This is a genomic window from Chitinophaga sp. HK235, assembly GCF_018255755.1.
In the GTDB taxonomy this organism is placed as follows: Bacteria; Bacteroidota; Bacteroidia; order Chitinophagales; family Chitinophagaceae; genus Chitinophaga.
Map to the genome: position 1 here is coordinate 6,250,316 of NZ_CP073766.1, position 115,343 is coordinate 6,365,658.

Annotated in this window: 89 protein-coding genes (1 of these 89 cut by a window edge); 50 read left to right on the forward strand and 39 right to left on the reverse strand. The window is 47.5% G+C overall.

The genetic code is table 11. From position 1 onward, the window contains the following. Positions 1 to 30: 30 nt before the first annotated feature. The 3 genes from KD145_RS23765 to KD145_RS23775 all read left to right on the forward strand — a co-directional run bounded on the left by KD145_RS23765 (position 31) and on the right by KD145_RS23775 (position 5,574). On the forward strand, positions 31 to 1,587 hold the full coding sequence (locus KD145_RS23765) for an OmpA family protein (RefSeq protein ID WP_212002280.1): 1,557 nt from the start codon (positions 31 to 33) through the stop codon (positions 1,585 to 1,587). Between the two features lie 162 nt (positions 1,588 to 1,749). Beyond that, positions 1,750 to 3,702 (forward strand): KUP/HAK/KT family potassium transporter, encoded by a 1,953-nt coding sequence (locus tag KD145_RS23770; RefSeq protein WP_212002282.1) that lies wholly within the window; start codon positions 1,750 to 1,752, stop codon positions 3,700 to 3,702. Between the two features lie 114 nt (positions 3,703 to 3,816). Beyond that, positions 3,817 to 5,574, forward strand: a complete 1,758-nt coding sequence (locus tag KD145_RS23775; protein WP_212002284.1) for a glycoside hydrolase domain-containing protein — start codon at positions 3,817 to 3,819, stop codon at positions 5,572 to 5,574. Positions 5,575 to 5,663: 89 nt separating this feature from the next. Here the strand turns inward: KD145_RS23775 and ftsZ are convergent, their stop codons facing one another. The 13 genes from ftsZ to mraZ form a co-directional block, all read right to left on the reverse strand. Continuing rightward, complete coding sequence (gene ftsZ / locus KD145_RS23780) at positions 5,664 to 7,433, reverse strand: cell division protein FtsZ (protein ID WP_212002286.1); 1,770 nt, start codon at positions 7,431 to 7,433, stop codon at positions 5,664 to 5,666. Positions 7,434 to 7,606: 173 nt separating this feature from the next. Continuing rightward, positions 7,607 to 9,013, reverse strand: coding sequence for a cell division protein FtsA (gene ftsA / locus KD145_RS23785; protein WP_212002288.1), 1,407 nt, complete (start codon positions 9,011 to 9,013; stop codon positions 7,607 to 7,609). After that, the gene (locus KD145_RS23790; protein ID WP_212002289.1) at positions 9,010 to 10,095 is read right to left on the reverse strand and encodes a cell division protein FtsQ/DivIB; all 1,086 of its coding nucleotides are present in this window, start codon (positions 10,093 to 10,095) and stop codon (positions 9,010 to 9,012) included. Before KD145_RS23790 ends, ftsA begins: the two co-directional genes overlap by 4 nt. 21 nt (positions 10,096 to 10,116) lie before the next feature. Beyond that, positions 10,117 to 11,478 carry a UDP-N-acetylmuramate--L-alanine ligase gene (gene murC / locus KD145_RS23795; RefSeq protein WP_212002291.1) on the reverse strand — a complete coding sequence of 454 codons (1,362 nt, stop codon included), beginning with the start codon at positions 11,476 to 11,478 and terminating at the stop codon, positions 10,117 to 10,119. A gap of 22 nt (positions 11,479 to 11,500) precedes the next feature. Beyond that, positions 11,501 to 12,595 (reverse strand): undecaprenyldiphospho-muramoylpentapeptide beta-N-acetylglucosaminyltransferase, encoded by a 1,095-nt coding sequence (gene murG / locus KD145_RS23800; protein ID WP_212002293.1) that lies wholly within the window; start codon positions 12,593 to 12,595, stop codon positions 11,501 to 11,503. 42 nt (positions 12,596 to 12,637) lie between these two features. Beyond that, the gene (locus tag KD145_RS23805) at positions 12,638 to 13,837 is read right to left on the reverse strand and encodes an FtsW/RodA/SpoVE family cell cycle protein (protein WP_212002295.1); all 1,200 of its coding nucleotides are present in this window, start codon (positions 13,835 to 13,837) and stop codon (positions 12,638 to 12,640) included. 58 nt (positions 13,838 to 13,895) lie between these two features. Next, positions 13,896 to 15,236 (reverse strand): UDP-N-acetylmuramoyl-L-alanine--D-glutamate ligase, encoded by a 1,341-nt coding sequence (gene murD / locus KD145_RS23810; protein WP_212002296.1) that lies wholly within the window; start codon positions 15,234 to 15,236, stop codon positions 13,896 to 13,898. A 38-nt stretch (positions 15,237 to 15,274) separates the two neighbouring features. After that, positions 15,275 to 16,534: a phospho-N-acetylmuramoyl-pentapeptide-transferase gene (gene mraY, locus KD145_RS23815; protein WP_212002298.1), complete on the reverse strand. Its 1,260-nt coding sequence runs from the start codon at positions 16,532 to 16,534 to the stop codon at positions 15,275 to 15,277. Between the two features lie 86 nt (positions 16,535 to 16,620). Further along, positions 16,621 to 18,087, reverse strand: coding sequence for a UDP-N-acetylmuramoyl-L-alanyl-D-glutamate--2,6-diaminopimelate ligase (locus tag KD145_RS23820; protein WP_212002300.1), 1,467 nt, complete (start codon positions 18,085 to 18,087; stop codon positions 16,621 to 16,623). After that, positions 18,088 to 20,193, reverse strand: coding sequence for a penicillin-binding protein (locus tag KD145_RS23825; RefSeq protein WP_212002301.1), 2,106 nt, complete (start codon positions 20,191 to 20,193; stop codon positions 18,088 to 18,090). Positions 20,194 to 20,407: 214 nt separating this feature from the next. Continuing rightward, positions 20,408 to 20,788, reverse strand: coding sequence for an FtsL-like putative cell division protein (locus KD145_RS23830; protein ID WP_212002303.1), 381 nt, complete (start codon positions 20,786 to 20,788; stop codon positions 20,408 to 20,410). A 103-nt stretch (positions 20,789 to 20,891) separates the two neighbouring features. Next, positions 20,892 to 21,803, reverse strand: a complete 912-nt coding sequence (rsmH, locus tag KD145_RS23835) for a 16S rRNA (cytosine(1402)-N(4))-methyltransferase RsmH (protein WP_212002304.1) — start codon at positions 21,801 to 21,803, stop codon at positions 20,892 to 20,894. 10 nt (positions 21,804 to 21,813) lie between these two features. Next, positions 21,814 to 22,281 (reverse strand): division/cell wall cluster transcriptional repressor MraZ, encoded by a 468-nt coding sequence (gene mraZ, locus KD145_RS23840; RefSeq protein ID WP_212002305.1) that lies wholly within the window; start codon positions 22,279 to 22,281, stop codon positions 21,814 to 21,816. A gap of 511 nt (positions 22,282 to 22,792) precedes the next feature. Between mraZ and KD145_RS23845 the strand changes: the two genes are divergently transcribed. From KD145_RS23845 to KD145_RS23895, 11 genes are all read left to right on the forward strand, one after another. Then, positions 22,793 to 23,626 carry an outer membrane protein assembly factor BamD gene (locus KD145_RS23845; protein WP_212002306.1) on the forward strand — a complete coding sequence of 278 codons (834 nt, stop codon included), beginning with the start codon at positions 22,793 to 22,795 and terminating at the stop codon, positions 23,624 to 23,626. Next, a complete protein-coding gene (locus KD145_RS23850) occupies positions 23,595 to 23,936 on the forward strand; it encodes a DNA-directed RNA polymerase subunit omega (protein ID WP_113615248.1) in 342 nt (113 codons plus the stop codon). Before KD145_RS23845 ends, KD145_RS23850 begins: the two co-directional genes overlap by 32 nt. A 104-nt stretch (positions 23,937 to 24,040) precedes the next feature. Then, positions 24,041 to 25,249, forward strand: a complete 1,209-nt coding sequence (gene coaBC / locus KD145_RS23855) for a bifunctional phosphopantothenoylcysteine decarboxylase/phosphopantothenate--cysteine ligase CoaBC (RefSeq protein ID WP_212002307.1) — start codon at positions 24,041 to 24,043, stop codon at positions 25,247 to 25,249. Then, a complete protein-coding gene (locus KD145_RS23860; protein WP_212002308.1) occupies positions 25,242 to 26,168 on the forward strand; it encodes a DUF4835 family protein in 927 nt (308 codons plus the stop codon). Before coaBC ends, KD145_RS23860 begins: the two co-directional genes overlap by 8 nt. Before the next feature lie 40 nt (positions 26,169 to 26,208). Continuing rightward, positions 26,209 to 26,688 carry a DUF4296 domain-containing protein gene (locus KD145_RS23865; RefSeq protein WP_212002310.1) on the forward strand — a complete coding sequence of 160 codons (480 nt, stop codon included), beginning with the start codon at positions 26,209 to 26,211 and terminating at the stop codon, positions 26,686 to 26,688. 21 nt (positions 26,689 to 26,709) lie between these two features. Continuing rightward, positions 26,710 to 27,402: a CoA transferase subunit A gene (locus KD145_RS23870; RefSeq protein ID WP_212002312.1), complete on the forward strand. Its 693-nt coding sequence runs from the start codon at positions 26,710 to 26,712 to the stop codon at positions 27,400 to 27,402. 43 nt (positions 27,403 to 27,445) lie between these two features. Then, on the forward strand, positions 27,446 to 28,102 hold the full coding sequence (locus KD145_RS23875) for a 3-oxoacid CoA-transferase subunit B (RefSeq protein WP_212002314.1): 657 nt from the start codon (positions 27,446 to 27,448) through the stop codon (positions 28,100 to 28,102). 164 nt (positions 28,103 to 28,266) lie between these two features. Next, positions 28,267 to 28,716: a hypothetical protein gene (locus KD145_RS23880; RefSeq protein WP_212002316.1), complete on the forward strand. Its 450-nt coding sequence runs from the start codon at positions 28,267 to 28,269 to the stop codon at positions 28,714 to 28,716. Then, positions 28,697 to 29,320 carry a hypothetical protein gene (locus KD145_RS23885; protein ID WP_212002318.1) on the forward strand — a complete coding sequence of 208 codons (624 nt, stop codon included), beginning with the start codon at positions 28,697 to 28,699 and terminating at the stop codon, positions 29,318 to 29,320. Before KD145_RS23880 ends, KD145_RS23885 begins: the two co-directional genes overlap by 20 nt. 243 nt (positions 29,321 to 29,563) lie before the next feature. Continuing rightward, complete coding sequence (locus tag KD145_RS23890; RefSeq protein WP_212002320.1) at positions 29,564 to 30,403, forward strand: aminotransferase class IV; 840 nt, start codon at positions 29,564 to 29,566, stop codon at positions 30,401 to 30,403. A gap of 88 nt (positions 30,404 to 30,491) precedes the next feature. Continuing rightward, the gene (locus KD145_RS23895; RefSeq protein WP_212002322.1) at positions 30,492 to 31,796 is read left to right on the forward strand and encodes a deoxyribodipyrimidine photo-lyase; all 1,305 of its coding nucleotides are present in this window, start codon (positions 30,492 to 30,494) and stop codon (positions 31,794 to 31,796) included. Positions 31,797 to 31,869: 73 nt separating this feature from the next. On the opposite strand, the gene KD145_RS23900 is transcribed toward KD145_RS23895, so the two are convergent. Further along, positions 31,870 to 32,673 carry a 1,4-dihydroxy-6-naphthoate synthase gene (locus tag KD145_RS23900; RefSeq protein ID WP_212002325.1) on the reverse strand — a complete coding sequence of 268 codons (804 nt, stop codon included), beginning with the start codon at positions 32,671 to 32,673 and terminating at the stop codon, positions 31,870 to 31,872. A gap of 21 nt (positions 32,674 to 32,694) precedes the next feature. Continuing rightward, positions 32,695 to 33,381, reverse strand: coding sequence for a futalosine hydrolase (gene mqnB, locus KD145_RS23905; RefSeq protein WP_212002327.1), 687 nt, complete (start codon positions 33,379 to 33,381; stop codon positions 32,695 to 32,697). Between the two features lie 115 nt (positions 33,382 to 33,496). Here mqnB and KD145_RS23910 point away from each other — a divergent pair, with 115 nt between their 5' ends. The 3 genes from KD145_RS23910 (at position 33,497) to fabD (ending at position 35,643) form a co-directional block, all read left to right on the forward strand. Next, positions 33,497 to 33,910: a 6-carboxytetrahydropterin synthase gene (locus tag KD145_RS23910; protein ID WP_212002329.1), complete on the forward strand. Its 414-nt coding sequence runs from the start codon at positions 33,497 to 33,499 to the stop codon at positions 33,908 to 33,910. Between the two features lie 80 nt (positions 33,911 to 33,990). After that, complete coding sequence (folE, locus tag KD145_RS23915; protein ID WP_113615237.1) at positions 33,991 to 34,578, forward strand: GTP cyclohydrolase I FolE; 588 nt, start codon at positions 33,991 to 33,993, stop codon at positions 34,576 to 34,578. Positions 34,579 to 34,752: 174 nt separating this feature from the next. After that, positions 34,753 to 35,643 (forward strand): ACP S-malonyltransferase, encoded by an 891-nt coding sequence (gene fabD, locus KD145_RS23920; RefSeq protein ID WP_212002331.1) that lies wholly within the window; start codon positions 34,753 to 34,755, stop codon positions 35,641 to 35,643. Between the two features lie 101 nt (positions 35,644 to 35,744). On the opposite strand, the gene KD145_RS23925 is transcribed toward fabD, so the two are convergent. From KD145_RS23925 to KD145_RS23935, 3 genes are all read right to left on the reverse strand, one after another. After that, positions 35,745 to 36,596, reverse strand: coding sequence for a GNAT family N-acetyltransferase (locus KD145_RS23925; protein WP_212002333.1), 852 nt, complete (start codon positions 36,594 to 36,596; stop codon positions 35,745 to 35,747). 73 nt (positions 36,597 to 36,669) lie between these two features. Further along, complete coding sequence (locus KD145_RS23930; protein WP_212002335.1) at positions 36,670 to 37,137, reverse strand: GNAT family N-acetyltransferase; 468 nt, start codon at positions 37,135 to 37,137, stop codon at positions 36,670 to 36,672. Between the two features lie 12 nt (positions 37,138 to 37,149). Further along, the gene (locus tag KD145_RS23935) at positions 37,150 to 38,286 is read right to left on the reverse strand and encodes a serine hydrolase (RefSeq protein ID WP_212002336.1); all 1,137 of its coding nucleotides are present in this window, start codon (positions 38,284 to 38,286) and stop codon (positions 37,150 to 37,152) included. A gap of 103 nt (positions 38,287 to 38,389) precedes the next feature. Here KD145_RS23935 and KD145_RS23940 point away from each other — a divergent pair, with 103 nt between their 5' ends. The 5 genes from KD145_RS23940 (at position 38,390) to KD145_RS23960 (ending at position 45,456) form a co-directional block, all read left to right on the forward strand. Beyond that, complete coding sequence (locus KD145_RS23940; RefSeq protein WP_212002337.1) at positions 38,390 to 38,881, forward strand: DinB family protein; 492 nt, start codon at positions 38,390 to 38,392, stop codon at positions 38,879 to 38,881. Between the two features lie 49 nt (positions 38,882 to 38,930). Further along, positions 38,931 to 39,626, forward strand: a complete 696-nt coding sequence (locus KD145_RS23945; RefSeq protein WP_212002338.1) for an NUDIX domain-containing protein — start codon at positions 38,931 to 38,933, stop codon at positions 39,624 to 39,626. An 81-nt stretch (positions 39,627 to 39,707) separates the two neighbouring features. Continuing rightward, positions 39,708 to 41,678: a sensor histidine kinase KdpD gene (locus KD145_RS23950; RefSeq protein ID WP_212002339.1), complete on the forward strand. Its 1,971-nt coding sequence runs from the start codon at positions 39,708 to 39,710 to the stop codon at positions 41,676 to 41,678. Then, positions 41,656 to 43,572 carry a sensor histidine kinase KdpD gene (locus KD145_RS23955; protein WP_212002341.1) on the forward strand — a complete coding sequence of 639 codons (1,917 nt, stop codon included), beginning with the start codon at positions 41,656 to 41,658 and terminating at the stop codon, positions 43,570 to 43,572. Before KD145_RS23950 ends, KD145_RS23955 begins: the two co-directional genes overlap by 23 nt. Before the next feature lie 6 nt (positions 43,573 to 43,578). Next, positions 43,579 to 45,456 carry a sensor histidine kinase KdpD gene (locus KD145_RS23960; protein ID WP_212002342.1) on the forward strand — a complete coding sequence of 626 codons (1,878 nt, stop codon included), beginning with the start codon at positions 43,579 to 43,581 and terminating at the stop codon, positions 45,454 to 45,456. A 3-nt stretch (positions 45,457 to 45,459) separates the two neighbouring features. Here the strand turns inward: KD145_RS23960 and KD145_RS23965 are convergent, their stop codons facing one another. After that, positions 45,460 to 46,470, reverse strand: a complete 1,011-nt coding sequence (locus KD145_RS23965) for a beta-ketoacyl-ACP synthase III (RefSeq protein ID WP_212002343.1) — start codon at positions 46,468 to 46,470, stop codon at positions 45,460 to 45,462. A gap of 194 nt (positions 46,471 to 46,664) precedes the next feature. On the opposite strand from KD145_RS23965, the gene ruvA reads away from it, so the two are divergent. The 7 genes from ruvA (at position 46,665) to KD145_RS24000 (ending at position 61,602) form a co-directional block, all read left to right on the forward strand. Continuing rightward, the gene (gene ruvA, locus KD145_RS23970) at positions 46,665 to 47,255 is read left to right on the forward strand and encodes a Holliday junction branch migration protein RuvA (RefSeq protein ID WP_212002345.1); all 591 of its coding nucleotides are present in this window, start codon (positions 46,665 to 46,667) and stop codon (positions 47,253 to 47,255) included. Between the two features lie 134 nt (positions 47,256 to 47,389). Next, positions 47,390 to 54,568 carry a cell surface protein SprA gene (gene sprA / locus KD145_RS23975; RefSeq protein WP_249219538.1) on the forward strand — a complete coding sequence of 2,393 codons (7,179 nt, stop codon included), beginning with the start codon at positions 47,390 to 47,392 and terminating at the stop codon, positions 54,566 to 54,568. Positions 54,569 to 54,922: 354 nt separating this feature from the next. Beyond that, positions 54,923 to 55,768 carry a M57 family metalloprotease gene (locus KD145_RS23980; RefSeq protein ID WP_212002347.1) on the forward strand — a complete coding sequence of 282 codons (846 nt, stop codon included), beginning with the start codon at positions 54,923 to 54,925 and terminating at the stop codon, positions 55,766 to 55,768. A 170-nt stretch (positions 55,769 to 55,938) separates the two neighbouring features. Then, entirely contained in the window at positions 55,939 to 56,310 is a 372-nt protein-coding gene (locus KD145_RS23985) for a hypothetical protein (RefSeq protein ID WP_212002348.1), read from the forward strand. 131 nt (positions 56,311 to 56,441) lie between these two features. Continuing rightward, on the forward strand, positions 56,442 to 58,727 hold the full coding sequence (locus tag KD145_RS23990; protein WP_212002349.1) for a TonB-dependent receptor: 2,286 nt from the start codon (positions 56,442 to 56,444) through the stop codon (positions 58,725 to 58,727). Between the two features lie 2 nt (positions 58,728 to 58,729). Beyond that, positions 58,730 to 59,935 carry a sialidase family protein gene (locus KD145_RS23995; protein WP_212002350.1) on the forward strand — a complete coding sequence of 402 codons (1,206 nt, stop codon included), beginning with the start codon at positions 58,730 to 58,732 and terminating at the stop codon, positions 59,933 to 59,935. Positions 59,936 to 60,054: 119 nt separating this feature from the next. Then, positions 60,055 to 61,602: an IS1182 family transposase gene (locus tag KD145_RS24000; protein WP_212000741.1), complete on the forward strand. Its 1,548-nt coding sequence runs from the start codon at positions 60,055 to 60,057 to the stop codon at positions 61,600 to 61,602. Positions 61,603 to 61,724: 122 nt separating this feature from the next. On the opposite strand, the gene KD145_RS24005 is transcribed toward KD145_RS24000, so the two are convergent. The 6 genes from KD145_RS24005 to lnt form a co-directional block, all read right to left on the reverse strand. Continuing rightward, a complete protein-coding gene (locus KD145_RS24005; RefSeq protein ID WP_212002351.1) occupies positions 61,725 to 61,880 on the reverse strand; it encodes a hypothetical protein in 156 nt (51 codons plus the stop codon). A 156-nt stretch (positions 61,881 to 62,036) separates the two neighbouring features. Then, on the reverse strand, positions 62,037 to 62,792 hold the full coding sequence (locus KD145_RS24010) for an SDR family NAD(P)-dependent oxidoreductase (protein WP_212002353.1): 756 nt from the start codon (positions 62,790 to 62,792) through the stop codon (positions 62,037 to 62,039). Positions 62,793 to 62,893: 101 nt separating this feature from the next. Next, positions 62,894 to 64,822, reverse strand: a complete 1,929-nt coding sequence (locus KD145_RS24015; protein WP_212002354.1) for a gliding motility-associated C-terminal domain-containing protein — start codon at positions 64,820 to 64,822, stop codon at positions 62,894 to 62,896. Positions 64,823 to 64,974: 152 nt separating this feature from the next. Then, the gene (locus KD145_RS24020) at positions 64,975 to 67,623 is read right to left on the reverse strand and encodes a PKD domain-containing protein (protein ID WP_212002356.1); all 2,649 of its coding nucleotides are present in this window, start codon (positions 67,621 to 67,623) and stop codon (positions 64,975 to 64,977) included. Between the two features lie 33 nt (positions 67,624 to 67,656). Next, complete coding sequence (locus KD145_RS24025; RefSeq protein WP_212002358.1) at positions 67,657 to 68,448, reverse strand: alpha/beta fold hydrolase; 792 nt, start codon at positions 68,446 to 68,448, stop codon at positions 67,657 to 67,659. Next, positions 68,429 to 70,039, reverse strand: coding sequence for an apolipoprotein N-acyltransferase (gene lnt, locus KD145_RS24030; RefSeq protein ID WP_212002360.1), 1,611 nt, complete (start codon positions 70,037 to 70,039; stop codon positions 68,429 to 68,431). Before lnt ends, KD145_RS24025 begins: the two co-directional genes overlap by 20 nt. Positions 70,040 to 70,751: 712 nt before the next feature. Here lnt and KD145_RS24035 point away from each other — a divergent pair. Both KD145_RS24035 and KD145_RS24040 read left to right on the forward strand, forming a co-directional pair. Continuing rightward, complete coding sequence (locus KD145_RS24035) at positions 70,752 to 73,802, forward strand: SusC/RagA family TonB-linked outer membrane protein (protein WP_212002362.1); 3,051 nt, start codon at positions 70,752 to 70,754, stop codon at positions 73,800 to 73,802. A 22-nt stretch (positions 73,803 to 73,824) separates the two neighbouring features. After that, positions 73,825 to 75,225 carry a SusD/RagB family nutrient-binding outer membrane lipoprotein gene (locus KD145_RS24040; protein ID WP_212002364.1) on the forward strand — a complete coding sequence of 467 codons (1,401 nt, stop codon included), beginning with the start codon at positions 73,825 to 73,827 and terminating at the stop codon, positions 75,223 to 75,225. 70 nt (positions 75,226 to 75,295) lie between these two features. Here KD145_RS24040 and guaB read toward each other — a convergent pair whose 3' ends face one another. Then, complete coding sequence (gene guaB, locus KD145_RS24045) at positions 75,296 to 76,768, reverse strand: IMP dehydrogenase (protein WP_212002366.1); 1,473 nt, start codon at positions 76,766 to 76,768, stop codon at positions 75,296 to 75,298. 132 nt (positions 76,769 to 76,900) lie between these two features. Continuing rightward, positions 76,901 to 78,004, reverse strand: coding sequence for a DNA-processing protein DprA (dprA, locus tag KD145_RS24050; protein WP_212002368.1), 1,104 nt, complete (start codon positions 78,002 to 78,004; stop codon positions 76,901 to 76,903). Between the two features lie 92 nt (positions 78,005 to 78,096). On the opposite strand from dprA, the gene KD145_RS24055 reads away from it, so the two are divergent. Further along, complete coding sequence (locus tag KD145_RS24055; protein ID WP_212002370.1) at positions 78,097 to 78,918, forward strand: 5'-nucleotidase, lipoprotein e(P4) family; 822 nt, start codon at positions 78,097 to 78,099, stop codon at positions 78,916 to 78,918. A 79-nt stretch (positions 78,919 to 78,997) separates the two neighbouring features. On the opposite strand, the gene KD145_RS24060 is transcribed toward KD145_RS24055, so the two are convergent. The 4 genes from KD145_RS24060 to pckA all read right to left on the reverse strand — a co-directional run bounded on the left by KD145_RS24060 (position 78,998) and on the right by pckA (position 84,544). Then, the gene (locus KD145_RS24060; RefSeq protein WP_212002372.1) at positions 78,998 to 80,887 is read right to left on the reverse strand and encodes an OmpA family protein; all 1,890 of its coding nucleotides are present in this window, start codon (positions 80,885 to 80,887) and stop codon (positions 78,998 to 79,000) included. Positions 80,888 to 81,130: 243 nt separating this feature from the next. Next, positions 81,131 to 81,763, reverse strand: coding sequence for a 7-carboxy-7-deazaguanine synthase QueE (locus KD145_RS24065; protein WP_249219540.1), 633 nt, complete (start codon positions 81,761 to 81,763; stop codon positions 81,131 to 81,133). A gap of 35 nt (positions 81,764 to 81,798) precedes the next feature. Further along, positions 81,799 to 82,686 carry a bifunctional methylenetetrahydrofolate dehydrogenase/methenyltetrahydrofolate cyclohydrolase FolD gene (folD, locus tag KD145_RS24070; RefSeq protein WP_212002375.1) on the reverse strand — a complete coding sequence of 296 codons (888 nt, stop codon included), beginning with the start codon at positions 82,684 to 82,686 and terminating at the stop codon, positions 81,799 to 81,801. A 256-nt stretch (positions 82,687 to 82,942) separates the two neighbouring features. Next, a complete protein-coding gene (pckA, locus tag KD145_RS24075; protein WP_212002376.1) occupies positions 82,943 to 84,544 on the reverse strand; it encodes a phosphoenolpyruvate carboxykinase (ATP) in 1,602 nt (533 codons plus the stop codon). Positions 84,545 to 84,874: 330 nt separating this feature from the next. Between pckA and KD145_RS24080 the strand changes: the two genes are divergently transcribed. The 5 genes from KD145_RS24080 (at position 84,875) to rsmI (ending at position 90,126) form a co-directional block, all read left to right on the forward strand. After that, positions 84,875 to 86,164 carry an aminopeptidase P N-terminal domain-containing protein gene (locus KD145_RS24080; RefSeq protein ID WP_212002378.1) on the forward strand — a complete coding sequence of 430 codons (1,290 nt, stop codon included), beginning with the start codon at positions 84,875 to 84,877 and terminating at the stop codon, positions 86,162 to 86,164. A gap of 87 nt (positions 86,165 to 86,251) precedes the next feature. After that, positions 86,252 to 87,019: a phosphatidylcholine/phosphatidylserine synthase gene (locus KD145_RS24085; RefSeq protein WP_212002379.1), complete on the forward strand. Its 768-nt coding sequence runs from the start codon at positions 86,252 to 86,254 to the stop codon at positions 87,017 to 87,019. A gap of 654 nt (positions 87,020 to 87,673) precedes the next feature. Next, positions 87,674 to 88,942, forward strand: coding sequence for a group II intron reverse transcriptase/maturase (gene ltrA, locus KD145_RS24090; RefSeq protein ID WP_212002380.1), 1,269 nt, complete (start codon positions 87,674 to 87,676; stop codon positions 88,940 to 88,942). Between the two features lie 183 nt (positions 88,943 to 89,125). Further along, on the forward strand, positions 89,126 to 89,371 hold the full coding sequence (gene purS / locus KD145_RS24095) for a phosphoribosylformylglycinamidine synthase subunit PurS (protein WP_212002381.1): 246 nt from the start codon (positions 89,126 to 89,128) through the stop codon (positions 89,369 to 89,371). 86 nt (positions 89,372 to 89,457) lie between these two features. Continuing rightward, the gene (gene rsmI, locus KD145_RS24100; protein ID WP_212002382.1) at positions 89,458 to 90,126 is read left to right on the forward strand and encodes a 16S rRNA (cytidine(1402)-2'-O)-methyltransferase; all 669 of its coding nucleotides are present in this window, start codon (positions 89,458 to 89,460) and stop codon (positions 90,124 to 90,126) included. On the opposite strand, the gene KD145_RS24105 is transcribed toward rsmI, so the two are convergent. Next, a complete protein-coding gene (locus KD145_RS24105) occupies positions 90,127 to 90,819 on the reverse strand; it encodes a nitroreductase family protein (protein ID WP_212002383.1) in 693 nt (230 codons plus the stop codon). 79 nt (positions 90,820 to 90,898) lie between these two features. On the opposite strand from KD145_RS24105, the gene KD145_RS24110 reads away from it, so the two are divergent. After that, on the forward strand, positions 90,899 to 92,782 hold the full coding sequence (locus KD145_RS24110; protein ID WP_212002385.1) for a M1 family metallopeptidase: 1,884 nt from the start codon (positions 90,899 to 90,901) through the stop codon (positions 92,780 to 92,782). Between the two features lie 67 nt (positions 92,783 to 92,849). On the opposite strand, the gene KD145_RS24115 is transcribed toward KD145_RS24110, so the two are convergent. From KD145_RS24115 to KD145_RS24145, 7 genes are all read right to left on the reverse strand, one after another. Next, positions 92,850 to 93,854: a patatin-like phospholipase family protein gene (locus tag KD145_RS24115; protein WP_212002387.1), complete on the reverse strand. Its 1,005-nt coding sequence runs from the start codon at positions 93,852 to 93,854 to the stop codon at positions 92,850 to 92,852. 161 nt (positions 93,855 to 94,015) lie between these two features. Next, a complete protein-coding gene (locus KD145_RS24120) occupies positions 94,016 to 94,582 on the reverse strand; it encodes a DinB family protein (RefSeq protein WP_212002389.1) in 567 nt (188 codons plus the stop codon). 195 nt (positions 94,583 to 94,777) lie between these two features. Beyond that, complete coding sequence (locus tag KD145_RS24125; RefSeq protein ID WP_212002391.1) at positions 94,778 to 94,987, reverse strand: hypothetical protein; 210 nt, start codon at positions 94,985 to 94,987, stop codon at positions 94,778 to 94,780. An 18-nt stretch (positions 94,988 to 95,005) separates the two neighbouring features. Continuing rightward, positions 95,006 to 95,401 (reverse strand): hypothetical protein, encoded by a 396-nt coding sequence (locus KD145_RS24130; protein ID WP_212002393.1) that lies wholly within the window; start codon positions 95,399 to 95,401, stop codon positions 95,006 to 95,008. A gap of 14 nt (positions 95,402 to 95,415) precedes the next feature. Next, positions 95,416 to 95,973, reverse strand: a complete 558-nt coding sequence (locus KD145_RS24135) for an RNA polymerase sigma factor (protein ID WP_212002394.1) — start codon at positions 95,971 to 95,973, stop codon at positions 95,416 to 95,418. A gap of 124 nt (positions 95,974 to 96,097) precedes the next feature. Next, positions 96,098 to 96,727: a 16S rRNA (guanine(527)-N(7))-methyltransferase RsmG gene (gene rsmG, locus KD145_RS24140; protein ID WP_212002396.1), complete on the reverse strand. Its 630-nt coding sequence runs from the start codon at positions 96,725 to 96,727 to the stop codon at positions 96,098 to 96,100. Positions 96,728 to 96,904: 177 nt separating this feature from the next. Further along, the gene (locus KD145_RS24145; protein WP_212002398.1) at positions 96,905 to 98,041 is read right to left on the reverse strand and encodes a glycosyltransferase; all 1,137 of its coding nucleotides are present in this window, start codon (positions 98,039 to 98,041) and stop codon (positions 96,905 to 96,907) included. Between the two features lie 165 nt (positions 98,042 to 98,206). On the opposite strand from KD145_RS24145, the gene tgt reads away from it, so the two are divergent. The 12 genes from tgt to KD145_RS24205 all read left to right on the forward strand — a co-directional run. Next, positions 98,207 to 99,346 carry a tRNA guanosine(34) transglycosylase Tgt gene (gene tgt / locus KD145_RS24150; protein ID WP_212006855.1) on the forward strand — a complete coding sequence of 380 codons (1,140 nt, stop codon included), beginning with the start codon at positions 98,207 to 98,209 and terminating at the stop codon, positions 99,344 to 99,346. Positions 99,347 to 99,384: 38 nt separating this feature from the next. Beyond that, complete coding sequence (locus KD145_RS24155; RefSeq protein WP_212002400.1) at positions 99,385 to 100,464, forward strand: LptF/LptG family permease; 1,080 nt, start codon at positions 99,385 to 99,387, stop codon at positions 100,462 to 100,464. A gap of 470 nt (positions 100,465 to 100,934) precedes the next feature. Continuing rightward, positions 100,935 to 102,260, forward strand: coding sequence for a citrate (Si)-synthase, eukaryotic (locus tag KD145_RS24160; RefSeq protein ID WP_212002402.1), 1,326 nt, complete (start codon positions 100,935 to 100,937; stop codon positions 102,258 to 102,260). A 164-nt stretch (positions 102,261 to 102,424) separates the two neighbouring features. After that, the gene (gene recG, locus KD145_RS24165; protein ID WP_212006856.1) at positions 102,425 to 104,518 is read left to right on the forward strand and encodes an ATP-dependent DNA helicase RecG; all 2,094 of its coding nucleotides are present in this window, start codon (positions 102,425 to 102,427) and stop codon (positions 104,516 to 104,518) included. 164 nt (positions 104,519 to 104,682) lie between these two features. After that, complete coding sequence (locus KD145_RS24170; RefSeq protein WP_212002404.1) at positions 104,683 to 108,360, forward strand: PKD domain-containing protein; 3,678 nt, start codon at positions 104,683 to 104,685, stop codon at positions 108,358 to 108,360. A gap of 6 nt (positions 108,361 to 108,366) precedes the next feature. Next, positions 108,367 to 109,392, forward strand: coding sequence for a PorP/SprF family type IX secretion system membrane protein (locus tag KD145_RS24175; protein WP_212002405.1), 1,026 nt, complete (start codon positions 108,367 to 108,369; stop codon positions 109,390 to 109,392). Positions 109,393 to 109,515: 123 nt separating this feature from the next. Further along, entirely contained in the window at positions 109,516 to 110,100 is a 585-nt protein-coding gene (locus KD145_RS24180; protein ID WP_212002406.1) for a hypothetical protein, read from the forward strand. A gap of 151 nt (positions 110,101 to 110,251) precedes the next feature. Next, entirely contained in the window at positions 110,252 to 110,929 is a 678-nt protein-coding gene (locus KD145_RS24185; RefSeq protein WP_212002407.1) for a phosphonatase-like hydrolase, read from the forward strand. 23 nt (positions 110,930 to 110,952) lie between these two features. Then, on the forward strand, positions 110,953 to 112,092 hold the full coding sequence (locus KD145_RS24190; RefSeq protein WP_212002408.1) for a TIGR03364 family FAD-dependent oxidoreductase: 1,140 nt from the start codon (positions 110,953 to 110,955) through the stop codon (positions 112,090 to 112,092). 509 nt (positions 112,093 to 112,601) lie between these two features. Further along, entirely contained in the window at positions 112,602 to 113,300 is a 699-nt protein-coding gene (locus tag KD145_RS24195; RefSeq protein ID WP_113615191.1) for a TIGR00730 family Rossman fold protein, read from the forward strand. Positions 113,301 to 113,470: 170 nt separating this feature from the next. Beyond that, entirely contained in the window at positions 113,471 to 114,112 is a 642-nt protein-coding gene (locus KD145_RS24200) for an O-methyltransferase (protein ID WP_212002409.1), read from the forward strand. A gap of 38 nt (positions 114,113 to 114,150) precedes the next feature. Further along, positions 114,151 to 115,343, forward strand: partial view of a glucosaminidase domain-containing protein gene (locus KD145_RS24205; protein ID WP_212002411.1) — the 5' portion only. The gene runs 280 nt beyond the window's last position; 1,193 of the gene's 1,473 nt are visible here — the first part of the coding sequence; the start codon lies at positions 114,151 to 114,153; its stop codon lies beyond the right edge, outside the window.

Below are 115,343 nucleotides of genomic sequence, written 5' to 3' on the forward strand. Positions count from 1 at the left end.
TTTTTAACAGTTTTTAAATAAAACACAATTATGGCAAGCAAAAAGTACTTATTACTGGCAGGCGCTGTGGGGTTACTAACAGCATCTACCGGTTTTGCACAGGTTCAACCAACCGGCTATGATGCACTGGATTCTTCCAAAGTGTCAGGCAAGCGGTTGGTACAACAAAATAACTTCATGAACCACCAATCCAACTTTCCTGCTAAACCCAGGGATATGTGGGAGCTCGGTCTCAGTGGTGGTTTGCACCTGATCAGCGGAACCGTTCCTCCTCATCCAGGTTTCGGTGGTGGTATCTCACTGAGAAAAGCACTGGGTCATACCTTCTCCGTAAGAGCTGAGTACATCGGTTCTATCGACAAAGGTCAGGACTATCAGCTGCGTCCAATTTCTTCTGTTGGCGGTTTCCCTAATCCATGGGGTCCTACTGCAGCAAAGAATGGTGGTTATTTCGTTCCTAACTACAGGTCCCAGAACCATCAGCTGTCTCTGGACATGATTGCCTCTCTGAGCAACATCCTGTTCTACAGAGCAGAACCTAAAATCAACTGGTACGTACTGGCTGGTTACTCTATCGTAGCTGCTGACGTAGACGTTGACGCTCTGGACGGTAACGGTAATGGTTATGACTACAGCGGCATCAACTTCGGTGCAAAACGTAGCGATATCAGAAAACAACTGAACAGCCTGAGAGATAAAAAATACGAGTCCAACGCTCCTTCTCAGGGTAACAGAATCTCTCTCGGTCGTCACGACAACAACCAGCTGATCCGTCACGCTCTGGATGTTGGTACCGGTATCGCTTTCAAAGTAACTAAACGTTTCAACATCGGTCTGGAAGAGAAACTGACTATGCCTTTTGACGCTTACCTGGACGGTTATTCCGGCCCTGGTGGAGCTTCTAAAGACTTCTACTCTTACACCAGCCTGCGTCTGAACTTCAACCTGGGTAACGCTTCTAAACGCGTTCAGCCTCTGTGGTGGATCAACCCGCTGGAATACGCTTACAGCGAGCTGAGCAACCCTCGTCACATGAAACTGCCTACTCCAGTACTGCCTGATGCAGACGGTGATGGCGTTACTGACCAGTTCGACCGCGAACCTAACACTCCTGCTGGCGCACCTGTTGATTCTCACGGTGTTGCTAAGGATACTGACGGTGACGGCGTTCCTGACTACAAAGACAAACAACTGATCACTCCGACTTACTGCCAGCCAGTTGACGCTGACGGTGTTGGTAAATGCCCAGATCCTGAGTGCTGCAAAAACATCGCTCCTGTAGCTACTTGCTCCAGCCTGGTTCTGCCTAGCGTTTCTTTCAAAGGTAGCGCTACTAAAGTTGGTCGCGATCAGGAAGCTATCCTGGGTTCTGTTGCCTCTACTCTGAAAGCTAATCCTTCTTGCAACGTGCTGGTTACTGGCCACGCTGGTGCTAAAGGTAAAAAAGGTGGTGTTGATCTGAGCAGCCGTCGTGTTGACGCTGTGATCGACTACCTGGCTGACAAACAAGGTATCGACCGCGGTCGCTTCATCAAACAAAACACTCCTGGTGAGTCCGGTACTGTTGACTTAGCTCCTGCTAACTAATCAGTTTCACTCATTGAGATGAATAATTAAAAAGTCCTCTCCCACTCATCTGGGAGAGGACTTTCTCATTATGCCAACCCCTACCGGCCTCTTCACTGTCACCTTTTATTGCTGATCTCAATATTTCCTCCTAATTTTGGAGGCTTTTTAAAAAAAAATTTTGTGGGCATAAACATTAACAGGGTATCCCTGGCAGGTTTAGTAGTAGCGCTGGGTATCATCTACGGCGACATCGGAACTTCTCCGCTCTATGTTTTTAAAGCCATCGTAGGCGGTAATCCCATCAGCGACCTCCTCGTCATCGGAGGTATTTCCTGTATTATCTGGACGCTGACTTTACAAACCACCGTTAAGTACGTTATTCTGACCCTAAGGGCTGACAACAAAGGGGAAGGTGGTATCTTCTCCCTGTATGCGCTCGTCAGACGACACGCCAAATGGGCCGTTATTTTCGGTATGATCGGAGGCGCAGCCCTCCTCGCAGACGGGATCATCACTCCGCCAATCACCGTCACTTCCGCTATCGAAGGGCTACGTACCCTCGAAGTATTTAAAGACCTCAGCCAGCTGACCATCGTCAAAATCGTATTAACCATCATTACCGGACTCTTTATCATGCAGCAGTTCGGCACAGTGTCTATAGGCCGCATGTTCGGTCCTATCATGGTACTATGGTTTTCTATGCTGGGTATCCTCGGTATCTCCCACATCGCAGACGATATGAGCATTATGAAGGCGTTTAGCCCTCATTATGCCATAGAACTGCTGACCACCTATCCCAAAGGATTCCTCATCCTCGGTGCCGTTTTCCTCTGTACCACAGGGGCCGAAGCACTCTATTCCGACCTCGGTCACTGCGGAAGAGGCAACATCCGGGTATCCTGGATCTTCGTCAAAACATGTCTGATCCTCAACTACCTCGGACAAGGTGCCTGGTTGCTCACCCAGAAAGGACAGATCCTTCCTAAAGATCAGAACCCCTTCTTTACCATCATGCCGGAATGGTTCATCATTTTTGGGGTACTCATCGCTACGCTGGCTTCCATTATCGCCAGCCAGGCCCTGATATCAGGCTCATTTACGCTCATCGCAGAAGCGATGCGCCTCAACCTCTGGCCTAAAATGAAGGTGAACTATCCCACTGAAATGCGCGGACAGCTCTATATTCCCGGTATCAATACCATGCTGTTTGTAGGCTGTGCGGCTATCGTTATACTCTTCCAGGAATCTTCTCATATGGAAGCGGCCTACGGGCTTTCCATCACGATCTGTATGCTGATGACCTCCTGCCTGTTCGCCTTTTATCTATACACGCGGAGGGTATGGACAGGATGGATACTATTATACCTGGTGGTATATCTCTCCATAGAATTCTCCTTCCTGTTTGCCAACCTGGTCAAATTCATGCACGGTGGTTATGTCACCGTTATCGTGGCTGGTGCCCTCTTCCTGGTCATGATCGTATGGTTCAAATCCCGCAAGATCAAAAACCGCTATGTGGAATTTGTGAGACTGGAAGATTATCTGCCTATCATACAGGAATTGAGTAATGACACTACTATCCCCAAATATGCCACCCACCTGGTATATATGAGTAGTGCCGATAATCCGAAGGAAATAGAACATAAAATCATCTACTCCATCCTCAATAAAAAGCCTAAAAGGGCTGATATTTACTGGTTTGTACACGTAGACGTGGTCGATGAACCTTACCTGAGCGAATATTCGGTTCAAACTATTATCCCCAACGAAGTAATACGGGTGGAATTCCGCCTGGGCTTCAAAGTGGAACAAAGGATCAACCTGATGTTCAGAATGGTGGTGGAAGATATGGTACGTAACAAGGAAGTGAATATCACCAGCCGTTACGAATCACTCAGCAAAAACAATGTAGTAGGAGACTTCCAGTTTATCGTGATGGAAAAATTCCTTTCTCACGACAACGACCTGCCACTGTACGAGCGGATGATCATGAAGATGTACTTCTTCCTGAAAAAAATCAGTTTGTCAGAAGAAAGAGGTTTCGGGCTGGATTCCAGTTATGTAACTATCGAAAAATACCCGCTGGTAGTGGCTCCTGTCACCAACCTGCAGTTAAAACGCATTATACATTAACCGGCTGATAGAGATTTGATTATTTAGGATTTCCCGCAAAAAATCCGGATATTTTTAAGATCTTGGGTGATAGGATTTTGTGGGAAAACCCAAATAATCAAATCTCTATTTAGTATGGTGAACAAATTTTTTGGCGTGCTGGTATTACTGGCATTGCAACAAAACGTATGGGCCCAGAGCGGTCCTGCTGCCGGATATCAGGAGTTGCCTGATCCCCGGCCTGTCAATAAAGCTTCCTGGGAAGCTGTAAAGGGCAACCAGCTCCACGTTGCCTTTGGTTCTGCCGATATCCGATACGAAAAAAGAAATGCTCCCGATCCCAACAGCCTGACCTCTTCCTGGGGTACTAAAGCCTGGAAAGGCGAAAGAGTACATACACAGTTCCTCCTCTGGACCACCAACCCGCTCACTGATGTGAGTATTGAAGCCGGTGCCCTGCAGGGCGGTAAAGGGGCTGTTATTCCCGCCAGTGCGGTCACTACAGGCTTTGTACGATACGTAATGACTGACGAGCTGAATAAGGACGGCAGTGGCTGCGGTTATCGCAAGCCTGAAAACTTCGACTCTTCACTGGTGGCTGACGGTATTGATATACAGCGTAAAATGAACATAGCGGCTAATAATACGCAGCCTGTGTGGCTGAGTATACAAGTGCCGGCTGGTACCACTCCGGGCCTCTATAAAGGTCTTGTGAAGGTGAAAAACGGCAACACAATCAGTAGCCTGCCTTATGAGATACAGGTAGTTAACCATACGCTCCCTGCGCCTAAAGACTGGAAGTTTCACCTCGACCTCTGGCAAAGCCCTGATGCTGTGGCCCGGATGTATGGCGTAAAACCCTGGAGCGAAGCTCATTTTAAGGCGATGAAGCCTTATATGCAGATGCTGGCAGCAGCCGGACAAAAATGCATTACTGCCACTATTATCTATGATCCGTGGAATAGTCAGACGGAAGACGTGTATGGTTCTATGGTAAAGTGGACTAAAAAGAAAGACGGTTCATGGGCTTTTGACTATACCGTTTTTGATAAATGGGTACAATTCATGATGGACCTCGGCATCAAAAAGGAAATCAACTGTTACAGTATGATTCCCTGGAACCTGAAATTCTATTATTATGATGAGGCGAAAGGTAAAGACACATTGCTGATTGCCAAACCTGGTTCTCCGGAATATGCGGCCCACTGGCAGCCGATGCTGAACGATTTTGTGAAGCATCTGAAAGCCAAAGGCTGGTTTGATATTACCACCATTGCCATGGATGAGCGTCCAATGGCAGATATGCAGGAAGCCCTGGCCCTGATCAGAAAAGCAGACAAAAACTTCAGATTATCGCTGGCGGGTAGTTATCATGCGCCACTGGACAAGGATATCTATGATTTTTGTGTTGCCTCCAAGGAGCCTTTTCCGGATGAAGTGCTGAAAGAGCGGGTAAAAAAGGGATGGCCTACTACATTCTACACCTGCTGTACAGAAGGATTTCCTAATACCTTTACTTTCTCTCCTCCGGCAGAAGCTACCTTTATGGGCTGGCATGCTGCTTACAAGGGGTATACCGGTTACTTACGCTGGGCTTATAACTGCTGGGTAAAAAAGCCGTTGCAGGATAGCCGTTTCCGTGCCTGGGCTGCAGGGGATACTTATTTCGTATATCCGGGACCGCGGTCTTCCATTCGTTTTGAGCGCCTGGTGGAAGGGGTGCAGGACTATGAAAAAATCCGGATTTTAAGGGAAGAATACACCAGAACTCGCAACGCTGAAGGGCTGGCAAAGCTGGAAAAGATGCTGGCACCATTTGATATCAATGCGCTGAAAACCATTCCGGCAGCAGATATGCTGCGAGGGGCGAAGCAGCAGCTGAGTGAATTATAAAAGAAAAATCCTCCGGGGAACCGGAGGATTTTCTTTTTAACACAACTAAAAAAACAATCAAATGTCCGAATGGAATATCTCTAAGTTCATCAATCGGGCTTCTTCCCATCTAAAAATGTATTGATAGTATTTATTTCGGGATGGTTGTTTTGTCCTGGTTCACCGCTTACAGTGTAGTTGGAATAGAAGTGTTCGGCGGAGCCGGCACCATTTTCCAGGGCTACATTGCGGCGCAGATAGGCCGGGATGTTTTCAATTTCCGCGTTGTTGTCCATGTTTTTTACGTTGAAGCTGATGCTGCGCAGTTTGGCAACTCTTTCTGCCTGTTTGCGTTTTTGTTCTTCCAGCTCTTCGTAGGAATGTTGCATGGGCACTTCAGGGGGCAGTGGGTGGTGGTTCATTTCCTCTTCCCGGTACACCATTTTCATTTCAGGAGGCGGGGTATTGCCTGGTTCCACATAGATGTGTGACGGCCTGCTGAGGTAACCGCCTGCGCTGCTACCGCCTTGAGGCTGAATTACGTTCACATTGGGCTGTGTGGAAGGCTGTACCTGTTGCGGCTGATGTTGCTGGTGCAGCTGCTGCATCTGTTGTTCAGGTGTCACCTGCGGCTGTTGAGCAGGCACTTGTTGAACGTTCAGTACATAGTTCTGCCGGGCAGGAGCGATGGGCGCCTGCTGTTGTGGCGGAGTATAGCCGGTAGTGGGTTCAGGATGAGGCACTGCGGGTTCCATCAGACGAGGGGCCATCAGGTCTTGCGGTTCGTGGAAAAGCACGCCCTGTGCCTGTTGCGTGTTCATCTTTTTCTCATCCCCATCTTTACCCAGCTGCATTACGATTTTAGGCTCGGTACGTTCCGGTGTGGAAGGTGCCATTTTCATCTGCTGGATCGGTTTCTGTTCAAAACCGGTAGCGATGATGGTAACACCCAGTTTGCGGTCCAACGTCTGGTCGTAGCCCACACCCAGGATCACGTCGCAATCCTCACCTGCCTGGCTCTGTACATAGGCCTGGATGATGTCCATTTCATCCAGTGTATGTTCAAATTCACCTTCAGAAGAGGAGATATTGATAAGGATCCATTTGGCACCACGGATATCGTTGTCGTTCAGCAGCGGAGAAGTCAGTGCATCTTCGATCGCTCTTTGTGCACGGTTTTCGCCTTCTGCGATGGAAGAGCCGAGGATAGCCACGCCACCGTTACGCATAACGGTGCAAACGTCGGCAAAGTCCACGTTGATCTGGCCGGTGGAGTTGATAACGTCGGTAATACATTTGGCAGCAGTTGCCAGTACGTTATCTGCTTTTTCGAAGGCAGCCTTAAATTTAAGGTCACCGAATTTCTGCCTTAATTTATCATTGGAGATGATCAGCAGGGTGTCTACATACTCTTTTAGTCGTTGAACACCTTCATCTGCCTGCAGCATTCTTTTTTTACCTTCATAAGAAAACGGGGTAGTAACAATACCAACGGTCAGAATACCCAGTTCCTTACATATCCGCGCGATGATAGGGGCGCCACCGGTACCGGTGCCACCGCCCATACCGGCAGTGATGAAGGCCATTTTAGTATTTACCTCCAGTATTTTTTTGATTTCTTCAAAGGATTCTTCTGTCGCCTGTTTCCCGATTTCGGGATTGGCGCCGGCTCCAAGCCCCTGTGTGAGGTGAGGACCCAACTGTATTTTGTTGGGAACAGGGCTGTTTGCGATAGCCTGGGCATCGGTATTACAGATAATAAAATTCACCCCTTCAATGCGTTGGCTATACATATGATTCACCGCATTACTTCCACCGCCACCAATGCCGATGACCTTGATGATAGAAGATTTTTCCTTAGGAAGATCAAAATGTATCATGACTCTATACTTTTATGGGTTAGTACGGATAATTAATAATGAACATGTTAGATGCTAATTGCGTGTATTCTTTGCCGTTAATATGGTTCATTTGTCCTCTCATTATTAATTATCGTTCTTGATTGCATATATATTAAACGTTTGCTGCTCGCAACAATTGCGCCATTTCACATTTACAGTTTTGCGTCTTCTTCTTCTGTAAACATGTCAATGATTTTTGTTTTCATTTTGTCCAGAAAATTCTTGAGCGAAGCATTTCTTTCTTTTGCTTTCCTGTCCTGGATTTCCTGGGAGGAAGGTGCTTCTTCCGTTCCCCAATCGTCTTGCTGGGTAGCTGATTGTGCAGCTTGTTCCTTGGCGAAATAGCTGGTATTAATTTTTACATAATTTTCTTCGAGTGACTTACGGTCATTTTCATAATCGTTGTAACCTTTGAGTATCAATCCTACGCAGGTAGCGTACATAGGCTTGGTCAGTTCTTCGTCGAACAGGCCACTGGACAGGTGTTCGTTGGGGAAGCCGATGCGTGCACTGGCGCCGGTAGTGTATTCGGTGAGCTGGATCAGGTGTTTCAGTTGAGAACCGCCACCAGTAAGGATAATGCCGCCATTCAGCATTTTATTGTCCATACCGATCTGTTTGAGGTGATACACTACGAAATCGAGTATCTCACTCATACGGGCCTGGATGATATGTGCCAGGTTTTTAACGGATATTTCCTTGGGGCTTTGTCCGCGTAAACCGGGAATAGTGATATAAGCGTTGCTTTTAGCTTCATCGGCCAGGGCATAACCGAATTGCACTTTCATCTGTTCAGCCTGTGTTTTTAATACACCGAGGCCGTTTTTAATATCATTCGTGATGTTTTCCCCGCCATAAGGAATAACAGCAGTATGTTTCAGGATACCTTCATAGAACACAGCCAGGTCGGTGGTACCGCCTCCGATGTCTACGATGGCAACGCCGGCTTCAAAGTCCATGTCGCACATGACAGCGGCGGCAGAGGCCAGCGGCTGCAGTACCAGGTCACGGATTTTCAGCCCTGATTTTTCCACACTACGGTTAATATTACGGATGGCGTTTTTATCACCGGTGATGATATGGAAGTTGGCACCCACCTTCACCCCAGACATACCAATAGGGTAGGTGATATTCTGCAAACTATCCACAATATATTGCTGCGGGATCACATCAATGATCTGATCACTGGCAGGGATAACGGTTTTGTACTGATCGTTGATCAGCTGGTCAATATCTTTCTGGGATATTTCCGCCTCCACATCATTGCGGACAATATCTCCACGGGTTTGCAAACTTTTGATATGATGACCGGCGATGCCGACATATACTTCATTGATCTCCAGATGGGGGCTGGAGGCATAACAGTTTTCCAGGGCTTGCCTGATGGCTTTTATAGTCTGGTCAATGTTCAGCACCATGCCGTGCTGCACACCAAACGATGTAGCTTTACCGAATCCCAGGATTTCCAGTTTCCCGTATTCATTCTTCCGTCCTGCTATGGCAGCAATCTTCGTAGTTCCTATGTCGAGACCTACAATGATGGGAGCTTCCTGATTCATGGCGTTTTTTGTTTTTTTGATGTGTTAACAGATTTATTCCCTGGCTTATACACTGCTTTAGGTTGTTGCTTGGGCGGCGCTTTTGCTTTCTCCTGTTTCACTTTTTTCTCGGGCGCCTTTGCCTTTGCTTTAGTTGTGGTGGCTGGTTTGACAGCCTGTTTGACGGGTACCGGTGGATGTTCCGGTGGCCTCGCTACCGTTTTCTCCGCTGTATCTTCACTATTGTCTCCGATGGGCGGTTCGTCCGGCATAAACTGTTTTACCGTGTCTTTGGGTATCACCGGTTGCAGCGGTGCTACACCATCCTTACGCGTACATACTACCTCATTCTCAAATGCTACATTGATCCGCGTGTAATTATTCCAACCTACCTTGTTCAGTCCTTCCTTGTAAAAAGCCAGCAGTTTGGTGAATTTTTTTTCTATGTCCGTACCTTCTCCGAAAACGATCACCTGGTCGCCCAGTTTGGGTATGAACTCGAATTTCCGGTCGGGGGTGATCATCAGTTGTTCTACCTGCGCCATCCAGAAAGGATCTTTGCTGATAAAACTTCCCATGTCCACAATCTGGGCGGCAAGCAGACTATCTGTCCGCTGCAGCTTTTCCACATCGGTGGGGAAGCCGGTGAAAACCGGTACCCTGGCGGCGTAGCGCGATGAAACCGGAATACGTTCCGCTGCTTCATCGAAGTAAAAGCTGTTGCCCGAAAAGGTAAACACCCTGGCTACAGGCTCCCGTTGAGTGACTTTGATATGCAGTTCCTGTTTACTGGTGAAATAGATTTCTGCATTCTTTACCCAGGGATCCTGGTCCACCACTGCTTCCAGTGACCTGATATTGATATCCCTGATGGGTTTTCCAACCGGGTTCAATGTTTTGTTTTTTGTAAGCAAAGAGCGGATATCCTTGGCTTCAATGAAGAAATTATCATCCTTCCCTTCAAATTTCACCTGAATACCTTTACAGATACCACCGTCTTTGTCTTTATTGGCTGCTACCAGCAGGATAATAAAGCCTGTGAACGCAAGCACCCAAAGGAGCAACGCGCCCAGTCGTTTTAATATCGTCGTGGTTTTGGCCATTCTTGTGATTCCGTGATTTTATTATTTAGCTTTCAGTAACTGGCTGATCGGTTCTTTTAACTGATCAATATCGCCGGCTCCTGCTGTTATCAATAACGGGGCTGGTGTTTTCTGCAGCCAGTCCAATACTGCTTCTTTTGACATAATCTGTACCGGTGCAGTAATTTTTGCCGCCAGTATTTCGCTGGTCACTCCTTCTATGGGCAGTTCCCTCGCCGGATAGATGGGGAGCAGGATTACTTCATCCGCCAGTGAAAGGCTTTCTGCAAAACCATCGGCCAGATCACGGGTACGGGTAAACAGATGCGGCTGGAATATTACCGTACAACGTTTGCCCGGGAATAGTGTTTTAGCACTGGTGATTAGCGCGCGCAGCTCTTCCGGATGATGGGCGTAATCATCGATATACACCTGGCGATCATTTTTGATCACATATTCAAACCGGCGTTTGATGCCTTTAAAGCTCTCCATGGCCGCTTTGATCTTTTCACTGTCTATACCCAGCAGGTGTGCTACAGTAATGGCAGCTATAGCGTTTTCCACATTGTGCATACCACCGATGTGCAGGCGTACCTTGTCGATCATCCAGTTCTGCTGCACTACATCAAACTCATAACCGCCGTGTTCCATCCTGATGTTGGCAGCATAAACATTGGCTGCGTCATTCTGCAGGCTGTACATCAGTTTGTTGTCTGCTTTCAGCTCTCTTTCGCGATGCAGGCCAAACTTAGCAATCAGCGTGCCATTGGGCTTGATGTTGTGTGTATATTGAATAAAAGCTTCTTCCATTGCTTCTGCAGTGCCGTAAATATCCAGGTGATCTGCATCCATGGCAGTTAACACTGCGATATCCGGACTTAATTTCAGGAAGGAGCGGTCATATTCGTCTGCTTCGATGACTGCTACTGCTTTGTCTTTGTCGCTGCTCCAGAAATTCCGGTTGTAGTTGACACTGATACCACCCAGGAAAGCATTGCAGCCATAACCGCTGTGCGTGAGCAGGTGAGCGATCATGGTAGAAACGGTGGTTTTACCATGTGTACCTGCCACGGTGATGGCAAACGATGATTTGGTGATCTCCTGTAATACATCGCTGCGTTTTACGACTTCAAAGCCATTATCACGGTACCATTGCAGCTCTGTATGGGAAGCAGGGATGGCCGGCGTGTATACGACCAGGTTAGCCTGCCTGTCCAGCAGATTGATATCATCGGTGTAATGGATCTGCATACCTTCTGCTTCCAACTGCTGCGTAAGCGGTGTTGAGGTACGGTCATAACCGCTTACGGCCACTCCTTTTTCATTGAAGAAGCGGGCGATGGCGCTCATACCGATACCGCCGATGCCAATAAAATAAACCTGTTGTATGTTGTTCAAATCCATATATCCGAATCCCTGAATCTCTTTATCTGAAAATGTTAATAACTTCTTTTGCGATGATCATATCTGCGTTGGGGTTACCCAGTTCGCCGATATTTTTTTCCAGCTGTTCCATCAGCGCCCTGTTTTGCAGAAGGCTGAACAATACACCGGAGAGTTGTGCGCCTACCTCATCATTCTTAATGATCAGCCCGGCTTTTTTGTTCACCAGGTTCATAGCGTTGGAAGTCTGATGGTCTTCCGCAGCGAATGGATAAGGCACGAATATCACTGGTTTTTTCACTACACAGAGCTCGGCGATGGCCAGGGCTCCGGCGCGTGATAATACTACGTCTGCAGCTTTGTAGGCCATGTCCATCACATTGATGAACTCATGCACCTTGATATGGGATGCATAAGGTGCTGCAGCAGCTTTGGCTATTTCGTAGTAAGGCTTTCCTGTTTGCCAGATCAGCTGCAGGTCTTTCTGCACGATGGTTTCGAGCAGGGGCTGCAGCGCTTCGTTGATGGATTTGGCACCCAGACTACCGCCTACGGCGAAGATGGTCTGTTTATGATTGTTCAGTCCAAAGTGTTGCAGTGCATCTTCCCGGGATACGGCCGACTGGGTGATATTGTTTCTGACAGGATTGCCGGTGAAGACGATCTTGTCTGCCGGAAAAAATTTATCCATGCCATCATAAGCCACACAGATCTTTGCTGCTTTTTTGCCCAGGATTTTGTTTGTTTTTCCTGCGAAGGAATTCTGTTCCTGAATCAGCGTTGGAATACCATTTTTCTGTGCCCTTCTCAGCATCGGGAAGCTGGCATAACCACCTACACCTACTACTGCATCGGGTTGGAAAGTGTCCAGTATATTTTTGGCCTGACGCAGGCTTTTCCAGATTTTGAATGGCAGCAGGATATTTTTGAAAATATTGCTGCGATTGAAACCGGCGATTTCCAGTCCTTTGATCGGATAACCAGCCTGTGGTACTTTCTCCATTTCCATTTTGCCGGCGGCGCCAACAAAAAGGATGTCGATATCCGGTTGAATTTTCTTCAACGCATTGGCAATCGCTATCGCCGGGAAGATATGTCCTCCCGTGCCTCCACCTGCTATAATCACTTTGCGTTGCATTGTTTCTTCAGTTACGATTGATATTTATGTTATAGATACGTATCAGGCTACTGCTGCGTTTTCCGCTTGCGCCGCCATTACACGTTCGAGTCGTTCTTTTTCTGCCTGTTTACCTTCCATTTCTTCCACGTTGCGCGACACACTAAGGATAATTCCGATGGCCATGCTGGTGAAGAGTACGGAAGATCCGCCCATGCTGACCAGTGGCAGGGGCAACCCTGTTACCGGAAACAGCTGTACGTTTACCGCCATATTGGTCAGTGCCTGTATGACCAGTGTTACACTCAGGCCTACTGCCAGGAATGCGCCGAAGGCATAAGGACATCTTTTGTATATCCGGATACTGCGTAGTAATAATACCATGTAGGCCGCCAGTATCAGGAATGCACCAAACAGTCCGTATTCTTCTATGATGGTGGCGTAGATATAGTCGGAGTAGGCGTGGGGCAGAAAGTTACGTTGTGTACTGTTGCCCGGGCCTTTCCCCAGCAGTCCGCCGCCGGCGATGGCTATATTGGCCTGTTGTACCTGATAGGGTACTTCTGTATGGTCGTCGTTCAGGAAGCTGTCGAGCCTTTTTTCCCAGGTTTTGGTACGCATATCGTTACCAGACAGTTTCGCGATGGCAAACATCAGCACTACCAGCAATGCACCGGCAGCTACCATGCCGGCAAGAAATTTTACCGGTACCCTGCCGATGAAGCAGAGCAGCATGCAACTGGCCATTAACAGCAAAGCCGTGCTCATATTGGCCGGCATGATGAGTATACAGATAACCGCTACGGGAGTGATGATGGGCAGAAATCCTTTTTTGAAATCGTTGATCACATCCTGGCGTCTCGACAACTGACGGCTGACATACATGAAGATGGCAAGTTTGGCCACATCCGATGTCTGGAAGGTCAGGTTGATGATCGGTAGCCTGATCCACCGGCTGGCATCGTTGATATGTGATCCGAATGCCAGTGTGTATATCAGCAGTGGTATCGATATCAGGAAACCTACCTGCGCCACCCTGGAGTAAATAGTATAGTTTACCCGGTGTGCAAAATAGATGATCACGAGGCCCATACCCAGTACGATAAGCTGCTTCAGGAGATAATACTCCGTATGGCCGCCGCGTTCACGATAAGCCAGTGATCCGGTTGCGCTATATACGGCCAGCAGGCTCACCAACGATAGAAAAATTACTATCGTCCAGATGACCTTATCGCCTTTTGTTCTATAGAGCAAACCGTTCATATTAGTTAATTACGTTTATTCCTTACTGTTATTCAATCCCCTTTACCAACCAGATCCACTATAAAGCCTTTACAGCTTCCTTGAATTTCCAGCCCCTGTCTTCATAGTTTTTAAACAGGTCGAAGCTGGCGCAGGCGGGAGAGAGCATTACCACATCTCCTTTGGTGGCCTGCTGAAAGGCTTCCCGAACAGCATCCATCATGCTGGAGGTGTTGATCATCACCGGCGTATCTTTTGACAACGCTTCGATGATGGGGGTATTGTCAATACCCATGCAGATGATGGCCTTTACTTTTTCTTTCACCAGATCGCGGATAGCGGAGTAGTCGTTGCCTTTGTCTACACCACCCATGATCAGTACGATGGGCTTTTCAATGCTTTCGAGGGCAAACCATACGGAGTTGACGTTGGTAGCCTTGCTATCATTGATAAAATCCACTCCTTTTACGGTTGCCACATATTCCATCCGGTGTTCGAGGCTTTTGAAGGAAGCCAGGCTTTCGCGGATTTTTTCTTTTCTGATGTCCATGGTCCTGCCTGCAATTGCTGCTGCCATCGAATTATACAGATTGTGTTTCCCTTTTAGTGCCAGATCATACATCGACATGATGACCGGTTCTCCGTCAACCAGTATTTGCAACTGCTCGTTGGCGATAAAGCCGCCTTCTTTCAGTGGTTTCATGATGGTAAAAGGTATTGATGTTGAATAAATGGGTTGCTGCGCCAAATGCTGCATGATCTCGGGATCGTCCATACAATAGATGAAATAATCTTCTTTTGTCTGGTTCATCGCGATCCTGAACTTGGAAGCCACATAATTTTCCATTTTGTAGTCGTACCGGTCCAGATGATCAGGCGTAATGTTGAGCAGGATGGCTACGTTGGGTTTGAATTCCACGATGTCATCCAGCTGAAAGCTGCTGATTTCAATCACATAATACTCCGCTGGTGCGGTTGCCACCTGTCTGGCATAACTAACGCCAATATTACCTACCATGGCCACGTCCAGTCCTGCCGTTTTGAAGATGTGGTAGGTGAGGGCGGTGGTGGTGCTTTTGCCGTTGCTGCCGGTGATGGCAATGATCTTTTTACCTTTTGAAAAACGGTAGGCCAGTTCTATCTCAGAAATAACCGGTATGCCTTTTTCGCGTACCTTTTTCATCAGCTCTGTTTTTTCAGGGATACCCGGACTTTTGACGATTTCGTCAGCGTTCAGGATAATATCCCAGGAGTGATGTCCTTCTTCGAAAGTGATGTGGTTTACCGCCAGTTCCTGTTTATAGTTGTCTTTGATGATGCCGCCTTCGGATACAAAAACATCATACCCTTGCTGTTTTCCCAGCAAAGCTGCTCCTATTCCACTTTCTCCTGCTCCTAATATGATGAGTTTGTGCGCCATTTTCGTTTATTCTTTCCTGTTATATTTTAAATAATTGATTATCTCATTTTGAGGGTAGCGATGGTAAATACCACGCACATGATCGTTACGATCCAGAAGCGTACGGATATTTTACTTTCGTGGTACCCTAATTTCTGATAGTGGTGATGCAGCGGCGACATTTTCAGGAGGCGTCTGCCTTCACCATATTTTTTCTTGGTGTATTTGAAATAAGACACCTGCAGCATCACTGACAGCAGTTCCACCAGGAATACGCCGCAGAAGATGGGTATCAGCAGCTCTTTACGCACGATGAATGCCAGTGCTGCGATGATGCCACCCAGTGCCAGACTGCCGGTATCACCCATAAACACCTGTGCAGGGTAGGCATTGTACCAGAGGAAACCCACACAGGCGCCCACAAAGGCTGCGATAAAAATAGACAGCTCGCCCAGGTTGGGGATGTACATGATGTTCAGGTACTCCGCAAACTGAATGTTGCCCGATACATAAGCAAAAATGCCGAGACATACTCCGATAATGCCCGACACCCCTGTGGCTAGTCCATCCAGTCCGTCCGTTATATTAGCGCCGTTGGACACGGCGGTAATGATAAAGATGACGATCAGGATATAGATAACGAAGGTGTATTTTTCTGCGCCAGGTATCCATGAAATCAGTTTGGCGTAGTTGAATTCATGGTTTTTCACGAACGGGATGGTGGTGATCGGTGTTTTTACGTCCACAAACCTTTGCCCTTCGCGGGTTACCCTTTCGGGGTGGTTGGTGGGGCGTCTTTCGTAGGCTGCCAGTTTCTGGGTACCCATCAGTTCACGGGATACTACCACGTCGTTGTTGAAATACAGGGTAGTGCCAACGATGAGGCCGAGTCCTACCTGTCCGAGTATTTTAAATCTGCCGGCCAGTCCTTCCTTATTCTTTTTGAATACTTTGATGTAGTCGTCGAGGAAGCCGATGAGACCTAACCAGACGGTACTGAGCAGTACCAGCCAGATGTACACATTGGCTACCTGTGCAAACAGGAGGGTGGGAATGATGATGGCCGCGAGTATGATCAGACCACCCATGGTAGGGGTCCCTTTTTTGGAGTTTTCACCCTGAAGGCCCAGCTCACGGATTGTTTCACCGATCTGTTTGCGTTGCAGGAGCTTTATAATACGTTTACCCAGCAACAGAGAGATAGCCAGCGACAGCAGGAGGGCCATCGTTACACGGAAGGTAATAAACTGAAACATACCACCGCCGATGACGCTGATCTTAAATTCTGTTTTCAGGTAATTTAAAAAATAATATAACATATTGTTTTAGTCGTAGCCGTTCATCTGCATCGTGAGATGCGGCTGTTAAGTCATTGAGTTATTTACTATTGTTCCTTCCGTAAAAATTATTTGTCCAGCAGCTTCATTACTTCTTCCAGCACTTGTTTATCATCGAAGGGATGTTTCACCCCTTTGATTTCCTGGTATTTTTCGTGTCCTTTTCCGGCCACGAGGATGATGTCTTCTTTACCTGCCAGTGTGAGTGCGGTTTTAATCGCTTCTTTACGGTCGGTAATAGAGATCACTCTTTTTTTCTGGTGTACAGGTACGCCGGCTTCCATTTCCCGGATAATTGCATCCGGATCTTCGGAGCGGGGATTATCGGAGGTGAAGATGACGCGGTCGCTGCTATCAGCTGCTACAGCAGCCATTACAGGCCTTTTGGCAGTATCCCGGTCTCCACCACAACCTACTACGGTGATCACCTGTTCGTGACCTTTTCGCAGGTTTTTGATGGTGGCCAGTACATTTTTCAATGCATCCGGCGTATGGGCATAGTCTACGATAGCGATGATCTGGTCATGGGCAGACACGATATAATCGAAGCGGCCTTCTGCACCCTGGATGTCGCTGAGGGCGCGCAGCACGCTTGTTTTGTCTTTGCCCAGTAATACGGCTGCGCCGTATACAGCGAGCAGGTTGTAGGCGTTGAACTCACCGATCAGGCGGAAGTGTACTTCGGTATCATCTACCTGCATGATCAGTCCGGTGAGGTTGTTTTCCAGGATCTTTCCTTTAAAATCAGCCAGTGTACGCAGACTGTAGGTGGCCTTTCTGGCTTTGGTATTTTGCAGCATCACCATGCCTCTTTTGTCGTCGAGGTTGGTGAGGGCAAATGCCGAAGCAGGCAGGTTATCAAAGAACGATTTTTTCACCCGGATATATTCATCGAATGTTTTATGATAATCCAGGTGATCGTGGGTGATATTGCTGAAGATACCGCCGGCGAATTTCAGTCCAGCGACGCGTTGCTGGTGTATGGCATGGGAGCTGACTTCCATAAAGGCGTACAGGCATCCTTCATCCACCATTTTAGCCAGCAGGGCGTTGAGGCTGATCGGGTCCGGTGTGGTATGGGTAGCCGGTATAACGGTATCGCCTATCTGATTTTGTACTGTGGACAACAATCCACAATGATACCCCAGTCTGGTAAACAAACGGAACAGGATGGTGGCGATTGTTGTTTTACCGTTGGTACCGGTAACGCCTACCAGCTGTAGTTTGTGGGAAGGGTTATCATAGAAGTTGCCGGCCATGATACCACTTGCCTGAGCGCTGTTGTCTACCTCGATATAGGTAACATTATCCAGCAGCACGGCGGGCATTGTTTCGCAGATAATAGCTGCAGCGCCCTGAGCGATGGCTTTATCGATATACTGATGTCCGTCTGTATGTACTCCTTTCACTGCAATGAAGGCATCGCCGGGTCCAATGGACCTGGAATCGATCATGAGGGTGTTGATGGTAATGTCTGTATTACCCTGAACGGCCCTGATGCCTACATTGTATAATATGTCTCGCAGCGTCTTCATCTAGCTCAGTTCTATTACGATTGTTTGTTCGTTTCCTATTCTTGTACCGCCGGGGAGTGATTGTGTTTTCACTTTTCCGGCTCCTTTTACTACTACGCGCAGGCCTGCATTTTCCAGCAGGTACAGTGCGTCTTTGAGGCCCATTCCTGTCACATCGGGCACAGCTCCTTTAGCCTGGGCAACCGGTTCGAAGGTGATTTTCCGGTTGCTGACGCTGGGGCTAACCCAGCTGTTGTTGGCCACGGAGCCGCTGATGGGCAGCTTCAGGGTTCTGAGTATCTGTTTCCATTCGCCGCCTTTCCCGTTTTTGAGGGCCAGCAGGGTATCAAGCTGCATGGTGGCCTGCAGGGGCTTTTGTTTTTCCACGGCGATGGCGTACAGTTTGTCGGCTACCTCGCGGAATACCGGTCCTGCAACGTTGGCGCCATAGAAGCGCAGGGCGTGCGGTTTGTTTTTGATCACTACCACGCAGGTGTATTGCGGGTCATTTGCGGGGAAGTACCCGGCAAATGAGGATTGGTAGATCTTGTCGGCATAACCGCGGCTGCCGTTGGCCACCAGGGCTGTACCGGTTTTGGCGGCGAAGTTGTAGAAGGGGCTGCGCAGTTTTCTGGCAGTACCGTCTGTGGCTACGCCTTCCAGCATGGCTTGCACTTGTTTGAGGGTGCTGGCGGAGCAGATACTGTCCATGACTACGGTAGGCTCAAACTGTTTAACTACCTGGCCATATTCCATGATAGAATTGACGAGGTAGGGTTTCATCATTTTACCGTTGTTGGCCACAGCGTTGTACAGCATACAGGTCTGCAGCGGGCTTATCAGCACCTCATATCCGAATGCCATCCATGGCAGGGTGGTGTTACTCCAGGTTTTGGAGCTGGTGGTTTTAATCACCGGATGGCCTTCCCCCACCAGGTCGATTCCCGTATTCTGGTCCAGTCTCAGTTGTTTGAGGCGGGCCACGAATTTGTTGGGCTGTCTGCCATAGTGTTGAACGGCCAGTTTTGCCATAGCGACATTGGAGCTGAGCTCAAATGCGTGTTTGATGGTTACGTTCTGGGGGCCTGGATGCGGTTCGGAGTCGAAAACCGTTCTGCGTCCAACCTGCCAGCGTCCGCCGTCCATGTTAACCATCGTGTTCATGGTGGCGTATTTATCTTCCAGCACGGAGATGAGGGTGGCCAGTTTAAAAGTGGATCCTGGTTCTCCCACCTGCAGTGCGAAGTTCATGTTTTCCCAGTAGCTACCGTCGGTTTGGCGGCCGAGGTTAGCGATGGCTTTGATTTTCCCTGTTTTCACTTCCATGAGGATGCAGGTGCCGTGGTCAGCTTCATTTTGCACCATCATGTTCATGAGGGCTGTTTCCACGATATCCTGCATGTTGACGTCAAGGGTGGTGATGACATCTTTACCGTTTTCCGGTTCGATATCGTACCCTTCCACCGGAACGTAGGTACCGCCGGCGATGCGGCGCATGAGCCTTTTACCGGTAACGCCTTTCAGGTATTCGTTGTAGGTCCTTTCGAGGCCTACGCTTTGTGAATTTTCGCGGGCCAGCCCGATGGTCCTGTTGGCGAGGAGTTTAAAGGGGTTGATGCGTTTGCTTTTGCTTTCAGCGATCATGCCGCCTTTGTTTTTTCCGAGCCTGAACATGGGGAAGGAGCGCAGTTGCTGGTACTGGTTAAAGGGTACGTCTCTTTTCAGGAGAAAGTAACGGTCCTTTGATTGGTACCCATCCTGCAGCAGTTGTTTGTAGGCCGTTCTGGTGCGGTCGCCAAACAGTTGGGACAGGCTGAGGGAGAGGGAGTCGAGGTTTTCTTTAAAAACCTTTCCTTTTTTATCCCGCAGTCCGTCGGCTGCAAAATCTATCCGTATATCGAAATACGGGATGGAGGTAGACATCATTCTGCCTTCTTCCGAATAGATGGTGCCTCGTTCCGCATCGAGGGCTACGTAGCCGGTGTGGAGGCTATCGGCCATATTGCGCCAGTAGCTGCCTTTCACGTTCTGGATGTAAAATACTTTAGCCAGAATGGCGATGCCAAACAGAACCATGCCGATCAGGCACAGATACACACGCCACAATATGTCTTTTTTTACGTCCACGTTCCAGCTGTTTAGCTTTAAGCTTTTAGCGGATAACTTCCAGGGTTTAGTTGCCGGGATAGCGACTAAGGGCTAAAAGCTAAGGGCTAAGTGCTATAAATAGATACCTGACGCTGGCTGCGATTTATATGAGATGCTTGCCAATTAATTGATTTACCAGCATTCCCGTTCTGTTTAGATATCAGGCGGGCAGCATCAGGTACCAGTATTAAAGTCATTTTTCGTTTTCTTTTGTCAGTATAATTTTCTGCGGAGGGGAACTGAGTTGTTTGAGGCCCAGTTGCTCTACGGATTTGCTGACTTCACTCATTTTACTGCGAAACATGAGCTCACTTTTCACATTGATGTATTCCCACTTCAGCTCTTTGATTTCTTTGCCAAGTTGATTAATCCGGCGTATTTTTTTTTCAGCGAGGTGACTGTTGGCGATATAGATCAACGCCAGTACGGACAGAAAACCGATATAGGGCATGTTTTGCACCAACATTTTATAGTTGATGCGCAGCCGCCATTCTTTTTTCGGTTCCTGAGCCGGAGCGGGTGAGGCTTCGGCTGGTTCTTCCTGGTATGTTTCTATAACTTCTTCCTGCAACACGTGCTATGCCTTTTTAAAAAATTGACAATATAAAATTGAAAGCAAATCACAACAGATGTGTATAGGATAGGATAGGATCTTGATGATACGGCGTAAGGCAGTATCAAGCTGTTTTTTCGGCTACCCGCAGTTTTGCGCTTCTCGATCTGCTGTTTAGTTTCAGTTCAGCATCGCTGGCGGTCACCGGTTTTTTTGTGATTAATCTGAACAATTTAGGGGGTGTTTCCTTTCCAAACGGATCTTCTGGTGCTTCCTCGAAACTGCCTGTCTTCATAAAGTTTTTAACCAGCCTGTCTTCCAGCGAGTGGAAGGTAATGATGGCCACGCGGCCACCTGGTTTCAATACACTGGCGGACTGTGTGAGCAAATCTTTTAAAGCGCCCAGTTCATCATTAACGGCTATACGCAAAGCCTGGAACACCTGTGCCAGATATTTTTGCGGGTTGCCTTTTACAATAGGCTGGATCACGGATTTGAATTCCGTGATAGTACGCATGGGGTGTGTTTTTCTTTGCCGTACAATGGTTTGTGCCAGGGTTTTGGCATTGGTAACTTCGCCGTATTCCTGAAAGATCAGCTGTAACCTTGCTTCGCCCCAGGTAGCCAGAATCTGTGCTGCCGTGAGGGCTGTTCTCGTATCCATTCGCATGTCCAGGTCGCCGTTGAAGCGAATACTGAATCCTCTTTCGGCAGTATCAAACTGGTGTGATGATACGCCCAGATCTGCCAGTACTCCGTCTACCTGTTCTGCTTTGTGAAGTTTCAGAAAACGTTGCAGGTGCCGGAAATTTTGTTGTACAAATGTTACACGTTCGTCTATGATCCTGTTACGATACGCATCTTCATCCTGATCAAATACAATCAGTCGTCCTTTTTCGCCCAGTTTCTCCAGTATGGCCCGGGAATGTCCTCCGCCTCCAAACGTAGCGTCTACATACGTCCCTTCGGGATTGATATGCAGCAACTCCGTTGTTTCCTGCAGCAGAACGGGTAGGTGATATTGTTGTTCGCCCATATGCTCCAGTTTAAATTGAAATATTGTTGTCTCCTCCTCCCATTACCTGTTGAGCCAGATCACTGAAGGCCCCTGGTGAGAAATTTTCAAAGAACTCCTGGTATTTACCTTTATCCCAGATCTCGATTTTATTGGATGCTGCTGCCAGCACAATATCTTTTTCCATATTCGCATACGACAGCAGGTTTTTCGGTACCAGCAGTCTTCCTGCGCTATCCAGCTCCAGAATGGTTGCCCCGTTGAGGAAGTAGCGCCTAAATTCCCTTACTTTCGGGTCAAAGTCGTTCAGCTTGCTGACACGTTCGAAAATGGGCTGCCACTCATTCATGGGATACAATGACAAGCATTTTTCAAAGCCGCGATTGATGACAAACTGACCTCCTGCCTCTGCTGCCAGCTGCTTTTTGAAGCCAGCAGGCAGTAGAAAACGTCCTTTGGCGTCTAGCGTAGCCTCATATTCGCCTAGAAAACCTGTCATACCATGGGGCAAAGTACTTGAAAAACCATTTTCTAACACAAAATAACACTTTTTCCCACTTTTTAACGAAAAAATACTTTATAAATTTTTTCCACAGGAATAGAATGGCCAAGGTACAGGGTTTAGCCCTGCTTTGTGCACCGGTTTTAGGATGTGGATGTGAAAATATGTGGATAATAGATATTTATATGTTAATAACCTGTTTATAACTGGTAAAAAACACGCCCGTATTGCCATTGCGGATCTACGGTTGACTGCGGTATTTCGTCAGTGCCGAAAGAAAAATTTATTTTACAGATAGGGTTTTGTTTTAATTTGAATAGCTCTTTTTACCTTTTTTTGATGGTTATCCCGCCATTTTTTATTTTCGGCAGCCAAAGGCAAAATAGGTCCCTTACCAGAGAAAATACCCTGTTTCAGCGACTTAACTGCCTCTTTTGCAAAATTTTAACAGCAATGAAAATCTCTTCGCCTTACATTTACATTTAATTCTTAACTTTGCGACTCTTTTATGCGGAAATTTTTATTGTATAGCAGTTTTCTTGCACTTATCGTTGTAGCTTCTTCCTGTAATAATGAATTGAGGAGGATAGAAAAAAGCAACAACTTCGAAAAGAAGCTGGCTTATGCAGATAAGCTGTACCAGAAGAAAAAATACAATACAGCACAAACGCTCTATCAGGATCTTCTACAGGTGTATAAAGGCACTGAGAAGTTTGAAGGCCTGTATTACAATTACGCATATTGTTCCTATTACGTTAAGGACTATGTACAGGCAGCTTTCCACTTTAAAAACTACCTGGACGTATTCCCCAACAGCCCCAGAGCGGTAGAAATTGACTATATGCAGGCTTATTGCTATTACAAGCAGTCGCCCAAGGTATCACTGGATCAGACCAATACCATGAAGGCCATTGCCCAGATGCAAACCTTCATCAACAACTACCCCCAATCGGAAAAAGTGGCAGAAGCCAATCTAGTGGTTGAGCTTTGCCGCCGTAAACTGGAAAAAAAGGAATTTAACAGCGCTGAACTGTACTATAACCTCGGTTTTTATAAAGCTGCCGGTATTGCCTTCAAAAACCTGATGCGCAATTACCCCGACTCCGATAAAAGCGACGGTTACAAAATAATGGCCATCCGGGCTTACTACAATTACGCTAAAAACAGTGTGGAAGAAAAACAGAAGGAACGCTACGAGACCGTTATCAGCGAATACCTCGACTTCGCAGACCACTACCCTAACAGCAAATTGAAGGTGGATGCAGAAAAATTTTATACCTTAGCGCAAAATAATATTAAATCACTGGAAAATGAGCAAAATAAAGAGAAGTCTAACCAGTAGTCTTAATCCCTGGGTAGAAACCAAAAATACTACCGATATTAAGAACCGGACCGGTAATTTATATGAGTCTATTGCCGTGATAGCCAAACGCGCCAATCAGATCAATATTTCCGTGAAAGAGGAGCTCCATTCCAAGCTGGAAGAGTTTGCCAGTCATACTGACAACCTCGAAGAAGTTCATGAAAACAAGGAGCAGATTGAGATTTCCCGCTTTTACGAAAGAATGGCGAATCCAGCTATCCAGGCTACCCAGGAATTCCTGGACAGCAAAATTTATTTCCGCAAGAACGACGACGATCTGTTCAGCTAATCCGCCACACTTTATTTAGTGAGGTGCATGATTGCGAAAAATAAAAATATTAATTTCATGGCGGCAGAATCTTTTCTGCCGCTTTTTTTATGGACGATATCAAGATGCTACAAGGAAAAAAAATCCTCCTGGGCGTGTCTGGCAGCATTGCCGCCTATAAAGCTGCTACCCTCACCCGTCTCCTGGTGAAGGAAGGGGCCATCGTAAAAGTGATCATGACGCCTGCCGCGGCCGACTTCATCACTCCGCTCACCCTCGCCACCCTGTCTAAAAATGAAGTGCCGCTCCATATCAGCGACCATAACAGCTGGAACAACCACGTGATGCTGGGCCGCTGGGCCGATGTAATGCTCATCGCCCCCGCCTCCGCCAACACCATCGCCAAAATGGCTAATGGCCTGTGCGACAACCTCCTGCTGGCCACCTACCTCTCCGCCACCTGCCCGGTGCTGTTTGCCCCGGCCATGGACGAAGACATGTGGAAACATCCCGCTACCCGCCAGAATATAGCCCGCCTCCAGCAATACGGCCACCAGCAGATCCCCGTCACCGCCGGTGAACTGGCCAGCGGTCTTATCGGAGAAGGACGTATGGCCGAACCGGAAAATATCGTGGCCCTGCTACGCCGCCATTTCAGCGTAGCCGCCAGCGCCCGTAAACCGCTCGACGGCAAAATAGCCGTGGTAACCGCCGGTCCTACCATTGAACACATCGATCCTGTAAGATATATCAGCAACCACTCCAGTGGTAAAATGGGCATCGCCATCGCGGAAGCCCTCGCCGATGCCGGCGCTCAGGTGAAACTGGTGCTGGGACCCACCAACCTCACCACCCACCACAATGGTATTGATATCATCCCGGTACAATCCGCAGAAGACATGTTCCGCAGCGTGATTGCAGTATATCCACTGTCGGATATCGTGGTGGCCGCCGCCGCCGTGGCTGATTACCGCCCGGTTCAGATAGCGGATAAAAAAATCAAAAAAGGAGAAGATAAGTTTAGCATCTCCCTGGAAAAAACACATGACATACTCCGCACCCTGGGAAATAATAAAGGTCCCCAGCAACTGCTGGTAGGCTTCTCCCTGGAAACAAACAACGAAAGGGAGTATGCACTCAAAAAACTGCGTGATAAAAACCTCGATATGATCGTGATGAACTCCCTCGCCGATCCCGGCGCCGGTTTCAATCATGATACCAACAAGGTAACCCTGTTTGACAACAGAGGAAAAGAACGTGATATTCCCCTCAAATCCAAACAGGAAGTAGCCAGAGATATTGTTTCAGCTATAATTGAACTGCAACATGCGTAACCGTTTCCCGTTCATCCTGCTGCTGGCAGGCATCTTCGTTTTAATGGCCAACTGCCTGCAGGCGCAGGAGATCAGGGCCAATGTCACCGTAGTGGCTAACCAGGTACAGGGTGTGGACAGGAAAGTGTTCACCACGCTGCAAAATGCACTGAAGGAATTCCTCAACAACCGTCACTGGTCTGATGACGTCTTCACACCGGCAGAAAGGATAGAATGTAACTTCCTGCTCAATGTGACAGGCGTACAGGGAGAAAACACCTACAAGGCCTCCCTTACCATACAGGCCACCCGCCCGGTGTACAACAGCGGTTATGTGACCAGCCTGCTCAATACCCAGGATAACAACGTAGTGTTCCGGTATGCTGAGTTCCAGCCACTGGAATTCAGCGACAGCAGGGTAGTAGGCAACGATCCGATGGCCTCCAATCTTACTGCTATCATGGCCTATTATGTGAATATCATCCTGGGCCTGGACTATGACTCCTTCTCTCCCCGTGGCGGCGATATGTATTTCAAAAAGGCGCTCAATATTGTGAATAACGCGCCCGACGGAAAAGATATCTCCGGCTGGAAGGCTTTTGAGGGTAACCGTAACCGTTACTGGCTGCAGGACAACCTGCTGAACGCCAAGTTCCTTAACTTTCACGATGTGATGTACCAGTACCACCGTAACGGACTGGACGTGATGTATGATGATGTGAATAAGGGCCGCGCTGCTATTATGAACTGCCTCAACCTGTTGTATACCATCTACCAGGATGTGCCCAACTCTATGCTGATGCAAACATTTTACGCTGCCAAAGCCGATGAACTGCAGAAGATATTTTCGAAAGCGATGCCACAGGAGAAAAGCAGGGCTGCTGAACTGCTGGCCCAGATGGACGTGCCCAATGCACAGAAATATCAGCAGATGAAATAACAGTCCGGCTATCCACCGGACATCCAATTTTTATAGAAGAATGAACAACAGTTTTAAAGCGCTCATTACAGGATTAATAATATTGACGGCATCATGCGGCGAGCCAGGCAACGTGCCCAAACAATATATAGGGAAAGAAGAAATGAGCAGGATACTGGTAGATATGACCCTGGCAGATGCCTATGGCAACGAAGTAAGTGCAGAGACACTGCGGTTGCCCGACTCCCTGCGTCAGGAAAAAATAAAGATCCTCTATAAGCAGGTACTGGACCTGCACCATGTATCTGTAAAGGATTTCATGAAAAGCTACAACTGGTATGAAATGCATCCCGACAGGCTGAAGGATGTTTATGAAAAAGTACAGGCCAACATCGATATGCGAAGAAACAAACTGGGTAACCCCACTGATGAAAACGCACCGGTGATGTTCCGCCTGAAGGGCTTTTTCCCTCATGCCGACAAAGCTTTCCTGGTGCCCGTTTCCGATACAGTGCGGCCTTTTATCAAACGACAGCCATAGATCAATATAAAACACCAAAACATGAACAAAGTAGTAGCAAATGCAGACGAAGCCATACAGGACATCCGGGATGGCGCAGTGATCATGCTGGGAGGGTTTGGTTTGTGTGGAATACCGGAAAACAGTATCGCAGCGCTGGTCAGAAAAGGAGTGAAAGACCTGACTTGTATCTCCAACAATGCAGGCGTAGACGATTTCGGTCTGGGAATGCTGTTGAAAACCCGTCAGATCCGCAAAATGATGTCGTCTTATGTAGGCGAAAACGCCGAATTTGAAAGACAGCTGCTGGCCGGAGAACTGGAAGTCGACCTCATCCCACAAGGTACATTAGCCACCCGCATTCAGATGGCCGGTATGGGCATCCCCGCCTTTTTTACACCTGCCGGTTACGGCACTGAAATCGCTGAAGGAAAAGAAACCCGTGAATTCAATGGTAAGCACTATCTCATGGAGATGGCCCTGCATGCCGATTTCGCCATCGTAAAAGCCTGGAAAGGGGATACGCTGGGCAACCTCCAGTTCCGGAAAACAACCCGCAATTTCAGCACCTCCATGGCCAAAGCAGGGCAGATCACCATCGCAGAGGTGGAAGAGCTGGTACAGCCGGGACAACTCGATCCGGACCATATCCACGTACCCAGCATCTACGTGCACCGCATCTTTGCCGGCACGAATTATGAAAAACGGATAGAACGCAGGACCGTAAAGATCTAGCCTGCGACTGCCCCATTATTCCACTTTCCAAAATCAGTAATTTATGCCTCTCGATAAATTTGGCATCGCCAAAAGAATAGCAAAGGAGTTAAAGGACGGTATGTATGTTAACCTGGGCATTGGCATTCCTACGCTGGTAGCCAACTACATCCCTGCCGGCATGTCCATCATGCTGCAGTCTGAAAACGGTATGCTGGGCATGGGCCCCTATCCGGTTGCGGAAGATATTGACGCTGACCTCATCAATGCTGGTAAAGAAACCGTTACCCTCCTGTCTGGTGGCAGCTTCTTTGACTCCGCCGAAAGTTTTGGCATGATCCGCGCAGGTAAAGTAGACCTCACCGTGCTGGGCGCCATGGAAGTGTCTGACAACGGTGATATCGCCAACTGGAAAATACCCGGTAAAATGGTGAAAGGCATGGGCGGCGCCATGGACCTGGTAGCATCCGCCAAAAATATTATCGTGGCCATGATGCATACCAATCCCAAAGGTGAAAGCAAACTGCTGCCAGCCTGTACATTACCCCTCACCGGTGTGAACTGTGTGCGCAGAATCGTTACCGAACTGGCTGTCCTCGATGTAACACCGCAGGGTTTCCGCTTGCTGGAACGCGCTGCTGATGTTAGTGTTGAGGAGATTAAAGCCAAAACAGCCGGAAGATTAATTGTAGAAGGTGAAATAGGCGTCATAGAACTGTGATGAATTTTGATAATAACTGATGTTCCTGATAAGCGAAGATCAGTGCGAATAAAGAGAAAGCCCCGCTTGATAAATTCAAGTGGGGCTTCTCTTTTCCGGATTTATATTTACGCTTGTTTTTACTTAACTAATAAACACTGCCAGCAAAAAACAGTACTACATCTATGAAAAAGATTCTATTCTGTACATCAGCACTTGTGTTGCTGATTCATTCCCTTAAAGGACAAAATCTGCAAGCAGTAACAGATACCGGCAACAGCACCAGCAATCTGGTACGTGTCGAGGGGGTGAATAATATTCCAGGTACCGGCGCCGGGCTTGAATTATATTACACTAACGGTCAGGGCTATATTCAAAGCCGTAACAGAACAGGCAACGTTAATACTGTTTTAAACCTGGCCGGATCATTGATCAATACAACGTCCCGCACGCTGATCAACTTTGCACAGGATGACGGCTCAACAGCATTACAGGTGAATGGTGGAATTAAAACCAACGGTGCTTCCTATCGGGCCTTCACAGCAAATACCACCTATGGCTATGCCACTATTGATCTGACGGATAATAATAACAGGCGCGTATTTATGGGATACAATGCAGCCCCCCACTACTAATAGTTATGCCACATTTGGAGTTGTAGATGATAACGGCGTGGAAAGAGGATTATATATGCAGCGGGCATCAGGATATGTAGGTATTGGAACAACAACCCCACAACGGCCGCTGGATGTAGCCGGGCCTATACGTATATCTTCAGATAATAATGCTGTCATAGATTTTTCAAATTCCACAGATAACCAGATATGGTTTAACAAGGCCGATACGAGTCTCAATTTCAAAGCAGGTGGTGTCGAGAGATTCGTTGTTTTAGGAAATGGTAACGTTGGTGTTGGTACGCTCCATCCTCAGTCCAAATTAGCTGTAGCCGGTATTATCACCGCTCAGCGGGTAAGAGTAACATTATCTGATTGGTCTGATTTTGTATTTCATGAGGATTATCAATTACCAACATTACAGGATATTGAAAAATACGTTATTGAACATAAACATCTACCTGATATTCCTTCTGCTGAAGAAGTTAAAAAAGACGGTATAGAGTTGGGGGAGATGAATAAAAAACTACTTCAGAAAATTGAAGAACTGACTTTACATCTTATCCGCCAACAGAAAGAAATAGATTCACTGAAAGAATGGAAGAAGGGAGTAGAAGGGAAATAAGATCAGCTTGCCTGCTACATTATTATTACAGCTGGATGATGAACGGAGCGATGGCAGCGTGCTGAGCACTTGGTCGGGCCCATCAGATGGATGGTTTTGTGGGTATTCGTTTTGGTGGACTGTGTAAATAAGCGCAATTAAATTTAACATTTCCTTGGTGGCTGACCATGAAGGTCAGCCACATCCATGTGGTCAAAATCACAAAATAATTGGGTAACTTACACTTTGCTAAACACAGTTCGAGTGCAAGTTGGTTTTCTTTGTTACAATGGTAAATATTTCCCCGCTGGAGACCCGATCCTTACGGCAGACAACCGCTCTTTCCGCTACGGGGATGGATGTTTTGAAACCCTGCGAGTATATCAGGGGAAAGTATTGCTGAGCGACTTACATTTTGAGCGCTTAATGGCCAGTCTTAACCTGTTGCATTTTGATGTTCCTCCTTACTTTAACAAGGATTTTTTCATCACACAGATACTGGATCTGTGCCATAAAAATAGTCATACCGATATTGCCCGTGTCAGGTTTTCTGTATTCCGCTCAGAAGGCGGATTATATGAGCCTGTTAATAATACTCTCAACTATATAATCCAGGTATGGGAACTGAACAAATCAGTTCTTGAACTCAATGAAGTGGGCCTGGTACTGGATGTATTTCCGGATGCCAGAAAAAGCAGCGATAAATTTTCCTCCATTAAATCCAATAACTGCCTGCCATACGTGATGGCCGCCATGTACGCCAAACAACATCGCATCAACGAAGTGGTGTTGCTTAATCAATACGGCCGTGTTGCAGACAGTACCATTGCTAATGTATTTATTGTGCATCATAATACGATCTACACACCTCCACTCTCGGAAGGTGCTGTATGTGGTGTGATGCGCAAACATCTGCTGAAGACAGAGCTTCCTTTTAAAATAGAGGAAAAGCCATTGACGGTGGAAGATCTGGAAAATGCGGATGAAATTTTTTTAACAAACGCAGTCCAGGGCATCCGCTGGGTAGGCGTTTTCCGCGATAGTAGCTATGGGAATGCAACAGCTGCCATACTACATGAAGTACTGTTCGACGGAAAATTATAACCAGCGATGTAATGGTGTGAAAGGGAGTAAAGAACGCTAAAGAAGCGGCTTTGCTCCCTTTTTCAGCTCTGCGTGATAAATTTGATGCATGGCTCCAAAAATCAATCTCTGCTGGTTCCGCCGTGATCTCCGCCTGAATGACCAGGCTGCTTTGTATCACGCATTGAAAGACAACAATCCGGTGGTGCCCGTGTTTGTATTTGATACCAATATTCTGAATGATCTGGAAGATAAACACGACCGCCGGGTGACGTTTATTCATGACGTGCTGGAAGATATACAAAGACAACTGGTTGCCAAAGGAACAACCCTTGATGTATTCTATGGTACACCTGAAGACGCTTTCCTGCACTGGACTTCCCGCTATCAGGTAGAAAAGGTGTTTGCCACCAGTGATTACGAACCTTATGCCCGGAAACGGGATGCAGATGTGGCTGCATGGCTGCATAAAAAGAAGATCTCCTTTCACTGTTATAAAGACCAGGTAATATTTGAAAAGTCTGAAGTAGTGAAAGATAACGGTGACCCGTATACGATTTTTACACCTTACAGCAAACGTTGGCTGGCTACACTAAAACCGTTTTATCTGAAGCCATATCCGGTGGAAAAATATGAAGGCAACTGGTACCAACAGCGGCCATTAAAGTTACCATCACTGGCCATGATGGGTTTTAAAGCCGGAAAGAAAGACTTTCCCTCCAAAGAATTTCCGGAAAGCATTATCACACATTATGATCAGACCCGTGATTTTCCGGCGCTGGCAGGCACTTCCGGATTAGGTGTACACCTGCGCTTTGGTACGGTGAGCATTCGCGAGCTGATGCAGCGGGCGATGCAACTCAATCAAACATTTGCAAAGGAACTGATCTGGCGTGATTTTTTTCAGATGATACTCTGGCATTTCCCGCAGGTGGCAGGGGCTTCTTTCCGGAAAGAATATGATAATATCCGCTGGCGTAATAATGGAGCGGAGTTTGAGCATTGGTGTGTGGGGCAGACAGGTTATCCGATTGTAGATGCTGGTATGCGGGAACTGAATGCCACGGGGCATATGCATAACCGTGTGCGGATGATCACTGCCAGTTTTCTGACCAAACATCTGTTGATCGACTGGCGCTGGGGAGAAGCTTATTTTGCAGCCAAACTGCTGGATTATGACCTGGCTTCAAATAACGGAAACTGGCAATGGGCGGCTGGTTGCGGTTGTGATGCTGTTCCTTATTTCAGGGTATTTAACCCCGCCTTACAAACAAAGAAATTTGATAAAGACTTGCAGTATATCCGCCGTTGGGTACCTGAATTTGAAGACTCCTCTTATGTACCTCCCATTGTATCGCATGAGGAAGCGCGTAAGCGTGCTATTGCGGTTTACAGCCAGGCAGTGAAACATTAGTTTTATCTAAAAACAAAGACGCGGAGATGTACATCATCTCCGCGTCTTTGTTTTTAATATTGTTACTTCCCGATTAGTGCGTTGGTCTAACACGATTAGCTGCTTCCATAAGCGCTTCTACTGCTGCTCTGCCTTCAGTGCCGAGGTCTAGGCTGTAGTCGTTCACATAGAGATCGATATGCTGGCGCATCACCTGTTCATCCATTTCCTGTGCATGTGATTTGATATAATCAGATAGATGAGGGTATTCACTGTAGGCATGCTGCAGGCTTTTGTGGATGAGGGCATCTACTTTGGCGCGGGTTTCGGCCGGAATATCCTTACGGATGAATATACCGCCCAATGGGATAGGGTTACCGGTGGTGGATTCCCAGTATTCTCCCATGTCCATGAGTTTAACGAGTCCTTTGAGCTGGTAGGTGAATCTGTTTTCGTGTATGATCACGCCGGCATCTACGTCGCCATTGAGGACAGCGTTTTCTATTTCTGAAAAGAGCATGACCTGTTTGTTTTTGGCTTCCGGGAAAGCGATGGAGAACAGCAGGTTGGCCGTGGTGTTTTCACCGGGGATGGCTATTTTCAGGTTTTTGATTTCTTCTTTTGGAATATCTTTTCTGGCGATCAGCAGTGGGCCACAGCCTCGGCCCAGGGCGCTGCCGCTGTTGAGCAGGTCATACTGGTCCCTGACTTTCAGGTATACGGCAAAACTCAGTTTGGTAACCGGTAATTTCCCTTCCAGAGCCCAGCGGTTGAGTGTTTCCACATCTTCCAGTTGGGTATCGAATGTAAAGCCTTCCGTATCGATCTTATTGTTAACCAGTGCGTCGAAGATAAAAGTATCATTCGGGCAGGGCGAGAAACCTAATGATAAATGCATATACTTTGAAAATTTTATTTATTACGATAAGCTGGCCAGTGACTTAACGATTGAAATGAGTTCTTCATTCAATGTTTTCACGGACAGCGGAATATTCCATTTGCTCTTATCGCGTATTTCCACGTAGTTGGAGAGACTGCGTATCTGCAGGAAAGGTATTTTTTCGCTGAGGCACGCATAGTGGAAGGCGGCACCTTCCATGCTTTCTATGTCGGGCATATACTTGCTTTCGAGCCGGGTGATGCTGTGGGTGCTGCCGCTGACCATGTTAACGCTGGCGCTGGTTGCTTTGGGTAGCTGGGGAATGTAGGGCAGGCCGGCGAAGGTGTTGACCAGGGCGGTACCGGTGAAAGGTGGCTGGGAGGGCTGCCATAGCTGGATATCAAATAAATCCTTAAACTGTTCATTGTCTTCTGCGCCCAGGTCGGCCAGGTATTCGCGGTCTACCATTACGAGTGAGCCCAGCTCCCAATCGCGGCGGAAACTGCCGGCAATACCTGCCTGTACTGCGAAATCAGGGCGGTGAGTGGCCAGATGGCGGCCCAGGTGATAGGCAAAGGGCATCATACCGATACCTGCTACGAGAATTTGTATATCGCAGTTGGCAAGGCGGTACTGATGAGCTGACACAGTGTGGCTTTCACGGTCCAGAAAGTGCAGAAATGGCTGGACTTCCAGCGTGGTTGCAGCGGTAACCAATAATTTCATGCGGTAAAAGTACATCAAAAATGATGTTGTACAGTGTAAAACAATTGACAGGAATAAGGATAAACTTGGGACTACTCACAGAATAGTGGTATTTTTGCGAAAATTTTTTGCAATAATGATTTATTTAACGAGAGTAGAGAACTTTAATGCTGCGCATAAGTTGTCTAACCCGGGATGGAGCAAAGAAAAGAACGAGGAAGTATTCGGAAAATGTGCCAACGACAACTGGCATGGTCATAACTATGAACTGCATGTAACCGTAAAAGGTAATCCTGATCCAGAAACCGGATTTGTTTTTAATGCCAAAACACTGGGTGTGATCATCCGGGATTCGGTTATTGAAAAAGTGGACCACCGCAATCTTAATCTGGATGTGGATTTTATGGCAGGGAAGTTTACTTCTGCAGAAAATCTGGCTATCGCCATCTGGGAGCAGCTGGCCCCGCATCTTCCGGCTGAAGTGCAGTTACACTGCATCAAGTTGTACGAAACACCACGCATATACGTAGAATACTACGGCGGTAAATAAAACCCCACGCCTATCAGTATGAGTTGTGCAGCATGAAAGGTGCGGGCATCAGCATTTGGAATTGATTAAATCATATAAGAATGGCGTATACTAAGGTTGAAAGTTACGACGAAAAGATCACGTCCGGTCTTGTAAAGAACTATAAAGAATGCCTCGAACTGCTTGGAGAAGACTCTGAGAGAGAGGGGCTGCTGAAAACCCCGGAAAGAATGGCTAAAGCCATGCAGTTCCTTACACAAGGCTATCAGCAGGACGCCAGGGTAATCCTGAATGGTGCCAAATTCACTGAAGCCTATAGTGAAATGGTGATCGTAAAAGATATAGAATTGTATTCCATGTGTGAGCATCATATGTTGCCTTTCTTCGGAAAAGCGCACGTGGCTTACATTCCCAATGGCTATATCACTGGCCTGAGCAAGCTGGCCCGCGTAGTGGATGTTTATGCCCGCAGACTCCAGGTACAGGAAAGAATGACCCACCAGATCCTGGACGCTATCCAGGAAACCCTTGAACCACAAGGTGTAGCGGTGGTGATAGAAGCCCAACACCTTTGCATGATGATGCGTGGTGTATCCAAACAGAACTCTCTGACTACGACCTCCGCTTTCAGCGGCCAGTTTATGGATGGTACTACCAGAGCTGAGTTTATGAAACTTATTGGAAGATAAGCCCTTTCAAGGCCCTTGCAAAAATGGTTTAACCCGTTTGTGGTTAAACCATTTTTGTTTTAATGCTATTTTAGCGCAGTTTTGCAGAGACTTTTAATAAGTCATTGTTAAAATCTAATTGATTGTATATTTGAATTATTTCTATCTGATATTATAAATACAATATAAGCAACCATGAAGCATGCATATGTATTTCCCGGACAGGCGTCACAGTTTCCGGGTATGGGCAAAAACCTGTATGACACCAATGCAAAAGCAAAAGAATTATTTGAACAAGCTAATGAGATACTGGGTTTCCGCATCTCTGATATCATGTTCACCGGCACAGAAGAAGATCTGAAACAAACCAAAGTTACCCAGCCAGCGGTATTCCTGCATGCTGTTATCGCTTTCCTCTCCACCGAACATTCCCAGCCGGAAATGGTAGCGGGCCACTCTCTGGGTGAATTTTCCGCACTCGTTGCCAACGGTGTTTTATCTTTTGAAGAAGCGCTGCGTCTGGTAGCCATCAGGGCCAACGCCATGCAGAAAGCCTGCGAGCTGCAGCCTTCCACCATGGCTGTGATCCTGGCCATGGAAGATGCCAAAGTAGAAGAGATCTGCGCCAAAGTAGCCGCTGAAACCAATGAAGTGGTAGTGCCAGCCAACTACAACAGCCCTGGCCAGCTGGTGATCTCCGGTACCCTCAAAGCGGTGGAAACTGCCTGCGCAGAACTGAAAGCTGCCGGCGCTAAAAGAGCGATGATACTGCCGGTTGGTGGTGCATTCCACTCTCCGCTGATGGAATCTGCCAGAGAAGAACTGAAAGCTGCCATCGAAAAAGCTGCTTTCAACACACCTGCCTGCCCTGTATACCAGAACGTAGTAGCTGCTGCGGTAACAGATCCTGCACAGATCAAACAAAACCTCATCGACCAGCTGACCGGCCCGGTAAAATGGAGCCAGTCTGTATTGGCCATGGTAGCCGATGGCGCCGGTGAATTCACTGAAGTAGGCCCCGGTAAAGTGTTACAGGGACTGGTGCAGAAAATTGCAAAAGAAGTGACTGTAAACGGCATCAGCTAAATATTTATTGATTTACGGATTTATAAATTTGGGGATTTGATTGAAGCAGTAATCTTCGCTCCAATCAAATCCCCAAATTTATAAATCCGTAAATCAATAAATCAAATCTCCACAGCCATTTCATATTGCGATAGAAAATGCTGCAGTCCTGCCTGTTCGAGGAAAGCACCTATCTCCGGATTTTTTTCATCGATATTGATAATACTCATAGGGCCATCCAGTTCCTGTGCTACATACTGCAGCAAGGCATTGGCAATACCCTTGCGCCGGAATGCCGGATGTACTGCTATATTGCGGATACGCCTGCTCTCTTTGTTGACACTGATATAACCCACTACTTCTCCGTTAAACACTGCTTCCCAGGTGCTTGTAGCCGGACGTTCCCGTTGTATACTGCCAACCATATTGGACCAGCTGGGCTCCATATTCATAAAGGTGCTTAATATACTCCATTCCGGCGTGTTGTTCTCCCGGATGTTGATGCCCGGAGCCGTTTTGTGAACGGTTACAATGCCTTTATAACAACGGAAAACACGCACCTTATGAAAGCCGCTGCTGGTATAAGCCTTGATAGCCGGTAAGTTGGAACTGATCACTTCCAGCAGTATTTTCCGGATACCCTGTTGTTTGTAATACGGAATAAACTGTTCATACATTTTCTGAATCAGATGCTGGCCGCGGAAAGCAGGGATTACGCCGGTGCCACCGTTGTACAATACAGTAGGGTGTTCATTGTTATCTACGCCATGCAGGATAAAGGCACCCAACTCATTACCGTTGAAGGCTCCGATAGACCATGCCCGTTGTATATTTTCGGCTTTCATCTTTTGTTCCAGGATGGAAGGAGTGAGGTGCATCGGCACGATATAGTCGCTGAACGCTTCGTTGAAGGTACTGCTCAGGGTTTCTGTAGACGCTGTGCGTAAGTCGCGGAAATCGTGAAGAAAAATCATAGTAAAAATTGTATGTCATCAATATTAATGAGGATTGATGACATACAATGCAGGAATGTTATAAACGGAAAGATTATGATAACTCAATGCTGACATTGATCCATTCAGGATCAAATTTAGTAGCGTATTTTTTGTAGAAATTGATAGCCGGCGTATTCCATTCCAGTACCTGAAAGAGAATGCCGCTGAACTGTTTTTCCTTTGCTTCCACGATGAGCTGATCAAACAGTACTTTACCCACTCCTTTGCCACGCCATTTTTCGGTGACCAGAAGATCTTCGAGGTACATGCGACAACCTTTCCAGGTAGAATAACGAACATAATACAGGGCAAAACCCACGATCAGTTCTTTACCATCTTCCTGTGTGGTAGCTACAAATGCCTTCCATACCGGATTGGGGCCAAAGCCGGCTTCTTCGAAATGTGCCAGGCTAACCGTTACTTCCTGGGGTGCTTTTTCATATTCGGCCAGTTCATGGATCAGTTCCAGTAAACGACGGCAATCTTCTTTTCGTGCAACCCTTAACGTTATATCTTCCATAGTATTCAATAATTATGCAAGTGAATCGGCTAGTTGTTTCAGTAGCTCCGGCCACCAGTCAATATCTCCCCATTTTTTACCAAATCGCACAATCACAGCCTGCTTGCGGGGAGAGATATAAATCAGCTGGCCTTTTACGCCTAATGCAAAATAGTCAAAATTATGCGTATCCGTTTGGTATCCCCACCATAAGTATTTGTAATATCCATGCGGACTTCCGGCCCATTTGCACAGCGGGGGCACCATACGGGAAAGGTACTTAGTGGTATCTGCAGTGTGAATAGGAGCGCTGGTGGATTCCTGTAACCAGGATGCGGGAATGATCGTTTGACCGTTGCTTTGACCGTTTTGCAGACAGAGTTGTCCGAAGCGGGCGAAGTCGATGGCCAGGGCATTAAACCCACTTTCCATTTTGGCAAATCCGGAATGGCGGCTGTCCATACTCCAGGAGGCATCGGCTTCGGCACCGATATGCAGCCATACCTTTTCGCTGAAATAGGCCGGTACGGGCTGTCCGGTGGCTTTTTCCAGTATCATGCCCAGTAGCAGCAGGTTGTAGTTGTTGTAATGATAAATGTTTCCGGGTGTTTCTATGAGTCTGGCCCGGAGTGCCTGCTCACGCAGCCGCAGGCCATAATATACCCTGGCATCATCGGTCCAGGGAAACACGCCCTCTTTATATTCCAGCCCGGAACACATCTGCAGCAAGTGCGAGATGGTGATCTGGTCATATCCGGTTTTGTTGAAATCTGTAAGATAACGGGCTACGGGATCTTCTACGGAATGAATGGCACCTTCCGCAATAGCGATGCCGGTGAGCACAGAAGTCATGGATTTGGCCGCAGAGAAGGAGGTGTTGATGGAATCCCGCTGGTAGCCGTTGAAATACTGTTCGTATAATATTTTCCCGTGCTGCAGCACGATACAGGCGGTAGAACCGGTGGAGGCGAGCAGTTCGCTGAGCTGCCCTTCCCGGGGCTGGCCTCTGAATTTCCAGGAAACGGGATGCTGTGGCATTTTTTCCGGGGCCTGTACCAAAGGCAGGACAGTACCCCCTTTGGGGATGGAAGCATTGCTAAAACGCTTGTAGTCGTCGATCTTCGGGATGTTCCAGAACAGGCAGCGGCTGAGATAAGTGAGCATTTCCATGATATTTCAGGTTAGGGAATGCAAAGATCGCAAGGCAAAATGACAAACAATATTGTAATTTGTTGACGATTCATTAAAGCCTGGTTAATTAACCTTTTTGTACATGAAAGAAATCCTGGTGCGGTTTGCATCTTATAATCACTGGGCCAACCAGCAGCTGGTGGCCGTTATGCTGAATCTGGATGCGGAAAAGACAGAGCGGGACCTGGGAGGCAGTTTCCCTTCCCTGCGTAAAACAGTATGTCATTTATGGTTTGGGGAAAGTATCTGGTATCAGCGTTTACAGCTGACGGAGCAGCCGGTAGACCCGACGGTAGCTTTTACCGGTACTTTTGAAGAGGCCTGTCAGTCCTGGCTGCAGCAGTCGCTTCTATTGGAGGAATGGGTGAAGCAGGCTTCCGAAGTAAAGTTGAACCATACCTTTGCTTTCACTCCTGGTACAGGAGAGCAGGTGAAGCTGCCGGTACACGAAGCGGTGATGCATGTGTGTAACCACAGCACTTTTCATCGCGGACAGCTGGTAAATATGCTTCGCCAGCTGGAGGTGACTAAAATTCCAGCTACCGACTACCGCCGTTATAAACCAAAAAAATAAGCGGTTTTATATTATTTTTACCCGATATACGCTGGAAAAATTCCGTTTTATGAATGCTGCTTCTTTTTATGCGCAAGCCCCAAAACACCTGGTGGCAGTAGACTGTATCATCTTTGGTTTCGACGAAGGCAAGCTGAAGTTATTGGTGATGAAGCGAAAAGTCGCTCCTATGGCGGGTGAATGGTCGCTGGTAGGTGGTTTTGTGCAATCGGAGGAAAGTACCGACGAAGCAGCGGCCCGGGTACTCAAACATACTACCGGTCTGGAAAATATCTATATGGACCAGCTGCACTGTTATGGTGAGGTATCCCGTGATACCGGTGCAAGGGTAATATCAGTGGCCTATTATGCCCTGATACGTATCAAGGAACACGACCGGCCGCTGGCCCAGGAACATGGTGCGCACTGGCTGGAGCTGCATGAAATCCCTGCATTGATCTTTGACCATAACCGTATGATCAACGATGCACTGGTTCAGCTGCGTAACAACGCCCATTTCCATCCCATTGGCTTTGAACTGCTGCCGGAAAAATTCACCCTGTCCCAACTGAGAAGCCTGTATGAAGAAATATATCAGAAAACCCTTGATAAACGTAACTTCCGTAAGAAAATATTATCACTCGATGTGATGGAGAAACTGGAAGAAAAAGATAAAACCTCCTCCAAAAAGGGCGCACATCTGTACCGCTTTGATCCTGCAAGGTATGAAGCGCTGATGCGGAAAGGACTGGTGTTCGAGATTTAGCAGGGGCCGGAGGAAAATGAACAAAATGAACAGGCGCTGACAGTACACTGTTGCCGTATTTATTTTTACTTTTCCGGTTGAATGAAAACCATCCTGAAGCGATATATGCTGTTGCATATGCACTGGCTGCTGTTTGTTTCCCCACTGATGTTGCAGGGGCAGCACAAGGAAATCAGCAGGCTAAAAGCCTTGTTGCCACATGTGAATGACAGCATAGCATATGTAAATGCCTTAAACAGGCTGGCTGTCCTGTATCAGGTTTGTCAGCTCGATAGCTGCGGGCGTTATGCATCAATGGCAAGAGAGGTGGCCACCCGTATCAATTATCCTTCCGGCAAAGCCTGGGCACTGCGTAACCTGGGCAACTACTACGCTTTCCGCCCCCATCATTATCTCTCTTATCTTTTTTATAATGATGCGCTGGAGGAAAGCCGCCATGCAGGTGATTCTATCAGTGTTTCCCAGGTGCTGAGGAGCATCGGCATCTATCATCAATATACCGGCAAACATACTTCGGCCAACGATTATATTCATCAGTCATTACAGCTTACCCGGCAACTGAAACAGGATTCGCTCCATGCCCTTGGACTGTCCAGCTATTACACGGTCAACTATGCCGACACCGCTCTGCAGGCAGCCGCCACTGCGGCCCTCAAAGAGGCTACAGCCCTGGCCAGACGGTTTCATGATACCCGGGAACTGCTGTACATAAACCTGATGCTGGTCAATAAGGATTTTGCTGCGGGCAGGTTTGAAATAGCCGATCATCTGCTCAGACAGGTGATCGATACGGCCTTGAAGGAAGGCTATACCTACTTCGCCATGTATGGCTCCCTGCAACTGGCAACTTACAAATGCTTGCTGCGCCAGGCCGATTCCATCAAATACCAGCAGGATGCTGTCAGCTACGGCGTGGCCGGAGGATATGCCGGATTGCTGCTGCCGCAGGTAACACAGCTGTACCAGTACTTCCAGCAGAAAAAAGACACCCTTCAGGCGGCTAGATACAGTCGCATTGCGCTGAATATCATGCAGCAACGGCAGGATGACATGCAGCAGGGAGAAATGGATTATATCGCCTACTCCCTTCAGGACCAGATGCTGGATTCTCTCAAAATGCAGTCAGCCCTCCAGCAGACGGCCTTACAGAAAACCAGACTGGCACAACATTACTGGCAATACCTGTTTATATTTATCGTGGTCATTATCCTGTTGCTGCTGGTGCTTACCTATTACCTGATCCGTTCCTATCACTCTTCACGGCTGCGCTCCCAGCGCCTGGCAAGGGTACGGACAGAAATAAGCGCTGCCAATGAGGTACTGAAGACCAACGATGATTTTAAAAACAAACTGATTTCCCTGATTGCTCATGACTTCAGGACCCCGCTGTATAATATCATCGATATTACCGGGTTTGTGAATGAAGATATACTGACCCCGGAAGATGCCGCTGGTATGGTAATGGAAGTGGAACATACTGCTACGGCTACCCTGAAAGTATTTGAAGAGATATTAAGCTGGATGCGGACACAGTTGTCCGGATTCGTTTACCGGCCGCGGTCTTTTGTGCTGTCGGATATGCTGGGAGCCTCCGTACAGAGCATTCAGCATCTGGTGCGGGAAAAAAATATACGGCTGCTAATACGTATCCCCGATGGCATGACCATACAGGGCGATTTTGAAATGCTGCAGTTTATCCACCGGAATTTTCTGCATAATGCTATCAAGTTTTCACCGGAAAATGGAGCTATAACTATAATGGCTATACGTAGAAGTGATTTTGTAGAAGTGACTTTCCGGGATGAAGGACCTGGTATAGACCCTGTAATACTTCCGGGATTGTTTACCTACAGTAGTGATGGATATGCGAAAAAGCGCTCCGGCAAGGGTGCGGGGCTGGCGCTGATCATTTGTCGGGATTTTATTGATAAGATGAGCGGAGAGGCTGGAGCCGCCAATAATGAAGAAGGAGGCAGTACGTTTTTTTACCGGGTGCCGGAAATTAATTTACAAAAGGATACAGGTAGTAATGATAAAAGCGTTTATACATAAACGTTATCTAGCCATTATACTGGGTTGCTGGCTGTGGATGCTGCCAGCTCTCAGGGGCCATGGCCAGGCAGCCATATTGCCGCGCTTGCAACAAGACCTGGCGCAGCAGCGCGATAGTGCCGGGTATGTGGCCGTATTGGGAAAAATCGGCGCACTCTATGCCAGTATACACCTGGACAGCTCCTTTTACTACGCCCGTCAGATGCTGGAAATCGCTACACGCCAGCATGATGTAAGCGGCATGGCCGCTGCCAACAACATGCTGGGATGGTATTATACAGCTAAAACGGATTATAATGTAGGGATCACCTATGCATACAAAGCGCTGTTGCTGAATGAACAGCTCGGCGACTCCGCACAGATGGTAAGGTCACTGAATATTATCTACGGTTGTTATAAGAACTCCGGTCATCCGGTGGAAGCCAACAACTATTTTTACAGGGCTTTTCATATGGCCAACCGGCTACCGCCGGAAAAGGATTCTATAACGGCCACTATGCTGGTGAATTATGCCTGGCGCTTTTTTAATGACAGTACACGTACGGATTCTGTGAGGCTGGTATTACGAAAGGCGGCGACAATACTGAAAAAATATCCCGACAGCAGAGCCACTTTTTATGTGGCAGCTTTTGAGGCCGATCTGATGGTGAAAGAAGGCAGGGGCAGGGAGGCAGAACGCAGTATCTACGAACTGGCCAACCTGGCACAGCAAAAGGGTATGCCCTACGTGGCGATGGACATGTATAGCCGTTTGTACGATTTTCAGCGGCTGGGCTATTTTGCAGATTCTACCAACTATCAGGACCAGGCATATCAGGTGGCTGCACAATCCGGCAGTATGGAACTTAACCTGTACTGGCTGGCCAGACTGTACGACTATTACCGCAGCCGGCAACAGCCGGAGAAAGTGGTGTATTATGGCAATGAAATAATGCGGCTGGCCACGCTGGACCGTTACAAGATTAACCCTCAGGTATCCCGGCAGGAAGCCAATTACATCGATTTTTTTCTGAAGGGGAAAGCATTACAGTCTCTCTCTCTTGCCAACAGGATACAACAGCAGGAGCTGGAAAAGGAGCTGGCGGAGAAAAAGAACAGGACACTGGTGGCAGTAGGATTACTCATCATTATTCTGTTGCTCATTGCCCTGTTTGCCGGCCGTTATCTGCATTACCGGCGCTGGAAGCAGCAGGAAAACGCACTGGCCCTGAGTTATGTGCAACTGGCCAGGACCCACGCTGCCCTTACGGAAAATGATCTTTTCAAGAACAAGCTGATCAGCATGCTGGCCAGCGATTTCCGGACACCGCTGCATCATATCATTGCAGTAGCCACGCAGCTGAAAACGGGTGCGCTTACACAGCCGGAGGTGGTAAGCCTGTTGAAACAGATCGGTAACGCTTCCCGTAAAACCCTGGGCGCATTTAATAATATCCTGAAATGGCTACGGATGCAGTTGTCTGGCTTTACTTATAAGCCAGTCACCTGTAAACTGCTGCCGCTGATAGCAGAGGCGCTGGAGTCCCTGCAGGAAGAGATGAACGACAAGCGATTGACGCTGGTGAACCGTATTGCTCCTGCGCTGACGGTTGTGGCAGATGAAGAAATATTGCGGCTGGTGAATATCCAGCTGTTTCAGGTAGCTGTTACGACTGCCAGGGCCGGCAGTGTGCTGGTAGTATCAGCGTATGGGGAGAAAGGGAAAATAACGGTCCGTATTATGGCCGATGGCGGGCCGGCTACCAGGAAATTACTGGAAGAACTCAAGGATAAGGAACATAATATTTTTGCTTTAGGGATTATTATCAGCCGGGATTTTATGCATAAGATGAAAGGTGGGCTTATTGTACAGGAAGAAGCTGAAGGTTTTTTGATGTTGGAGTACACTATTTAGTCGTATATGCGTAAACATTATCTTGCCACTATTTGCTGTCTGTTATCACTGAAGATGGTTGCCCAGTCTCCGCAATTGCCGGAGTTGCAGCATGACCTTGCCTTGCAACGCGACAGCGCCGGTTATGTATCCATATTGGGAAAAATCGCGGCTTTGTACGCTGTTATTGATCTGGACAGCTGCTTCTATTATGCACTGAAAGTGCAGGATATGGCTGCCCGGCAGCACAATGTGCGGGGATTGGCAGATGCTGATGATATATTTAGTTTTTACTACGCGATTAAAACTGATTTTGATGTGGCCAGCGTGTATGCCTACCGGGCGCTGAAAGTACATGAGCAGCTGGGTGATTCTGCACGCATAGCCAAAACACTGGGCAATATCTATCATTACTATCGTAATATGGGAAGGGCAGCAGATGCCAATACTTATTTCTACAAGGCTTTTCATCTGGCCGGCAGGTTACCACCCGGACAGGACTCTGTATATGGCATTTTGCTCATCAACTATGTTATGCGGTTTTACAAAGACAGTACCCGTGCTGATTCGGTGCACTGGGCCTTAAAAACAGCCCGCGAGGTAGTGTCCCGCTATCCGCGTTCCAAAGTGATCTTTTATGTAGATGCATATGAGCTGAACGACCTGGTACTGAAGGGGAGGGGTAAGGAAGCAGAAGCTGCCATCTATCAGCTGGCTGATAAAGCAATACGCAGCGGGATGCCTTTAGTGGCCATGGACATATATGGCCGGCTGGATGATTTTCCGCGGCTGGGTTATTATGCAGATACAGCAAAATATCAGGAGAAAGCATATCAGTTAGGACTGCAAACCGGCAGCATTGCCCTTAACCTGTATTGGCTGGCACGGCTATACGATTTCTACAGCAGAAAAAATGATGCAGTCAGAGTCGCGCAATACAGCCGGGAAATTATGCGTCTTGCCGGAGAACGACGTTATCAGCCTAACGCAGGATCTTATGATTATATCGATTTCTTCAGGAAAGAGAAAGCTTTGCAGTCGCTGGTCCGGCAAAACCGGATACAGCAGCTGATACTGGATAAAGAGGAGGTTGAATCCGGTAATCGTCAGCTGCTGATCATAGGGATGTTGATTGTATTTATACTGCTGATGGTGCTGATGTGGGAACGTTACTGGCATTATCAGCGGCTGAAACAGCAGGATGAGGCACTTTTGCAGGGATATAGGGAGATGGAGCGCATTCACCTGGCATTGAAGGAAAATGAAGCTTTTAAAAACAAGTTGATCAGCCTGTTGGCCAGGGATTTTAAAGGGCCGCTTGTACATCTTACAGAGGTGGGGGCGCGGTTCCGGTCGGGAACTTTGTCGAAGGCCGAAATGACTGCATGGCTAAAGCAGATCAGCACTACCTCTGTGCGGATCCTGGATATTTTTGATAATATTCTGAAATGGCTGCGGTTGCAGCTGCAGGGCTATACTTACAAACCAGTCGCCAGTGCGTTACTGTCCCTGGTGAAGAGTGCGACAGGGCCGCTGGAAGCGGAAATAGCGCAGAAGCAGCTGAAGGTGGCATATTATATACCGGAGGGGATGCAGGTGTTGGCAGATGAGGAGTTACTAAAACTGGTAAACATACAGTTATTGCAGATAGCCGTTACCGTGGCAAGGGTGGGCAGCACATTAAAGATTGCTGCAGGGGAGGATCCGGAGCAGGTGGAGGTGAGGATATTGGCGGAAACGGGGAAGGATGCCCGTTTTGTACTGGCAGGGCTGGAAAACTGGCAGGATAATGGACTGGCGCTGGGGTTGGTGATCAGCAGGGACCTGATGAAGATGATGCATGGGCATATAATAGCGGAAGGCCAGGGGCAAACGCACCTGGCCTTCGGGTATATCTTGCCTTAAAGGTTATTTACCAAATTTTTCGCCGTCGTACGCCCATTTAATGTAGCTGGCGCCCCAGGTGAAACCTCCGCCAAATGCGGCCATGATAAGGTTGTCTCCTTTTTTCAGTTGTTTTTCGTAGTCCCACAGGCACAGTGGAATAGTACCGGCGGTAGTGTTGCCATAGCGCTGGATGTTCATCATGATCTTCTCATCGGGTAAGTTGATGTACTGAGCGGTGGCAGCAATGATACGTTTGTTGGCCTGGTGAGGAACGAGCCATGCAATGTTGTCTGCAGTGAGATTGTTGCGTTCCAGTACGTTGTTGGCTGCTTCAGACATGTTGGACACGGCGTATTTAAACACCATTTTACCTTCCTGGTAAACATAGTGTTCGCGGTTCTGCACTGTTTCGAGGGAGGCAGGTTTTACGGAGCCACCGGCTTTCATGTGCAGGTATTCACGGCCATGTCCATCACTTTTCAGGATGCTGTCAATAACGCCGTAACCTTCGGTATTGGGCTCGAGCAGTACACCACCGGCGCCATCACCGAAGATGATGCAGGTAGTCCTGTCGGTATAGTCAATGATAGAGCTCATTTTGTCTGCACCAATCACCATCACTTTCTGATAACGGCCACTTTCAATAAACCGGGCGCCGGTATCCAGAGCATACAGGAAACCGGAGCAGGCAGCACTAATGTCGAAACCGAATGCATTTTTAGCACCGATTTTATCTGTTACAACATTGGCTGTGGCGGGGAATGTCATGTCGGGAGTTACAGTGGCTACAATGAGCAGGTCTATTTCTTCAGGAGAAATACCTCTTTTTTTGCAGATCTCGAGGGCTACAGGTACGCATAAATCGGAGGTGCCTTTCCCTTCTCCTTTAAGAATCCTTCTTTCGGAGATGCCAGTCCGGGTCAATATCCACTCGTCTGTTGTGTCAACCAGTTTTTCAAGTTCCTGATTGGTCAGCACATAGTCAGGAACATATCCACCCACCGCTGTAATAGCGGCCGTTATTTTATTCATATAAACTAAATATGTGTTTAAATCGAGGCGTAAAAATACGATATAAACGAATATTTCCTAAAAAAGTCGCATATGAACCCGTTAATGGCTTGTCAATCCACTAAAAGTTAGCATCTTTGCCCCTTTATTACAAGGGATGCTTTATTCCTCATTTTTTCGTAAGTTTTAGTTAAATTACCGAACCTTTACCTTCTATGATCGCTTATTTGGATGGAAAATTGGCATATAAGTCACCGGCATTTGTTCATATGGATGTGAACGGAATAGGATACGAAGTCCAGATCAGCCTTAATACCTATTCACGGATACAGGGCCTGGAAAGTTGTAAATTGTTAACCTATTTGCAGATCAAGGAAGACGCACATACCCTGTATGGTTTTTTTGAAGAGGCAGAAAGAAGCCTTTTCCTTTTATTGATCAGCGTATCAGGAGTTGGCGCCAGTACGGCCAGAATGATGTTGTCTTCTCTTCAACCGGAAGATATCCAGCGGGCCATTATGATGGAGAATGAAAAAATGCTGGAAGGCGTCAAAGGAATAGGGGCAAAAACAGCCAAAAGAATCATTCTGGAACTGAAAGACAAGATAAAGAAACAAAAGGATACAGGTGGCTTACAATTATCTGCAGCATTAAACAATACAATCCATGAAGATGCGTTAAATGCTCTGGTAACTCTTGGCATAGCCCGGAACATGGCAGATACGGCAATTCAGAGAGTTATGAAGAACGAACCAACATTGCAAAACTTGGAAGAGCTGATCAAAAAAGCCCTGAAAAGTTTATAATTAATAAAGACCTCTATAAAAACCTATTTTTCTTGGCAAGAAAGACTTACTATGGTGCTTTTGCAGTAATAGGAATTGTATCTTTTATCATTGTTGACACTGCCGCAAGGGAACGATCCGGGAATATTAAATTTTTGAGCAGAACGAGTTGGAAGTCGGACACCACAACTACTGGTAATACCAAAATCGATACTACCGGGAAGAAAGATACCCTGAAATACCCCCTTAAGGACAGACGCGGCCCCACTATATCGGACCCGACGTCCAGGAATGCTATTGACCTGAACGATCCGGCCAATATCAACAAAACTGTAGAATACGATCCCATTACCAAACAATACACCGTCACAGAGAAAATCGGCAACCAGAATTACCGGAACCCGACTTATATGAACTTCGATGAGTTCTATAAACTTCAGTCGGCCCAAAGCGAAAAAAACTACTGGCAGAAAAGGGCCAGCGCTCTCGGTAATCTCAACCAGCGTGGTAATGGCCCGCAGCTGTACAACGGCAATAACCTCTTTGACCGCATCTTCGGCGGCAGTAAAGTGGATATCCGGCCGCAGGGAAGCCTCGACCTGACATTCGGCTACCAGGGCCAGAATATCAAAAACCCTGTACTGGTGGAGCAGGCCCGTAAAAACGGGGGCTTCAACTTCGACATGGGTATCAACATGAACGTTACCGGAAGAATCGGTGATAAACTGAAACTGATCACCAACTACAATACCCAGTCTACCTTCGATTTCGAAAACCAGGTAAAACTGGAGTATACCGGCTATAGTGACGAAATTATCAAGAAAATAGAAGCCGGTAACGTGAGCTTCCCCCTCCGTAGTTCCCTGATCTCCGGTATCCAGTCACTCTTCGGTGTGAAAACGCAACTGCAGTTTGGCCGCCTCACGGTAACGAGTGTACTGTCCAACCAGAAATCACAGAAACAGAACCTCATGCTCAAAGGCGGTACCATGGTACAGGATTATAATATCCGCGCCGATGAATATGAGGACAACCGACACTTCCTCCTGGCGCAGTTTTACCGCGATACGTTTAACTACGCCATGTCCAACCTGCCCATTATCCGCTCTCTCTCCAATATCACCAGGATAGAGGTGTGGGTAACCAATAAAACCGGGGCCACCACTCAAACCCGTGATATCGTAGGTTTGATGGACCTTGGTGAATACAAACCTTACAACGATCAGATCAAGGTAAACACCACCTCCCACCTGCCAGACAGGGCTACCAACAACCTGTACGGCAGTCTGATCGGCGACCCTGCCAGCCGTAATACCGGTATTGTGGTAAGCCGTTTACTGGCCCTGGGCCTGAAACCGGTGTCGGAGTTTGAAAAAACATTCGCCCGTAAACTGGACTCCACAGAATATACGGTTAACAAACAACTGGGCTTCATCTCTCTTAACCAACAGCTGCAACCAGACGAAGTGCTGGCAGTAGCTTATCAATACACGTATAACGGCAGAACCTACCAGGTGGGTGAATTCTCCCAGGATATCCCACCAGATCAGAACAATAGCGCCAACTCACCGGTGCTGTTCCTGAAATTGCTGAAAGCCACTTCGGCCCGGCCTACACTGCCTATCTGGAAGCTGATGATGAAAAACATCTATGCCACCGGCGCCTTCCAGGTGAATAAGCAGGACTTCAAAATGGATGTTTTCTATAAAGACCCCGGTGCAGAAAACAGACCGCCCAGCGATAAACGTTACCTCCCCGATGCAAAAGGCGATTACGCCGGTGCACCGATTATTACCATCTTAAACCTCGACCGCCTCAACAACCAGCTCGACCCGCAGCCGGATGGTGTGTTCGACTACGTAGAGGGATACACGATTAATTCCCTTAACGGGAAAATCATGTTCCCCATGCTGGAACCTTTCGGGGACGGACTGAAAAAAGCTTTCGGCGGAGATGGTACCCTGGAAAAACAATACATGTACCGCGTATTGTACGACTCCATCAAGGTAGTGGCACAACAGTTCCCGCAGCTCAACCGCTACGTGATACGCGGCTCCTATAAATCGGCCAACTCCTCGGAAATCAATCTGGGAGGTGGTATCACCATTCCTCCCGGCTCCGTGACCGTAACCGCCGGTGGCCAGGTGTTGCGTGAAAATGTGGATTATATCATCGACTATAACCTCGGCAGGCTTAAGATCATCAACGGCGGTGTGCTCAACTCCGGCGTGCCGATCAATGTGCAGTTTGAAAACAATGCCCTGTTCGGCCAGCAGGTCCGCAACTATTTCGGTACCCGCCTAGATTATCTCGTCAATGATAAACTGAGTATCGGCGGTACCATCGTCCGCATGAGTGAAAGACCTTACTACCAGAAGGTGAACTACGGTGAAGATCCTATCAAAAACACCATGGTAGGCCTCGACCTTAACTACGCTTCCGAATGGAAAGGACTGACACGTTTCCTGGACAAACTGCCCAACTACAGTACTACCACACCTTCCCACGTCCTGTTTACTGGTGAGGTGGCCCGGCTGTTCCCTGGTCACAGTAAACTGATCAACCAGCCCGGCAGCAAACAGGGTACAGCTTATATCGACGATTTCGAAGGTGTAAAGAGTGGTTATGATCTTAAATTCCCTGCTACCAGCTGGGCACTGGCCTCTACGCCCAAAGGCGCCACCAATGCCAGCGGTACCGTGCTTTTCCCGGAGGCAGAGATGAATAACACACTCGACTATGGTAAAAACAGGGCGAAACTGGCCTGGTATATCCTGGAGCCAACACTCCAGCTGCCCAAGTCACCCAACCTGCCTCCCGGTATCTCTGTTGATGATCAGTCAGACCCCCGCGTAAGGCTGGTATACCAGAAAGAGGTGTTCCGTAACAGATCTACCGATTTCGGACAAAGTCAGCTCAGTACCCTCGATCTGGCCTACTATCCTACAGAAAGAGGCCCGTATAACTTTACCAGCAATCCGATGTCTATGGACAGGAATGGTAAACTGGCCAGTCCCAAATCAAGATGGGGGGGTATCATGCGCGCCATCGACAACAGCGACTTCGAAACTGCGAATATCGAATACATCGAATTCTGGATACAGGACCCCTTCATTAAATCACCCAACAGTGCAGGTGGTTCTCTCTACTTCAACCTGGGTAACGTTTCTGAAGACATTCTCAAAGACGGTAAAAAATTCTTTGAAAATGGTATGCCGGACCCCAATCAGGACCCTAACAAGATCGATTCTTCCACATGGGGCCGCCAGCCTAAGTTCCAGCAGCAGATCACCCAGGCCTTCGATAACGATCCCAATATCAGGGCTTATCAGGACGTGGGTTATGATGGTCTGAAATCTTCCGATGAGGCTGCGTTCTATAAAACCTATATGAACGAAATGGCCATGAACTTCGGTGGTTCCCCTGTATTCCAGCAGGCACAGAGAGATCCGGCCAACGACGATTATAAACATTACCGCAGTGCCGATTATGATGCCAGCAAGGCCAGCATTCTGGAACGTTATAAAAACTATAGCAATCCGGAAGGCAACTCCCCGGTATCTGATCCCAAATCATCGTTCTCTACTGCCGCTACCAACATCCCCGAGTCGGAAGATCTGAACAGGGATAATACCATGAACGAAACGGAAGAGTACTTCCAGTACCGGGTAGACCTGAAACCCAGTATGACGGTAGGTACCAACTTCATTGTGGATAAAATTGATGCGCCGGTAGATCTGCCGAACGGACAGAAAACCACCGAAACCTGGTATCAGTTTAAAGTGCCGTTAAACCAGTTCAACGCTAAGGTGGGCAGCATCCCCGACTTTAAGTCTATCCGCTTTATGCGTATGTTCATGACCGATTTCAGCGAACCGGTAGTGGTACGTTTTGCGAAACTGGAACTGGTACGCAACCAATGGCGCCGTTATATGTACGAGTTAAGACCAGGTGATCCTGTACCGTTAAATCAGACCACCACCTTTAACTCTTCTGCTGTAAATATTGAAGAAAACTCTTCCCGCAGCCCTATTCCTTATGTGCTGCCACCGGGAGTAGTAAGACAGAATACAATCAGTACCAACAATACCACACTGCAGCTGAACGAACAATCCCTGTCTGTTCAGGTATGTAATCTGCAGGACGGAGAGATCCGCTCTCTGTACAAAACCCTGAACATGGACATGCGCCGGTATAAAAAACTGGAGATGTACATGCACGCAGAAGCCATGGGATCAGCCAGCGCACTGAAAGACGGGCAGGTACAGGCGGTGATACGTATTGGTAGTGACTTTGTGAGTAACTATTACGAATACCGTATTCCGCTGAAAGTGACTGCATGGAACTCCAAATCGCCTACAGAAATATGGCCGGAAGGAAATAACCTACAGCTGATCATGGATCGGTTAAGTCAGCTCAAACAGAAAAGGAATATGTGTGATTCCTGCACTCCGTTGCTGCCATACCCCATGACACCAGTGCCTGATGAATACGGCAACTATATGTCAGTAGTGGGTAACCCCAGCCTGGGAGATGCACGTACCATGATGATTGGTGTCCTTAACCCCAAAGACGATGGATTGCCCCGTTGTGCGGAAGTATGGTTCGATGAACTGCGTCTGTCTGACTTTGATGAGAAAGGTGGTTATGCCGCTCTCGCCAGGGCAGACTTTCAGCTGGCCGACCTGGGTACCATCTCCGTTTCCGGAAATATGCACACAGCCGGCTTCGGAAATATTGACCAGCGGGTGAACGAACGTTTCCGCGATAACTTCCTGCAATACGATGCTGCCGCCAATCTGGATCTGGGCAAACTGTTACCTAAAAAGGTAGGTATGTCTATCCCGGTATATGCCGGATATTCACAATCCGCCAGCAATCCGGAATATGATCCGTACGATCTGGATATCAAACTGAAGGATAAAATAGCATTGGCCCGGTCTGCACGGGAGAGGGACTCCATCCGCAAAAACGCGCAGGACTTCACCTCTATCACCAGTCTGAACTTTACCAACGTCCGGAAACTCAATCTGAAACAGGGTAAACGACATCTGTGGGATATCGAGAACTTCGACATCAGTTATTCGTTTTCGCAGATCAACAGGCATAATCCGCTGATTCAAAGCGACCTGCTGACCAAACACCGCGGTGGATTGGGGTATAACTACGCCGGCCAGCCACGTTATATTGAGCCGTTTAAAAAGCTACTGAAGACTAAAACTCACTGGCTGGATCTGATAAGGGACTTCAATATTAACTATGTGCCGTCTATCATCAGTTTCCGTGCAGATATTATCCGGCAGTTTGGCGCATCCCGTATCCGCAACGTGGGCGGCGATGTGAAATATCAGCTGCCTGAGACTTATGATAAATACTTCACATTCGATCGCTATTATACACTTAAATGGGATCTCACCCGTAGTATCAATGTTGAGTTTAATGCGGTGAACAATTCCCGTGTAGACGAGCCGGCAGGTAGAATAAACAATTCCTCGAAAAAGGATTCTGTGTGGTCCAATTTCTTCAAAGGTGGTCGTTCTGTAAACTACATGCACAACGCTAACTTCACGTACACCCTGCCTACAGCCAAGTTCCCGGCCTTAAGCTGGACCAGCGTGGCAGTGGGTTATAGCACAGAATACCGTTGGACCGGCGCTTCCAGGCTGGCACTTTATCTGGGTAACGCCATCGAAAACAGTCAGCAGCGCACAGTAACAGCAGAATTTAAATTTGTGGAACTGTACAACAAATCCAAGTTCCTGCGTAAAATTAATGCGCGCAAACAATCGACCAACAATAACAATCAACAGAACAACAAAAACAATACAGGCAATAACAATCAGTCATCTCAGCAACAACAGAATGCTGATGATATTTCACCATGGGTGAAAGGAGTGCTGAAACCATTGATGGCACTGAAGCGTATTGGTATCAACTACAACGAAAATGCAGGAACACGTCTGCCAGGTTATCTGGACAGTACCAAAGTGCTGGGTATGAACTGGCAATCTATGGCGCCAGGCATTGGGTTTGTATTGGGCAAACAGCCGGATAAAAAATGGCTGGACGATTTCGCCAAAAAAGGATTGATTACGCCGGACCCTTCACTGAACATACAGTTCCAGCAGCAGTTTACCCAACGTTGGGACGCTCAGGCACAGCTGGAGCCGTTTAACGATCTGCGTATAGATCTTAACATGACCAAGTCGTTTACCAAAACGCATACAGAACTGTATAAGAACCTGCAGGATTCTACCGGTGCCAACCTCGGCTTCCAGCACCTCAGTCCTTATGATGCCGGTGGTTTTGAAATTACCTATATCGCCATCAAAACCATGTTTGGCAGAATCAATACGGCGAATGGGGTTTCTGAGACGTTCCGTAATTTCGAGGCATACCGTAATATCATTTCTCAAAGACTGGGCGCAGCCAACCCGTACAACAAAGACCCGGGAGTACCTGCCGGCGATCCGAAAGATCCGTCTTATGCCTACGGTTATACCCGGTATGCACAAGACGTGCTGATACCAGCCTTCCTGGCTGCCTACACCGGCAAGTCGCCCGACAAGATCGGACTGCTGCAGGGACCTGGCAGCTCTGTAAGAAGCAATCCGTTCAAAAACTTCATACCTAGACCTAACTGGCGTGTAACGTATAATGGTCTGACCAAGCTGGAACCATTCCGCAGCTTCCTTACCAACTTTACACTCACGCATGGTTATATCGGTACGCTGTCGATGAACTCCTATAATACTTCCATGTATTATGAAGATCCAAGACTGGCAGGTTATCCGGCCTTCAGGGATACCGTATCGGGCAACTACTTCCCGTACTTCCTGGTACCGAACCTGACACTGACAGAACAGTTCTCGCCGCTGCTGGGGATCGACCTCACCTTTACCAACAGCCTCAATGCGCGTGTCGAATTCCGTAAGAGCCGTTCACTCAGTCTCAGTCTGATCGATTACCAGCTGACAGAACTGCGTTCCAGCGAAATCGTGATCGGTGCCGGCTATCGTATCAGAGGGCTGCAGCTGCCATTTGCGATCAGTAAAAACGGAGGAAAGCGTTTGCAGAATGACCTTAACTTCCGGCTGGATATGAGCTTCCGTGATGATAAAACGGCTAACAACCGACTGGATGCCGATCTGGTGATCCCCACCAGCGGTCAGAAAGTGGTGGGTTTTGCACCTTCTATCGACTACATCGTGAACAATCGTCTGAATCTTCGCTTCTTCTACGATCGCAGACAAACCATACCGGTTATTTCCACTGCTTATCCAATCACCAATACCAGAGGTGGTATTACTTTCCGCTTTGTATTATCACAATAGTGAGCGAAATAAATAGTTGAAAAATGAAGCGGCCGTCTCAAAAAGAGATGGCCGCTTCATTTTATTTTATCCCGGAAAATTAATTGTCAACTAGACAATTATACCTCCTTTTTTACAAATGGTATTTGCTTTATATCGTATCTTGTTTTTATGTCCCTGCCCTGAAATTTTATTTCATGATATGAAAAACGTTAACCAATGATGAAGACTTCATTAACCATTATAGTATGTTGTTTATTAACCTGTATCGTTTTTTTTGCATGCCGCAAAGAACACGCCGGGGTAGGTACCGAGGAAGTACCTGAAACTGTCCTTGCCAAAATATCCGGATTGGGTTTTAGTAAAAAAGGTGTGATGAAAGTTAAGAACGGATACATTGTAGAAGGAGATATTTTGTTGACTGATAGCGACCTGAATAAAAAGAATAATGTTATAAGATTGAATGTTGCTGAAACTGAACATTACCGTACCAACAAGCTGATTTATTTTGGTCTTGGTAACGTAGGTACGAGAACAATCTATGTCTCAATAGAAAATCTTTCCGGCAATTACATCACCGCTATAGATGCCGCCCTTGCGCGGTATAACGCGCTTCAATTGAAGATAAGATTTGTTAGAATGCAGAGCGGCGGCAATATTGTTATTGCCAACGGTATTTTGCCTACCAATGTATTGGGTTCGTCAGGGTTCCCGGATGGTAATGGTAATCCTGCAGGCCGGATAGAGTTAAACGCAGGAAGTATCGGCGCCAATTTCAATATAGGCTGGATGACGAGCATTATAGCCCATGAACTGGGGCATTGCATCGGTTTCCGCCATACAGACTATTTTAACCGTAGTGCCAGCTGTGGTTATGATCCCAATCCTGATGAAGGACAAGGCAGTGAAGGAGCTATCCTGATCCCCGGAACGCCCAGTGGCGCAGATACTGACAGCTGGATGCTGGCCTGTATAGGTACTGGTACAGACCGTCCCTTTACTACCAACGATATACTGGCGCTGAATTACCTCTACGGATGCGGATATGAAGGCACCAGGGTTGTAAACGGTGTTTGCGAAACAGGTACCAAAAAATATGTTGGTGCAGTCAGACAAGGTAATACCTACAGGTGCACATACGTCTATACTTTCAGCGATGGCTCCATGAGCATGTACTACTATGAATACAATAACACTGGTTGCCCCGTAGATCCGGTGTGATCCGTTTGACAGAATGATCCCCAGGGCAGGGAAATTAAGCCAAAGGAGGTATCTCAGACTATGTTGAGGTACCTCCTTTTGTTTTAAGTCTCAGCCCTTCGGGCGATGCATAACAATCGCCCCTGATAAAAATCATGATATTTTTAATGATTGTTATTTAAGTTTGCACAGTGAAATATTTTCTCATCATATGCATTTCATTGGGACTTTTGCTGCAAAACTTCAGCAAAAGTCTTATCGTCCTGCAGTTCAACGCACAGCAGTCCTACATTGCGCAGGTGTTGTGTGAAAACAGGAACAAGCCGGAAATGCATTGTGATGGTAAATGTTACCTGAAAAAAGAACTGGACCGTGATGCCCGTCAGGACAAAAACACTGGCAGAAACAAGGAACGTTACGAAGTGATGTTTGTGAATGCCTTGCCGGTATATATTCAGGTACCGGTAGCTGCACAGGTAGCACATGTAGCTTTTTACACAGCCCCATCCCTGGAAACCCCTGCCTCCGCTATTTTCCATCCACCGAAGCCATTGATTGGCTAAGTTATTGTGTGTTGGTTTGATGACCTGACGATGATGATATCGTTGGCGTTGTTATACTGATACACTCCATCCTTATTATTCCTGATAAACCAGGTGTATGCCTTTCAGGCTTACACCCCATTAATGATGTAATGAGAATTTTTTATATACTTTTCATTGCCTGTATGGCGATGCAGATGAGCTATGCCCAGCAACTGGAAGGACGCATAGCAGATGCCCGGACCCGGGAAGCCTTACCAGGCGTAAGTATCAACCTGATCGAAGCCGGCAAGGGCTGCACCAGCAATGCGCAGGGACGTTATGTATTGTCCGTACCTGCCGGAAACGATTCGCTGAAGATTTCCTATGTAGGATACATCACACTTAAAATACCTGCCTCAGCGGCAGCACAAACGCCGGTCATCTACCTGGAAGCCAGTTCCACCAACCTGAATGAGATCATCGTTTCTTCTTCCAGAGAAAAACAATATCGCACAGAAGCACCGGTAGCCATCAGCACCATTTCTCCACAAACATTACAGGAAACCAAAGCCACCACCCTGGACAAAGTGTTGAATAAAGTAAGCGGAGTTTATATGGTAGATCTGGGTAATGAACAACATACGATGGCTATCCGTCAGCCTATCGGCTACAAAAGCCTTTTCCTGTATCTGGAAGATGGTATTCCCATCCGTACAGTAGGAGACTTTAACCACAATGCGCTGATAGAAATCAATATGGCCGCACTGCGTAATATCGAAGTGATCCGCGGACCGGCCTCTTCTATGTATGGCAGTGAAGCAGTGGGCGGGGCTGTCAACTTTATCACAGCAGTGCCTACGCTGGTGCCTACCGCCAAAGTACAGCTGGAGGCCAGTAACTGGGGATATAAACGTACTGACTTCAGTGTTTCCGATACCAAAGGCAAAGCCGGTTTTTTTGTAGGCGGCTACTATGCAGATCAACACAATGGTTATATGGACCATAGCGACTTTCATAAACTGGCGCTGACTGCGAGAACGGATATACAGCTCAACGAAAAAAATAAATGGACTACCGCTGCCACGCTGGTGAATTATAAAACAGATCAGACGGGTGGTTTAGATAGCGCACACTTTTTTGCAAAAGATTACCGCAACTTCCAGACTTTCAGTTACAGAGAAGTGAAAGCCCTGCGTATACGCAGTACACTCGACCATGAATGGGATAGCCGCAACCATACCAGTGTGACCGCTTTCTTCCGCCACACTACTATCGGACAGAATCCTTTTTATGCGATCAAGGATGTGCGTAATACCTTAAAGGCAAGAGGAGAAATCAACAGTGATGCTTTTTATAGTTATGGCATTATTGCACAGCATAAGAAAGATTTCGACTGGAAGAGTGCTTCGCTGATAGCCGGTGTGAGCGCGGATTACAGCCCAGCTACCTATAACGCCAATTATATTGATATTGATAAAGATGCCGCTGGTTATTATGTCGGCTACCGGCTCACCGATTCAGTGCTCACCAATTACCGCGTAGGGTTGCTGAATACAGCTGCCTATACGCAGTTTGCCTTTATGCCGCTGGCTAACATGCGGATAGTGGCTGCACTGCGTTATGACAGGATGGACTATGATTTTAACAACCATCTGCCTCCTTCTGCCTTTACCGGTGCTCCCAGCGAACGCAATAACTTCAATGCGCTCACTCCCAAACTGGGACTGACTTATAACCTTCAGCATAACAGAGGGCTGTATGCGAATTACAGTAAAGGTTTTGCACCTCCTAATATTTCAGAACTGTACAGAGGGGTGAAAGTGCCGGTATTGAAATCTGCTAACTACAATAACTACGAAGCCGGCGGCTGGTTTGGTTTTGCGCAAAATAAAGGATATGTGGATGTCAGTGTGTATCTGATGAAAGGAAGCAATGAAATTGTGAGTGTCCGTACTGCGGATGGTTCTTATGAAAACCAGAATGCAGGTGCTACTACTCATCGTGGTATTGAATGGAATGCCCGCTACACGCCACTTCGTTCTGTATTTATACGGACCAGCGGCACCTATGCGTCTCATATCTTTGACGCCTATACGGAGAGTGGAAAAACATACGACCACAATGCTATGAATGGTGCGCCCAAATGGATCACCAATACGGAACTGACCTGGAAACCTTCTCTGCTGAGAGGTTTCAGGATAGGTGGAGAGTGGCAGCATATCAGTGGGTATTATATGGATGCTGCCAATACGGCCTGGTATAATGGATACGATCTGTTTAATATCAGAGCTGGTTATCAGTGGAAAGGCTTTGATTGCTGGCTCAACTGTATGAATGCAGGTGACCGCCTGTATGCTACTACTGCAGAAAAATCTGCTTATGGCAAGAGTTACAGGGTTGGTCCCCGTCAAACTTTCAACTTTGGAGTAGCTTATACTTTTACCGGAAAAAGATAATTATGAAGAGGATAGTTATAATGATTACAGTGGGGTTACTGGGGTTATGGTCGTGTAAGCCGCAACAGCATGGAGGTACAGCAGTAGTGTTGTCGCACAGCGGAATGGATGCTTCCTGTCCCTACATTACCAGGGACGCATCGGGGAATACGGTGATTAGCTGGGTGGAGAAGGATAGTACTGCAGATACCGGTGTTATGTTGTATGCAGTATCTAACGATAACGGGCATACGTTTTCTGAGCCTGTGAGGATAGCTGCCACCGCTGGGGTATACCCGCATGCGGAAAACCTGCCCAAGCTGCTTTTTAAACCAGATGGCAGTGCGATCGCCCTGTTTGGGGTGGAACAGCACGATCCCCGGAATAAGTATGCGGGAAAAGTGATGTATACACTTTCTGCCGATGGAGGAAAAACCTGGGACAATGCGCGGCCTTTAGTGACAGATACGGCAGGTTATGATCAGCGGTATTTTGATATGGCGCTGTTGCCTGGCGGAGAAGCGGCGGCGATCTGGCTCGATAACCGTAAGGATACCAAAGCGGAAGGATCTACCCTGTATTGGGCTGTAACGGCGGGGCCGCAGGGCTTTCAGGCCGCGAGGCCGGTGGCACATACTGTCTGCCAGTGCTGCCGTACCCGTTTATATGTAGCCAGCAATGGCGATGTGCACCTGGCTTATCGTGATATCATCAATGATTCTATCCGTGATATGGTGCACCAGGTGTCTTTAGATGGCGGAAAGTCTTTCAGTGAGCCGGTACGTATCAGTGCAGACAACTGGGTGGTGAAAGGGTGCCCGCATACCGGCCCGGCGCTGACGGCCAACCGTAAGGGGTTGCATTTTGCCTGGTTTACGATGGGAGGAGGACAAGGTGTTTTTTATGCAGGATCGGAGGATAACGGTAAAACCTATACGCAGAAAGAATCGCTGAGTAAAGCACCTATGGCCAAACATCCGCAGATCGTGACAGCGGCCGACGACAAGGTGGTAGTGGTATGGGACGAACCGGTGAAGTGGCAGGGAGATTTCCGCAGCAGGGTAGGTATGGCGGTCAAATCGCCCGAAGGGCAAACGATCAGCAGTCGTTCACTCACGGCTGATAGCCTCTATGCTACCTATCCGGTAGTGAGTGCCCTGGCCGGTAAATCAGTGCTGGTCGCTTATACAAGAAAAGGAGAGGTGGTGTATGAAGTAGTATCTATCTGAAAAATAAGATTACGGGAAACGTTGCTTATGTGTTTAAAATCAAAAAGAGGGTGTATCAAAAGGCACCCTCTTTTTTTATGTAAGGTCAAACCAAATGAGGTGTTTTTGGTTTTTATAGCATGCCCAAAGGAAAAACACTTTCAGTAGTCTTTAAAGCAAACCTACAACACCAGGCGATGCTTTTTCCACCCGAAATTGGAGATCTGATAGCAGAGAATCACCCAGTCCGTGTTGTGGATAATGTGATCGAAAAGATCGACATCACTTTATTATTAAAGCGGTATAAAGCAGGAGGGACGAGCAGTTATCATCCCCGAATGCTATTGAAAGTTCTTATTTACGCCTATATAAATAACATTTACAGCAGTCGTAAAATAGAAGAAGCACTAGGACAGAACATCCACTTTATGTGGGTAAGCGGAATGAGTAAACCTGATCATAATACTATCAATAGGTTCCGCGGCGAACGCCTACAAAAAGTATTACAGCCTATATTTACCCAAGTGGTCCTGCTGTTATGTGAAGAAGGCTTATTAAACATAAAAGAGTTATACACTGACGGGACAAAGATAGAAGCCCAGGCCAATCGCTATAGTTTTGTATGGGGCAATGGTATTAAGAATAGCAAAGAAAAAATAAAACAGCAGCTAAATGACTTGTGGAAATATGCCCAATCAGTGGCAGCTTCAGAGTTAGATGATGATACAGACCCATCTGGCTATGACAAAATAGACAGCGAAAAAGTCAGTAAAACAATAGCCGCTATCAATGAAGCCATCAAAGACAAACCAGTAGATAAGCAGATCAGACAAAAGCTGGGATATGCTCGCCGTAACTGGCCTACAGCCTTGGAGAAGTATGAAAAGCAAGAAGAAATCTTAGGTACAGACCGCAATAGTTATAGCAAAACCGATCCCTCTGCCACCTTTATGCGAATGAAAGAAGACCATATGGGGAATGGTCAGCTCAAACCAGCATATAATCTTCAAATAAGTACTAATAATCAATATATCGTCAATTACAGCCTCCATCAGCAGACTACAGACACTTCCACTTTAATTAATCACCTCCAACAGTATATAAATCAATATAAGCGTGTACCCAGCAATATTACAGCAGATGCAGGGTATGGTAGTGAACAGAACTATCAGTGGCTGGAAAACAAGCGGATCACAGCTTATGTAAAGCATACTTCCTTCGACCGAAATCAGCGCCAGTCAACTAAAGCAGCGGAAAAGTTCAAGGTTGAAAACTTACCCTACAATGCTGAAAAAGATTATTACATCTGCCCTGCTGGCCAGCGAATGCGCAGAAAAAGCATATTCCCCAAAACAAACAAAAACGGTTATGAACAAACGATAACTACGTATCAGGCTAGAACATGCGAGGGGTGTACATTACGGACGCAATGCCATAAACAACCAACAAATCGTGTCATAGAAGTAAATCATAATCTAAATCGCCTTAAATCTCTGGCTGACAAGCGATTAAAAACGAAAAAAGGTATACAGAAGCGCAAACAACGATGCTACGATGTGGAGCCTGTCTTCGCTAATATCAAGCATAACCATGGCTTTAAAAGATTTATGCTGAAAGGGTTGGATAAAATAACCACCGAAATAGGATTACTGGCCATGGCTCACAATCTTAGAAAGAAAACAGCATAAAATCGGACTAACCCTTCACTCCTAAAAATGAAAATCACAAAATCATTATAAAAATCTGGATATCAAACAAAGAAGCCGTCTCTTGTTTTGAGACGGCTTCTTTTCATTGTTAATTTCTTTGGTCAGCTATAGCTCCAGCTATAACCCTCACTCCAGTCTTTGCGCGAAGCCCAGCGGCCATAGTTGCCTTTGCGGGACTTGCCGAAATAAAGGCGCCAATATTCTTTCCACCTTGGATAGTACAGGCGCAATACGTACATAGTTAAGAATGTAAGCATAGGGATATGGTTTTCATTAAATGGATAGAGTCGGTTCTCGGCTTGTTTTAGTTTGATGACATTGGTATATATCTTTTACGCATAGGGATTGCAAAAGATATATAAGTGTTTTCAAATATAGAAAAATACACTTAACTATATACTCACATAAACGTGTTAATTTTTATCAATATAATAGGCATTGGCCTGTTGCAAAGGTGTTAGTACGAGGTCATTGATACAAACATGCGGAGGCAGGGTAGTGCAATAGTATACCACATCAGCCACATCTTTGGCACTCATGGGAATAAAGCCTTTGTATACATCTTTGGCTTTGTCTTCGTCGCCTTTGAAGCGTACCAGGGAGAACTCAGTTTCAGCGGCACCCGGGTGGATGGCGGTTACCTTTATCCGGTAGGGCAGCAGGTCTATGCGCATACCTTCGGAAATAGCATCTACAGCAGCTTTGGTGGCACAGTATACGTTGCCTTTGGCATATACGGTTTTGGCGGCGGTAGAGCCGATGTTGATAATATGGCCACGGGTACGGGAACGCATCCACGGAATCACGGTACGGGAAACATACAACAGCCCTTTGACGTTGGTGTCTATCATCGTATTCCAGTCTTCGGTGTCTCCTTCATCGATGGTGCTGAGGCCAGCTGCCAGTCCGGCGTTGTTGATCAGGATATCCACCGCTTTCCATTCTTCGGGGATGCTGTTCAGTGCTGCCTGTACGGCCTGTTCATCTCTGACATCAAAATTAAGGGCCAGCACATTGGCACCATACTCCTGAGAAAGTTGTGTTTTCAGTGTTTCCAGCCTTTCCTTGCGACGACCAGTGATGATCACGTCATGGCCTTTTGCTGCAAATATTTCTGCACATGCCTGGCCAAACCCTGCCGTAGCACCTGTAATAAGAACGATTCCCATAATAACATGATTGGTGGCCCTCCCTGTTGGTTGGTGCCTGTTGAAACAATACTGTAAAATTAGGATGATATCACCTAAAAAAAGGATACTTTTTCCATGAACTAACGGATGAGTGTAACAGTCCCCTTTTTGAAGATATCCTTACCGTTGAAGTCGGTGGCCTTCAGTATCCACAGATAAGTGTCTACAGGAGCCGGCATGCCTTTGTAGGTACCGTCCCATCCGCTTCTGAAATCTGTGGAGGAATAGATCTCCTGGCCCCAGCGGTTGTAAATCCGGAAAAACTGGTAATGAACAATGCCTACCGGTATAAAGCGGAAACGGTCATTCACGCCGTCGCCGTTAGGTGTAAAGGCATTGGGGATATACATTTCCGGGCCGGTGAAATACTTGACACTGATGCTATCATACCCAACACAACCCTGCAGATCGGATACCTTCAGTACATACGTGATGTCTTTATTATAATTAAGCACCGGACGGGCAATATGAGGATCGCTGAGTCCGTCGGGAGGCTGCCAGGTATAAATATCTCCGCCACTGCCCTGCATTACCATAGTTTGTCCTTTGGCCAGAATGGTGTCGTTGCCGGCGAAAGGTACCACTTCGTAAATACGCACGTTTTGTGTAACGGTTTTTTCACATTGTTTGTCGGTATGAAGGGTGAGCGTCACCGTATATACGTTCCCTTTAGGAAAGGTATACTGGACGCTGCGGTCCTGGCCTGGCAGCCTTACGCTGTCGGCAGTGCCGAAATTCCAGGTACGGCTGGTGATTTGGCCGTATAGGTAGGAGGAGGTGTCATTGAAACTAATGGGGTCTTCCTTGCAGAAACCGGCAGTGGTAAAACCGGCTTTCAACCCGGGATAGTTGTGTACTTCTCCGTTGATGCTGTCCCGGCAGACGAGATGGGGATTGACCACCAGTTTTACTTTATAGATGCCGGTATCCGGGTATTGATGGTAGAAGAGGGTCTTGCTGTCTGTGAGCGTATCTGTTCCGTCACCGAAGGTCCAGTAGTAGGTGGAACTATACCCTGAATTACTGTAGTTGGGTATGGCTACCTTTAATTCCGGTGTTTCCGAGCAATTGTTGAGTACGGAAGGGAATTTGGCGGCTATTTTGGTGGTGCAGTCAAATACGGTGAGCAGAATATCTTTGCTATGTATACCGAGGAATCGTTTGGTGGTCCGGTCGTATTCATACACGCATACTGTGATCACATATTTGCCTGGTTTGTTTGGTGTACAGGTGATCATCCCTTTATTATCGATAGAGATGCCCGGACTTCCGCCCATGGGATTAGTGCCCGAGTAAGGGGAAATGTAGCGTACTGTGGAATTATACGGAGGAGGAGTGGTGGAATTGATATCATTGTTGGCAGTACCATCCGTGAGGGCACTGCAAAGGCTATAGGTCAAACTATCCCCGTCTTCATCAAATGCGGCATAATCTATTTTAAAGGGCATACTATTGCAGATAACGATGGCGGTGTCTTTATTGAAATAAGCACTGTTATTGTAAGGTCTTGATTCAGCACCGGGAATGATGGTGTAGTAGGTAGACCCTTCATGTTCTGAATCATAGATATTGGCCAGTTTCTCTCCGCGGCAACAACGTTGTGAGGCTACATAATAGCCGCCGAAGACAGGTGCCAGATCGATGGTGGCGGTATAAAAGGCTACTTCCAGGTGTTGGGCCTGTGGTGCAAGGCAGGGGTTTTTCAAGGTGTCTATGAGTGGCATAACCTGACTCATGTAGAGATATATGGAAGACAATACTTTGGTGCCATTGGCCGTATATACGTTGGCCACTACCGGGTTTTCGAACTTGTCGATACAACCTTGACGGTCGCCACAGGTGAAGTCTGCGTCGCGGTATAGCTTGAGGGTGATGAGATAACGGTAGCGGGTATTATCTCCATTCATGCCTATCGTCTTATAATATATTTCGCCACCAATGATGTGGTATCCAGCTGCGATGAGGTTAAACAAACAGCAGCTAATAACCAGTAGTAAGACTCGCTTCATGATTGGGGTACTGCTCTCTGAATTTAACAAAAAAAGAGCAGACCCGGTTCAGTCGGGACCAGTATTATTTGCAGGAACAGCAGGGTGTTTCAGGTGAGGGGTTTATATGCAAATAAATATCGGCATACTTAAATCTTTACATTTCAGAACCTTTAACGGATAAGTGTTACCGTGCCTTTACGAAGCACTGTTTTATTGTTGATGTCCAGGCCTTGTACTACCCAAACATAAGCGCCTATGGGAGCGGGTTGACCGTTTACTGTGCCATCCCATCCTTTCAGATAGGCGGTATTGTCGTACATCAGTTTTCCCCAGCGGTCATATACCCGGAAGAAGTCCAGTTTCACCATGCCTACCGGCAAGGGACGGAAAACATCATTGAGACCATCACCATTGGGGGAGAAGGCATTCGGGATATAGATTTCCGGACCTATGATAAAGCGCACAAAGATATCGTCTTTGCCACTACAGCCTTCCTGCGTATAGGCGGTAACGGTATAGGTGACGTCGCGGTTGATAGTGGTGACAGGATTGTCAATATTGGGATTGTTCAACCCATTGACAGGAGACCAGGTATACCTCACACCGCCGGTGGCATGCAGTTGAAATGGCTGGTTGAGCATCACGATGGTATCATTGCCCGCAAAAGCAGGAACCGGTGGCACTACTTTTACCAATACGCTGGCAGTAACCGGTTTGGGGCATCCGAGTGTATCCGTTACCGTTACTGTGAAACGGGTAGTGTCTTTGGGGCGGCCTATGGTAATGGCTTTGGTGAAACTGTCCACATAATAGGAAGGTGACCAGCGGTAATAAGCGCCGCCAGTGGCCCGCAGGGTGACCGGTACACCGAAGCAAACCGTAGTGTCGGGGGCAGCCGTCGGTTTGGGTGGATCTACCACTTTGAGGGTAACGGTATCGGCTGAATGACATTTTCCCAGGCTGACCATTATTTCATAGGTCTGACCGGGCGGATCGGGTGTTACGAATGCATCGCCCAGATCACTGACTACCTGATTGTTGCCCAGGTTGGTCCAGCGGTAACTGTAAGCACCATCTGTTTTTACACTAAGGTGTATTTTATCACCGGTGCAGACTGTGCTGTCTGGCTGGGTGTGAATATACAGGGAGTCGCGGACGTCTATGTGTATCTTTTTATCGTTGGTACATCCCTGCAGGTCGGTAAAGGTAACCGTGTATGTAGTGTCTTTCGCAGGAAAGACAATAGGGTCTGGACTGTTGGGGTTTAGTATTTTGTAGTCGGAAGGCGCCCATTTATAGGATCCCGGCTGAGCGTTGGCAGTCCACATCTGCAGACTATCTTTAAAACAGAGCAGGGTATCACCTGTGGCGCTGAAAGGAGGCCGGTCGTAGATAGTGAGCGGATGGGTAATATTTTTTTCGCAGCCTACGGTGGAGTGCAGAAAGAGCCGAACATTATAGGTGCCTGGCTGCCGGTATTGATACTGCGGGGATCTGGCGTTGGATGTATCTGCAGCCACGCCGGTCCCGAAGTCCCATTTGTAGTAGTCTATGGTACCTCTGTCTACCCGGGTGACATCAGGTGAGAAAGCAGTAGCTTTTTCGATACACATACCTGCTACTGAAAAATCAGGGTCAAATTTCGGATAGGCGTACACGGTAGCGAAGGCGCTGTCGCCACAGTTGCTGTTTTTGTCCACATACAGTTTTACATGATAAGTGCCTTCTTTGGCATAAGTATGTGGTAGTGGATCGGTGGTGTTCACGGTAGCGGTGGTACCATCACCAAAATCCCAGTAGTATGGTTTGCCGAGGGTACTGTTGTTGAGAAAAGTGATCGTCAGGCTGCTGCAGTCGGCATATTTATCCGGCATGGCGGCGGTCACTTGTTTTACACAGGTGGTCACGTTGATGTGGAAATCTTTTCGCAGGGTGCCTATCTTCTTGTTGTTACGATATTCATTTACACAAACGGTCACTACATATTTGCCTGCAGCCGGGGCTACACCGGAGATAATACCTGTTTTGGGATCAATCTTAACATTGGGTCCCAGGGGCGATCCTCCGGAGAAAGGAGCGTAATATTGTACGAAGTTATAAGGTGGGGCAGCGGCAGCCGGTGGGATACCACCTTGTGGAGTAAGCTGACCGCCTTTGTAGGCGTCGCAGAATTCGTACACCAGCTCGTCGCCATCAGGGTCAGAGGCAGAGAAATCGTAGGTGAATTTTTTATCTGCGCATACCAGCGTGGCTTCTTCCTTGTTAAATTCCGGGCTGGAATTTTTGACAACACCGTTGGCATCTACTGCGCCGCTGTTGGTACCCGGGATCTCTGCAAAATAGGTGGCGCCGGTACCCCGGTCTCCGGGGTTGCCGGGAATGGGATCAGATATAATATTCACCATAAAGGGATCGCGGCAGCAACTCTGGAAAGCAATCGTGTATCCGTCAGCGTTATTAGAAAGGGTGATCTCTGTTTCAAAGGTACCTACCTGAAAACATACCGGCGGCGGGTTGACAATACAGGGATCCACCTGGGGGAGATTTTTGACTTCGAAGTCGGTGCGATCGATCCGGTATTGGGCTACGGGGCTGTTATCTGTTTTGTCGAAGGAGGCCAGGTAGATGGCGGTGGGCATTTCTGCGATCCGGTCGCCTCTTTCGCAGATGCGGTATAACTTCATGGTGACCAGGTAGGTATTCAACCTGCCGGTGGTCCTCACAAGTTTGTAATAGACCTGGCCGCCGATAATATGACTGGCATACGCCGGAAGGGCGTATATCATACATATCAGGAGAAGAATAAATTGTTTCTTCAAAGGGGGCTATTTTGGCTGTGATGATCAGTAATATCAATGCTGACAAAAATCCGCAAACTGACGCAGGATCACATTAGCAGCATCAAATACTTCCCACATGCCCATATGTCCCACTTCATCAAAAATATGAATACTGCTTACGCGAGGCAGCGTAATCTGCGGTAATATAACATCTGCCGGTACGGCGTTATCATCTTTTCCGATGACAAACAGTACGGGTATTGTTGCGTCTTTCAGAATGGCTGTCCGGTCAGGCCTTTGCATCATGGCCTCGTAATAGGCTATCATGGCCTGCTGAGGGCATTTCATCCCCATCTGCACATAAGCTTCCACACGGGCTGGCTGAACGGATTTAAAAGCGGGGCTGAACATATTGGGCAGTGTTTGCCGCACAAAGGTTTCAGCACCATATTCCTGCATGAGTTTGATAGACTTGCGGCGTGCTTCTCTTTTCTCTTCGCTATCGGCAGTGGCGGTGGAATGGAATAGTCCCAGTCCTTGTACCAGCTGCGGATATTTCTCTGTGAGGGCGAGCGCTACATATCCACCCATGGAGTGTCCTATGATAATAGCTTTGTCTATGCTTTCGGCTAACAGGATGGCATAGACGTAGTCTGCCATTGATTCCATTGTCAGCGGATCAGTCAGCGGAACGTCACTGGTACCGGGGAGCTCGGGGGTAATAATCCGGAAATGGTCTTTGAGATAGGCTTGTTGTATTTCCCATAAACTACCATTTTCCGAAAAACCGTGAATGAGCACTATTGCCGGGCCTTGCCCCTCGTCGTTGTACTGATGGGTTCCGTTATTGATTGTTTTCCGCATGTCTTAAGCCGGGAATAAATCGTGAAATAAAAGCATGTACGAGCAACAAGATACAAAATATTACTGCTCCTTTAGACACCAGATCCCCATTTCTTACATAGAACGTAATATCCTGTCTCGGTGTTACAGTCGCTTTGATAACTGCTTCCTGCCAGTAGGGCTGAGGTTGGGATACATTACCGGCAGGATCTATCACTGCAGAGGTGCCGGTATTGGCGCTTCTCAGCACCCAGCGTCTGGTTTCGATGGCGCGGAGGCGGGCATATTGCAGGTGTTGCCGGTGTCCTTCGGTATTGCCCCACCATCCATCATTGGTGATGATAGCCAACAGGTTGGCACCTGGTTTTACACCACCGGCCACATAATCGCTGAAAACGGATTCATAGCAGATAGTAGGGAATATGTTGATGCTGTCTGAAGGGCTGGCCAGCATCGTTGCACCCGGCGTACGGCCATAGCTGCCGGTAATGCCGCCGAAGTCGAGTGCCAGCGTTTTCATAAAGGAGATATACCGGACATAGGGGACCAGTTCCACACCAGGCACCAGTTCATATTTATGATAGATCTGTATGCTTTGTGAGGTATCTATCTGCAGGGCCGCATTAAACGGCTCCCAGTAGGTGCCGTCTTCCATCATGCGGGCGGTGGTGGGTATTTCGTCTGTACTGCGGTATTGTTTCATGGTCACAGCACCGGTTACCAGCCTGGCTTTGGGATAACGCTGCAACATTTGCCGGATAGCCTGAACCTCCGGTTGATAGTTGAGCTGATGCTCCCAGGCGCCGGTAGGGAAGAGCGCTGTCTCCGGCCATACAAAATAACGGGTATCGCTATCCGCTTTTTCTTCAGAGAGGCGGATAAATTTATGCAGTTGCTCTATGGCAGAACTGGCGCTGAATTTTTCATCGTAGGGGTCGATGTTGGGTTGTACGATCACCACACCGGTTTTGCGGTCGGGGTCGGGGGCCGGATGGATGAAGGCTGACAGCAACAGTGGAGCTGCTATTACCGCGGCGGGCTTCCATATCTCCCGGCGCAGCAGCTGTGCCCAGCTAAGATCGTATATGCGTGCCCGTTTCCATACCTGATAAATGGTGATGTTGGCCAGCAGCACCCACAGGGTGCCACCGCTGGCGCCGGTGATTTCATACCATTGTACCCATCCCGGCCGCATGGCAAAGGCGTTGCCCAGTACCAGCCAGGGCCAGCTCAGCTCCCAGGTCTGGTGTACCCATTCAAATGTCAGCCAGTATACAATCAGTGCAAAATAGGCCATGGTTTCGGGCAGGCGCCTGCGGCTGTTTTTATAGGCCAGCCAGGGAATGCTCATCAGTAGCGCATTAAAGCTGTTGGCAAATACGCCGCTCGCAGGTACCGGTGTATTACCCACCCACCAGGTAGTGGCAACGTTCCATATCAGTAACGAAAAAAAGATCCACCCGAAATACTTCCCGCGGTGGTGTATTTTTTCGGTGAGATATAACAGCGGAGTAAAGCCGATAAAGACCAGCGGTGTGAAAGGCATGGTGGGCCAGGCCAGCCACAGTAGCAAGGCGGTGAATATGCTGAGAAAAAAAGCGGATAATTTCATGATCTGATATAAACGAAACAGCAGCGAAGATAAGGAATGCACCCACGCTATTTTAAGTAGATTTTAATGATTTAATCCAATATTAAAACAGACATTTAATACAACAGTACAAGATAAATATATAATTAAAAATCATATATGAGCCATCTTGAAAAGTTTAACAATTTTTTCATAATTTGGACACTCATTGATACATAAAGGGCTGTCACATAAATAGTATGTAATTCCCGGATCGCGCTATAGAAAAGTCAACTTGAAGAGCCACTGAAGAACGATGAAAAAAAGCAGCTGGAAGACGCAGCTGATCAACCGAAGAAACACTTGTTAGGAGCAATGAGAAAAACGCAGGCTGAGCGTTTTTGTTTATCAGCCGGATTTTAAAATTACTCGTGAAGAAAGTGGTTTTACCACAACGGTTATGGGAAGTATTACACTTTCTTAAAAAAGGTTTTTGCATCATCTAAATCTAAAAACGCATCATCTAAATCTAAAAGCTAGACAACGACCATTTATCTGAACAATTAAGCCACCGCTTAACAACAATCATCTTTCCCGGATCATTACTGCCGCCAACTGGAAGTATATCCCGGATCAGGAATTTATTGCCTGTTAAATCCTTTTAGCCTGTGTAACGCTGACGTATACACGGAGAAGGGAGCGGCATGCCATTCCCGGAGGTATCAGAAATCATCTATCAAAATCTAATTTGCTCATGAAGAAAGGATTAATCCTTTGGCTGTTCGTGGCCTTCAGTATGCTACACGCTTATGCCCAAACACGAACTATTACAGGTAAAGTAACCGACGCCAGAGATGGTACGTCTTTACCAGGGGTGAACATTGTTATCAAAGGTTCTTCCAAAGGCACCATATCCGGTGCCGACGGTGCTTTTAAGCTGGAAGCACCATCAGGAGCCACTCTCCTGTTTTCCTTTGTAGGATATGCCAACCAGACAGTCACCACAGATGCCAGCGGTACCCCGCTTGTTATTAAACTGCAGGGAAGCAACCAGTCACTCAACGAACTGGTGGTAACTGCATTGGGTATTAAAAGAGACAAACGTACACTCACTTATGCCACCCAGGAAGTGAAAGGCGCCTCCATCGTGGAAGCCAAACAAAACAACCTGGTCAACGCATTGTCCGGTAAAGTAGCTGGTGTACAAATCACCAACTCCAGCGGTATGCCCGGCAGCTCCGCCAGGATCGTGATCCGCGGCAACAGCTCCCTCACCGGCGAAAACCAGGCACTCATGGTCATCGATGGTATCCCCATGGATAACCAGGAAGCCGGTAACCCGGATGGATCCCTCAGTGGTGGCGGTACTTCCAACCGCGCTGCTGACATCGATCCCAACATCATCGAAAGTATCAACGTATTGAAAGGTGCAGCTGCTACAGCCCTGTACGGATCTGCCGCTGCCAAAGGTGCTGTGATCATCACCACCAAAAACGGTATGGGCGCCAAATCCGGCAGACCTACTGTGTCAGTAAGTTCCAGCTACTCCTTCGAAAACCCCATCCTGCCTCAGTTTCAGGATAAATATGCACAGGGTACCGGTGGTAAATATGTAGATGGTAATAATGGTAAACAGGGCTCTGCCTCCTGGGGACCACTCATGGATACGCTGAAAGTAAACGGGGTACCCGTTCCTAAAAGAAACAACCAGAAAGACTTCTTCAAAACAGGACATACTAAAGATAACAACGTGTCTGTCAGCGGTTATACCGATAGGTCCAACTACCTCGTGTCTTATTCTTATGTAAAGACCGATGGTACCATGCCTAACACTGACTATTCCCGTCACTCCCTGTTTGCCAAATACAGTGTGGAACTCACTAAAAATCTGCGTCTCACCACCCAGTTCAACTATATCAACTCAGACAACCACCGCCTCCTGGAAGGTAACAGCCTCGCCAGCCCGCTGTGGACCGTTTACGCTGCACCCATCTCCTGGAATCCTTTCCCTACCACCAAACCGGATGGAACCCAGCAGGTATACCGCGCTGCCCGTAACAACCCTTACTGGCTCGTAGACAATACCGGACTGCGCGATCGTACCAACCGCATCATTCCGGTGATCAACCTGTCTTACTCCCCGCTCTCCTGGCTCACCATTACCGAAAGATTCGGCGCCGACATGTATGTCAACAATACCGACTATCATGAAAACGTTGGTATCATCGGCTCTAAATCCGTAGATGGCAGACTGTATAAAAGAGATATACAATACCAGCAGTTCAACCATGACCTGATCATACAGGCCAGAAAAACCTTTGGCGACTGGACCACAGACGTGATCGTAGGTAATAACATCCTCTCCAACTACAACAATAATAACTATGTGGAAGGTGTAGGCTTGTCCGTTCCCGGCTTATATAATATCTCCAATGCGAGCAATGTCACTTCTTCCTACTATCTCTATAAAAACAGAAAAGTGGGTTTCTATGCCCAGGCCAACGTGGAATGGAAAAAAATGCTCACACTGGCTATGACCGGCCGTTACGACGGAACTTCCGTACTGTCTAAAGACAAACAGTTCTATCCATACGGATCTATAAGCGGTGGCTTTATCTTCACAGAACCACTGGGCCTCGCTTCCAGCAAAATATTCAACTTCGGTAAACTGAGATTGTCTTATTCTGCAGTAGGTAACGACAACGTAGGTCCTTACATGCTCACCACCCCATACGTAAAAGCTTCTGTGGGCAATGTCAACTTCCCCTTTGGTGGACAGAACGGTTATCTGCAGTCAACTACTTATGCTTATCCGCTCAAAAACGAAAGCGTGAAAGAGTTTGAAGTTGGTCTGGAAACCAAATTCTTCCAGAACAGGGCCGGCCTGGAAGTGAGCTACTTCGATAAAAAGAGCCAGGACCTGCTCACCACCAGCACCCCGATTTCCGGTGCTACCGGTTACTCCGCCGCCAGCCTCAATGCCGGTGATATGCGTAACAAAGGTGTGGAAGTGGTGCTGAACATCACACCGATCAAAACCAAAAACATAACATGGGATATCGGTGTCAACTATACGAAAATCGATAACAAGGTTACCCGTCTGGCACCTGGTCTGAACAGCATTTTCCTGGCCGGTTTCACTACACCAGGTATCTATGCTTTTGCCGGACAGCCTTATGGTGTGATCATGGGTTCTCACTTCAAACGTAATGATGCAGGTCAGCTGCTGCTGGGCGACGACGGTTACCCGCAACTGGCTGATAATACCGCTCCTATTGGTTATGTAACACCAAAATGGCTGGGCGGTATCACCAGTACCTTCACCTGGAAAGCACTGACTTTCTCCTTTGTACTGGACCACAAACATGGTGGAGACATCCTCAACCTCGACAACCACTATCTGCTTTTCTATGGTACGCCTAAGGTTACCGAAAACCGTGGTACTACCACTGTATTCCCTGGTATCATAGAAAGTACCGGAAAACAGAATACTACTCCGGTAGCACTGACACAGAGCTATTACACCAATCTCTATTCTTCTGTGGATGAAAGTTCCATCGAAGACGGCTCTTTCCTGAAATTAAGACAGGTATCCCTGTCCTATAATTTCGGTGCATTCCTGAAAGGAACACCTTTTAAATCACTGGCGCTGAATGTTACCGGCACCAACTTCATCCTGCATAAAAACTATACCGGTTCAGATCCTGAAGTAAGTCTTAATGGTAGTGGTAACGGACAAGGTTTTGCCAATTTTATGGCACCATCCAACCATACCGTGATCATCGGCTTAAAAGCAACCTTTTAGTAGTATTAAAAAGTAAATTATCATGAGAAGATTACATATAGCCACCATATTTTTAAGCACTGTGCTGTTGGGTAGCGGCTGTAAAAAATACCTGGACGTCAACGATGATCCCAACAACCCGATGCAGGTATCAGAGAAACTGATCCTGCCACCTGTAGAGGTGACCACCTCCACACAGGTAGTAGGAGGCTTTAATGGTACCAATGCTGCTTACTGGATGCAGCAGCTATCGCTCAACCAGCCTTCACCGGGTGAAGAAACCTATCGTATTTTTCCGGTGGATGTGGACAATACCTGGACTTTTTATATTTATCCCAATATCCTCAACAACCTGCGGCTGATGATGCAGCAGGCGAAAGCCGCCGGGCACAATGAATACATGGCCATCGGTAAAACATTGTATGCCTACAACCTGGCTATCGCTACCGATTTATGGAACAATGTGCCATATAGCGAAGCGATGAAGCTGCCTGCCATCTCCCGTCCTAAATATGACAGCCAGGAGTCTGTTTATCAGCAGCTGCAGGTCATGCTGGACAGTGCTATTTATTACGCCAGCCAGCCTAAAAGCGCAGTGGCTCCCGGTTCAGATGATTATATCTATCAGGGCAGCATGGACAAATGGAAAAAACTGGCCTACATGCTGAAAGCCCGGTACTATCTGCGGCTCACCAAAGCACCTGGTCGCACTGCTTCGCTGCAGGCCGACAGTGCTTTGACAGCCATTGCCAATGCATTTGCAGATAACAGCGACAACGCAACTATGGCGTATCCTGGTACTGCACAGGCAGAAAGTCCCTGGTTTAAGAATACAGAACCCGGCGCCGGTGGAGTAGTGATGTCTAAAACTTTCATAGACTTCCTGCAGGGCAACAGCGATCCCAGACTGCCCATCATCGCTACAAAAGATGCTGATGGCGGTTATAGCGGCCGTGTACCTGGTGCCACTCCTCTTCCTGATCCGACTGTTTTATCACTGGTGAATTCTTTCTATGCAAATGCTGCTTCTCCGCTGTTTCTCGCTACTTATAGTGAAGCACTGTTTATCAAAGCAGAAGCTACTTTCATTAAATCTGGTGCCACTGCTGCCACGCCTGTTTTCCAGGCTGCCATCCAGGCGCATATGGATATGTTGAAAGTCGCTCCGGCAGCTGCACAGGCCTATATCAACAGTAGGCCGGTACTCACCGCAGCCAACGCATTGCAACAGATCATTTATGAAAAATATGTGGCCAACTTCCTGTCTATTGAAACCTACAATGACTGGAGACGTACCGGCTTCCCGCAGTTACAGCTGCCACAGAATGCATTTGTAAACTACATCCCCAGAAGATGGCCTTATCCTTCCAATGAAGTACTGGCCAATCCTCAGCCCGATCAGAGCGCTACCACCGCAGATCGTGTATGGTGGGATACCAAATAATGAAGGCGGTATAAAAAGAAAAACCGTTTGGCAGGATGCCAAACGGTTTTTCTTTTATTGTATACAACGATTATCTGCTGTAGTTGGGAGCTTCTTTGGTGATCACCACATCGTGCGGGTGGTTTTCTTTCACAGTGGCAGCGGTGATTTTCACGAACTGCGCACCTTGCAAAGTTTTTACGTCTTTGGAGCCGGTGAGGCCCATACCAGCACGCAGGCCACCTACAAATTGCTGGATCACTTCAGACAGGTAACCTTTGTAAGGTACACGTCCTACGATACCTTCCGGTACCAGCTTTTTGATATCATCTTCATCCTGGAAGTAACGGTCTTTACTACCTTCCTGCATGGCTTCGATAGAGCCCATGCCACGGTAGGATTTAAATTTACGGCCTTCGTAGATGATGGTTTCTCCGGGGCTTTCTTCTACGCCGGCGAAAATAGAACCAGCCATGATAGCGGATGCGCCGGCAGCCAGTGCTTTTACCATATCACCGGTGTAACGGATACCACCATCTGCAATGACAGGAATACCCAGTTTTTTCAGGGCTTCAGCTGCGTCCAGAACAGCAGACAGCTGAGGGAAACCAGCACCGGTTACGATACGGGTAGTACAGATAGAACCTGGTCCCACACCTACTTTTACAGCGTCGGCGCCTGCCTGTGCCAGTGCCAGCGCACCTTCGGCGGTAGCTACGTTACCGGCGATCACCTGCAGTTTAGGGAAGGTTTTCTTTAATTTTTTCAGTGTATTGATCACCGCGATAGAGTGACCATGAGAGCTGTCCAGACAAACTACGTCAACTCCTACATTGATAAGCGCCTGGGCACGGTCCAGTACATCAGGGGTAATACCCAGTGCAGCACCTACCAGCAAACGGCCAAACTCATCTTTAACAGCGTTGGGATAGCTGGTCAGCTGAAGAATATCACGGTAAGTGATCAGCCCTACCAGTTTGCCCTGTTTGTTAACAACCGGCAGCTTCTCAATTTTATATTGCTGGAGGATTTTCTCCGCCTTTTTAAGGTCGGTGCCTTCCGGCGCAGTGATCAGCTTTTCGCTGGTCATTACTTCAGAAACGAGGCGTTTCTTGTTTTTCTCAAAACGGAGATCTCTGTTGGTGAGAATACCAACCAGCTTGTTGCCGTCGTCGATAATAGGAATACCACCGATGCCGTTTTCTTTCATGAGTTTCAGTGCATGTCCGATGGTAGCGTCTGGCTTCAGCGTAACAGGGTCCATGATCAGACCGCTTTCACTACGCTTCACCCTTCTTACCATTTCGGCTTGCCTTTCAATGCTCATGTTTTTGTGGAGAATACCTATACCGCCTTCTCTCGCCAGCGCAATAGCCAGGTTGGCCTCTGTAACAGTGTCCATAGCGGCTGATACCATTGGCATGTTCAGGCGGATGGTTTTTGTCAGTTGCGTTGAGATATTTACGTCTTTCGGATGTATTTCGCTGTAGGCCGGCACAAGGAGAACATCGTCAAATGTAAGTCCGTCAGCTACAAATTTGGGTTTAGATTTTCCCGCAGGCATGATGCAATTATTAATCAGTTATAAAAATAATTGCACGCAAATGTAGCTCTATTTTGCCAATAAATAAAATATTCACCAACGGATGACACCGTATTCTCTGTTAATATTACGTTATTACCCATTGTTCATAACTCATTGCACTAGCTCGTAACGCTGTCCGGGCAAGCTTTTGAGCAAACTTTGCATTTCCAGGCTAAACACTGCTGTCGCCACCTGGCTGCCCGAAAGACCGGTATGCAGATACAACTCCTCCAGGTGCCGCTGTGACTTATCCTGAAACAGTTGCAGTATCTGCTGTTCATTGTCTGATAATTGTAAAAACAATTCCCGTTGTAGCGGAGCAGCCCGCCTGACGCTGTTTTCCCAGCCCATCATCTTCAGTATATCGGTGGCTCCTGTGATCAGCATGGCTTTATTGTTTTTTATAAGATGATTACAGCCTGCTGCATGCGGATCGTCTACCTGCCCCGGAATACAGAACACATCCCGGTTGTAGCCTGCCGCCAGGTCTGCCGTAATCAGTGAACCACCCTGAAGTCCGCTCTCCACCACAATAGTAGCATCGCAGAGGCCAGCCACAATACGGTTACGTTTTGGGAAGTTCTGTTTGTCGGGCAGTTGCCCGCTCATAAAGTCGGTTAACAGTCCGCCTTGCTCTATCATGGCTGTAGCTGTTTGTTTATGCGCTGCGGGGTAGATACGGTCCAGCCCATGTGCCAGCACCCCGATAGTGGGTATACCCGCCTGCAAAGCCGTTTGATGGGCCAGTATATCAATACCATAGGCAAGACCGCTGACCAGCGTTACCTGCGCTGCCGCCAGCTCTTCGGTCAGTTGCCGGCATATCTTTTTACCATAAGCCGAAGGTCGTCTTGTACCCACTACGCTGACGATACGTCCCGCATTCAGGGATGCGCTGCCTTTATAATACAACATGACAGGACCATCATAACAATGATGCAGCCGCTGTGGATAATCAGGGTCTGTACAGAACAATGGCCGTATCCGGTATTTCTCTATAAAAATCATCTCTTTCTCCACTGCATCAAAATCCCTGAAACAGCGGATGGCATTGGCTCTCACACTGCCTACCGTTTCTATGCGTTCCAGCTCCTGTTTTTTAGCCTTGAAAATATTACCGGCGGTACCGAAAGTCTCCAGCAGCTTACGGATAATCACATCGCCAATTAAAGGAATACGGGTTAATGCAATCTGGTACATCAATTCCTGGGGCATAACAAACATATTTCCATTTAAATTACGATTTTCCATCAGCACTTATGTTGGCAGAAGAGATTATTTTTGCGCGTCAAACAACAGCAAATTTTATGATGATGAAAAGGGTATGGGCTGGCGCATTGCTACTGGGAATGCTGGCCTGCAAAACAACAAAGCCGGTACAAACATCCGCAACAACACAAACAACCTCTTCTACTCAACTGATACCTTACGGCCAGGCCTGGGCCGCCCTCTGGCAACAACAATCCGGTGAGTACAAGGCGCTCTGCCTGCAAGCCTATCAGCTGGCAGCCTGGCGCCTCGATCAATACCTGGTGCAACCACATGATAAACCACTGGCCGTTGTTACAGATATCGATGAAACCGTGCTGGACAACAGTCCTTACTCTGTACATCAGGCCCTCGAAGGCAAAGGATATGATGAAAAAAGCTGGATGGAATGGACTGCTAAGGCGATCGCGGACACCGTGCCCGGTGCCCCTTCCTTCTTTAAATATGCAGCCTCCAAAGGCGTAAAAGTATTTTATATCACCAACAGGCTGGAAGCAGAAAGAGCTGCCACCCTTAAAAATCTGCAGCGCTACGGTTTTCCGGATGCCGATGATCAGCATCTGTTGCTCAAAACAGCAGGTTCGGGCAAGGAACCCCGCCGCCAGCAAGTGTTACAGCAATATGATATTGTACTCCTGTTTGGGGATAATCTCAGTGATTTCGCTGAACGCTTCGATAAAAAACCTTACAACGAAAGAAATGCAGAAGCCCTGAAGTCCGCATCCAGCTTCGGAAGCCGCTTTATTGTGCTGCCCAATCCGATGTATGGTGACTGGGAAGGTGCTTTGTACAACTTCCAGTACAAACTCACGCCTCAGCAAAAAGACAGCGTGATGAAAACACGATTGAAAAATTACTAAGCATAATTATGTTTTAAAATGCAAAAGGAGCGAAGATCAACGGGTCTTCGCTCCTTTTGTGTTTTGTAAGAATATTGTGTTAGTTGATGCTGACGATGCGGAATACGGTTCTCCTGTTGGCAGCACGGCCTTCTTCGGTATCATTGGTCGCGATAGGCTGCGATTCACCATAACCTTTGAAAGTAAGCCGGCTGATGTTGATACCTTTATCAGTCAGGTATTTAACGACTGCCCTGGCTCTGTTGGCAGACAGTACCAGGTTGTCTTTATCGCTGCCCACATTATCGGTATGCCCTGCAATTTCAATTTTGACGGAAGGGTTGTCCTGCAGGAGTTTCACGAGCTTATCCAGTTCGGTGACGGATGCCGGTTCAAGGCTATATTGTTTGCTCTGGAAGAAGATATTATGCAGGATGATACTGGCATTGGCGGCCAATGGTTGTAGCGGGATATTCTTTTCAAAAGGTACGCCCGGATGATGATCTTTCAGGGAGAAGTTGTCTGAATAAAAGAGATATCCTTTTTTATTGACGTGGAAGGCATAATCCTTGCCTACGGGCAGGGGAGCGAGGAAGTCGCCGTTTTCATCCGTTTTTACGGCTGCTATCGGGTAACCGCCCTGCAGGTCGATCACGTCTATATTAGCGGTGAGTCTTTCATGGGTGGTGGTGTCGTACACAAAACCTTTCACGTAAAGTGTTTGTAGTGGCCTGGCTTCGGGGTACAGCTCAAAACTGTAGATATCGAGGCCGCCGCGGGTATCGGAGCGGTCGGAAGCGAAGTAGGCTGTTTTACCGTTGGCTTCCACTACGAGGGAGGCATCTTCATCAATGGTGTTGATGGGATAGCCCAGGTTGATAGCTGGTCCCCAGCTGCCATCAGGCTGACGGCGGGAATAGAAGATGTCCAGGCCGCCATATCCGGGGTGTCCGTTGGAGGCAAAGTAAAGTGTCTGGCCGTCGGCATGGATGAAGGGAGTGGTTTCCCTGCCGCTGGTGTTGATGTTGGGACCCAGTCGTTCAGGCACGCTCCAGCGGCCGTTTTCCAGGCGGTGGCTGGTAAAGATGTCGGCACCGTTGTCGGATGTTTCCCGGGCAAAATAAAGCGTTTGTTTATCGGCTGAGAGGCTGGGCTGTGATTCCCAGTCGCGGGTATTGATGGGAGCACCTATATTTTGAGGGGCGCTCCATCCATTAGGTGTTTTTATGGAATAGTAGATATCACAGCTGCCTTTGCCTTCGGGGAATTCGCATCCGGTGAAAACGAGCATGGTGCCATCCTGGGAGATGTTCTGAGCGCCTTCGTTGAAGGAGCTGTTAACAGGTTCTCCCATGTTCTGTGCGGGCTGCCAGCCGTTGGCATCACGGTGCGTGATATAAAAGTCTTCGTTGCGACCGTTCACACGGCGGGTGTATATGAGTGTTTTACTATCTATGGTAAGAGATGGAAAATATTCCGGGTCTTTGCTGTTGATATGATCGCCGAGATTTTCAGGATGAAAGGGTACCTGTTGTTTCTGGCTGACAGCGAAAGTATAATTGGCTTTGAGTTTTTCTGCGTTGATATTTTTTGTTTTGGCATTGGCCAGGTATTGATTGATCAGCTGCAGGGCGCCCTGGAAGTCGCCGGTGCCGGCCAGTGCACGGGAATAGGGAACCATTACGGGGCGCAGCCCGCTGCTATCCAGCTGTTTCAGTTTTCCGAAAGTAGCTGAGGCGGCAGCATAGTCTTTCAGCTCTACATAACAAAGGCCCATCTGTCCATAGGCGTCTGTAAAGCCGGGTGCGGCTTTCAGCGCTTCCTGCAACAGGCCCACGGCCTCCTTGCTTTTGTATAGACGCACCGCTTCTATCGCTTTGTCAAAAATAGCTTTGGCTTTCTTAGGAGCTGTTTCGTAGGTGACTACCTGGGCCTGTAATTGCAGCCCGAGGAATAGTAAACAGCCGGATAATAACAAAGAAGGTTTCATGTAACGATGATTAATGCTGATATTGCTGATGCTCCTGATAAGCGGAGATATCAGCGATGACGAAGATAAATGATAAAAGTGAACGATGATGAGCGTGATGAATACTGATGATCCTGATGAGCAAAAAGAATAAAGCGAAGAAGCTACTGATCTGAACCAGTAGCTTCTTCGCTTTATTCTCTTAAAGTGTTGCGTTAATCTTCGCTCGTCAGGAGCATCAGCGGTATCGGCATTCATCACCGTTTATGGGACGTGAATGTACTTATGGCTCTGCAATGACAGGGTCCATTCGGGATGGTTCTTGATATAATCTACGATGAGCGGAGTCATTTCAGCGCTGCGTTCCCATTCTGTCTGCAGGTAGAGTCTGCAGTCTTTGCCGACGAGGGCGGCATATTTCTCAGCCCAGGCGAAGTCGGATTTGTTGAAGATAACCACTTTGAGTTCGTGGGCTACTTCACATATTTCCGGCAGGGGGGCTTTGAATTTTTTGGGAGACAGGGTGATCCAGTCCCAGCTGCCGCTGAGCGGAGAGGAACCGGATGTTTCCATGTGGGTATGGAAGCCTTTTTTATGCAGGGCTTTGGTGAGTGCGTCGAGGTTGTGCAGGAGCGGTTCGCCGCCGGTGATGACAGCGATGCGGCCCGGGTGGGCAGCAGCTTCTTCCACGATGTCGGCTACTTCGCGTTGCGGGTGCCGGGAGGCGTCCCAGCTGTCTTTTACGTCGCACCAGTGGCAGCCTACGTCGCAGCCACCCAGTCTTATGAAGTAGGCAGCCCTGCCCTGATGAAAGCCTTCTCCCTGGAGGGTATAGAAGCTTTCCATCACCGGTAGGGTGCTGGTTTTAATATTCGTTGTTGTTGTTATTACGGACATGATCTCGGCACAAAGTTCCGGTTTTTGTGGAACTTTTAGTTCATACTTCCTTTCAGGCCGATGTTGGCGTGATAGGTATTTTTCAGCAGCGCAGCGATGGTCATAGGACCTACACCACCGGGCACAGGCGTGATAAAGCTGCATTTAGGCGCTACTTCATCAAATTTAACATCTCCTTTGAGGCGGAAACCGCTCTTTTTGGAGGCGTCAGCAACACGGTTGATACCTACGTCCACTACTACTGCTCCTTCTTTTACCATGTCAGCGGTCACGAAGTCCGGTTTACCAATGGCGGCGATGATGATATCGGCCTGGCGGCAGATTTCGGGCAGGTTGTGTGTCTGGGAGTGGGTGAGGGTAACGGTGCAGTTGCCTGGGTAGGTATTACGGCTCAGCAGTATGCTGACAGGAGTACCTACAATATGGCTACGACCTATTACCACAGCATGTTTGCCTTTGGTTGGAATGTTATAGTGTTCCAGCATCAGCATGATGCCATAAGGAGTAGCAGGAATGAAAGCCGGTAAACCGCTTACCATTTTACCTACGTTCATCGGATGGAAGCCATCTACGTCTTTGCTGGGATCGATGGTGTTGATCACCAGTTCTTCGTTGATATGCTTGGGCAGCGGCAGCTGTACCAGGATGCCGTCTACATCTGCATTTTCATTGAGCAGGATAATCTGGTCCAGCAGGTGTTTTTCAGAGATCTGTTCGTCAAAGCGGAGCAGGGTGGAGTTGTAGCCGCATTCTGCGCAGGATTTGACTTTTGATGCCACATATGTTTCACTGGCAGGGTTGTTGCCTACCAGGATCGCCGCGAGATGAGGTACTTTTTTACCAGCAGCCTTTAATTCAGCCACCTGAGCGGCTAATTGGGCTTTAATAGCCTCAGAAACTAGTTTACCGTCTAAAATTTGCATGTGCAAAGGTAATGAAAATGGAGAACTGGGGAAATAATAGAATTTCCGGAGAGAGTGTAATTACAGGTTAAACGGGGAAAACGAGGCGGTGATTTTTCGCTGGCATTCAGCAAAACAAGCGTTAGGGAGCGCTTGTTTTGCTCGGGCATTGCGCCCGTCAGAATGCGCGATAGTGGAAATTATAAGGCAAAACTACATACAAATCTTCCTGCTGCTGTTATCAGTAGCAGGAAGATTTCAGATCACAAGTATAAAATCAGATTTTTGGTGCGGCTGCGAGTATTTCGGCTTCTGCGGCGGCAGCATATTTTTCGAAGTTGCGGATGAACTGGTTGGCCAGGTCTTTCGCTTTTTCGTCGTAGGCTGCTTTGTCTTCCCAGGTATTGCGTGGGTCCAGGATGTTGTCTGGAACGCCGGGGCAAGCTGCAGGGATGGCAAAACCGAATACCGGATGCTGATGGAAGGTCGCGTTGTCCAGCTCGCCTTTGAGGGCGGCAGAGATCATGGCGCGGGTATAGGCCAGTTTGATACGGCTGCCGGTGCCATAGGCGCCGCCGGTCCAGCCGGTGTTGATCAGCCATACGTTCACCTTGTGCTCACGCATCTTTTCACCGAGCATCTGCGCGTACTGTGCAGGGTGCAGCGGAATGAACGGAGCACCGAAGCAGGCGCTGAAGGTAGATTTAGGTTCTGTAACACCTGCTTCTGTACCAGCTACCTTAGCGGTGTAGCCGGAAATGAACTGGTACATAGCCTGACCGGGTGTCAGCCTGGAAACAGGCGGTAATACGCCATAGGCGTCGCAGGTCAGGAAGAATATGTTTTTAGGAATACCTCCTACAGAAGGTTCCAGTGCATTGTCGATATAAGACAGCGGATAAGATACACGGGTATTTTCGGTGATGGTACAGTCGGTGTAGTTCACCTTGTTGGTGCCTGGGAAAAACTGGATGTTCTCCAGCAGGGCGCCCGGACGTACCGCACGGAATATCTGTGGCTCTTTTTCTTCAGAAAGGTCGATGCATTTGGCATAACAACCGCCTTCGAAGTTAAATACGCCGGTGGATGTCCAGCCGTGTTCATCGTCACCGATGAGTTTACGGGAAGGATCTGCACTGAGGGTGGTTTTACCGGTACCGCTCAAACCAAAGAAAACGGCGGTGTCACCTTCAGTACCCTGGTTGGCAGAGCAGTGCATGCTCAATACCTGTTTGTCGTGTGGCAGTACATAGTTGAGGATGGTGAAAATACCTTTTTTGATTTCGCCGGTATAGGCACTGCCACCGATAATGATCATTTTGCGGGAAAAGCTCACCATGGAGAAGTTAGCCTGGCGGGTGCCATCCACGGCAGGATCTGCCAGGAAGCCGGGCGCCTGGATAACTGTCCAGTCGGTGTGTATGTAATCCAGTTCGTCTGCATGTGGACGAAGGAACATATTATAAGCAAACAGATTAGACCAGGGAAGTTCAGTAACCACTTTAATATTTACTCGGTAATCTTCGTCTGCGCAGGCATAACAGTCGCGCACCCAAACATCTTTACCGGTAAAATAAGCAGTGATTTTTGTGTATAAACGGTCAAAAACTTCCGGAGATACAGGAATATTAAAATCGTTCCAGTTGACAGTGTCGGCAGTGATAGTGTCTTTGACAATAAACTTGTCTTTGGGAGATCTTCCGGTGAATTGGCCCGTGTTAACGGCCAGCGCTCCTGTGTCGGACAATACGCCCTGTTTTCTGGCAATTGTCTGCTCTATCAGTTTCTCTGGTGCAAGTTGATAGTATACATTCGACACATTCTCTATGCCCAGTTCCCGTAAGTCAGCAACAGGGTTCCTTACGCTACTCATTTGCATAAAAAGCAAGATTGTTTTGGTGTAAAAGCAAAACTAGGCATTTTTTGATATTGTCAAATTTTATCGGTGTTGTACCATTAAAATTTAGATGAGAGGCGTGGTACTAGCCGTAATTGTTGCGATTTTTTCAATTTGGTCGCGTTTCCTTGCAGTATTTCAAAAGCCCGATGTGTTAATATAACATTAAGTAATTGTAAGAGAGTATCAGTTTTTAACAGGTTTTGCCAGCTTTTTAACAGGTTTTGCTGAATTTAAATTTATCCCCTGCCGGATTCATGAAATCACAAAATTTTGCCCTAGGTTTGGAGCCTCATTTGAAATATAGACGATATGAAGAATTTGCCCTTGGATTCGCAGCTGTTTGTCAAAAACCGCGCGCGTTTCGTGGCCAAAATGCAGCCACAGTCAATAGCCATTATTAACTCTAATGATGAATTGCCTACTAACGGCGATGCGTTATATAAGTTCAAACAAAACTCCGATCTGTACTGGCTCACAGGTATTGATCAGGAAGAAACCATGATCGTGTTGTTCCCCGACAACCCGGACCCGAAATACCGGGAAGTACTGGTACTGGTACGTCCTAACGAGCTGAAGGAAAAGTGGGACGGACACCGCCTCCGTAAAGATGAAGCTTTTGCTGTCTCCGGCATCTCTACCGTAGTATGGCTCGACAGCCTCGACGGCATGCTTCAGCAATGGATCAATGATGCCTCCAATATCTACCTGAATTCCAACGAAAATAACCGCAAAGCCAACCTGGTACCGGTAAAAGACTACCGTTATGCCCAGGAGATGAAAGTGCGCTATCCGCTGCACAACTATCTGCGTGCGGCCCAGATCTTTAAACAACTGCGTGCGGTTAAAACACCGGAAGAAATAAAAGTGATGCAGGAAGCCATGGATATCACCGAAAAAGCTTTCCGCCGCCTGCTGAAATTTATCAAGCCTGGCGTGTGGGAACATGAAATCCATGCCGAGATCCTGCACGAATTCCTCCGCAACCGCTCTGCTGGTGAGGCTTACGGCTCTATCATCGCCTCCGGCGACCGTGCCCGTACCCTGCACTATGTATCCAACAACCAGGAATGTAAAGATGGTGAGCTGATACTGATGGACTTCGGTGCTGAATATGGTGGCTACAATGCCGACCTCACCCGTACCGTACCGGTAAATGGTAAGTTCACTGCCCGTCAGCGCCAGGTTTATGATGCCTGCCTGCACCTGCACAATTATGCTAAAAGCATACTCCGTCCGGGTATCACCATCGCTAAATACCACGAAATGGTAGGCGAAGAAGCCGGTAAGGAATTTATCAAACTGGGCCTGCTCACGGAAGCAGATATCAAAAACCAGGATCCTGAAGCACCTGCTTACCGTAAATACCTCTACCATGGCATCTCTCACCACCTTGGTGTGGATGTGCATGACCTGGGACCGTCTTTACACCAGCCTATTCCGGATGGTGCTGTCATGACCGTCGAACCCGGTATTTATATCGAAGAAGAACAGATGGGTATCCGTATCGAAAACAATATCTGGCTCACTGCCAGCGGTAATGTGGACCTGATGAAGAATATTCCTATCACCGCCGACGAGATCGAAGCGCTGATGAAATAATGACCAGAAAAAATAAAACGAATGATGAATCACAGGTACTTGCCTGATGATTCATCATTTCGTAGTTTTATAACTCAAGCCATCTGAATGCGACAACTTCCTAACATTATTACCCTATGTAACCTTTTTTGCGGTGCACTGGCCATCATTTGTGTGTTGCATGCACCGGAATATCATGTCGAGTTTAACGGTAACGACTATACGGTGACCAACCCGGAGCCTATTTACTGGGCTTCTGCACTGGTAGTACTGGCGGCCGTATTCGACTTCTTCGACGGGCTGGTAGCCCGCCTGTTGCGCGTACAGTCACCGATGGGCAAGGAGCTAGACTCCCTGGCTGATGCAGTTACTTTCGGGGTGGTACCCGGTATGATGCTGTACAGACTGTTGCGCAGCGCCTATTATCAGCTGCCGGATGCTTTTGAAGTGTCTATGGTCAACCTGGCCCCGGCCTTGCTGGTACCCTGTTTCGCGGCATACCGTCTGGCCAAGTTTAACCTGGATACCCGGCAAACCGAAAATTTCATTGGGGTGCCCACTCCGGCGGTAGGCTTGCTGGTGGCTTCTTTCCCGATGATTGTATTGTATAATCCTTACAACCTGGCCCACTGGCTGCAGAACATCTGGGTATTGTACGGCATCATTGCTGTGCTCTGTTACCTGATGGTGGCTGAGATTCCTATGCTGAGCCTTAAAGTCAAAGAGAAATCACTCAAGGCAAACTGGACGCGCCTGCTGCTGGTAGCATTGGTACTGGTAAGCGTGCCATTCCTGAATTTTGCCACTGTTCCGTTTATATTTATTTGTTACGTGATACTTTCATTGGTAGTACCTCCAAAAGTAACGCCTGCCTGATTTTTCACAAATAAATGCGAAGCAGCAAAGGAGCAGAAATGAAAGTTTCTGCTCCTTTGTTGTAGTGCGCCCGGCACGGGCGCAAACTCTAGGGTGGAAGTCCCGAACGCGCCTTGATAGTAGGAAGCGTTAACTGATGGCAAGGGTGTCCTTCGTGAGAAGGAATCTGAAGGAAGCCTAAGGTAAATCTCCGGCCTGACGAACAGGAAGCAGATGAGAGGCAGTTAAATGTTGGGCGAGTTTGCTACACAAAACAAAGCCCTATACTATCGGAGACATTTAGCTGTAAATCTGACAGGCATATGGAGAGAAAGTTTGCGTTCTTACCCGGGGAGATCTGTGCAACTGCTGCCTTAAGGAGACGCGTATCCACTAAGGGGCAATGGATGGCAGAGATGCCATTGCAGGTTTTACAGAAGTCAGCTCTGGTCGTAGTACCTGTCGCCTAAACAGGAAAGGGCCAGACATCAGGAGCTTTGGAGTAAATCTGGAACTGGGAGTGTTGCCATGAAAGCAGAAAACTTACTCATTAGGTAAGGCTATATTAAGAGTATAGGGCTGGAAGCCTGAAGGTATTAATAAGCGCTGAGTTACACTTTGACGGAAAGAAAGAAACAAGGCGGACAGGACAGGAAAAAAAAATGCAGATGTTAAATGGAGTTACTGGAACGCATACTTGATAACCGTAATGTCCGCCGTGCCTATGAACGGGTAATGGCGAATAAGGGCAGTGGCGGAGTAGACGGGATCGGGATCGAAGGATTTAAATCCCATTTACAAAAGGTCTGGCCTTCGGTGAAAGCAAGGATAGAGGAAGGAAACTATCAACCATCTGCAGTAAGGAGAGTTGATATACCTAAGCCATCAGGTGGAACAAGGACATTGGGCATCCCCACCTTACTGGACAGGTTAATCCAACAGGCTATAGCACAGCAACTGACAATTATCTATGATGAAACGTTCAGCGAAAACAGCTATGGGTTCAGGGCAAAACGAAACGCGCATCAGGCATTATTAAAAGTGCGGGACTACGTAAATGCAGGCTACAGTCATGTAGTAGACATTGACATGGCAAAGTTCTTTGACCGTGTGAACCACAGCTATCTGATGAATCTGCTGGGTCAGCGAATAAAGGACAGGCGTGTGTTACGTCTGATCCATAGTTACCTGAAAGCAGGAGTTATGATGGATGGGATAGCAACGGTAAACAGAGAAGGAACTCCGCAGGGAGGCCCTCTAAGCCCGATACTGTCCAACGTACTGTTGGACAAACTGGATAAAGAGCTGGAAATGCGAGGTCACCGTTTTGTAAGATACGCCGATGATGTGTGCGTGTTCCTGCGGAGCAAACGGAGCGCTGCGCGGGTTCTGGATAGCGTAAGTATGTACATTGAGAAGGAGCTGAAACTGGAAGTGAACCGGAGTAAGAGCACAGTAACACGGCCCTGGAAGGGAAAGACACTAGGCTATAGCTTCTACCACAAGAAGGGAGAAAAGGGACTGACGATTGCCCGGAGTAGCATAGCAAGGTACAAGTCCAAAGTCCGTGAAATTACCTCTCGAAGCAAGCCATACGCCATGTACAAGCGTTATGAGCTGTTGAGGCAATTAAACCGGGGTTGGTCAAACTACTTTAAACTGAACGAAGCAAAGAGCCTGTTCAAAGAACTAGATCAATGGGTTCAGCGGCGGATCAGGCAATGTCACTGGAAGCAATGGAGGTTACCGAGGACGAAAGTGGCAATGCTTATAAAGTTGGGGACGCCCAACTGGCAGGCATATCAATGGGGTAACACAAGAAAAGGGTCGTGGCGAATAAGCGGAAGTCCCATATTACAACGCGCTCTGAACAAATCCTTACTAAAACGGGAAGGGTACTTACCCCTTGCTGAGTTAAGTACCCTTCCAACTGTATTATTCTGATGGGCCGCCGTATACGGGACCGTACGTACGGTGGCTGGAGGGGACGGTGTAGGAATTAATCCTACACCTCCTACTCAATTTATCACCTTACAGCTTCATCACTGTGCATCTTTGCGCCTTTGCAAGACATTCGCTTTGAGAGAGTAATAATTTTCCGTAGGTTTGCGGCAAATTTTTAGCACAATGACTTTTACTGCACATATCAATGTGATGCCACTGAAGGAATTACTGGACCCGCAAGGTAAAGCGGTGATGAGTGGTCTCAAAAACCTTGGCATGGGCCAGGTACAAGATGTACGGATTGGAAAACACATTACCCTGCAAATTGAAGCCGCCAGCCAGGAAGAAGCACATCAGATCGCTGAAAGCGCCTGCCAGAAACTGTTGGCAAACCAGGTAATGGAATACTTTGAAGTACACATACAATAAAAAAATTACGAATTATCAATTACGGATTACGAATTACACCGATGGGTCTTCATTCGTAATTCGTAATTGATAATTGATCGTTCCATATGAAATTATTCCTCATTCCATCTCCTATCGGCAACCTGGCCGATATTACTTACCGGGCTGTCAAAGTACTGGAGGAGGCGGAATTAGTGCTGGCAGAAGATACCCGTACCTCCAGCGTGCTCCTCAAACATTACCAGATTAATAAACCGGTAACTCCCTACCATCAGCATAACGAACATAAGATTGTTCAACACCTGCTGCAACAGCTGCAGTCCGGCAAAACCATGGCCATGCTCACAGATGCAGGGACCCCCGGTATCTCCGATCCCGGTTTCCTGCTGGTCCGTGAATGTATCCGTGCCGGTGTGCCGGTAGAATGCCTGCCAGGCGCTACGGCCTTTGTGCCTGCCCTTGTCAACAGTGGCATTCCTATGAACCGCTTCACCTTCGAAGGTTTCCTGCCGCTGAAGAAAGGCCGCCATACACTGTTTACACAGCTTAGCACCGAAGAACGCACCATCGTTTTTTATGAATCTCCCATGCGGCTGGTAAAAACACTGGCCGACCTGATCCAGTATTTCGGACCAGACCGCCCCTGCTGCGTAAGCCGCGAGCTGACTAAAATGTTCGAGGAAAACAAACGTGGCACCCTGCAGGAAGTACACGACTATTTCCAGGAGAAAGGAGTGAAAGGTGAGATCGTAGTAGTAGTGCAGGGCGCCGGTTAATCATTTCCCCTCATAAAATACAGCAACATCTTCCAGGGGTTTCCGGTGAATATCCGGTACCCAGCATGTTTCAGCGGGATAGCCTACCGGCACCAGCAGAAAAGGCTTTTCGTTTTCGGGCCTCTGCAGGATGTCGGCCAGGAAATTCATTGGACTGGGCGTATGCGTAAGTGCAACCAGGCCCGCATGATGAATAGCCGCCAGCATAAAACCGGCAGCAATACCGATGCTTTCCTGTACATAGTAGTTGTTACGCTTTTTACCACCCTCATCTGTTTCATAAATCCGTTTAAACATCACGATCAGCCAGGGAGCTACTTCCAGAAAGGGTTTCTGCCAGTCGGTCTGCAATGGTTTCAGATCATTCAGCCATTCCTGCGGCATGCGGCCGTTATAACTCCGGTATTCTTCTTTTTCGGCCTCTTCACGGATTATCTTTTTGATAGCCGGATCGGAGATGGCACAGAAGGTCCAGGGCTGTTTGTGTGCGCCTGAAGGAGCTGTGCTGGCGGTACGGATGATATCTGCTATCACCTCTCTGGGGACTGGTGTGTCGGCAAAATCCCGTACTGTCCTGCGTTTGTCCATCCATTGCTGAAAAGAAGCGGCCTGGGCTTTCATCTGAGGCGGGTCAAAACTGTCGTGGGTGTAACTGACAAAGGGATAACCATCAATGAGTTTTTGGGCTGACATATGGTGTATAATTTTGCTGAATTTACAAAATACCAAGGATGAATTGTTTATTTTAGCCACGGAATCAAAATAAAACTGAATGAAAGTGGTACTAGGAAGCTGTCTGGCCTTCACGATGCTGGCAGGCAGTTGGTTACAACTAAATGCACAGTCAGATCGCTGGCAGCAAAGGGTGAAATACACCATGGACGTAGCAATGGATGCTCCCGCCAATAAATTTACCGGTAAGCAGCATCTGGAGTATTTCAACAACTCTCCCGACACACTGAAAAAAGTATTCTATCACCTGTACTGGAACGCATTTCAACCGGGTAGCATGATGGACGTGCGCAGCCGCGAGCTGGGCAAAATCGTGATTGGAAAAGATAAAAACGGTAATAACCGTCTGGACTGGGACAACAGGGTACGTGACCGTATTTCCAAACTGAAACCCGATGAAATCGGCTACCAGAAAATCATCTCCCTCAAAAGAGATGGTAAACCACAGTCATTCAAAGTAGTGGAAACCATCCTGGAAGTGCCGCTGGACAAGCCTATCCTGCCAAATTCAAAAGCTGTGTTTGACATGGAATTTGAAGCCCAGGTACCGGTACAGATCCGCAGAAGTGGCCGCCACAACGCAGAAGGAGTAGACTTCTCCATGGCACAGTGGTATCCTAAAATGTGTGAGTACGACTACGAAGGATGGCATGCCACCCCTTATATCGCCCGTGAATTCTACGGTGTATGGGGCGACTACGATGTGAAAATCACCATCGACAAAAAATATATACTGGGTGGTACCGGTTACCTCCAGAACCCTAACCTGATCGGTTATGGCTATGAAACACCCGGTGCAAAGGTTACCCGTCCTGCTGGCAACACACTTACCTGGCATTTTATTGCTCCCAATGTGCATGACTTCATGTGGGCAGCAGATCCGAATTACAAACACATTACCCAGAAAGTGGATGGCTTTACTGCCCACTTCCTCTACCTGGAAAATGAAAATACCCGCGAAACATGGCCCCGGCTAGCTAAGATGATACCAGCCGCTTACGATTATATCAAAGCACATTACGGCGCTTATCCTTATCAGCAGTATTCCTTCATCCAGGGTGGTGATGGTGGCATGGAATATCCAATGTCCACACTGATACTGGGCAATGGTAAGATGGATGGCCTCTATGGCGTGGCGATCCACGAATGGATGCATAGCTGGTACCAGGGGATGCTGGCAACCAACGAAAGCCTCTACCCATGGATGGACGAAGGTTTCACCACTTTCGGTCAGGACAATACTATCCACAATACAGTGGATTCCCTGAAAGGACAAAATCCGCATGAAGACTCCTATGCGGGGTACTTCGCACTTGCAAGAAGTCCGTTTGAAGAACCAGCTACCACCCATTCCGACCATTACAACACCAACTATGGTTACAGCCTCACTGCTTATTCCAAAGGAGCCGTGTTCCTGGAGCAGTTAGGTTACGTGATCGGTGCTGCCAACCGCGATGCCGGCCTGCTGCGTTATTACAATGAATGGCGTTTCAAACATCCGAATGCGAACGACTTTATCCGCGTAATGGAAAAAGAAAGCGGCATTGAACTGGACTGGTACAAACAGTACTTTATCAATTCTACCAAACATATCGATTACGGCATCGACAGCATATACAGCAATGGCAACAAAACAACGGTACGCCTGCGCCGCATTGGCCAGTTCCCTATGCCGATTGACTTTATGGTCACCGACAAAAAAGGCAACCAGGTAATGCACTATATTCCGCTATCTATCATGTATGGAGAGAAACCAAACGAACAACCGGCTGTAAAACGTATAGTCGAGCCCGTATGGTACTGGACCAACCCTACTTACGAAGTGGAAATAGACCTGCCACTGTCTGAGATCAAAGAACTGGAGATAGATCCCAGTCAGCGTTTGGCGGATGTGGACAGACGCAATAACAAAGCGGTATCCTGATAGCATCAGGATGATCTGAAAAATAAATAAAAGACCCGGACCGGTATATCGGCCCGGGTCTCTTATTTTATCCCTGTTCCATTGCCTGGGCTGCCTTCCACTCTCCGGCCTGTATCATCAGTTTAACAGCACGGTTAATGAATTCCATGCCGCCCATACCGGCATCAAGCGGAGTATCCGGGCGCAGCACCCTGATATTGATGACTTTCTTGCCTTCAAACGGGCGTGCTTCGGGGATATTGAAACAGGCTGCTATGGTATCGGGAGACACACCTGCTGCTGCCAGTTTAAGTTTGATCGCTTCCAGGTACTGGAGTGATTGGTTGTACACCAGCGGCAAGGCTACATCATTCACTGCCAGGTTGATGGTGCTCCAGTCCATAGTACGCTCCAGCACATCCACCAGGTTTTTGAACTGAATAGGATATTGTTCTGGTGCGGCAGGCGTATGTAATACCACGTAGATGTCGGTAGCACCCCGGTCGATAGCGAGTTTTACCGGTGCATAGAGTGGGCCGCCGCCATCGATGAACTGTTGTATGGGTTGATCGGGCATGGTGATTTCTACCGGCGGCATAAACGCTGGTTGTGTGAAAGAGGCTACTACAGCGTCACGCAGCTCATTCAGATCACTGGCTTTTCTGATATCGTAGGTGCTTTCGCTGGAAGTCTGATTGGAGAAATAAACGGAGCGGCCTGTTTGCAGGCTTCGGGTGGCAATAAACAATTCCCTTTCCGCTGTCATCAGGCGCTGAAAGCGCTCTTCGGAGATGACAGCATTCACTTTATGCAGCAGGGGAACGATGTTGTAAAGCGAAAGATTGTTGTTGGCCAGCCGTTGTATGGCGTGTGAGGTGGAGAGGAAATCTTGTGTAACATTGGCGGTAAAGATTTTTTCAGTGAGTTCATTTTCTTCGATGGCGGTGAGGAAGGCGATAAGGGAGCCGCTGCTGGTGCCGCAGAGGATGTCGAAACGAATATCCGGATGATGCTGACGGAAGTACTGGATCGCTCCGATGGCAAAGGCACAACGTGCGCCGCCGCCGCCTAAAACTAGGGCTGTTTTTGTCATGTTGGGTTCTTTCTATGTATACGTTCATTACAGCTAAAGCGGCATGTAGGCTATTGAACGGTGATGGGTGGTTGATACAAATTACAAAATCCGGGTAAAAAAAAGATCAGGACCCTAAGAGTCCTGATCCGGGAGTAGAAAATATGTTCGTGGTGCGGTTGTTAAAATATCAGTTGTTGTAATTGATTTTCCCATGTATGGCTGCGCAGCTCATGGTCTTGCAGCTTTTCGAGGTGGTGTTGATTATGGTAGGCGGTGAAGTACAACATTTCCCTGATCGTAATTTTTCCGAGCAGGGGATGAGGTAGCCGATACTTATCAAGATCATTTTCTGACCAGTTGTCAAGATGTTCCAGCAGTTTTTCCTTCTGTTTGAGGAATTCCTGGATCAGTACAGGCCGTTGGGCGCTGTAGATAACACCGGGCAGATAGGCACTGGTGGATTTGGCGCCATTGGCCAGCACCTGGTCATATTGTTCTACGAGCATATCGTAGGAGCGCGAAGGGAGCTGGCTTACACCAAAGCAACGCAGCAATATCCTGGGATAGCCCATGGCGGTGGTTACCGGCCTTACAGATTTGATAAGATGATGAAGTTGCTGACCGGCTGACCATTTACCGTATGGTGTAGCGGTAAAACGATGGTCAGGCAACGCCTGCACAAAATCAACAAAGTGATCGAAGCTTTTATTTAACAGAGAACGAATCTCGTGCTGGTTCAGGTACATAGGAAATGATTTAGAGGGTTCATAAATACACAAAACCGGACGCAGCAGTAAGTTATACCCGGGCCATTTGCATTCTTCCTGAAGTTACGTTGGTTTTGTGACCTATCCAATAAATTGATAAATATAAAAAAGAACAATATTTACTTTCCAGGCATCTGTCTTGCTAATATGATCATTTCTCTCTAAAAAGTTTAATTATTCCAGGGGTTCACATGAAAAACCCTGTCTTTGCACAAATTCAATGATAATATTTTCAGTCACCTGAAGGTCAGCTATCCTTAATACCTTATCGCAGTCGTCGAGGTCTACATGGCAGCTGCTTACCTCAAAACGGGAGGTGATGGCCCGGATCATCTGTTGTTTGGCGTGCTGACTGTTAATATTGGTTTTGAAGATGCCTATCATAACCGGATGGTTTAGTGGTTAAATGTCTTTGTTTTGCGGTTTCTCACCTGGCACATCTTTCCAGGGGGCAGTTTCTTCATCGGGCCATTCAAACCTGCCGGAGCCACAGCGGTTGCGGAAAAATGCCTTCATTTTTTCCTTTTGTTCGGGTGTCATATCTGCCATTTTTTCTTTCAGCTTGTCTTTCCATTCCCGGCGCTGGCGCCATCCGCCGCCCCATCCGCGGTTATGGCCATGCCATCCAAAGAGGAGTTTGCCCAGTACCAGCAGTCCCAGTGCCTGCCAGTAGCTGATCACCGGCCCGTGGAAAAGTTCTGGTATCAGATTATTCCACAATACTTGTGTCAACAGGATGACAGCGGCAAAGAAGGCAATGCCCAAAAAGATTAAACCGATTTTTTTTGCGGGTCGCATATTGTAAGAATTTTTTAGTTATCGAATAATTCACGGTACAGTTCTGCCAGCCGTTCGCGGAGGTACAAGACAGCATAACGTTTTCTCGACAGCAGTGTATTCACACTGATACCGGTTTCTTCGCTCATTTCCTTGAACGATTTACCTTCGAGTTCATGCTGGAGGAACACCTGCTTTTGTTCGGCCGGCAGCTCATCGATGGCCTGCATGATCGTTTCAGACATGATTTTCCGGACCATGGGCGTATCAGCCTGCAAGGTTTCATCGGAGAGTAATTCCGGCAGGAAAAGGACTTCTTCTCCTTCTATTTCGCGAACATAGTTAGTGAACGGAGTTTCCTTTTTCTTACGGAACCAGTCTGTAATACGGTTGCGGGTCACGGCAAACAGCCAGCCGGTAATGGAGTCTATCTGACTGCCCAGCCGGAGATATTCCGTGAACTGGTACAGCACATCCTGCAGTATATCCTCCGCATCCGACGCGTTGTTGACACGCTGCCGGATGAAGTTCAGCAAACGCTTACGTTCCTGCTTTACGGTAGCTTGTATGCGTTCGTTTTGCTCTTGGGCCATGATGCTGTTTGTGAGGAGCAACTGTTTCATCGTAATAAGGAAGACGAAACAGGAATGCCGATATTTTATTTTTTTGAAAAAAATATCAAGGGGGTAACAAGATCAGCTCCGGAGGCGGCATTCATCAGCTTTTGGCGAGCACGATATATTTGTCTTTGAAACTTTCTTCAGGGAAGATTCCATAGATGTTGAGCAGCCTGGGTTTGATGCCGCTATCAGCAATTTCCTGCGTCAGGTCTCCACCTTTGAGGCATATCAGTCCTTTTTCAAACTGTTTGCCTGGCACAGCAGACTTCTTTAATACCGGTTTGCTCCAACGCCAGAGGTCACCCAGCGGTGCTACTGCCCTTGATACTACAATATCGAATTTACGGTTTTTTATATCCTCCACCCGGCTATGGGCGGTGGTCACGTTTTTCAGCCCCAGCGCTTCGCTGACACCTTGTACTACCTTTATTTTTTTGCCGATGGAATCCACCAGGTGAAACTGTACTTCAGGGAAAAAGATCGCCAGCGGAATGCCCGGAAAACCACCACCGGTACCGAGGTCCAGTATCTGGGTGCCCGGCTGGAAATCTGCGACGGCAGCTATACTCAGTGAATGCAACACGTGTCTCTCATACAGGGAGTCAATATCTTTCCGGGATATGACGTTGATCTTCTCGTTCCATTCCTCATACAATCCTTTCAGGGCTTCAAACTGCTTTAACTGAACAGGCGAAAAATCGCTGAAATACTTTAAAATAATTTCCATGCCGCAAAAATACTGTGATTATTGTGATTTTTATGATACTCCTGATTAGAGGGATATAAAAAGTGAAGCGCCTGCAAGAGGCGCTTCACATAAGTATCTGTAAAAAAATAAAAGACAACAATCAATAATCTTCGCTCATTAGGCACATCATAAGAATCATATGCATCACAGTTACGGTTACCAGCGGTTTTTTGACTTAAACATCAATGCCGGTGTGAATATGATGTAATAAAGTACCATGAAGATATCCATCAGCCAGCTGAACTTAAACAGATCACTTTCATCGAGTTTGCGCATGGCTGCAAAGGTAATGATGGACTGGGTCAGCACTTTTATCCCGAAGATGCCCAGGGCATACCATAAGATCGGCGGTGGAAAAAACAGGGCGAGGATAAAGGCAGGGTAGAAGAGGAAATGGGTCAGGGAAAACAGGCCCAGCACAAATTTATGTCCGAAGCGATAGTGTTTGCCGGTAGACATATGCCGGGTTTTTTGTCTGAACCAGCTTTTCCAGTTCTGTTTAGGCTCAGAATAGGTGAAAGCCTGTTTGTCTATCACTACGCCTACGTTTTTACGGTTGGCGGCTGCATTCACAAACAGATCATCATCGCCGCTGGCCAGGTGCTGGTGGCTGGTAAAGCCCTTGTGCCGGAAAAACAGCTCTCTTTTGTATGCCAGGTTACGGCCTACACCCATATAGGGCATGCCGCTCATGGCAAAAGACAAGTGTTGCATGGCACCGAAAAATGTTTCGTAACGGATCACCTTGTTCAGGAATCCGGGTTTTTTGTGGTATGCTCCGTAACCCAGTACGATCTCTTTATCATCCGCAAATCCCTGGCTCATCAGTGATAACCAGTAGGTGCTGCCCGGTTTGCAGTCGGCGTCGGTGAGCAGCACGTTTTCGTACTGGGCTCCTTTGAGGCCTATTGACAGCGGATATTTTTTTCCGGGGATGAATTTGGCAGCCTGCTTGATTTCGATGTGCCGGTAGTGTGGATAACCCGGCTCTATGGAACGGAGATAGTATTTGGTGTCGTCTTCGGAGTTATCATTTACCACAATCACCTCATATTCCGGCTTGTGGTGCATATGATAACGTTGCTGCAGGACCCCCGGCAGATTTCTCTGAAGATTCAGCTCTTCGTCTTTTGCGCAGATGATCACGGAAAAAGGCCCTTCGGGCGCCAGGTCCAGGTCAAACTTACGACGGTAGAAAGCTACCCGGGAGAAGACAAACAAATAATAGATCGTTTGTATCCCTGCAACGGCAGCAAAAAAGTATAAGGCAATTTCACCCAGATTGTCAAGCATAATGCTGGCAAAAATATAATATTTTTATTATCTGTAAAATAATAAATCGTTTCGAATCCGGATTATTTATTTGATAATTTGAAAGTTGTAAAGCAGGCTCTCTTCTGTTCTCCCTAAATATCAAACCGCCAAATCGCCAAATATTCCGATCTTTGCACGCTTGAAATTAAGACCGTGAATTTTGAACTGATCACAACAGATAGCGGCAGCAATGCCAGGGCTGGTAAAATCACCACTGCCCACGGGGAAATAGAAACACCGATTTTTATGCCGGTAGGTACTGTGGGTAGCGTAAAAGCTATCACACAGGAGCAGGTACGGGATGATGTGCAGGCGCAGATCATCCTCGGCAATACCTATCACCTCTATCTGAGGCCAGGCCTGGAAGTGTTGTCGCTGGCAGGCGGTCTGCATAAATTCAACGGCTGGGAACGCCCTATCCTTACCGACAGCGGCGGATATCAGGTATTTTCCCTGGCGGCTAACCGTAAGATTAAGGAAGAAGGCGTTGTGTTCCAGTCACATATAGACGGTTCCAAACACCTCTTTACCCCCGAAAATGTGATGGACATCCAGCGCACCATCGGAGCGGATATCATCATGGCATTCGATGAATGCCCGCCATATCCGTCTGAATACCGCTATGCGCGTAAATCGATGGAGCTCACCCACCGCTGGCTGGACCGCTGTATTCAGCGGCTGAGTGATACCCAGCCGGCTTATGGCCACGAACAAACACTGTTCCCTATTGTACAGGGCAGTACCTATAAAGATCTCCGCAAAGCCTCTGCAGAATATATCGCCTCCCGCGGCGCAGCCGGTAACGCTATCGGCGGCCTGAGCGTAGGAGAGCCTGAAAATGAAATGTACGATATGTGCGGCCTGGTATGCGATATCCTGCCCAAAGACAAGCCCCGCTACCTCATGGGTGTAGGCACCCCCTGGAATATCCTGGAAAACATCGCCCTGGGCGTAGACATGTTCGACTGCGTTATGCCTACCCGCAACGGTCGTAACGGCATGCTTTTCACCTGGAACGGCGTGATGAACATCCGGAATAAAAAATGGGCTACCGACTTCCGTCCGATCGATGAAAACAGCAACTGCTTCGCTACCAGCGATTACTCCCGTGCCTACCTGCGCCACCTGTTTGTTGCCGGAGAAATTTTAGGCATGACATTAGCGAGTATTCACAACCTCGCCTTTTACCTGGAATTGGTGAAAGAAGCCCGCCGTCAGATACTGGCCGGCACCTTCGCCACCTGGAAAACAGGGATGGTACAGCAGTTGAAAACGCGCCTGTAAAAGTTCAGACTATAAAATAAACTAATATCTTTGGGCTCATGACTAAAATAGACTGGTACATTTTACGCAAGCTCATTGGAACTTTTATTTATTCCCTGATGATATTGCTGGTCATTTCCGTAGTGATCGATATTACAGAGAAGATAGATGATTTCATTAAGTATAATATATCCCTCCACGATGTGATCGTGGATTATTACTTTGGCTTTATCCCCCATATTGCCGCATTGCTGTTTCCCCTGTTTATCTTCATTTCCGTTATCTTTTTTACCTCCAAAATGGCGTACCGCTCGGAGATCATCGCTATCCTGAGTGCCGGCGTGAGTTTCCGCCGCTTTTTACGCCCTTACTGGGTAGGCGCCATTCTGTTTGGCAGTATCCTCTGGCTGGCCAACTACTGGGTAGTGCCCAATGCCAACCGTATCCGCACCACTTTCGAAAATACAAGGATCCGTACCCCGGATAATCAGACGTCGCAATACGATCGTACCAGCCGTATCGACAGCTTTACCTACGTTACCTTCGGTACCTACGATCCTAACTATAAGAGTGGCAGCAACTTCATACTGGAAAGAGTAAACGGACAACAACTGACCACCAAACTGAGAGCAGACCGTATTACCTGGGACTCCACCAAAAAAGCCTGGAGGCTCGATTATGTGTCTGTACGGCATATGGATGGCCTCAAGGAAAAATGGACCAGTCTGCAGGACTCTACCCTTAAAATTCCTTTGGTGCCCAAAGACCTGCTGGAGGTGAAAAACCTGCAGGAAGCCATGACAACACCTGATCTGCGCAAATATATCCATCGCGAAGCCATCCGTGGCTCCGAAGGACTTAATACCTACTGGGTGGAATACTACCGGAGAACAGCCGCAGCAGCGGCCGTGGTTATCCTCACCCTCATCGGTGGTATTATTGCAGCTAAAAAGGTGAGAGGTGGCAGCGGGCTGCATCTGGCCGTAGGTATCGTGATCAGTGCCAGCTACATCATCCTGATGCAGTTCACTACCGTGTTCAGTACCAAAGCCGATCTCAACCCGCTGGTGGCCGTGTGGATACCCAATTTCCTCTTCGGTGGACTGGCGTTGTATCTGTACCGCCGCGCTCCTAAATGATGATTTTTTCCTTTTTAATATAAGCGGGGCTGGCCATTACTGGTCAGCCCCGTTTTTTATTTTAAAGTGCTGAAACAATGTCTGCAATTTTTACCCGGCCATGCTGGCATTGGCTGATTTTTTCTTCCTTGTAGTTTTCATGTGTTTCCAGCCAGCCGTGTATACGGAAATTGTCCAAATCAATGAATAAAAATGAAATTTCTGCATTTCTTCTTTCAATATTTTCAATTCATTCTGAAAAAATTTACATTTCTTTAACGCTTAATGAATAGTTATATTTTATTACTTGTAAATAATTGATAATTAATATTATTACGGTGTTTTTACTGCGGTAGTTTTTACAGTCATGCATCGGTTGTCTGGTTGTTAAATTGACATTAAATACCATTGAATGGTGGTAACTTCGTTAACAAATCATTACTTTTGACAATTGATCGATTTTGTTTTCATTTATAAACAATAGCAGTAAAATGGGGTACATAAAAGAAAAATTCAAGGTTAAAGCAGATGATCTTAACGTTGAAGTAAAGGACCTGGTAAAAAATCACGGATCAAAAAAAATTGAGGACGTAACTATTGCGCAGGTTTACCAGGGTATGCGCGGTATTACCGGCATTGTAACGGAAACCTCCCTGCTGGACGCCAACGAAGGTATCCGTTTTCGTGGGTACTCGATTCCGGAACTGAGAGAACATTTACCAAAAGCACCCGGTGGTGCAGAACCATTGCCGGAAGGGCTGTTTTATCTGATGCTGATCGGTGAACTGCCTAGTGAAGCAGATGTACAGTATTTGTCCAGCATGTGGGGCCGTCGTTCTCATGTACCCAACCACGTATTTGACGCTATTGAAGCCCTGCCGATCACCACTCACCCAATGACTATGTTTACCGTAGGTATCATGGCGCTGCAAACAGAATCTCTCTTTGCAAAAGCATATGCCGAAGGGATCAATAAAAAAGACTACTGGAGCTATATGTACGAAGACACGATGAACCTCATCGCCCGTCTCCCCCGTATCGCTGCTTACATCTATCGCCGCAAATACAAAGGCGGTCAGCATATCCAGCCTAATGGCATGCTCGACTGGGCAGGCAACTTCGCCCATATGCTGGGTTATTCCGATGAAGGATTTAAAGAACTGATGCGCCTGTACATGGTGATCCACGCTGACCACGAAGGTGGTAACGTGAGCGCACACACGACACATCTCGTAGGTTCTGCCCTCAGCGATGCCTATCTGTCATTTGCAGCCGGTATGAACGGTCTCGCAGGTCCGCTGCATGGTCTGGCCAACCAGGAAGTGATCAAATGGATCCTCTCCATGCGTGAAGAACTGGGTGGTGGCATGCCTACCAAAGAACAAATCGAAGCATACGTTCGTAAAACCCTGGCGGATGGTAAAGTAGTACCAGGTTACGGTCACGCTGTACTGCGTAAAACCGATCCCCGCTTTACCGCACAGATGGAGTTTGCTAAAAAACACCTGCCTAATGATGAACTGGTGAAAATCGTATGGACTGTATACGAAACTGTACCACCAATCCTTCAGGAACTGGGTAAAGTGAAAAACCCATGGCCAAACGTAGATGCTCACTCCGGCGCATTGCTGGTACATTACGGACTGGTGGAATATGAATTCTACACCGTACTGTTCGGCGTTTCCCGCGCACTGGGCGTACTGGCATCTCTCTGCTGGGACAGAGGACTGGGCCTCTCTCTGGAAAGACCTAAATCTGTTACCACTGAATGGATGAAACAGTTCGTAGAAGGTAAAGTAACTGCCGACGCAGAATAATTCCGTTACGGAACAATATACTTAGCGAAGATAAAAGCTGTCATAGCTTTCATCTTCGCTAATCTTTTTAAAAAACATCCTGCTATCATTGAAATCAGTCTAAGCCTGATTGGTTATCTTCGTGGCTCAATAAAAAAAGGTTAACTATTTCTACTTTCACAGCCATATTATCCAACCCGATTGAATATCTCAAAGGTGTAGGCCCGCAGAAGGGAGAACTGCTGCGGAAAGAGATCGGTGTGCATACCTTTGGCGACCTGCTGCAGTATTTTCCTTTCCGGTATGTAGACCGCACGAAAATAGACAAGATATCTTCCCTCAGCGGATATGAAGATTTTGTGCAGATACGCGGACGTATTCTCCGGATGGAAGTAGTGGGTGAAAACAGAGGGAAAAGACTGGTAGCCACTTTTAAAGATGAAACCGGTGTGATAGAACTGGTCTGGTTTCAGGGATGGCAGTGGATGCAAAAAGCACTGCGCGAAAATGTGGCTTATCTGGTTTATGGCCGCATCTCTGTATTCAATGGTGTACCGCAACTGGCACACCCGGAGATGGATCTGCTCACAGAAGAAATAGCCTCCGGCAAACAGTTCCTGGAGCCAGTATATTCCACTACCGAAAAACTGAAAGCACGCGGACTAACGGCAAAGGCTATTGGAAAACTGACAAAGGCATTGCTCGAACAGATGTCACCCATGGAAGTAAGGGAGAATATTCCGGTGGAAGTGATACAGCAATACCGGCTGATGCCCAGGTCCATGGCTTATTTTAAGATACACCTTCCAGCCGGTGAAGAGGATGCACGCCAGGCACAACGACGCCTGAAATTTGAAGAATTGTTTATTGCCCAGATACGCATATGCCGTCTGAAAATCAAAAGGCACAAGCTCTCGCAAGGTTATGTATTTGGGGCGGTAGGAGAGTCGTTCAACGAGTTTTACAATCATCATCTGCCTTTTGAACTCACTGGCGCGCAAAAAAGAGTGCTGAAGGAAATCCGGATGGACACCGTACATGGGCGGCAGATGAACCGCCTGTTACAGGGCGATGTGGGCAGTGGTAAAACCATGGTGGCCCTGTTGTCTATGCTGCTGGCAAAAGATAATGGTTTCCAGGCCTGTCTGATGGCTCCTACGGAAATCCTCGCGCAGCAGCACTATAAAGGTCTGGCGGAGCTGCTACAGCCTATGGATGTCAGGATTGCACTGTTGACCGGCAGTGTTAAAGGAAAGGCCCGTAAACAGATACTGGCCGGCATCGCCGAAGGCAGTATTCATTTCCTGGTAGGAACACATGCCCTGCTGGAAAAGGAAGTGGTGTTCCAGAACCTGGGGATGGCTATCGCAGATGAACAGCACCGCTTTGGAGTAGCCCAACGGGCACGGCTATGGGAAAAAAATGATATACCTCCTCATATACTGGTCATGACGGCCACGCCTATACCAAGAACGCTGGCTATGACCATCTACGGAGATCTTGACGTTTCCGTTATCGATGAAATGCCTCCCGGCAGAAAACCGATTACTACGGTACACCGCACCGAATTCCAGCGTCCGCAGGTGATGGACTTCATCAGGGAAGAAATCAAAAAAGGCCGCCAGGCTTATATCGTATACCCGCTGATAGAAGACAGCGAGAAGATGGATTATGAAAACCTCATGAAAGGTTATGAGGAAGTGAAGGCGTTTTTCCCTGAACCGCAGTACTATATCAGTATGGTACATGGCCGCCAGCCAGCAGAGATGCGGGAAACCAATATGCAGCGTTTTGTATCCGGTGATACCAACATCATGGTGGCCACCACCGTAATTGAAGTAGGTGTGAATGTGCCCAATGCTTCCGTGATGGTGATTGAAAGTACCGAACGCTTTGGCTTGTCTCAGCTTCACCAGCTGAGAGGACGCGTAGGCCGCGGTGCTGAACAGTCTTTCTGTATCCTGATGACAGGTAATAAGCTGGGCCAGGTTTCCAAGGAACGTATCAACGTAATGGTGCAGACCAACAACGGTTTTATCATCTCCGAAAAAGATATGGAGCTTCGTGGCCCGGGAGATATCGAAGGAACCCGCCAGAGCGGCGTACTGGATTTCAAACTGGCTGATATTCTGCAGGATAAGGCTATCCTGGATGCTGCCCGTGTCAGCGCTGAAAAAATCTTATCAGAAGATACAGACCTCGTCCTGCCTGAGAATCAAGGTTTAAAAGAATATTTAGCCCTTCAGCGCGGGAAATCTCAGTGGAGTAAAATTTCCTGACGCTTTTAACGTTTATTAATTTATACAGTCTTAGTTAATAGTATAGGCCCTGAAAACTATCGTGAGGACAGCGGTATTATAGTGAGTGCCCGTAACAATTTAATGGGCTTCTGCGTTTATAGATGTATATTGGTTTTTTAAGCATTAAAATAAATTTTATCCCGTTGAAATTTACCCTCCCTAGCGGCCTTGCTGGAATGATGATCCTTCTGTTGTTTACCGGATATAAGGCCCGGGGACAACAGCAAACCAATTTCACACCATTGAACTTTATCGAGAATAAAGGCCAGTGGGACCCGCAGGTCCTTTACAAATCAGATGTTGGTACTGCCGATATATACCTGAGAAAAACAGGCTTCACTTTCATGCTATACAGCAAGGAAGATATGCATGATCTTTACGAGTATATGCATGGACATAGTGAAGCTACCGACTCCTCTGCATCTGCTGTGATCGTTGGTAAAAACAGTACAACAGCTGGTAAGTCTGTGAACAACCCTGCTGTCAACAGCGGAGAAAAACCACCACCAAGACCAGGCCGTCTTCCTGATGTAAGAGGACATGCCTATAAGGTAGATTTCATCGGCGCCAACCCCAGCCCTGAAATCATCCCCGAAAAACAACAGGAAGCTATCAGCAACTACTTTATCGGTAACGACCGTACCAAATGGGCTTCCAACGTAAAATCATATCAGGGGCTGGTGTATAAATCTATCTATCCCGGTATAGACGCCCACGTATATTCCGATGCTTCCCAGCTGAAATACGATATCATTGTGGCGCCCGGTGCCAACCCCGATAAGATACAGCTGTCGTATGAAGGGGCCACCGGAATGGAAATCAAAAAAGGACAATTACTGGTTCATACTTCTGTAGGAGATGTGCTGGAACAGTTGCCATACGCTTACCAATATGTGAATAACCAGCGTGTACCGGTAAAAGTGTCTTACCGGTTGAATGGCAACAAGGTAGGATTTAAGATCTCCGGTGAATACAATCAGGCATATCCGCTGGTGATAGACCCGGTGTATGTGTTTTCCACCGTTTCCGGTTCCCGTGCTGATAACTGGGGTTTCACGGCTACCTATGATGATGCCGGAAACTTCTACGGTGGCGGCATCGTATTCAATAATGGTTATCCTGTTACTACCGGCGCCTATAAAAGCGCCTTCAACGGTGGTGCTTTTGATATCGCGATTTCCAAGTTCAATCCCAATGGTACCCGGCTTCTTTATGCCACTTACCTTGGTGGCGACGGACAGGAGCAGCCACACAGTCTTTTCGTAGACCAGCAGGGCAACCTCGTGATCTCCGGCAGAACAACTTCGGGCAACTATCCTTATGATAAGATTGAAGGCACCAACAGAGGCGGATGGGATATTGTAGTCACCAAACTCAATGCTACGGGCACTGGTCTTATCGGCTCACTGATCATCGCTGGCAGTGGAGATGATGGTGTAAACATGCGTGAAAACCGCGCTGGCGGCGATTGGGTATTACTTCGTAACTATGGTGATGATGCCCGCAGTGAAGTAGTAATCGATGATGCAGGTTATATCTATGTGGCCAGCTGTACCCGTTCTTCCGATTTCCCGGTAACAGCCGGTGTTTTCCAGGGAACCTTTGGTGGCTCGCAGGATGGCGTGGTGATGAAGATCAACCCTATGTGCCGCGGACTGGTATGGGCCAGTTATCTGGGTGGTTCTGCGGAAGATGCCGCTTATGTGATAGCATTAAACAAACTCAATACCCTGTATGTGGCCGGTGGTACTGCCAGCAGCAACTTCCCGATCACTCCCGGTGTCATCTATCCCGCTTACAGAGGTGGTGTATGTGATGGTTTTATTGCCCATATTACCAACGATGGTACTAAAATTCTGCAAAGCACCTTCCTCGGTTCTGACGATCCTTCGGCAGATCAGGTATATGGTATCCAGCTGGATAAGAACGGCTACGTATATGCGATGGGCACTACAGAAGGTACCTGGCCCATCAAACTGCTGAACCCCAGTGATTACAATGATAACTCACTCCAGTATATTGTGAAGTTGCAGCCCGATCTGAGCGCTTTTGTATACTCCACTACCTTTGGTAAAAAGAGACAAATTGCAGGCACACCTTCCATTTCACCAACTGCTTTCCTGGTAGACCGCTGCGAAAACGTATATGTGTCCGGGTGGGGTGGTGGTATCAACAACTCATTGCATTACCCCAACTCGGGTACTTTCGGGCTGCCGGAGAAAAACGCCATCCAGAGTACTACAGACGGGATGGACTTTTATTTCTTCGTGCTGCAGCGGGATGCGGCCAGTCAGTTGTTTGGCAGCTGGTTTGGCGGCAATGGTTTGTATGAGCACGTTGATGGTGGTACCAGTCGCTTTGATCGCAACGGTGTGATCTATCAGGGTATCTGTGCCTGGTGTAATGTGAGCCAGAACGGCGTCAAGCCCCGTTATCCCACCACACCCGGTGCTTATTCCAGTACCCCGCCTCCAGGCTGTAACTATGGTGCGCTGAAAATAGCCTTTAACCTCGATGGCGTTAAAGCAGGTGTTAAAACGCTGAACAGAAGAGTGAATTACTGCGCGCCTAAAGAAATCACTTTTGTGGATACTACCCGTCTTTCGGCAGAAAGATGGGAATGGCATTTTGGAGATGGCACACCGGTAGTGATCGGAACAGATACGGTGAAACATACTTTCCAGAACGTAGGCACTTATACGATTATGCTGGTAAAGGTAGACCGTGCCAGCTGTAACGGTGCAGATACTGCTTATATAGATGTGAAGCTGGGCGATAATGAAGCGAAATTTGATTTTGATGCCCAACGTCAACAACCCTGTCAGGACCTGGCTTATATCTTCACCAGTAACGCAGAGCCGGTCGGCCACTTTAATGATAGCTCTTTTATCTTCGATCTGGGCGATGGTTCCAAACCGGCGTATGTAGGCCCTTCCAAGTTCCCATACGCTCATAAGTTCAATGCTCCCGGTGTCTATAATGTGAGCCTTACGCTGGTAGACACCAACTTCTGTAATGCACCGGAAACGATTACCAAGCCATTGCGTGTGGCCGTTAACGTTACTGCGCAGTTTACTATGCCGGACACTGTTTGTTTGGGTACCGAAGTGAAGCTCGACAATGGTACGCTGGGTGGAGACAGCTTCCTCTGGACTTTTGGAGATGATGGCTCTACGTCTACCGATCCTTACCCGATACATAAGTTTAACACAGCTGGTTTATGGGACGTGAAACTGCTGGCACTGGATGAAAATACCTGTAATAAAAAGGACAGTATTACCAAAAAAGTGCTGGTAGCCCCACCGCCTACAGCAGACTTCGACTTTACGCCGGCGAAGGCTACAGAGAATACACCTGTCACTTTCACTAACCTGTCGCAGGGAGGCGCTACGCGTGCCTTGTGGAACTTCGGTGATGGAGATACCACTTCTACCTGGAACCCGGTACACCAATACCTGAGAACGGGGACATATAACGTGTGTCTGACTTCTTCCAATCCGGAAGGTTGTACGGAAACCGCCTGTAAACAGGTGAGTGCGATTGTGGTGCCTTTATTTGATGTGCCATCTGCATTTTCTCCAAACAATGACGGTGTAAATGATGTATTCTATGTGAAGGCTTTTGGTGCAACGAAATTTAATCTTAAAATATTCAATCGTTGGGGACAGTTGGTTTTTGAGAGTTCAGACCCCAGAATTGGCTGGGATGGCCGGTACAAGGGAGAACTGCAACCCATTGATGCATATGCCTATGTGGTAAGCCTCGAATTTACTGATGGCACAAAAGGCAGTAAGACAGGAAATGTAACCTTGTTAAGATGATGAGCCATGAAGAAGTTGATTGTTAACATCACGGTAGTATGGGTAGTCGGAATGCTGGTTTCTGTAAGCGTATCTGCTCAGGACCTGCACTTTTCCCAGTATTTCAATTCACCGTTAACCACTAATCCGGCTAACACCGGTTTTATCCCTGACGGAAACTTCCGTGTCGGTATCAATTACCGTGACCAGTGGAGTAGTGTCCCTGTGCCTTACAAGACCATGTCGGCCTATGGAGACGTGCAATTGTTGAGGGAAAAGCTTATCTATGGCTGGGTGGGTGTGGGTGGTGTGATCCTGCGGGATGTGGCCGGAAGCGGTAATCTGACATCTACCAAAGGATACGCCTCTGTGGCCTATCACCAGCTGCTGGGCGAAAGCAGCCTGCTGTCGCTGGGCTTTCAGGCCGGATCAGCCGGTAAACGGGTAGACATTACCAAGCTTACCTTCGGTGACCAATGGAATGGGAAGTTTTTTGATTCCCGTATGCCTACTGCGGAGCCTTTCACGCAATCGGCCGTTAACTATTTTGATATGAATGTGGGAATGAACTACGCCTATTTCCCGACAGAAAATCTGTATATCAACACTGGGCTCGCAGTACAACATATCAATACGCCCCGGGAAACCTTCTATGATGGTGATAACAAGGTCTCACGCCGGTATACCGGCTTCCTGAATGCCAGTATCAAAACCAGTGACGTACTGATCATCAATCCCAGTGCTTATTATTCCCGGCAGGCCAATACACATGAATTTGTGATTGGGTTGAATGCTGCCTATAATCTCTCTGGTGACGGCGACAAACAGGTGTCCGGCGGTATTTACTACCGGGCCAAAGATGCAGCGGTGTTTTTGGTGGGATATCAGCTCAGTAATATAAAGCTGCAGTTCAGCTATGATGTGACCACCTCCAACCTGGCTACTTCCAACAGCCGGCGGGGGGCCTATGAAATCGGCCTGGTTTACAGTGGATTGTATTCCAACCGCAGCTTTAATAACGCCAAAAGGGCTACTATCTGTCCTTCTTTCTAGGTATAGTAGCCGGCAAAAGCTAAATATGGACAGCTGAGCGGTAATGGTTATTTTTGCCGGGAAAACACCTACGGGGAGACGGTAACTATCACCCCTTCTATTCATTAAAATAATAAACCAGGTATGAAACGTTTATTGATGGGTATTCTTTTTCTTATGACCACCCAGGTGGTAGTTGCACAGTATTATAAAACAGACACCAGTGCACACAGGGGCTTTGATCGTTCCCGCCTGATCCTGGGAGGCTCGCTGGGGATGGTATTCGGCGATTATACCAATGTGGATGTCTCTCCGCTGGTAGGTTACCGCTTCAACGATTACATAGCCGCCGGTGTGAATGTGAATGCGCAGTATGGCCAATATAAAAGCTATGACTATTATGGTAATACATTAACAAGGGATAAATACACCATTTTCGGTGGTGGTATCTGGGGCCGTGTATACCCGGTTCCTATGCTGTTTGTGCATATTCAGCCGGAGTATAATGCGATCACGCAGAAATCCACTTATTATGATTCGAATGGAGCTAAACAAAACCTCAGCACCAACTACGGCGTGCCCAGCCTGCTGATAGGTGCTGGTTATACTCAGAGCGTAGGCGGACGCGTAGGTATTGGTTTTTCCCTGATGTATGATGTGATTCAGGACAACCGTTCTCCTTATCGTAGTAACCTTATCTACCGCGTAGGTGCGGGAATAGGTTTCTAATATCCGCCATTGTCAATGATATTGCCCGTCCGGCCCTTGCCGGACGGGTTTTTTTATGCCGGTGATTGTGTTACCTCCATGTTAAATGTTTATAAAGGCTAAACTTATTTTTACATCTTTAATACCTTTGTGACCTGTTAATTTTAAAGAGATGGAGATACAATTAGCCGTTTTTGATATTGCCGGCACCACGCTGCATGATGAGTCGAACGTAGCAAAGGTGTTACAGCAGACCATTCTGCTGGCCGGGGTAGAAGTTACTTTGGAGGAAGTGAACGAAGTAATGGGATATGCCAAACCTTATGCAATCCGTTATCTGCTGAAACAGAAAAACGATGCACGTTTTGCAGACGAAAACTTTATCGGGGAGCTGCATACCAGGTTCGTGGAAGACATGAAAAAACACTATGCCACCGATAGCACCGTCCGTGAAAAACAAGGCGTATCCGCCGTATTCGCGGCATTACGGCAAAAAGGTATCAAAGTGGCGCTGGATACCGGCTTTGACAGAGATATCACCAATGTGATCCTGGAGCGCACCGGCTGGCTGCAACAGGGACTGGTAGATGCAGTAGCCACCAGCGATGAAGTGCCTTATGGTCGCCCTTATCCCTACATGGTGTACCGTATCATGGAACAACTGGAAATACGCAGTATTGCGCAGGTAGCCAAAATCGGAGATACTATTTCCGATCTGGAAGAAGGTACCAACGCAGGTTGCCGTTATGTAGTGGGCGTAACCACCGGCGCCTATACCCGTGAAGAACTGGAGAAAGGTCCGCATACCCATCTGGTGGCCTCTTTGGATGAATTGTTATCTATATTGTAAACGCATTCTTATTAACAGCAATCATGCAACAACAACAAGCTGACGTAGCGGTAGTAGGCGCAGGCATAGTAGGACTGGCCATGGCTTACAAGCTGGCTGTCAAAGGCAAAAAAGTAGTTTTATTTGAAAGAAACAGCAAAGCCATCAGCGCTTCTATCCGCAACTTCGGGCTGGTATGGCCTATAGGTCAGCGTGCCGGGAAGATGTACGACCGCGCTATGCATAGCCGCAGCGTATGGAAGGAAATTGCTGCTGCCACCGGCCTGCAATGCCAGGAAACAGGCTCCCTGCACCTCGTATACGAAAAAGATGAACTGGCTGTGCTGGAAGAATTTGCCCAGGCCGCTCCTGACAACGGGTTTAACTGTGAGCTGATCACTCCCGGCAATATTGGGAAATATACCAGCGCCATCAAAACGGACGGTCTGAAAGGTGCTCTGTGGAGCCCTACTGAAATGACTGTCAACCCCCGTGTGGCCAGCGCTACCATCGCAAAGTATCTGGAAGAAAAAATGAACGTGATTGTTCGTTTTAATACAGCCGTCAACGGTATCAGCATGCCGTATATCGAAACAAAAGAGGAGCGCTGGAAAGTGGATCATGTATATGTATGCAGCGGCGCTGATTTTGAAACATTATACCCGGCAGCCTATGCTACCGCACCGCTGACCAAATGCAAACTGCAGATGATGCGTACTATTCCGCAGCCGGGCAACTGGCAGCTGGGTCCTGCATTATGTGCTGGTCTCACCCTGGCGCACTATGCCTCTTTCAACGACTGTGCAGCGCTGGTTCCCCTGAAACAACGTTTCCAGGAAGAAATGCCGGAATACGTGAAATGGGGTATCCATCTTCTTATCTCCCAGAACGGTGCAGGCGAACTGACCATCGGTGACTCTCATGAATATGGTCCGGACTTCGAACCATTCGATAAGGCATTCATCAATGATCTTATCCTGAAATACATGCATACCTTCCTGGAAGCACCTGCTTATACTATTCAGGAGCAATGGCATGGTATCTATCCCAAACTCACTAACGGCGCTACCGAACTGGTGATGTCTCCGGAAAAAGGTGTCACGGTCGTGAATGCACTCAGTGGAGCGGGTATGACACTGTCTTTTGGTTTGGCAGAAGAACTGACGACTGCTGCTGGCTTGTAATTTGGATGATGATCAGGATGTGAATCAACATAAAATTACCAGTAATATTTTTTTATAAAGCCTGTAAAAAAGCGCCCATTGATCTTTATCAATATGGGCGCTTCGCTTTTTTATGTCATTCAAAATTTCCGCTTATATCTCCGCTCATCACATCATCGTAAAAATCAAATAAATCACAGTTGTTTTTCATCTAAATAATTAATAAATTAAATCTGATCTGATTTTAATCGGGTCAGATGAAACGTTATGAAAACAATTGCCGGCAACTGCCTTTGATTTTCAGATTATTCAATCAATATCGTATTAACCAACTTTAGCAACGTTTCTGCAGCCAGGTTTTAAACGACATGGCTGCATGTTCATAACGTGTTAAATGTAAAGCGGGTTTCTTTTAAGTTACCTGCTTTTTGATTTATAGGGCAGAAAGGCAATAATTCCATAAATTACAGGGGTGTCCTGTATCCGCATGTGGGGTGGGATACCTTATAATTGTAAAAAATAGCAACGGCATGAATGATAGTTTAAAAAATCTCAAAGAAAGGGACTGGACGGAAACAAGAGCGCATTCCAGCTGGCAGATATTCAAGATCATGGCGGAATTCGTAGATGGCTTTGAGTCACTCGCTAAAATAGGACCTTGTATCTCAATATTCGGCTCTGCCCGTACCAAACCCGGTAACCGTTATTATGACCTGGCACAGGATATAGCCAAAAGACTGGCTGAAGAAGGATTTGGTATCATTACCGGCGGTGGTCCGGGTGTGATGGAGGCAGCCAATAAGGGTGCCCAGGCAGCACACGGAAAGTCGGTAGGTGCCAATATCACCCTGCCGCATGAGCAGAATCCCAATGGTTTTATTGACCCCGATAAAAGACTCAACTTCGATTATTTCTTTGTCCGCAAAGTGATGTTCACCAAATATTCTCAGGGTTTTGTAATGATGCCTGGCGGATTTGGTACCATGGATGAATTTTTTGAAGTAGCTACTCTTATCCAGACAAAAAAAATGGAGGAAACTCCCATGGTACTGGTAGGCCGCGAATACTGGAGCGGTTTGCTGGAGTGGATCCGTACCGTGATGATGGAAAAAGAGAGTAATATTAACCCACAGGATCTCGGATTGCTGAAACTGTTTGATACAGCCGATGAAGTAGTGGAGTATTTCCGGGTATTTTATACCACCAATAAACTCAGACCTAATTTTTAATACTGCCGTGTCTGGCTGCTGGCGGCCGGACACGGATATGCCTGCCCGTTACCGGAACAGAATAAATTCCGGTGCGGCAACGTTATGTGTATAACTGCTGTCCATATGCGGTTTTTTACTTGCAGGCTCATCACAACCGCTTTTTTCATAGTTTTGCAGAAATTTTTTATATGGAGCTCATATCAGCGGCAGCAGAGGCATTTTCAGAGAGGTATACCAGTCCGGAAGGTGAGGTGCTGTATAAATTAAATCGTGAAACGCATCTGAAAGTGGAGTTGCCACATATGCTCAGCGGCCATGTACAGGGCCGGTTTTTGCAGATGGTGAGTCACATGATACGTCCGCGCCGTATTCTGGAACTGGGCACTTATACCGGCTATTCCGCTATCTGTCTGGCTGCCGGCCTCCCGGAAGATGGAATGCTCCATACTGTAGATATCAATGAAGAACTGGAAACCCTTTGCCTTCAGTATTTTGAAGCATCCGGGTATTCTGATAAAATAAAAATGCATATTGGTAAAGCAGCCGAAGTGATCGATTCACTGGATGAAGTGTTTGACCTGGTGTTTATTGATGCTGACAAAGCCGGTTATGTACATTATTACGACCTGGTTTGGGAAAAATTACGCCCCGGCGGATTTATCCTGGCCGACAATGTACTGTATCACGGACAGGTATTACAGCCGGAAAATGAGCAGGGTAGTCAGGCAAAAGCCATGGTAAGATTCTGTGAAAAAGTGCTGGCCGATGACCGTGCAGAACAGGTGTTGATCACCTTGCGCGATGGCCTCCTGCTGATCAGAAAAAAATAAAATCAGCACCTAACCATGCCCATTAAATTCGACAAAACATGCAAGTAAGAAAATTTTTGTTGGTAGTCAGTTTTCTTATTGGCTGCTTGCCGCTGATGCTGAAGGCTCAGAAAATGACCACTCAGCAGTACATTGCTACCTATAAAAGCATCGCTATCGATGAGATGCGCCGTAGTGGCGTGCCTGCAGCCATCAAACTGGCACAGGGCATTCTCGAAACACAGTCCGGCAACGGTACCCTGTGTTTGCAGTCCAATAACCACTTCGGTATCAAATGTAAAAACACCTGGACCGGTAAAACCATCCGATATGATGACGATGCCGCTCAGGAATGTTTCCGTGTATACGACAACGCCAGAGATTCCTACAAGGATCACTCCGACTTTTTACGCAACAATCCCCGCTATTCTTTCCTGTTCCAGTTTGATGCCGATGATTACAAATCCTGGGCTTTCGGACTTAAACAGGCTGGTTATGCTACCAATAAAACCTATCCGCAGCAGCTGATCAAGATTATTGAAGACAATAACCTGCAGTTATACACGCTGATCGCCATGGGTAAAGCTGCCCCGGAACAAGGCAGTTTCGATGAAAAAACACCGGTATATGCAGGCAATAACAATAACAAACCGGACACCAAACCAACTTCTTCAAGAAACAACCATACGGGATATAACAAGCCGGTAGCCGGCAACTATCCCAAAGGTGTGTTTGAGATCAACGGCCGCAGAGTGGTATTCGTAAAAGCTGGTACTTCCCTGATACAATTGGCCAGTCAGCACAGTATCCGCCTCAGTAAGCTGGTGCGCTTCAACGATCTGGAAAACGATAACCCTCCCCGTAAAGACATGTTTATCTTCCTGCAAAAGAAAGGTAAAAGAGGTAGCAAGGAGTTTCACAGTGTGAACAATGGAGAAACCATGCACGACATTGCACAGGCTGAAGGTATGCGTCTAAGATGGTTGCGCCGCCGCAACAAGATGTATGAAGGGGAAGAGCCTGCAGCCGGTCAGCGCCTTACGCTCGATGGCTATGCCTCCAATGCGCCCCGTCTGGCTAAAAACACCCGGATATTAAAAGAAGAAGATCAGGAACCACCGGAAGATTTTTCTCCCCGCAAGGAAATCGATAAAATGAAGGAAGAAATGGGCAAACCAGCCCAGGGTGGGGTGACCTCTGTGCCGGAATCCAAACCTGCTCCTCAGCAGGGTGGTGTACCAACAGGCATGGT

Coding starts and splice junctions, on each gene's coding strand:
- KD145_RS23765 (WP_212002280.1), top strand. CDS start 31: ATGGCAAGCAAAAAGTACTTATTACTGGCAGGCGCTGTGGGGTTACTA.
- KD145_RS23775 (WP_212002284.1), top strand. CDS start 3,817: ATGGTGAACAAATTTTTTGGCGTGCTGGTATTACTGGCATTGCAACAA.
- ftsZ (WP_212002286.1), bottom strand. CDS start 7,433: ATGATACATTTTGATCTTCCTAAGGAAAAATCTTCTATCATCAAGGTC.
- ftsA (WP_212002288.1), bottom strand. CDS start 9,013: ATGAATCAGGAAGCTCCCATCATTGTAGGTCTCGACATAGGAACTACG.
- KD145_RS23790 (WP_212002289.1), bottom strand. CDS start 10,095: ATGGCCAAAACCACGACGATATTAAAACGACTGGGCGCGTTGCTCCTT.
- murC (WP_212002291.1), bottom strand. CDS start 11,478: ATGGATTTGAACAACATACAACAGGTTTATTTTATTGGCATCGGCGGT.
- murG (WP_212002293.1), bottom strand. CDS start 12,595: ATGCAACGCAAAGTGATTATAGCAGGTGGAGGCACGGGAGGACATATC.
- KD145_RS23805 (WP_212002295.1), bottom strand. CDS start 13,837: ATGAACGGTTTGCTCTATAGAACAAAAGGCGATAAGGTCATCTGGACG.
- murD (WP_212002296.1), bottom strand. CDS start 15,236: ATGGCGCACAAACTCATCATATTAGGAGCAGGAGAAAGTGGAATAGGA.
- mraY (WP_212002298.1), bottom strand. CDS start 16,534: ATGTTATATTATTTTTTAAATTACCTGAAAACAGAATTTAAGATCAGC.
- KD145_RS23820 (WP_212002300.1), bottom strand. CDS start 18,087: ATGAAGACGCTGCGAGACATATTATACAATGTAGGCATCAGGGCCGTT.
- rsmH (WP_212002304.1), bottom strand. CDS start 21,803: ATGGGCGAACAACAATATCACCTACCCGTTCTGCTGCAGGAAACAACG.
- mraZ (WP_212002305.1), bottom strand. CDS start 22,281: ATGACAGGTTTTCTAGGCGAATATGAGGCTACGCTAGACGCCAAAGGA.
- KD145_RS23845 (WP_212002306.1), top strand. CDS start 22,793: ATGCGGAAATTTTTATTGTATAGCAGTTTTCTTGCACTTATCGTTGTA.
- KD145_RS23850 (WP_113615248.1), top strand. CDS start 23,595: ATGAGCAAAATAAAGAGAAGTCTAACCAGTAGTCTTAATCCCTGGGTA.
- coaBC (WP_212002307.1), top strand. CDS start 24,041: ATGCTACAAGGAAAAAAAATCCTCCTGGGCGTGTCTGGCAGCATTGCC.
- KD145_RS23860 (WP_212002308.1), top strand. CDS start 25,242: ATGCGTAACCGTTTCCCGTTCATCCTGCTGCTGGCAGGCATCTTCGTT.
- KD145_RS23865 (WP_212002310.1), top strand. CDS start 26,209: ATGAACAACAGTTTTAAAGCGCTCATTACAGGATTAATAATATTGACG.
- KD145_RS23870 (WP_212002312.1), top strand. CDS start 26,710: ATGAACAAAGTAGTAGCAAATGCAGACGAAGCCATACAGGACATCCGG.
- KD145_RS23875 (WP_212002314.1), top strand. CDS start 27,446: ATGCCTCTCGATAAATTTGGCATCGCCAAAAGAATAGCAAAGGAGTTA.
- KD145_RS23880 (WP_212002316.1), top strand. CDS start 28,267: ATGAAAAAGATTCTATTCTGTACATCAGCACTTGTGTTGCTGATTCAT.
- KD145_RS23885 (WP_212002318.1), top strand. CDS start 28,697: ATGCAGCCCCCCACTACTAATAGTTATGCCACATTTGGAGTTGTAGAT.
- KD145_RS23895 (WP_212002322.1), top strand. CDS start 30,492: ATGGCTCCAAAAATCAATCTCTGCTGGTTCCGCCGTGATCTCCGCCTG.
- KD145_RS23900 (WP_212002325.1), bottom strand. CDS start 32,673: ATGCATTTATCATTAGGTTTCTCGCCCTGCCCGAATGATACTTTTATC.
- mqnB (WP_212002327.1), bottom strand. CDS start 33,381: ATGAAATTATTGGTTACCGCTGCAACCACGCTGGAAGTCCAGCCATTT.
- KD145_RS23910 (WP_212002329.1), top strand. CDS start 33,497: ATGATTTATTTAACGAGAGTAGAGAACTTTAATGCTGCGCATAAGTTG.
- folE (WP_113615237.1), top strand. CDS start 33,991: ATGGCGTATACTAAGGTTGAAAGTTACGACGAAAAGATCACGTCCGGT.
- fabD (WP_212002331.1), top strand. CDS start 34,753: ATGAAGCATGCATATGTATTTCCCGGACAGGCGTCACAGTTTCCGGGT.
- KD145_RS23925 (WP_212002333.1), bottom strand. CDS start 36,596: ATGATTTTTCTTCACGATTTCCGCGACTTACGCACAGCGTCTACAGAA.
- KD145_RS23930 (WP_212002335.1), bottom strand. CDS start 37,137: ATGGAAGATATAACGTTAAGGGTTGCACGAAAAGAAGATTGCCGTCGT.
- KD145_RS23935 (WP_212002336.1), bottom strand. CDS start 38,286: ATGGAAATGCTCACTTATCTCAGCCGCTGCCTGTTCTGGAACATCCCG.
- KD145_RS23940 (WP_212002337.1), top strand. CDS start 38,390: ATGAAAGAAATCCTGGTGCGGTTTGCATCTTATAATCACTGGGCCAAC.
- KD145_RS23945 (WP_212002338.1), top strand. CDS start 38,931: ATGAATGCTGCTTCTTTTTATGCGCAAGCCCCAAAACACCTGGTGGCA.
- KD145_RS23950 (WP_212002339.1), top strand. CDS start 39,708: ATGAAAACCATCCTGAAGCGATATATGCTGTTGCATATGCACTGGCTG.
- KD145_RS23955 (WP_212002341.1), top strand. CDS start 41,656: ATGATAAAAGCGTTTATACATAAACGTTATCTAGCCATTATACTGGGT.
- KD145_RS23960 (WP_212002342.1), top strand. CDS start 43,579: ATGCGTAAACATTATCTTGCCACTATTTGCTGTCTGTTATCACTGAAG.
- KD145_RS23965 (WP_212002343.1), bottom strand. CDS start 46,470: ATGAATAAAATAACGGCCGCTATTACAGCGGTGGGTGGATATGTTCCT.
- ruvA (WP_212002345.1), top strand. CDS start 46,665: ATGATCGCTTATTTGGATGGAAAATTGGCATATAAGTCACCGGCATTT.
- KD145_RS23980 (WP_212002347.1), top strand. CDS start 54,923: ATGAAAGTTAAGAACGGATACATTGTAGAAGGAGATATTTTGTTGACT.
- KD145_RS23990 (WP_212002349.1), top strand. CDS start 56,442: ATGAGAATTTTTTATATACTTTTCATTGCCTGTATGGCGATGCAGATG.
- KD145_RS23995 (WP_212002350.1), top strand. CDS start 58,730: ATGAAGAGGATAGTTATAATGATTACAGTGGGGTTACTGGGGTTATGG.
- KD145_RS24000 (WP_212000741.1), top strand. CDS start 60,055: ATGCCCAAAGGAAAAACACTTTCAGTAGTCTTTAAAGCAAACCTACAA.
- KD145_RS24005 (WP_212002351.1), bottom strand. CDS start 61,880: ATGCTTACATTCTTAACTATGTACGTATTGCGCCTGTACTATCCAAGG.
- KD145_RS24010 (WP_212002353.1), bottom strand. CDS start 62,792: ATGGGAATCGTTCTTATTACAGGTGCTACGGCAGGGTTTGGCCAGGCA.
- KD145_RS24015 (WP_212002354.1), bottom strand. CDS start 64,822: ATGAAGCGAGTCTTACTACTGGTTATTAGCTGCTGTTTGTTTAACCTC.
- KD145_RS24025 (WP_212002358.1), bottom strand. CDS start 68,448: ATGCGGAAAACAATCAATAACGGAACCCATCAGTACAACGACGAGGGG.
- lnt (WP_212002360.1), bottom strand. CDS start 70,039: ATGAAATTATCCGCTTTTTTTCTCAGCATATTCACCGCCTTGCTACTG.
- KD145_RS24035 (WP_212002362.1), top strand. CDS start 70,752: ATGAAGAAAGGATTAATCCTTTGGCTGTTCGTGGCCTTCAGTATGCTA.
- KD145_RS24040 (WP_212002364.1), top strand. CDS start 73,825: ATGAGAAGATTACATATAGCCACCATATTTTTAAGCACTGTGCTGTTG.
- guaB (WP_212002366.1), bottom strand. CDS start 76,768: ATGCCTGCGGGAAAATCTAAACCCAAATTTGTAGCTGACGGACTTACA.
- dprA (WP_212002368.1), bottom strand. CDS start 78,004: ATGCCCCAGGAATTGATGTACCAGATTGCATTAACCCGTATTCCTTTA.
- KD145_RS24055 (WP_212002370.1), top strand. CDS start 78,097: ATGATGATGAAAAGGGTATGGGCTGGCGCATTGCTACTGGGAATGCTG.
- KD145_RS24060 (WP_212002372.1), bottom strand. CDS start 80,887: ATGAAACCTTCTTTGTTATTATCCGGCTGTTTACTATTCCTCGGGCTG.
- KD145_RS24065 (WP_249219540.1), bottom strand. CDS start 81,763: ATGTCCGTAATAACAACAACAACGAATATTAAAACCAGCACCCTACCG.
- folD (WP_212002375.1), bottom strand. CDS start 82,686: ATGCAAATTTTAGACGGTAAACTAGTTTCTGAGGCTATTAAAGCCCAA.
- pckA (WP_212002376.1), bottom strand. CDS start 84,544: ATGCAAATGAGTAGCGTAAGGAACCCTGTTGCTGACTTACGGGAACTG.
- KD145_RS24080 (WP_212002378.1), top strand. CDS start 84,875: ATGAAGAATTTGCCCTTGGATTCGCAGCTGTTTGTCAAAAACCGCGCG.
- KD145_RS24085 (WP_212002379.1), top strand. CDS start 86,252: ATGCGACAACTTCCTAACATTATTACCCTATGTAACCTTTTTTGCGGT.
- ltrA (WP_212002380.1), top strand. CDS start 87,674: ATGGAGTTACTGGAACGCATACTTGATAACCGTAATGTCCGCCGTGCC.
- purS (WP_212002381.1), top strand. CDS start 89,126: ATGACTTTTACTGCACATATCAATGTGATGCCACTGAAGGAATTACTG.
- rsmI (WP_212002382.1), top strand. CDS start 89,458: ATGAAATTATTCCTCATTCCATCTCCTATCGGCAACCTGGCCGATATT.
- KD145_RS24105 (WP_212002383.1), bottom strand. CDS start 90,819: ATGTCAGCCCAAAAACTCATTGATGGTTATCCCTTTGTCAGTTACACC.
- KD145_RS24110 (WP_212002385.1), top strand. CDS start 90,899: ATGAAAGTGGTACTAGGAAGCTGTCTGGCCTTCACGATGCTGGCAGGC.
- KD145_RS24115 (WP_212002387.1), bottom strand. CDS start 93,854: ATGACAAAAACAGCCCTAGTTTTAGGCGGCGGCGGCGCACGTTGTGCC.
- KD145_RS24120 (WP_212002389.1), bottom strand. CDS start 94,582: ATGTACCTGAACCAGCACGAGATTCGTTCTCTGTTAAATAAAAGCTTC.
- KD145_RS24125 (WP_212002391.1), bottom strand. CDS start 94,987: ATGATAGGCATCTTCAAAACCAATATTAACAGTCAGCACGCCAAACAA.
- KD145_RS24130 (WP_212002393.1), bottom strand. CDS start 95,401: ATGCGACCCGCAAAAAAAATCGGTTTAATCTTTTTGGGCATTGCCTTC.
- KD145_RS24135 (WP_212002394.1), bottom strand. CDS start 95,973: ATGGCCCAAGAGCAAAACGAACGCATACAAGCTACCGTAAAGCAGGAA.
- rsmG (WP_212002396.1), bottom strand. CDS start 96,727: ATGGAAATTATTTTAAAGTATTTCAGCGATTTTTCGCCTGTTCAGTTA.
- KD145_RS24145 (WP_212002398.1), bottom strand. CDS start 98,041: ATGCTTGACAATCTGGGTGAAATTGCCTTATACTTTTTTGCTGCCGTT.
- KD145_RS24155 (WP_212002400.1), top strand. CDS start 99,385: ATGACTAAAATAGACTGGTACATTTTACGCAAGCTCATTGGAACTTTT.
- KD145_RS24160 (WP_212002402.1), top strand. CDS start 100,935: ATGGGGTACATAAAAGAAAAATTCAAGGTTAAAGCAGATGATCTTAAC.
- KD145_RS24175 (WP_212002405.1), top strand. CDS start 108,367: ATGAAGAAGTTGATTGTTAACATCACGGTAGTATGGGTAGTCGGAATG.
- KD145_RS24180 (WP_212002406.1), top strand. CDS start 109,516: ATGAAACGTTTATTGATGGGTATTCTTTTTCTTATGACCACCCAGGTG.
- KD145_RS24185 (WP_212002407.1), top strand. CDS start 110,252: ATGGAGATACAATTAGCCGTTTTTGATATTGCCGGCACCACGCTGCAT.
- KD145_RS24190 (WP_212002408.1), top strand. CDS start 110,953: ATGCAACAACAACAAGCTGACGTAGCGGTAGTAGGCGCAGGCATAGTA.
- KD145_RS24195 (WP_113615191.1), top strand. CDS start 112,602: ATGAATGATAGTTTAAAAAATCTCAAAGAAAGGGACTGGACGGAAACA.
- KD145_RS24200 (WP_212002409.1), top strand. CDS start 113,471: ATGGAGCTCATATCAGCGGCAGCAGAGGCATTTTCAGAGAGGTATACC.